The following is a 115,343-nucleotide window of genomic DNA, read 5'->3' on the forward strand; positions in this document are numbered from 1 at the left end:
CGGCGCGATCGTCGACGCCGTCGAGGAGGCGCTGCACAAGATCGGCGCCAAGCCCGTGCGCCGCGAGGGCAAGGGTCAGGGGCGCTGGGTCCTCATCGACTTCGGCGAGATCGTCGTGCACGTCCAGCACGCCGAGGACCGCGTCTACTACGCGCTCGAGCGGCTCTGGAAGGACTGCCCGGTCATCGAGCTGCCCGAGGACGAGCGAGGCGCGCAGGACGCGCAGGCGTGAGCGGCGCGGTGCCCGGCGCCGGTCGCCTGCTCCTGTGGCGGCACGGCCGCACGGCCTACAACGCCACGGCGCGGCTGCAGGGCCAGGTCGACATCCCGCTCGACGACGCCGGCCGCTGGCAGGCCCGCACCGCGGCGTCGCGCATCGCCTCCCGCTACGCCCCGACGCTCGTCGTCAGCTCCGACCTGTCGCGTGCGGCCGAGACGGCCGACGCACTGGGACGCGTCCTCGACCTCGTCGTGGAGCGTGACCCGCGGCTGCGCGAGCGCGGGTTCGGCGAGTGGGAGGGCCTGACGGGCCACGAGATCGAGGCGCGCTGGCCGGACGAGTTCACCGTGTGGCGCACGGGCGGCGACCCCGCGGGGGTCGGCGCGGAGAGCCGCGCCGACGTGGCCGCACGCGTCGGGGCGGCGGTGCGCGAGTACGCGGCGCGCGTCGGCCGCGAGGGCACCGTGGTCGTGGTGTCGCACGGCGCCGCCATCGGCTCGGTCGTCGCCGACCTGCTGGGGCAGCCGCCGCACTGGCGGGGGGTCGTCGGCATGCTCAACGCCCACTGGGCGGAGCTCACGCCCGACCGCGGGGGCAACGAGCCGGCCTGGCGCCTGCACGGGTACAACCTCGGCCCGACCGACGCGTCGTCCGACTGGAACGCCGGGCCGGACGTCGCCGCGCCGGACGAGAGCGCCGACGCGGACACCCGGGACCCCGATTAGCGTTTCGGGCGCGGGGCGTCCTATGCTTTCCGAGCGCCTCACGGGGCGCACCGGGCCCGCGAGGGCCACGGGGCTGTGGCGCAGCTGGTAGCGCACCTGCATGGCATGCAGGGGGTCAGGGGTTCGAGTCCCCTCAGCTCCACCGAAAGTGCTGGTCAGGCCGTTCCTCCCGTCGGGAGGAACGGCCTTCCGCTTCTGCGGACAGCCACGCGAGAGGTCGCGCGTCCGTCAGCCCTCCGTGCGGGGCCTGTCCGGCACCGCGAAGAGCGCCTGCATCTTGTCGAGGCACTGCTCCTGGCCGGCCTGCGACTGGGCGGCCGTCTCCTCGTCGACGTACCCGGTCTCCGTCACCGTGATGCGGGTCCGCCCGTGGTCCAGGGCCTCGAGCACGACCACGTGCGGCACCTCGCCCGGGACGGTCGCCGGCACGCCCGCCTCGGCCGGGGTGAGCGTCGCGCCGGCCTCGTCCACGAACGTGCTGACGAACGCCAGGCGCTCGGGCGGGTGCACCGCTCGGAAGGACCACCGGTTGTGGATCCGGAAGCCACCCCACTCGTCGGGGGCCTGCATGGTCACGAGGGTCGAGCCGCCGACGCGCAGGTCCACGTCCGCGCGCGGGCACGTGAAGCCGACGGGTCCCCACCACCGGCGGAGCAGGTCGGGGTCGCTCCATGCCGTCCAGGCCACGTCGGGCGGGACGTCGAGCTCGCGCGAGACGACGACGGCGTGCTCCGTCGGGGGCGCGTCCTGCTGGTCGCGGTCGGTCATCGGTGCTCCTCGGCGTGCGGCGGGCGCGATGTGGTGTGGACCGCGGACGGCGCGCGAAGTCATCGGCCCGGGCGCCGTCCGTGCGCGGGGCGCGCAGGCACGTCGGGCCGGCGCACGGGGTCCGGAGCCGCTCACCGTCCGGAGAAGGTCGGCTCCCCGGGAGCGACGGCGGGCGGACGCACGCCCAGGGACCTCAGCTCCAGGGCCGCGAGGGCCCGCACGACGTCGGGGTCGCCGCGGCGCCAGGCGCCGGCCGGGTCGTCGCAGACGTGTGCGAGCCGCGTGACCGGCTGCGTGGCCAGCGCGCGCAGCGCGAAGAGGTCGAGGTCGGCGGCGGAGTCCACGAGCCGGGCGGCGGCCCCGGCACGGCGCGCGAAGGACACCCGGGCGCGCAGCCAGGCGACGAGCACCACGAGCACCGGCCCGAGCGCGACCGCGACGGCCGCGGCGAGCGCGAGACGTGCCGCACCCTCCTGCACCTGCACCCCGGCGGCTGCGATGGACGCGGCGGCGCCCCCGGCGGCGTCGAACGGCGCCCGGACGTCGTCCCCGACGACCGGGATGCCGGCCACGGAGTCCCCGGCGGAGCCCAGGCTGTCGCGCAGCGACGTGCCGGCGTCCTCCAGGGTGCGGCCGGGTGCGCCGAGGCGCGCCACGACGTCGTGCAGCCGGCGGGCGACCCACACCCACGCGGCGACCCACGCGAGCACCGCGAGATCGCCGACGACCTGCCGCGCCCGCCGCGGCCCGTCCTGCGCGTAGAACCTCATGCGGGTCATGGTGGTGGGTCGGCCGCCTGGGCGCAGTCCGGGCGGACGCGGCCACCACCGCCAGGAGGGCCGGCGCCGTGTGCGCCGCGCATCGGTGGGCCCGTGCGGTGGTCATGACCCGGAACGACCGGATCTGCCCGGATCGACGTCGTGGCGCCGTTTGACAGCAGCTCTCGGGCGCGTCTTCGATGACCGGAGAGCGCTCACCGGCGACCGTCGACCGGGCGCGTCAGAGCGTCCGCGCCCCTCGACGACGAAGGACCGCCGTGTTCCGTCCCGACACGCTGCTGGTCATGGACGCGGCCACCTTCGCCCTGCAGTTCCGCGGTGACGAGCTCGCCCGGCTCGCCGCGCTCGCCGAGGTCGGCGACCCGGTGTGGACCGACGAGCTCGACAGCGCCCCGACCCGCCGTCGGCTCGCGCGCGCCCAGGTGCTCGTGACGTCGTGGGGCGCTCCCGCACTGACGGCGGAGCGGCTCGCCGCCGCTCCCGCGCTGCGCGCGGTGCTGCACGCGGCGGGCAGCGTGCGGGGGATCGTCGGCGAGGACGTCTACCGCCGCGGCGTCGCGGTGAGCACGGCGGCGGACGCGAACGCCGTGCCCGTCGCCGAGTACACGCTCGCCGCGATCGTCCTCGCGGGCAAGAAGGCGCCCTTCCTCGCCGCGCAGGGCCGCACCGCCCCGGTCACCTGGAACGACGTGGTCGCCCGCGACGACCTGTCGAACTACGGCCGCACGGTCGCCGTCGTCGGCTTCTCGCGCACCGGCCGCCGGGTCGTGGAGCTGCTCCGCCTGCTCGACACGGCCGCGGTGCTCGTCGTCGACCCCTACGCCGACGCGGCGCAGGTGCGTGCCGCGGGCGGCGAGCCGGCCGAGCTGGACGACGCGCTGCGCCGCGCCGACGTGCTCTCGCTGCACGCGCCCGCGCTGCCCGAGACGCACCACCTGATCGGCGCGCGCGAGCTCGCGCTGCTGCCGCACGGCGCGACGCTCGTGAACACCGCCCGGGGGTCGCTCGTCGACCACGACGCGCTCCTCGTCGCCTGCGCGGCCGGCCGGCTGGACGCGATCCTCGACGTGACCGATCCCGAGCCGCTGCCGGCCGGGCACCCGTTGTTGGGGCTACCCAACGTGATGGTCACGCCGCACGTCGCGGGGTCCCTCGGGCGGGAGACACGGCGCATGGCGCAGCACGCGCTCGACGAGCTCGAGGCGCTCGTCCAGGGTCGGCCGCTCGCCACGCCGCTGACGGCCGCCACCGCGGCGGTGAGCGCGTGAGCGCCGGGGCTGCGGCGACGGCCGGTCCGGGGGCGCCGGCCGGTGCGGGGTGGGACCGCGAGCGCTGGGCGGCCTTCGCGGACGGCCTGCTGCTGGCCGTGCGGCCGCACGCGTCACCGGACCACGCCCTGATCACGCTGCCCGGGGCGCCGGGCGGGTACGGGTCGGCGGTCGACGGGCTCGAGGGCTTCGCGCGCACGTTCCTCACCGCGGGCTTCCGGCTCGCGGGGGAGCGGGGCGCCGACCCGCTCGGGCTCGCGCAGTGGTACGCCGACGGGCTCGCGGCGGGCACCGACCCGCACGGCGCGCACCGGTGGGTCCGGCTGCCCGAGCACGGGCAGTCCAAGGTGGAGGCGGCGTCGATCGCGCTCGTCCTCGACCTCACCCGGCCCTGGATCTGGGACCGGCTCTCGCCGCTCGTGCAGGAGCAGGTCGTCGACTACCTGTCGCCGGCCGTCGGCGACGCGACGTACCCGCGCATCAACTGGGTCTGGTTCCGGCTGGTGGTCCAGACGTTCCTGCGGTCCGTCGGGGGACCGTTCGCGCTCGACGAGATGCGCGACGACCTGGCCACGCACGACTCGTTCGTCCGTGGCGACGGCTGGCTGTCGGACGGCACCCAGCGGTCGTTCGACCACTACGTCGGCTGGGCGCTGCACCTGTACCCGACCCTGTGGGGCCGCATGGCGGGTGCCGAGGACCTGGCGGCGCCGCGCAGGGCGTCCGACACGGCGATGCTCGACCGCTTCCTGCAGGACGCCGTGCACCTCGTCGGCGGGGACGGCTCCCCGCTCGTCCAGGGCCGCAGCCTGGTCTACCGGTTCGCGGCGGCGGCGCCGTACTGGGTGGGCGCGGTCGCGGAGGTCCCGTCCGTGGCGCCCGGGACGCTGCGGCGCTGCGCGTCCGCCGTCGTCGACCACTTCGCCGCCCGCGGCGTCCCGGACGAGGACGGCCTGCTGTCCCTCGGCTGGCACGAGCCGTGGCCGGCGCTCGCGCAGAGCTACTCGGGGCCGGGGTCGCCGTACTGGGCGAGCAAGGGCCTCCTCGGCCTCGCACTGCCCGCCGACCACCCCGTCTGGACGGCTGACGAGGCGCCGCTGCCGAGCGCTGCGGGTGACGACGCACGCGTCGTGCGCCCCGCCGGGTGGCTGGTCACGGGGACGCGGGCGGACGGCATCGTGCGGGTCGTCAACCACGGCGTCGACCACGCGCGGCCGGGCGACCGGGTGGGGGACTCGCCGCTGTACGCGCGCCTCGGCTACTCGACCGCGACCGCGCCGCTGCTGGACGCCGCAGCCTGGACGAGCCCGGTGGACCAGTCCGTCGTCCTCGTGGACGCCGCGGGCCGCCGGTCGCACCGCGCGGGCTTCACCACGCTCGAGCTGCCGGCGCCGCGGACCGTCGGCCCGGACGGCGCGGAGCTCCCCGGCGGTGCCGGGGTGCTCGTGGGCGGCTCGCACGGCCCGGTGCACTGGCTCGCGCCGGAGCCCGGGCACGCGCTCGCGGGCCACGGCTACGGCGTGCCGGGCGCGGCGTCGCAGGCGGGCACGGTGACCGTCGTGTCGGTCGTCCGCGGTGCCTGGGAGGTGCGGCTCGTGCGGGTCGCCGACCCGGCCCCGGACGCGCTGGAGCTGCAGGTCGGCGGCTGGCCGCTGGCCGACGCGCGACCGCCCGCCGAGGAGGCCCTGCGTGCGTCGGGAACCGCGCGCGGGACGGGTGCACCCGGGCAGGTCGCCGTCGCGGTGCGCACCGCCCGCCTCGTCTCGACGGTCGCCGCCCCGGGGTCGGCGGCGCGCGGCGAGGTCGTGCGCTCCCACGACGCGTCGCCCCTCGGCGCGCACGCGGCGGTCCCGGTGGTCGCCCTGCCCGTGCGGCCGCCCGCCGACGGTGCGCTGCCCGGGTGGTGCGTCGTCGCGGTGGGGCTCGAGGGCGCCGACCTCGGGGCGCGCGACCGGCCGGCCGAGGCGCTGCGGGCGGCGCCGGACGGCGCGACGCGGGTGGTCGTCACGTGGGCGGACGGAGCGCGTACCACGGTGCGGCTCCCGGCCGACGGCGTCGACGCGGGAGACTGACGCCGCACCGGTCGGGGAAGAGCCGGCCGGTCACGGCCCGAGGACCGCCCGGACGCGTTCGGTGTCCGCGGACGTCCACCCGTCGGGCGCGGCGACGGCGACCCACCCGTCGAGCGCCAGGGCGTCGTAGTTGTGCCCGTGGCCGTCCGGCACCGACTTGGCGTTGAGCAGGTCGAACGTCAGCTGCCAGAAGGTGACCAGCGGGAACCACCGCAGCACCGGGCGGTCCACGCCGTCGGGGCGCTCACGGAGCCAGTCCGGCTCGGACAGCAGCAGGTCGGGGCTCCACCACACGACGGGGTCGGACGCGTGCTGCAGGTACAGCGCCCGCGGCGGTTCCCACGCCGTCGGCGGGGTCGTGATCTGCTGGGCGTCGCCGGCGAAGCGCACGAGCAGCCCGCTGGCGTAGACCGGCGCGAGGGCGGGTGTGCCGGGGTCGCGCCGCTCGACGAGGGCGTGCCAGATCTGGTTCGCGTTCGGCGGGCCCACCCACAGCACCCCGTCGAGGCGCTCGCGGATGTCGGCGAGCGACGTGAAGGCGTTCTCGCTGCCGTAGGAGCCGAGGGACTCGCCGTACGCCAGCAGCAGCGGGCGGTCGCCCTCGGGAAGCGCCTCGACGCGTTCCTCGACCGCCGCGGTGAGCGCGCGCGCCTCGTCGGTGGCGCGCGAGCGGTCCGTGAGGAAGGACAGCCAGCTGGGCAGGTAGGAGTACTGGGTGGCGACCGCTGCCGTGTCGCCGCCGTACATGAGCTCGAGCGCCTCCACCGCCGGGCCGTTGACCCAGCCGCTGCCGGTCGTCGTCGCCACGAGCAGCACCGACCGGTCGAACGCGCCGGTGCGCTCGAGCTCCTCCACCGCGAGCGCGGCCCGGCCGCGCGGCGTCTCGGCGCTCTCGATCCCCGCGTACACCCGGATCGGGGTCGTGGGCGCGCCCACCGCGCCGGCCGACCGCAGCTGCGCCGGGGTCGGGCCCTGCGCCACGAAGCGCCGGCCCTCCCGCCCGAGGGACTCCCACGGCACCGACGAGGCCGACGAGCCCGTGCGTTCCTGGGCCCGGGGCTGCCGGACGCCCGGGTGGTCCTGGTCGTTGCGAGCCGCGAACACCGCGTCCGCCGTCGAGAGGCCGCGGCGCAGCAGCAGGTCGTCGACGAGGAGGACGGCCCCCAGCACGAGCACCGCCGCGACCGCGCTCGCGACCGTGTGGGGCCACCGGAGGTGAGCCTCGAGGAACCGGTCGAACCGGCGGCTCACCCCCCACACGCCGCGCGCCGCGAGGACGAGGACGGCAGCGATGAGCACGAGGAGCGGTGCTGCCCGCAACCAGTCGGCGGTCGAGGGCGCCGGCATCCCGATCGCCGCGGTCATGGCCCGCTGCCAGCGGGCGCCGACGACGAGCATCAGAACGAGGGCGAGCAGCGCCGTGACGGCGAGCGCCGGGCGCAGCCTTGGCGCCACGTCCTCCGGCACCCGCGCGCGTGCCGACGCGAGCAGGCGGCGCCACGCCGGCACCCGACGCAGGACCCACGCGAGCGCGACACCCACGCCGTAGCCGAGCGCGCCGGAGATGCCGGAGACGAGGGCCTGGTAGAGCCAGTCGCGGGGGAGCAGCGACGGGGTCATCGCGACCATCGCGAACACGGTGGCGACGACCAGGCCCGCGGGGTGCGGTGGCCGCGGGCGCCGGCTCCGCCGGTCCGTGCCCGCCCTGCCGCGTGCGCGCCGCTGCGCCATGCGCGCTCCCCCCGGGCGGTGGCGGCGCCGCCGCGACCGGGCCGCGCGCCGTCGCCCGAGCATGACACCGGGCCGGATCGTCCGCCAGCACTGGTGGACGCGCGCGTCGATCGCTGCGAGCCTCGACGGGCAGGCGTCCGACGGCGCTCCCCGCGTCCGCCACCACGCCGAGGGGAGCGGACCCATGGCCGTGTCGAGGAGTGCGGGGTCGGTGTGGCGGCGCATGCCCGTCGACCGGATGGACGAGGTGGAGTCCGGCAGCGGCGCGGGCAGGCTGTCGAAGAGCCTGGGCCTGTGGCAGCTCACCGCGATCGGCGTCGGCGGCATCATCGGCGTCGGGATCTTCTCCCTCGCCGGGCTCGTCGCCCACGGCGACGCGGAGAACCCGGGCGTCGGGCCGGCCGTGCTCATCTCGTTCCTCGTCGCGGGGCTCGCGTCCGCGGCCGCGGCCCTGTCGTACGCGGAGTTCGCGGGGATGGTCCCGCGCGCCGGGTCGGCGTACACCTACGGGTACGTGGCGCTCGGGGAGATCGTCGGCTGGTTCATCGGGTGGGACCTGCTGCTCGAGTACATCGCCATCGTCGCCGTCGTGGCGATCGGCATCTCCGGGTACCTCGAGGCGTTCCTGGCCGGGTTCGGCGTCGAGCTGCCCGCGGCGGTCACCGCCAGCGCGGAGGAGGGCGGCGTCGTCAACGTGCCCGCGCTCCTCATCTGCCTGCTCGTCACGTTCGTCCTCAGCCGGGGCACGCGGGCGTTCGGCCGGTTCGAGCTCGTCGCCGTCGCGATCAAGATCGTGCTGATCCTGTTCATCATCGGGCTGGGCGTCTTCTACGTGGACAGCGCCAACTACGACCCGTTCCTGCCCAACGGCTTCGGCCCGGTGCTCACGGGCGCCGCGACCGTGTTCTTCGCCGTGTTCGGGTACGACGCGATGTCCACCGCCGCGGAGGAGGCGACGGACGGCCGCAAGCACATGCCGAAGGCGATCATCCTGTCCCTGGTCATCGCGATGCTGCTGTACGTCGCGGCGACGCTCGTGCTGACCGGGCTGCAGAGCTACGAGGAGATCGACCCGGAGGCGGGCTTCGCGTCGGCGTTCACGAACGTCGGCCTCCCGGTGGTCGCGAGCATCATCTCGGTGTTCGCGGTGCTGTCGATCCTCACGGTGATGCTGACGTTCCTGCTCGGGGTCACGCGCGTGTGGTTCTCGATGAGCCGCGACGGCCTGCTGCCGACGTGGTTCGCGGCCACCGACCGGCACGGGACGCCACAGCGGGTGACGTGGATCGCGGGCACCGCGTCGGCGCTGCTGGCGGGCGTCTTCCCGATCCGCGCGGTCGCCGACCTGACGAACATCGGCATCCTGTCCGCGTTCGTGGTGGTGTGCGTCGCCGTCATCCTGTTCCGCTACACGCGCCCCGACGAGCCGCGCTCGTTCCGGCTGCCCCTGATGCCGTTCGTGCCGGCGTTCGGCGTGCTCGCGTCCGCCTTCCTCATCCTGCAGCTGCACTGGGAGACGTGGCTGCGCTTCGGGGTGTGGCTGGCGATCGGCCTCGTCGTCTACTTCGCCTACGGGCGCGGCCACTCGCTGCTGAACCCGGACAGCCCGCACCACGCGCGACGGGCAGCACCGGAGCCGGTGCCGGACCCGTGAGCGGCCGTGACCTCCGCCACGGCTGCACGGTCGTCCACGGCTCGACCGCGCCGGTGTGACCACGACCCCGCGGTGATCTGCAGCACGGCCACGCGCAGGGCTGTCGCGCCGCCGAGCACGGTCCCGACGACCGCCGTGACGTCGCTCACGTCGCCCAGGCGTCCGCGGACCCGGTCGCCGAGCGGGACGCGGGCGGGTGCAGACCGCCCGGCCCGTGCTCCGTCTCCGTCCTCTCCTGCTGCGCGTCCGGGAGCGGCAGGGGACCACGTTCCGACGGCGGCGGTGCGACCGTGGCCACCCGTTAGCCTCGTGCGGTGCGATCCCGGGCCGTCCTGCGACGACTGGCGCGCCGGACCGCCGGCGGGCCGCCCGCGGTCCAGGTGGGCCGGCGTGCCCAGGGCGCCGGGTACGACGAGCGGCTGGTGCGCGCCGCGCTCGAGCTCGCGGTGCGCACGGGCGAGGCGATGCTGTCGCTGGGGTCCTCGGCGGGCGACGCGAGCGCCGCCGTGCACCGCGTCGCCCGGGCGTTCGGCGTCCCGTGCCAGGTCGACCTCACGTTCACCGCGGTCCTCGTCTCGCACGACCCGGGACCCGACGGGACGCCGGTGACCGTGCTGCGCGTCGTCGAGACCCGGACGTCCGACTACGGCCGCCTCACGGAGGTCCTCGCGCTCGCGGGCGACCTGACCGCGACGCCGCGGCCCGACCCCGACGAGCCGACGGAGGCGCTCGCGGCACGGCTGGAGCAGGCGCACGCACGCCTCGACGAGATCGTCGCGCGGCCGCACCCGTACCGCCGCGGGCTGATCACGCTGCTGCTGTCGGTCATGGCGGCGGGCGTCGCGGTGCTGCTCGGCGGTGGCGCCGGCGTCGCCGCGGTCGCGGGCGCGACCACCGCGGTCATCGACCGGGTGCTGCGACGGCTGGGCCGGTGGGGCATCCCGCCGTTCTTCCTGCAGGCCGCCGGCGCGGCGGTGGCGACCACGGTCGCGGTGGCCATGCTGGTCCTCGTCCCGCTCCTGCCGGTCGAGCGGGTGACGCTGCCGCCGTCGGTCGTCGTCGCGTCGGGGATCGTCGTCCTCCTCGCCGGACTGTCGCTCGTCGGGGCCGCGGAGGACGCGATCAACGGCTTCCCCGTGACGGCCGTCGGACGCGTCTTCGAGGTGCTGGTGCTGACCCTCGGCCTCGTCGTCGGGATCGGCGCGGTGCTCGACGTGGCACAGCGGGCCGGGGTCTCGCTCGACCTCGTCGACGTCAGCGCCGACGGCGGGCCGCTCGGCCTGCGGGTGGCGGCGGCGGCGGTCGTGTCGGGGGCGTGGGCGCTCGCGTCGTACGCACCGCCGCGGGTGGCGGCGGTGGCGGCGGGCGCCGGGGCGACGGGCATGCTGGCCGCCGCGGCGCTCGGCCTCCTCGGTGTCGGTCCGGCGGCCTCCGGGGCCGGTGCGGCCCTCGTCGTCGGCCTCGCTGCCGAGCTCCTCGGCGGGCGGCTGCGGGTGCCCCCCGTGGTGACGTCGGTGTGCGGCATCGTGCCGCTCCTGCCCGGCCTCGCGATCTACCGCGGCCTGTTCGTCCTGGTCGACGAGGGTGGTGGCGGGCAGGGCGGCGCCATCCTGCTGGGTGCGGCCATGGTGGCCGTCGGGCTCGCCGCGGGCGTCACGCTCGGCGGCCTGCTGGGCCGCCCGCTGCGCAGCAGCGCACGCCCGCTGCGCAGCGGCGCACGTCGGCTGGTGCGGCCGGGGCGGAGGGCGCTCGAGCAGCCGACCCGGTACCGGCGGCCGTGGGCGGTGGCCGCGCGCGACGAGGTCCCCAAGGGCCCGGCCGACCCCGCGGAGATCTGATCCGCAGGGGTCGTCGCGGACGCCCGGCGCGTGGGCGGATGGGCGCCGGCGGCCCCGCGTCGTCTACCTTGGACGCCGTGAGTGCAGCGGAGAACGCGACCGAGGTCCCACGCGGACTTGCCAGCCACGAGGTCCCCGAGCCCTTGCGCAACGACGTCCGGCTGCTCGGTGAGCTGCTCGGACGGGTGCTGCGCGAGGCCGGCGGCGACGACCTGCTGGCGGACGTCGAGCGATTGCGCGAGCTGACGATCCGGTCGCACGGCGAGCCGGACGGCGACGCGCTGGAAGAGGCCGAGCGCCTGGTCGCAGGCTTCTCGCCGGAGCGGGCCGAGCACGTGGCGCGCGCGTTCACCTGCTACTTCCACCTCGCGAACCTCGCCGAGGAGTACCACCGCGTCCGCGTCCTGCACGAGCGTGAGTCGCGTCTCGCGCCGCACGAGCTCGCGCCCGACGACTCGCTGCCCGCCGCGTACCAGCGCCTCGCCGAGGAGATCGGCCCCGACGCCGCCCGCGAGCGGCTCGCCACGCTCGAGTTCCGGCCGGTCTTCACGGCACACCCGACCGAGGCGCGCCGCCGCGCGGTCGCCCGCTCCATCCGCCGCGTGGCCGAGCTCGTCGCGGAGCGCGACACGATGCACCCGGGCGGCACCACGCTCGCCGAGAACGAGCGTCGCCTGCTCGCCGAGATCGACACGCTGTGGCGCACGTCGCCGCTGCGGGCCGAGAAGCCGACCGTCCTGGACGAGGTCGAGACGGTGCTGTCCATCGTCGACGCGACCCTCGCCGACGTGCTGCCGCAGGTCTACCGCCGCCTCGACGACTGGCTGCTCGCGGGCGACGCCGGCACGACCGCGCCGGTCGTGCAGCCGTTCGCCCGCCTGGGCACCTGGATCGGCGGCGACCGCGACGGCAACCCCAACGTCACCGCCGAGGTGACCCGCGCGGCTGCGGTGGCGGCCTCGGAGCACGCGCTGGACGCGCTGCTCGTCTCGGCCCGCCGCGTCGCGGCGGGGCTCACGCTCGACGGCGTCGGCACGCCGCCGTCGCCCGGGCTCAACGCGCTGTGGCAGCGCCAGCGCTCGCTGGACGAGGCGATCACCACGCGTGCGGCGAACGACGCGCCGAACGAGCCGCACCGGCGCGCCATGCTCGTCGTGGTCGAGCGCGTGGCGGCGACCCGACGCCGTGACGCCGACCTCGCGTACGCGACGGCCGACGAGCTCGAGGCCGACCTGCGCGTCGTGCAGGACTCGCTCGTCGCGGCCGGCGCCCGCCGCGCCGCGTACGGCGACCTGCAGCGCCTGCTGTGGCAGCTGCAGACGTTCGGGTTCCACCTCGCGGAGCTCGAGGTCCGCCAGCACAGCCAGGTGCACGCCGCGGCGCTCGCCGACATCGAGAAGAACGGGATCGACGGCGACCTGCAGCCGCAGACGCTCGAGGTACTCGACACGTTCCGCGCCCTGGGGTCCGTGCAGCGCCGCTTCGGCGTCGCGGCCGCCCGCCGGTACATCGTGTCCTTCACGCAGTCGCCCGAGCACCTGCCGGCCGTGTACCGCCTCGCCGAGCTCGCGTTCGGCGGCGCCGACGACGCGCCCGTGATCGACGCGATCCCGCTGTTCGAGACGTTCGCGGACCTGCAGGCGAGCGTCGACATCCTGGAGGAGGCGCTCAAGCACCCGCGGGTGCAGGAGCGGCTGGCGGTCAACGGGCGCCGCGTCGAGGTGATGCTGGGCTACTCGGACTCGTCGAAGGACGTCGGTCCCGTCTCGGCGACGCTCGCGCTCGACGACGCGCAGCGCCGCATCGCCGACTGGGCGCGCCGCCACGACATCGCGCTCACGCTGTTCCACGGCCGCGGCGGCGCCCTCGGGCGCGGCGGCGGCCCCGCCAACCGGGCCGTGCTCGCCCAGCCGCCCGGCTCGGTCGACGGCCGGTTCAAGCTCACCGAGCAGGGCGAGGTCATCTTCGCCCGCTACGGGGACCCCGACATCGCGACCCGGCACATCGAGCAGGTGACCGCGGCGACGCTGCTCGCCGACGCGCCGAGCGTCGTGCGCCGCAACGACGACGCGGCCGCGCGGTTCGCCGGCCTGGCGTCGCGCCTCGACGCCGCGTCGCGCCGGCGGTTCCACGAGCTCGTGCGTGCGGAGGGCTTCCCGGCCTGGTTCGCGGAGGTCACGCCGCTCGAGGAGCTCGGCCTGCTGCCGATCGGGTCCCGCCCGGCGCGACGCGGGCTCTCGGTCTCCTCGCTCGACGACCTCCGGGCCATCCCGTGGGTGTTCTCGTGGTCGCAGGCGCGCATCAACCTCGCCGGCTGGTACGGCCTGGGCACCGCGCTGGAGGCCGTGGGCGACCTCGACGAGCTGCGCACCGCGTACGCCGAGTGGCCGCTGTTCGCGACCATCATCGACAACGTCGAGATGTCGCTCGCGAAGACCGACGAGCGCATCGCGGCGCGCTACCTCGCGCTCGGTGACCGGGACGACCTGGCCCAGCTCGTCCTGTCCGAGATGGCTCTGACGCGCCGCTGGGTGCTGGCCACGACCGGCTCGGACGCGATCCTCGGCCGGCGCCGCATCCTCGGCCGCGCCGTCCAGCTGCGCAGCCCGTACGTCGACGCGCTGTCGCTCCTGCAGCTGCGGGCGCTGCGCGGCCTGCGCACCGGCGCCCCCGCGGAGCAGGCGGACGAGCTGCGCCGACTCCTCCTGCTCACCGTGAACGGCGTCGCCGCCGGTCTGCAGAACACCGGCTGACCGGGCCGGTCCGGCATCCGGCCCCGGCGCGGCTCGTCCGCGCCGGGCCGGCGTCGTCAGGAGGGCAGCGACAGGACCGCGGGCAGCGGACCGCCGGACGCCAGCATCCCGAGCACGAGCCGCTCGTGCGGCACGACCGGCTCCGGCAGGGCGTCGAGCGGGAACCACGCCATCGCGGCCGTCTTGTCCGGCTCACGCCGGGACGGCTCGCCGGCCCAGTCCGTCACCTCGAAGAACGCGTCCATCCGCTGCTCGACGGCGGGGCCACCGCGTTCGAACCGGTGCAGCACCGTCAGCGGTCGCAGGGCGTCGGGGGCGACGACGACGCCCGCCTCCTCCGCCGCCTCGCGCACCGCGGCCTCGTGCACGGACTCGCCCGGGTCGACGTGGCCGGCGAGCGTGGCCCACCACCCGTCCATGTAGCCCGTGCCGCGGCGCAGCTGCAGGAGGACCTCGTCCGTCCCGTCGGCGTGCCGCCGCAGCACGACGTACGCCGCGGCGACGAGCAGCGAGCGTCCACCGAGGTGGTCGTCGGGCGCGTACCGCTCGGGAGTGGACGGGGGGACGGCGCCGGGGGCGGGCGCGGCGTCGGCGGGCATGGTGGGGAGTCTGGCACGGGCCCGCGCACCTCCCGCGACCACCGACGCGGGGCGCTCAGGCCTCGACGAGGTCCATGTGCAGGATCTCCCACACGTGGCCGTCCGGGTCGGCGACCGACCGCCCGTACATCGGTCCCTCGTCCTGCGTGGCGCGGAACTCGGTGCCACCGGCGGCGAGGGCGTGCTGCACGAACGCGTCGACCTCCGTCCGCGACGCCGCGGACAGGCAGTGCAGCACCTGCGTGCTCGTGCGGGCGTCGGCCACGGGCAGGGGGGTGAAGGAGGCGAACCGCTCCTGGTCGAGCAGCATGACGACGATGGTGTCGGACACCACGACGCTGACGACGTGCTCGTCGGAGAACATGTCGTTCACGGCGAAGCCGAGGCCCTCGTAGAACGCGCGCGCGGTGGCGAGGTCGGACACCGGCAGGTTGACGAAGATCATGCGGTCCACGGCGGGCTCCCTGGGTGGCGTCGGGCGGGCGGGCGGTGGTGCCGCGGGCGGGCGCCGGTCCGTCCAGGGCGGGGCGCCGGCTGCGGCGCGCCACCGGTGCCGACTCGGGGGGACGCCGGGACTCATCTGTCGCGACTGTCCGGTTCGACGGGGTTTCGGGGTGTCGGTGGTCCCGGATACCGTCGATGTGTGACCACGACCACATCGCAGGAGCCCTCCGTCGGGACGCCCGTCCCGACCGCCGCCTCGTCCGTCCCCCCGTCCGGGGCCGCGGCCGGCGGTGACCTGTCGGAGGAGGAGTTCACGGCGCGCCTGGCCCCGCTGCGGCGGGAGATCCTCGCGCACTGCTACCGGATGACCGGCTCCGTGCACGACGCCGAGGACATGCTGCAGGAGACCTACCTGCGTGCCTGGCGTGCCATGCGCGGGTTCGAGAACCGGTCCTCGCTGCGGACCTGGATGTTCCGCATCGCGACCAACGCGTGCCTGACGCACCTCGAGGGCCGCCGCCGACGCCCGTTGCCGACCGGCATCGGCGCGCCGCCGGCCGACCCGAGCGAGCAGCCCCGCATGGACACGAGCGTGCCGTGGCTCGAGCCCCTGCCGGACTCCCTGGTGTGGTCGACGGCACCGGCCGACCCGGCGGAGACGGCCGTCGCGCGCGAGACCGTCCGGCTCGCGTTCGTCGCCGCCCTGCAGCACCTCACGGCCCAGCAGCGTGCGGTGCTGCTGCTGCGGGAGGTCCTCGCGTGGTCCGCGGCGGAGGTCGCGGACGCCCTCGACCTCTCGGTCGCCGCCGTCAACTCGACGCTGCAGCGCGCCCGCGCGCACATGGCCAACGTGCAGGACGTGGCGCCGCTCGAGCCGACCGACCCGCGGCACCGTCAGCTGCTCGAGCGGTACGTCGCGGCGTTCGAGGCCTACGACGTCGCAGCGATCGTCGAGCTGCTCGCCGCCGACGTCGTGTGGGAGATGCCGCCCTTTCCGGGCTGGTACCAGGGGCCCGTCGCGGTCGGCGAGCTCATCGCGACGTGGTGCCCCGCCACCGGTCCGGGTTCGATGCGGCTGCTGCCGACCTCCGCGAACGGACTGCCGGCGTACGGGCTGTACATGCGCGGCGAGGACGGCGTGCACCGCCCGTTCCAGGTGCAGCAGGTGACGCTCGGGGAGGACGGCGTCCGCCACGTGACCGTGTGGTTCGGCGCCGAGCTGTTCGCGCGCTTCGGCCTGCCCGCCGAGCTGGCGCCGGGCCAGGGCGTCGTCGCGCCGGGCTGACGCCCGCACGAGACGACGGCGCCCCGCCGACCCCGGTCACCGGGGCCGGCGGGGCGCTCCCTGTCGTGCCGAGTCAGCCCCGCACGGTCAGCAGCAGCGGCTCGCTCTCCGTCGTGCCGGCGGCGTTGGTCAGCCGTGCGACCACGGTGTGCGTGCCCGGGGCCAGGTCCGTCAGCGTGGTGGTGGTGCGCTGCCGGCGTGGTGTCTGCGCCACGAGCTCCTGCCGGTCGACCTCGACGCCGTCGAGGAGCAGCGTGTACGAGGTCGCGTTGGTGCCCCACCAGAGGGTGGTGGTCACGGTGACGGCGCCGTCCCGCACGGGCCCTGCCGTGACGACCGGTCGGCCGGGCGCGGCGTCGCGGACCGTGACCGTCAGCGGGGCGGAGCGCGCCGTCCCCCACGGGTTGAGCACCTCGGCCACGTAGGTGTACGTGCCGTTCGCCCGTCCCGTGACGTCGAGAGTGGCGGTCTGCCGGCGTGGGGAGCGCCCGTCCAGCCACTGCGCGTCGACGAGCACGTCGTTCTCGTAGAACCGCACGACCGTCGCGTTCTGCCCCCAGTACAGGGTGGACGTGACGGTGTAGTCGCCGTCGTGCAGGCCGGTGCCGTGCGCGTTGTCGTGGGACAGCCGCGGGGCGTCCGGGGCCGCCGCGGCGACGGGCGTACCCGACGGGAGCGTCGCGCCGGCGCCCGCGCGGACGGCCGCGGCGACCTCCCCGGTCGGCTGGACCACCGGGTCGTAGTGGTCGGCGGGTGTCCAGCGGGCCGTGTCGGCGAGCGGCAGCGCCGCCGTGGCGTTGAAGGCGGCGACCACGTCCACGGGAGCGCCGTTCACCAGCGTGCCGGTCTCGAGCAGCTGCGTGCCCTTCCACTCCGCCACGACGCGGGCGGCGTCGACGCCGTCCGCGAGCTCCACGGCGTTGTTCTCGGCGACGATGCTCGACTCGATCCCGGCACCCCAGTAGTACGAGAAGAGGCCGGGACGGGTCTGCTCGTACAGGTTGTTGTAGACGTGCACGTCGCCGAACCGGACCCGTGGCGCGCGCTGGCCGACGTCGGTCCACCGGTTGTGGTGGTAGGTGACCCGGTGCTGGCCGCGGTCCTGCAGGCGCGAGTCGGACGAGCCGACGATGCTCGTCTTGTCGTGGTCGTCGAAGTGCGTCCACGACACGGTCACGAGGTCCGAGCCGTGGGTCACGTCGAGCAGGCCGTCGTGCACCTCGAACGGGCGGCCGTACACGGTCGGCAGCGAGGCCGGCGGGTGGTCGCCGTCGTCGAGGGTCAGGTGGTCCGCCCACACGCTCGTCGACGTCCACACCGAGAGGTTGTCGTAGGCGGAGTTCCAGTTGCCTGTCTCGCCGTCGCCCGGGTCCCACTGGGGGAAGCAGTCGTACGCGTCGGACAGCGTGAGGTTGCGGACGATGACGTTCGCGGCGTCGCGGACGCGCAGGTTCGCGCCGACGACACCGGCGTCGTCCCCGACCCCCACGACGGTGACGTTCGAGCCGACGTGCTGCTGCGTCTGGCGCGCCTGCACGGCCGCGGCCGCGACGCGGGCGTCCTCCAGGGGGCCGCTCGGGTCCTCGCGACCCCACGGGCCGGCCGGGTCGAAGTGTGCGACGTAGTCGGCCATGGAGAACGGGGCGCCGGTGCCGGCGACCGTCACCTGCGCCGCGAAGTCGTCGCAGGTGAGACGGGTGCCGTCGGTGGTCTCGAAGGCGTCGAGGGTGCCACGGACGTAGACGATCCGGGGCGTGGTGCTGCGGCGGGCGTCGGTCTGCGAGCCCCCGGGGCGGCCGGCGAGGGCGTCGCGCAGCTCGGTCCAGGTGTCGACCACGTACACCTCGGCGGCCGACGCCGCGGCCCCGCCGGTGGTGCCGGTGGCCTCCACGACGCGGCCGTCGGGGCGGGTGGTGCCGGACCACGACGCCCAGCCGTCGCCCGCGGGCAGCACCTCGCGGCCGAGGTCGCGCACGGGGGCGCCGGGCGCCGGCGCGGCGGTGGACGCCGCCGCGACGGCGGGCGCCAGGGGTAGCAGGAGCCCGGCCGCGGCGACGGCGGCGACGGCGCCCGCGGCGCGCCGGCGGGGGCGCGCGTGCGTGGGCGCGGGGCGCGTACGGGCGGGGGAGAGGGATGGGGGGACGGCGCGCATGCCGGACTCCTTCGTCTCGGTGGCGACAGTGCGAGAAACCGGTTTCTCCCGATTCGTACCGAGCGTGGCACGTGCCGCGGGGCACGCGCAATCCCCGATCCGGGCGGGCGGCGGCGCGCCCGCCGTCCCCGCGTCGGTCGCGGGTCGCTAGCGTGGGCCCGACGGCCGCGCGTCCGGCGCGGTGGGGCGGCGGACGGGCGGACGATGAGCGACACCGGGTACGGGGACTTCGAGTTCGAGCGGCGGTTCCTCGCCCGCGACGTCCCCGGCGAGCTGCTGGACGCCGCGCCGGCGCTCATCGTGCAGAGCTACTACCTCGCCGACGGCGGCTACGCGCTGCGGGTCCGGGCCCAGGCGTCGGCGGTCGACGTCCCCGTCGACCTCGCGCTCGACGAGGCGACGCTGCTGGAGCGCTTCGCCGACCGCGTGGACTTCTGCGCGGTGACGGTGAAGGGCCCGATGGCGGGGGGCACCCGGTACGAGGCGGAGCGCCAGCTCGACCCGCAGGTCGGCGTCGAGATGGTGCGACGGGGCGGGGCGCGGGTGGCCAAGCTCCGGTACTCGGTGTGGCTGGGCGAGGACGGCTGGGTGGTCGACGTCTTCGCGGGCGGCAACGTCCCGCTCGTGGTGGCCGAGGTGGAGCGGGGCGGGCCCGTGACCGACCTGGCGATCCCCGGGTTCTGCGTGACCGAGGTGACCGAGGACGGCCGATTCGCGAACGACGCGCTCGCGCACGCCCCGTTCGGGGTGTGGGCCGCGGCGTACGCCGACGAGCTCGCCGCGACCGGGCCGCGGTTCCTGCCGGGCTTCGGGCGGGACCACCGGATGTCCGGCACCTAGGGCCGCCAGTCGAGACGTGAACCATTGAACAGTCAACTACTACTCTGGTGACCATGCCCACCGCCCCCGTGCCCGGAGCCGGCGCCGACGTCCCCCTCGCCCCCCGTCCCGCACGGGAGCCGATCGCGGCGGGCACGGCCATGGACGCCGTGACGCTGCTCGTCGACGACCTCGACCTCCAGCTGCGGTACTACCGCGACGTCCTCGGTCTCACGGTGCTCGAGGGACCGGGTGACCGGTTCGACGGGGACGCCGGGGGAGCGGGCCCCGTGCGCGTCGCACTGGGCAGGCGGGGCGTGCCGGTGGTCGTGCTGCAGCACGCGCCCGGCCTGCCCCCGCGCGCAGCGGGCTCCGCCGGCCTCTTCCACACGGCGCTGCTCTTCGACGACCGCGCCGGCCTCGCCGCCACCCTCGCCTCGGTGGCCCGGCACGCCCCGCACACCTACGTCGGCTCCGCCGACCACCTGGTCTCGCTGGCCTTCTACCTGACCGACCCCGAGGGCAACGGGGTCGAGCTGTACTGGGACCGCAGCCGGGACCGGTGGCAGCGCGCGCCCGGCGGCGGGGTCCTCATGGACGCGCTGCGCCTGGACCCGCACGCCTTCCTCCGCGAGCACCTCGTGCACCCCGAGCCCGCCGGCGACGACGCGGCCGTCGTGGGCCACGTCCACCTGCAGGTCGGCGACGTCGCCGCGGCGCGCGGGTTCTACGTCGACGCCCTCGGGTTCGAGGTGCAGGCCGAGTGGCACGGTGCCCTCTTCGTCGCGGCGGGCGGGTACCACCACCACCTCGCGGTGAACACGTGGGGCACGGCGGGCGCCGGGCCACGCGCGTCGTCGCTCGGGCTCGGCGAGGTGCGCGTCGTGGTGCCGACCGTCGACGACCTCGGCGCGCTGCGCGAGCGCGTGCGGTCGGCCGGTGTCGTGCCCGACGACGACGGCGCGACCCTGCGGTTCGCGGACCCCTGGCGCAACGTCGTGCGCGTCAGCGCGCGCGAGACGCACGCCGCCTGAGCCGGCGTCAGGGGTCAGGCGTCAGGCGAGCGGGCCGCGCCCGCGCCGGGCACGCGCGACCGCCACGGCGGCGTCCCGCTCGGCGGCGTCCGCCTCGGCCTGCGCGAGCGCGTGCAGCCGACCGAACGTGAACGTGTTCTGGCCGTCGAGGTACGCCGCCATGGCCATCCGCCGCAGTGACGCCTGCCGCACGCGCGCGTCGTGGTGCTCGCCCAGAGCCGCCTGCACGGTCGCCGCCCGTCGTGCCGCGCGTGCCGCCCGGTCGCCGACCGCCGACGAGGCGAGCTCGCTCGCGTACCGTGCCCGGCGCGCGTCCTTGCGCGCGTCGTGGAGCGCGTGGTCGTGGAGGTCGCCGGGCGGCAGGGCGTCGGCGCGGCCCACGGCGGCGTCGAAGCGCCGCCAGGCCCGCCGGGCCCGCCGAGCCAGGTAGCGGTCGGCCGGCTCGTCCGCGCGCGGACCGGGCGGGAGGTCCTCGGCGAGCGCCGCGAGCACCGCGAGCGTGCGCCGGTGCGCACCCGAGGCGAGGTGCGCGCGCAGCGGGCCCAGCGCCGCCCGCTGCGCGGCACGACGGTCGTCGTCGACGCGCTCGCGCACCGGGCCGACGACGAGCTCGACCGGCTCGTCGGCCAGGCGGCGCAGCAGCGCGTGGCGCTCGACCGCCGGGTCCCGCACGTCCCCGAGCAGCCGGCCCAGCGTGCGCAGGTCCGCGCGCACCGGGGCCACCCGGGCGCGGTCCAGCACGGGGGCGAAGTCCCCGAGCGCCGTGCGCAGCCGCCGCGTGGCCACGCGGGCGTCGTGCACCGCCTCGTCGTCCCCCGCCGCCAGCGCGGGGTCCGCGGCGACCAGCGCAGCCACGGCGGCGGCGACGTAGGCGCGCACGTGCTCACGGGCCGAGCCGTCCCGGGGGGCGGTGGGCGCGTGCGGCAGCACCTCGGACGTGCCGGTCACGCCGCCGGCCCGTCGTCCGCGTCGGCGCCGTGCCCGGTGGCGACGCGGTCGTCGTCCCGGACGGGGCCGGGCGGCGTCCCGTCCCCGAACGGTCGCCCGCCCAGCGCCTCGCGGCCGTGCGCCGTCAGCCACCCGCCCACGAGCGGCCCGCGGGGCACCACACCGGACGGGTTGATGTCCCGGTGCACGCCGTAGTAGTGCTGCTTGATGTGGACGAAGTCCACCGTGTCGCCGAAGCCGGGGGTCTGGAAGAGGTCCCGCGCGTACGCCCACAGCACCGGCATCTCGGTGAACTTCGACCGGTTGCACCTGAAGTGGCCGTGGTAGACGGCGTCGAAGCGCACGAGCGTCGTGAACAGGCGCACGTCCGCCTCGGTGATGGTCTCGCCCACCAGGTACCGGCGGTCGGTGAGGCGCTCGGAGAGCCAGTCGAGGCCCGCGAACAGACGGTCGTACGCGCGGTCGTACGACTGCTGCGTCCCGGCGAACCCGCACCGGTACACGCCGTTGTTCACGTCCCGGTACACGCGCGCGTCGACCTCGTCGATCTCGTCGCGCAGCGCCGGCGGGTACAGGTCGGGCGCGCCCGGTCGGTGGAGCGCGGTCCACTCGGTCTCGAGGTCGAGCGTCATCTGCCCGTAGTCGTTCGTCACCACCATGCCGGACGGCACGTCGACGATCGCGGGCACCGTGATGCCGCGGGGGTACTCCGGGTCGCGCGCGAGGTACGCGTCCCGGATGCGGGGGATGCCCAGCACCGGGTCGACGCCGCCCGGGTCGAGGTCGAACGTCCACGAGCGCTCGTCGTGCGTGGGGCCGCAGACGCCCATCGAGAGGGCGTCCTCCAGGCCGAGCAGGCGGCGGACGATCACGGCGCGGCTCGCCCACGGGCACGCGCGCGACACGACGAGCCGGTACCGGCCCGGCGCGACCGGCCAGCCGTCCCGCCCGTCGGCCGTGATGCGCGTCGTGATGTAGCGCGTGTCGCGGTCGTAGTCCGTGCCGGGCGTCACGTACACACCGGGGCGCTCGTGCGCGGCCGTGGCGGGGACGGCGTGGTCGCCCGTCGCCCCCCGGTGCTGCTGCTCGCGCCGGGGGAGGTGGCGGTGGGGGTCGCGTCGGGGTCCACCTGCCGATGATCTCGCGTGCAGGCGGGTGCCGCAGGACCGGTGCCCGTTCGCCGGACCGCAGTCTGCACCCGCCGGTGCTGCCGCCTACAGTGTGGGGGCGTCGGCCGGAGGCCGGCCACGGCCGCGGCCGTGCGAGTCGCGGCGACGTGCCGCCCGACCCGGGAGGGGACTGCGTGCAGCCGGTGAGGCCCCAGGCGACCGACCCAGCGGGCACCCCGCCCGCCACGACGGGGCGGGTCACGACCGACAGCCCGGTCCGCCCCGCGCCCCGCACGGTGCTGCACCACGGCGGCGCCCTCCGCGCCGGGCGCGCCGCGCCGCGCCGCCGGCTGGCCGCGCTCGTCGCCGCCGTGGCGGCGCTCGCAGCCTGCACGGCCGGCACGCCGGACGCCCCGGCACGGACGGACGCGATCCGGCCCTCGGCGTCGGCGACGGCGGCCGCTGCCACCCTGCACCCGACGCCGCCACCGGCCACGGTCACGTCCGGCTCGGACGCGGTCGCCGCCGTGCAGGCGTCCGCCGCCGTGTTCGCGTCGTCCCCGGTCGTCGTGCTCGCGGACGCGGCCGACGTCCCCGCGCAGCTCACGGCCGCCTCCGCCGCGGTCGCGGTCGGCGCGCCCGTGCTGCTGACCGGCGCGGACGCCGACGTGGCCGCCGAGATCGAGCGGCTCGGTGCCGGGGCGGCACTCGTCGTCGGTGCCGCGGACGCCGCAGCGCTGCCCGCCGAGGTCGACGCCGTGCCGCTCGCACCCGGCGCCGACGCCGACGCGGTCGCGCGCGCCACCGGGCGCACGGCCGGCGCGGACACCGTCGTGCCGGCCGGCGGGGAGGCCGCCGCCGTGCGCGCCCTCACGCCCGGCGACGTCGCGGTGCTCCGCTCCGAGCAGGCGGCGTCGGACGACGGCCCCTCTGCCGGCACCACCCCCTCCGCCGGGACGCCCTCCGCCGCCGTCCTGCCCGCCACCGCGTCGCCCGCGCCCGGACCGGCGGTGCTCGGCCTGGTCGCGGGTCCGCAGCCCCTCGCCGCGCTCGCGACGCTGCGCGCCGCAGGTGCCGGGGTCGTCGACGTGCCCGGCGCGGACCCCCGCTCGACCTCCGCCGTGGTCGAGCAGGTCGCCGCCGCGCAGCCCGTCGCCGTCGTGGCGCTCGGCGACGCGTTCGGCCCGGCCGACCGGCTCGCGGCGCGCGTGGCCTCGGCGCGGACGGGCACGCAGCTGCCCGGCGGGGGGCAGCTCGTCTTCCCCGCGATCGAGGGGCAGCCCGGCAAGAAGTACGTCGCGCTCTACGGCACGCCGGGCTCGAGCGCGCTGGGCGTGCTCGGCGAGCAGGACGTGCCGGCGACCCTCGCGCGCGCCGAGCAGCACGCCGCGCCCTACCGCGGACTGACGGGTGACACGGTGGTGCCGGCGGTCGAGATCATCGCGACGGTCGCGTCGGCCGGACCGGGGAACGACGGCGACTACTCGTCGGAGCGCCCCGTCGAGGACCTGCGCCCCCTGGTCGAGGCGGCCGGCGCGGCGGGGATGACGGTCGTGCTCGACCTGCAGCCGGGCCGCACCGACTTCGTCACGCAGGCCCAGCGCTACGCCGACCTCCTCGCACTGCCGCACGTCGGGCTCGCACTCGACCCCGAGTGGAGGCTGGCGCCGGACCAGGTGCACCTGCGCCAGATCGGCTCGGTGGGTGCCGACGAGGTCAACGCGACGGCGGCGTGGCTCGCGCAGTTCACGCGTGAGCGGGGCCTGCCGCAGAAGATGTTCGTGCTGCACCAGTTCTCGCTGCGGATGATCACCGAGCGCGAGCGCATCGACACGTCGCACGACGAGCTGGCGACGGTCGTCCACGTCGACGGCCAGGGCGGGCAGGCCGCCAAGGCGGGCACCTGGGCTGCGCTGCGCGCCGGGGCGCCCCCCGTGCACTGGGGCTGGAAGAACTTCTACGACGAGGACCAGCCGATGCTGGACCCGGTGGAGACCTACCAGGTGCAGCCCGTCCCGGACCTCGTCACATACCAGTGAGCGCCGCCGCGCGCAGCCGGGCCGTCCCGGTGCCCACGTGGGCGGACCCCGACCGACAGCGTCGCGACGTCACGTCCTGAGGCTCACGCTCACGGACGGCGAGAGCGCTGACCTGCCCGCCGGCACGCCACGGCGGCGCCCGGCGCGCCGCCGCGCGCCCCACCTGGCACCATCACCGGCGTGCGCCCCGCGCGCCCCGAGACGAGGAGAACCATGACCGCACCCGTCAAGATCGGCGTCCAGCTGAAGCCCCAGCACGCCGACTACGCCCAGATCCGCGACGCCGTCCTGCGCGCCGAGGACCTCGGGGTCGACGTGATCTTCAACTGGGACCACTTCTTCCCCTTGAGCGGTGAGCCCGACGGCAAGCACTTCGAGTGCTGGACGATGCTGGGCGCCTGGGCCGAGCAGACGAGCCGCGTCGAGATCGGCGCGCTCGTCACGTGCAACTCGTACCGCAACCCGGACCTGCTGGCCGACATGGCCCGCACGGTCGACCACATCAGCGGCGGGCGGCTGATCCTCGGCATCGGAGCGGGCTGGTTCGAGCGCGACTACACCGAGTACGGCTACGAGTTCGGCACCGCCGGGTCGCGCATCGCGGACCTCGCCGACGCCATGCCGCGCATCAAGGCCCGCTGGGCGGCGATGAACCCGACCCCGACGCGCGACATCCCCGTGATGATCGGCGGCGGCGGCGAGCGCAAGACGCTGCGCGTGGTGGCGGAGCACGCGGACATCTGGCACTCGTTCGGCGACGTGGAGACGCTGCGGCGCAAGAGCGGCATCCTCGACGAGCACGGCGCGGCCGTGGGTCGCGACACGGCGTCGCTGGTGACCCGCTCGGTCGCCGTCGACGGCTCGGACCCGCAGGACGTCGCCCAGGAGCTGCTCGACGCCGGCGTCCGGCTGTTCACCACCAGCGCCGGTGGACCCGACTACGACCTGACACGCACCGAGAAGTGGGTGCGCTGGCGCGACTCGCTCTGACCCCCGGCAGGCCACGGCCGGTCCGCCGCGCCCGGCTCCGGGCGGTGGCGGGCCGGCCGTCCCGTGCGCCTGGCGCGCGAGTCGCCGCGTCGTGGCGCGCGGGTCGCCGCGCATAGGCTCTGCCCCGATGGACGAGGCCCGGAGCGCGCCCCCGCCTGCCGGGGCACCCGTGGGCGGCGCGCCCTGGTGGCGGCGCCGGCCGCGGCTGCGCGCACCGCGCCCGCGCACGTTCGCGCTGGCGCTGCTGGCCGTGGTGGCGGCGCTGGTCTTCGGCGTCACCACCGCGACCGTGCAGGCGTCGCTCGGGCCGCACGTCACCCGCTACGACGTCACGACGGACTCGACGGTGACGATCGACCTCGGCCCCCTCGGGACGCTGCAGATCGACTCGCCGCTGCCCCTGACGCTGGGCGTCCGTGCGACGGTGCAGGAGATCCCCGCGCAGGTCACCGAGCTCGGTCAGGCGACGACCCTGCAGGCGCTCGCGGACGACCTCACCTCCTACCTGCAGTTCTTCTCGGGCCCCGAGGCGGCCGTGCGCGACGTGGCCGTCGCGTTGGCGGCGGACGCGGCCGCCCGCTCGCTGCTCGCGCTCCTCGTCCTCGTCGGGGTGTGGTGGGGGGTCCGGCTCCTGCTCGGCGCGGACCGGCGCGCGCAGCTCACCGCGGTGCTGCGGCCGTACCGCCGGCAGGCCGTCGCAGGGGCGCTCGTGCTCGTCCTGGGCGCGACCGTGCTGACGTCGAGCGTCGCCCCCGAGGACCAGCCGCAGTCCCAGGTCGCCGCCTCGGCCGTGTTCGACGGCACCCCGCTCGCGGGGGCGCGCGTCACCGGGCGGCTCGGCGGCATCATCGACACGTACGGGGGCTACGCCGTCGACGCGTGGCGCGCGAACGAGGAGTTCTACGCGCGGGCCGACTCCGCGCTCGCGGTCGCCTGGACGGAGTGGGCCGAGGCCGACGCACGGGCGGCGCAGGAGCCCGCGCCCACGGGCGCGCCGGACGGCCAGGACGGGTCCGACGACGCGTCCGCCGACGTCCCGGCGGACGGCGCCGTCGTGGGCGACCCGGCACCGGCGGTGGACCCCGCTGCGGGCGACGGGGGCGACGCGGCGGCCGCGGGCGCGGGCGCCGACCCCGCGGACCCGGACCCCGCCGGCCCGGACGCCGTCGACGGCGCGCCCACCGAGGACGCGTCCACCGACGACGCACCCACAGACGACGCGCCCGCAGACGACGCACCCACCGACGACGCGCCCACCGACGACGCGACCCGACGCGCCGCCGAGGAGGACCCGGTCGAGCCGGTGACCCTGCTCGTGGTGTCCGACCTGCACTGCAACGTGGGCATGGCCCCGCTGGTGCGCACGCTCGCGGAGCTGGCGGAGGTCGACGCCGTCCTGGACGCGGGCGACACCACGATGAACGGCACGTCCGTCGAGCAGTACTGCGTGACGGCGTTCGCGCGCGCGGTGCCGGGCGGCGTCCCGCTCGTCACCGCTCCGGGCAACCACGACTCCCGCGACACGACGCGCCGCTACGCCCGGGCGGGCGCGACCGTGCTCGACGGGTCGGTGGTCGACGTCGCCGGTGTGCGCGTGCTGGGTGACCGGGACGCGAACGAGACCCGCGTGGGCGGCGGGACGACGACGGCGGACGACGAGACGCCGCGCGAGCAGGCGCGCCGGCTGGCCGAGACGGCGTGCGACGCCGGGGACGTCGACCTCCTGCTCCTCCACACGCCCACCGGCGGCGACGAGGCCCTCGATCAGGGCTGCGTGCCCGCGCAGGTGTCCGGCCACTACCACCGGCGGGTCGGCCCCGAGCAGGTCGGCCTGGGGGTGCGGTACATCAGCTCCAGCACGGCGGGCGCCACGCTCGGCCAGCCCACGGTGGGGCCGCTGCGCGGGGTCGCCGAGCTGACCCTGCTCCGCTTCGACCCGCGCGAGCGGCGCTTCCTCGACGTGCAGGTCGTGGCGGTGTCGCCGGACGGGAGCGTCGAGGTGCAGGACCGGCAGCCGTGGCCCGAGGTGGTCGTGCCCGAGCCGGAGGACGCCACGGGAGAGGGCACTCAGGACGGCACGCCGGACGGCACGGGGGAGGGCACGGAGGACGGCGCCGGCGACGGCACGTCGGGTGACGGCACCGACGGACCGGCGACACCGGGGACCGGCGACGCCCGCCCGGAGGGTGAGGTTCCCGGCAACGGCGGGTGAACAGAGTGGGGCGCGGCCTTGCGCATCCCGCGCGGAGGTGTTGCCCTGGATCAGCCGGTGGTCGCAGGGGGTGGCCGTCGGTGTCCCTGGGGGAGGGAACCGCGTGCGTCCGTCGTCTGCCGCCGTCCTGGCCGTGCCGCTCGCCGCGGTGCTCGTCGTCGCCGCGGGGGGCCCGGCGGCGGCGGGACCCGGGGAGGACGTCCTGCGCGGCGGCGAGACCCTGGTCCCGGGGCAGGCGCTGGTCGCCCCGGGCGGCGCCCACACGCTCCTGCTGCAGCCCGACGGCTCGCTGGGTCTCTACGGGCTCGACGGTGCGGTGCGCTGGTCGTCGGGCCGGGGCGTGCCCGGGTCCACGGTGCGCGCCACGGAGTCGGGGGACGTCGAGGCGGTCGCGCCCGACGGCACGGTCGTGTGGCGGACCGGGACCGCGGTGCCCGGCGGTGTGCTGCAGGTGCGCGAGGACGGCGACCTCGTCGTGGTCGACGGCGCCGGCACGGTGGCGTGGGAGAGCGGCACGGCGCAGGAGCCCGCCAGTCTCTCCGGCCCCGTGCGCCTGGCGCCCGGTGACGTGCTCTCGTCGCCCGACGGCCTGCACAACCTCTTCGTGCTCCCGGACGTGGGCGTACAGCTGATGGGTCCCGACGGCACGGTCCGGTGGGCGCCCGGCGTGGACGGCACCGAGGCGGCCGGTGCGGCGCCCGGTGGCCCCGCGGTCGCCCTCGAGCTGCGACGGGACGGCAACCTCGTCGCGGTCGACGCGGACGGCACGTGGCTGTGGCGCAGCCGCACGGCCGGCCAGGGCGGCACCACGCTGTCGCTGCGGGACGACGGGACGCTCGCGCTGCTCGCCGCGGACGGCGCACCCGTGTGGTCGTCGGGTGCTCCCATCGGGCCCGCGGAGCTCGGGCCGGGCGCCGAGCTGGCGGCGGGTGCGTCGTTGGGGTCGCCGTCGGGCCACCTGCGCCTCGAGGTCGCCGGCGGCGCCCTGGTCGCGTCCTTCGACGGCGACCCGCTGTGGACGTCCGGCACCACGACCGGCGTGACGCTGCGCCTGCAGGACGACGGTGACCTGGTGCTGCTCGACGCCGCGGGCGCGCCGGTGTGGGGCACGGGGACCGCGGGGCGGCCCGGTGCGCGGCTCGCGCTCGAGGAGACCGCGGTCGTGCTGGTCGGCCCGGTGGGTGAGGTGCTGTGGCAGGTCGCCGTGCCGGAGGGGCGGGTGCCGAGCGGCGCCGCGCCCGCGGGGGGCGTACCGAGCGGCGCCGTGCCCACCGACTGCGGCCTCGTCGACGGTCCCGTGGCGCAGGGGGACACGGTGGTCACGAGCGGCGGGATCCGCGTGCACCCGTGCCTCGCGCCGGCGGTCGACGCGCTCGTCGAGGCGGCGCGCGCCGACGGCATCGAGCTGGGGGGCGGCGGGTGGCGCAGCGCCGAGCAGCAGATCGCCCTGCGCCGGGCGCACTGCGGACCGACGGACTGGCACGTCTACGAGGCTCCGGCGTCGTCGTGCTCCCCGAGCACCGCACCCCCCGGGTCGTCGCGCCACGAGCGTGGTCTCGCGATCGACTTCACGGCGGGCGGCCGCACGCTGGGCGCCGGTTCGGCGGGGTACACGTGGCTCGTCGAGCACGCCGCGGACCACGGGCTCGAGAACCTGCCCGGGGAGCCGTGGCACTGGAGCGTCGACGGTCGCTGACCGAGCACGTCCCCGTACCGGCCCTGCCGTCCGCCCTACCCTGGTCCCCGTGACCTCGGAGAGCCCCGCCCCGTTGACGGCCGTCGGCCAGGACTACCTCAAGGTCATCTGGGGTGCGCAGGAGTGGTCCGACACGCCGGTGACGACCAAGCTCCTCGCGGGCCGGCTGGGCGTCGGTGCGTCGACGGTGTCGGAGACCGTGCGCCGGCTCGCGGACGCGGGGCTCGTGACCCACCGACCGTACGGCGCGGTGGAGCTGACGGACGCCGGCCGGGCGCACGCGGTCGCGATGGTGCGCCGGCACCGCCTCCTGGAGACGTACCTGGTGGAGCGGCTGGGGTACGCGTGGGACGAGGTGCACGACGAGGCGGAGGTGCTCGAGCACGCCGTCAGCGACCGCTTCGTCGACCGTGTCGCCGAGCTGCTGGGCCATCCAGACCGGGACCCGCACGGCGACCCCATCCCCGGCCCCGACGGCACGGTGCACCTGCCCGACGCCCGCGTGATGTGGGAGGTCGAGCCCGGCGACTACGTCGTGGCCCGCATCTCGGACGCGGACCCCGAGCTCCTGCGCTACCTGGACGACGTCGGTCTCGTGCTCGACGCGCACGTCCGGCTGGAGGAGCGCCGCGCGGTCACCGGGGTCGTGAGCGTCGAGATCGGCGCCGGCCCCGGGGTCGTGCGCGTCGAGCTCGGCGAGGTCGCGGCCGGCGCCATCTGGCTCGCCGCCGCAGCACCGCGCGCGTAGGCTCCTCCCATCCCCCCGAGCGGTCGACGGCGACCCTCGACGCTATGTCGAATCGATTCGAGGCCGCCGTGACCGTCACCTCCTCGTCGTCGGCCGTGCCACCCGCGGCCGGGCCCCAGGTCGCCGGACCGGGGCGCGCCGCGGACCCGCGCGCCCGGACGGCCCTGCTCGCGCTCGCGCTCGGCGGCTTCGGCATCGGCACCACCGAGTTCGCCACGATGGGCCTGCTGCCGGAGATCGCCACCGACCTCGACGTCTCGATCCCCGTCGCCGGCCACGCGATCACCGCGTACGCCCTCGGTGTCGTGCTCGGTGCGCCGACGCTGGCCGCGCTCGGGGCCCGCCTCGACCGCCGCAGGCTGCTGCTCGGGCTCATGGTCGCCTTCACGGTCGGCAACGTCCTCGCGGCCTTCGCGCCCACCGCGGAGACGCTGGTCGCGGCGCGCTTCCTGGCGGGCCTGCCGCACGGCGCGTTCTTCGGCGTCGGTGCGGTCGTCGGCACCGCGGTCGTCGGTCCCGAGCGCCGCGGGCGGGCCGTCTCGGCGATGATGGCCGGCCTCACGGTGGCCTGCGCGGTCGGCGTCCCGCTCTCGTCGGTCGTCGGCCACGCCGTCGGGTGGCGCTGGGCGTTCGTCGCCGTGGGCGGCATCGGGCTCGTGACCCTCGTCGCGCTGCGCGCGTGGACGCCGTCGCTGCCCGCCGCGGCGGACGCCACCGTCCGCGGCGAGCTGGCCGCCCTGCGCAACGGCCCGCTCTGGATCGCGTTCGGCGCCGGGTCCATCGGGTTCGGCGGCATGTTCGCCGTGTACTCCTACGTCAAGCCGCTCCTCACCGACGTCACCGGGCTCGCGGTGACGGCCGTGCCGCTCGTCCTCGCGCTCTACGGCGTCGGCATGACCGTCGGCACGCTCCTCGGCGGCCGGCTCGCGGACCGGTCCGTCCTCGGCACGGTGGTCGGCGGCATGGTCGCGACCATCGCCGTCCTCGTCCTCATCGCGCTGGTGGGCCCGTGGCCGGCCGCCGTCGTGCCGGCCCTCGTCCTGCTCGGCGTGACCTCCCAGGTGCTCGGGCTCGCGCTGCAGACCCGGCTCATGGACGTCTCGCCCGCGGCGCCGTCGCTGGGCGCGGCGCTGTGCCACTCGGCGCTCAACCTCGGCAACGCCGCCGGCGCCTTCCTCGGCGGGCTCGTCATCGCGGGTGGCTGGGGGCTGCTCGCGCCCGCGTGGGTCGGTGCGGGCCTGACGGCGCTGGGTCTCGTCGTCGTCCTGGCCGTGGGACGCACGCCCGCGCCGGCGGCCCCGAGCACGCCCGCGTGACGACCCACCGGCGGGGCCGCCCGGGTGTCGAGCCGTCGGTGGCCAGGGGTAAGGTCGTCCCGTGCTGGTGAGGACGCTCCTCCTTCGACGCCGCGGCGAGACCCCCTAGGCCGGTCACTCGTCGCGGTGTGCGTGGTGCCGGCTGACCCCCGACGATCCCGCGGTGAAGGACCCCCTCATGAGCCAGGCCCCGACGACCACCCCCGACGACGTCCCGTTCCGGTACACCGCCGCGCTCGCCGAGCAGATCGAGCTGCGCTGGCAGGACGAGTGGGAGCGCCGCGGCACGTTCTTCACGCCGAACCCGTCGGGCCGCCTCACGGACGGCGAGGGCAACCACGCCGATCCCGCGGCGCGCCCGTTCTACGTCATGGACATGTTCCCGTACCCCTCGGGTGCGGGTCTGCACGTCGGCCACCCGCTCGGCTACATCGCGACCGACGTGGTCGGCCGGTACCGGCGCATGTGCGGCGACAACGTGCTGCACGCGCTCGCGTTCGACGCCTTCGGCCTGCCGGCCGAGCAGTACGCCGTGCGGACGGGCCAGCACCCCCGGACCACCACCGAGGCGAACATCGCGATCATGCAGCGCCAGCTGCGCCGCCTGGGCCTGGCGCACGACCCGCGCCGGTCGTTCGCCACGATCGACCCCGACTACGTCCGCTGGACGCAGTGGATCTTCCTGCAGGTGTTCGGTGCCTGGTACGACGAGGACGCCGTGCGTCCCGACGGCGGCCGCGGCCGCGCGCGCCCCGTGTCCGAGCTGGTCGAGGAGCTGGAGCAGGGCGTGCGCCCCGTCCCGGCCGACGTGCCGGGCGTGCCCGCCGGGGCGACGTGGGCCGACCTCGACCCGGCCGCCCGCCGGCGCGTCGTCGACAGCCGCCGCCTCGCCTACCTCTCGGACACGCCGGTCAACTGGGCGCCCGGGCTCGGGACCGTGCTGGCGAACGAGGAGGTCACCGCGGACGGGCGGTCCGAGCGGGACAACTTCCCGGTGTTCCAGCGCAACCTGCGGCAGTGGAACATGCGCATCACCGCGTACGCCGACCGGCTGACCGACGACCTCGACCGCATCGACTGGCCCGAGAAGGTCCGCTCGATGCAGCGGCACTGGATCGGCCGGTCGACCGGCGCCCGCGTGCGCTTCGCGGTGCAGGGCGGCGACGCGGTCGAGGTCTTCACCACGCGCCCCGACACGCTGTTCGGCGCCACCTTCATGGTCGTCTCGCCCGAGCACCCGCTGCTCGACGAGGTGCCGGCGGCGTGGCCCGACGGCACGCGGGACGCATGGACCGGAGGCCACGCCTCGCCGGTCGACGCGGTCGCCGCGTACCGGGCCGAGGCCGCCGCGAAGACGGCCGTCGAGCGTCAGCAGGACGCCGGCCGCAAGACCGGCGTCTTCACCGGCCACCTGGCCGTGAACCCGGTGAACGGCGCGCTGCTGCCGGTCTTCACCGCCGACTACGTCCTCATGGGCTACGGCACGGGCGCGATCATGGCCGTGCCCGGCGGCGACGAGCGGGACTTCGCGTTCGCGCAGGCCTTCGAGCTGCCCGTCGTGCACACGATCGACGCACCCGAGGGCACGCCGGAGGGGGCACGCACCGGCGACGGGCGGGTCGTCAACTCCGCGAACGACGAGGTCGACCTCAACGGGCTGACGGTCGCAGAGGCCAAGGAGCGCATCGTCGCGTGGCTGGCCGAGCGGGGCGTGGGGGAGAAGGCGGTCACGTACCGCCTGCGCGACTGGCTGTTCAGCCGCCAGCGGTACTGGGGCGAGCCGTTCCCGATCGTGTACGACGAGCACGACACGCCCATCGCGCTGCCCGAGTCGGCGCTGCCGGTCGAGCTGCCCGACGTCCCCGACTTCTCGCCCCGCACGTACGCGCCCGACGACGCGGACTCCGAGCCCGAGCCGCCCCTGGGCCGCAACGAGGAGTGGCTGTACGTCGAGCTGGACCTCGGCGACGGGCCCAGGACGTACCGCCGGGACGCCAACACCATGCCCAACTGGGCGGGCTCCTGCTGGTACCACCTGCGCTACCTGGACCCGCGCTCCGACGACGTGATCGTCGACCCCGAGCTCGAGCAGTACTGGCTCGGCCCTGGCCACGGGCACCAGCCGGCGGGCTCGGTCGGCGGCGTCGACCTCTACGTCGGCGGGGTCGAGCACGCCGTGCTGCACCTGCTGTACGCGCGGTTCTGGCACAAGGTGCTGTACGACCTGGGGTACGTGCGCAGCGCCGAGCCGTTCCACAAGCTGTTCAACCAGGGCTACATCCAGGCTTACGCGTACACCGACGAGCGTGGCGTGTACGTGCCGGCCGCGGAGGTCGTGGAGGACGAGGCGTCGCCCACCGGCTTCAGCCACGAGGGCGAGCCCGCGCACCGCGAGTACGGCAAGATCGGCAAGTCGCTGAAGAACGCCGTCGCCCCCGACGAGATGTACGAGGCGTACGGCGCCGACACTCTGCGCGTGTACGAGATGTCCATGGGTCCGCTCGACCTGTCGCGTCCGTGGGAGACCCGCGCCGTCGTCGGCGCGCAGCGCTTCCTGCAGCGGCTGTGGCGCAACGTGGTCGACGAGCGGACGGGCGAGCTGGTCGTCTCGGACGACGCCCCGTCGACCGAGACGCTGCGCCTGCTGCACCGCACGGTCGCCGACGTCCGTGACGACATGGAGGCGATGCGCATCAACACCGCGATCGCCAAGCTCATCGTGCTGAACAACCACCTGACGACGCTCGAGCGGGCGCCGCGCGCCGCCGTCGAGGCGCTCGTGGTGATGACGGCGCCCGTCGCGCCGCACATCGCCGACGAGCTGTGGGAGCGGCTCGGCCACGACCGCTCGGTCGTGCACGCGCGCTTCCCGGAGGCCGACCCCGCGTACCTCGTCGAGGAGACGGTGACGTGCGTCCTGCAGGTGGCCGGCAAGGTGCGTGGCCGTGCCGAGGTGCCCGCGTCCGTGGGTGAGGACGAGCTGCGCGAGATCGCGCTCGCCGACGCCGGCGTGCAGCGCGCGCTCGACGGACGCGGCGTGCGGACCGTCATCGTGCGCGCGCCCAAGCTGGTGAACGTGGTGCCCGCCTGAGCGGGCACGCCGCGCCGCACCCGCCCCGGGTCGCGGTCGTCACGGACTCGACGTCGGCCCTGCCGCCCGCCCTCGCGGCGGCGGCGGGCCTGACCGTCGTGCCCCTCGACGTGACGATCGACGGGGCACGGCACGTCGAGGGCGTCGACGTCACGCCCGCCCAGCTGCTCCACGCGCTCGAGCGTGGCGCCCGCGTGACGACGTCGCAGCCGCCGCCGTCCGCGTTCGCGGCCGCCTACGAGCGCGCCGCGGCGGCCGGGGCGCGCGAGATCGTGTCGGTGCACCTGTCGGGCGAGATGTCGGGGACCGTCCGGTCCGCGCGGACCGCCGCGACGGTGAGCCCCGTCCCCGTCCGCGTCGTCGACTCCGGCACGGTCGCGCTCGGCCTGGGCTTCGCGGCGCTCGCGGCGGCCCGCTGCGCGGGCGCGGCCGTGCCCGACCCGGCCGCCGACGAGGTGCGCGCGCGCCGGCGCGCGTCCGGCGGCCTGCCGCGGCGCCGGCGCCCGCCCGCACCGGTGTGGCCGGACCTCGCGGAGGTCGCCGCGGCGGCCGCCGTCACCGCCGCGAGCACGCGCACGTGGTTCCTCGTCGAGTCGCTCGAGCACCTGCGGCGCGGCGGGCGGCTCAGCGCACCGGCCGCCGCGCTCGGGACCGTCCTGGGCCTGCGCCCGCTGCTGGCCGTGCAGGACGGCCGGGTCGTCGTCGCCGACAAGGTGCGCACCCGCCGAGCTGCACGCGAGCGCCTCGAGCACGTCGCTGCCACGGAGCTCGCCGGGCGCGGCGCGGTCCGGATCGGGGTGCACCACGCCGGTGACCCCGGCGCCGCCCACGAGCTCGCCGCCCGGCTCGCGGAGCGCGCGGACGACGCCGTCGAGGTCGTCGTCGCGGGTGCCGGTGCGGTGCTCGGCGCGCACGCCGGACCGGGCCTGCTCGCGGTCGTCGTCGCGGACGCCTGACCGCGGAGTCCCGACCGGTAGGCCTGGCCGCGGAGGCGTGACCGCGGAGGCCTGAACGACGCCTGTCCGCGCACGTCGTCGCCGCGGTCCGGTCCGCCGCCGGACGCGACCCGCGCGAGCCGACCCCAGCCCTGGCCGCCCGGGGCCCGCGCACCGCCGGGTGGCTGCTCCCGGCAGGCATGCCGAGCGCCCTGCCTAGCGTGACGCCGTGCCCTCCCGCGACAGACCCGAGCCCGCCGTGGCGCACCGCCTCGCCGCGCTGGCCGGCGGTGCCGAGCGGACGACAGACCGCCGCCGCGTCGCCGGGCCCGCCGGTGGCCGGCCGCCGTCGGTGCCCCGCGCGCGGGACCGGTCCGGTGCGTCCGTACCGCCGCCCCCGGGCGCGCGGGCCGATGTCCCGGACGCGGGGCCTCCGTCCTGGCGGTCGCACCGGTGGCGTGCCACCGGGCCGGGCTCGGCGGCCGGCCCCGCGACGGCCGAGGCACGGTGGGCGGCCTCGCCGGCCGCGCCGGCCGCGGGCTGGACCCCACGGCCGGAGGGCGTCCCCGGCGGGAGCGCCGCCGCGTGGGGCGGGGACGCGCGCGCCGGCCACGACGCCGACCCCGAACCCGACCCCGGCGCCGGCCCGCGGGTCGACGCACGGGTGCGCCGGGCGGCGACGCTCGACGCCCTCGCGGACGCCGCGGGTCGGGTCGGACCGCCGCCGGGCGAGGATCCCGGACGGCCGCCGGGCGCGGATCCCGCGCGGCCCCGGGGCAGCACCCGGTGGGCGGTCGCACCGCGCGCGGCCGCGGCCGCGGCCCTGGCGGTCACCCTGCTCGCGGGCGGCGTCGCCCTGCGTGCCTCCACGGCACCGGAGGGTGTGCCGGTCGAGCTGCCGCGCCCGCGGGCGACCGCCGCCGGGGCGGAGCGGACGGCGGCCGCGGGGGAGGCGACCCCGCCGGGCGGGACGCCGGCGGCCGGTGTGACGCCCACCCCGGCGGCGTCCGGGGCGCCCGCCGTGGTCCACGTCGTGGGGGCGGTCGCCGCACCGGGCCTGGTCACGGTGCCCGTCGACGCGCGCGTCGCCGACGCCGTCGCCGCGGCCGGCGGGAGCACCCCGGACGCCGACCTCGCCGCGGTGAACCTCGCGCGTACGGTGGTCGACGGCGAGCAGCTGCACGTTCCCCGCGTCGGGGAGGTGCCGGCGCCGTCCGCGGGCGCCCCGGGCACGGGTGACGAGGCGGCGTCGGGCGGCACGGGTGGTGCCGGCACCGTCGACCTGAACACGGCCGACCTCGCGACCCTCGACGGGCTCCCCGGCGTCGGCCCGGTCCTGGCGCAGCGCATCCTGGACCGGCGCGCACGTGCGCCGTTCACCTCCGTCGACGAGCTCGACGACGTCAGCGGCATCGGCCCCGCGGTGCTCGAGCGGCTGCGTCCGCTCGTCCGGGTGTGACGACGCCCGCGGGCCGCGTCGACCTGCGCCTGCTGCCGCCGGCGGCGACGGCGTGGGGGGCTGCGGCGCTGATCGTGCTCGTCCCTGCCGACGCCGTCGGGTCCGCCACCGCGTGGGGTCTGGCCGTCCTCTGCGCGCTCGGCCTGGCCGTCGTGCGGGTGCTGCGCGACGCCGCGAGCTACGCCCCGAGCCACGCCCCCAGCTCTGCCCCCGGCTCCGTGTCGCGCCCCGCCCGTGCTCGCGTGCCGCCGCCCGGCGTGCGCCCGGCCGCCGCGCTCGCGGTCGTCGTCGGCGTCGCGGTGCTCACCACGGGAGCCGTCCAGCGGCATGCCGCGGCACCGGCCGCGCTCGCGGACGCGGCCCGGGCCGGGGTGGTCGTCGACGTCGTTGGACGGGTCGCCGTCCCGCCGCGCGTGCTCGCCGGTGCCGCCGGTGCCCCACCCCGGCTGCTCGTGACCGTGGCGGCCGAGCAGGTGCGCCTGACGAGCAGCGGGGCGCTCCTCGCCGCCGGCGTGCACGTCGAGGTCCTCCTCCCGGTCGGTGACCCGGTCGGTGACCCGGCCGGTGACCCGGCCGGGGACGAGGCCGCCGGGACGCAGCCCGTCGACGTCGACGCGCACGTCGCCGTGCGGGGGCGTGCGGCGACGCGGCCGGCTGGGGAGCGGGCGGCCGTCGGCGTGACGGCGCGTGCTGCGCCCGAGCTGCTCGGACGGCCACGTCCCTGGTTCGCGTGGTCCGCAGCGGCCCGCCGGCACGCCCGCGCGCTGGCGGGCGCGCTGCCGGGCGACGCCGGCGCGCTGCTGCCGGGTGTGACGGTGGGCGACACGGGCGCGATCCCGGTCGACCTGCGCGACGCCATGCGGACGGCCGGCCTCGCGCACCTGACCGCGGTGTCGGGGGCGCACTTCGCCCTCCTGGGCGCGCTCGCGCTCGCGGCGACGGCGGCCGTGGATGCCCCGCGCGTCGTCCGGGCGGGCGCGGTCGGTGCGGTGGGCGTCGGGCTCGTGCTCGTGGTCGGACCGGACCCGAGCGTCGTGCGGGCGGCCGTCATGGGCGCCGTCGGCCTCGTGGCCCTGCTCGCCGGCCGCCGGCCCGTCGGTCCGGCGGCGTTGTGCACGGCCGTCGTCGTCCTGCTCGTGCACGACCCGTGGCTCGCGGTCGCGCCGGGGTTCGCGCTGTCGGTCGGGGCCACGGCGGGGCTCGTGGCGCTCGGGCCGCCGCTCGTCGAACGGTGGTCGGGGTGGTGGGGGCGGGGCGCCGCCGTCGTGCTGGCGGCCCCCGTGGCCGCGCAGCTCGGCTGCCTGCCCGTGGTGCTCGCGCTGTGGCCCAGCCTCGGCGCGTGGTCCGTGGCGGCCAACGTGCTGACGGCGCCCGTCGTCGCCCCGGCGACCGTGCTGGGGCTCGCCGCGGTCGCCGTCGCGGCGTGGTGGCCGGCCGCGGCGGGGGTGCTGGCGGCGGTGGCGGGGGCCGCGTGCTGGTGGATGGGCGCGGTGGCCCGGGTCTGTGCGGGGCTGCCCGGCGCCGCCCTGGCGTGGTTGCCGGGACCGGTCGGGGCGGTCGCCGCGGTGCTCGCGGCGACCGCGGCGGCCGTCCTGCTCCTGCGCCGGGAGCACCGCGGCTGACGGCGCCGCGCCCGGCACGGCGGGGAGCCCCGGGCGGCAGGCGCGGAGGGCGGTGTCGGCGGTGTCCGGCACACTGGGTCCGTGCCCGCCCGCTCCTCGTCCCGCTCGTCCGCGCGCTCGTCCTCCGCGGGACGCGCGTCCCGCGGCCCCGCAGTCGCCGGGGTGCCGTGGACGCAGGCGTCACCGGCTCCGGTCGTCCTCGTGTCCGGCCCGGAGGAGCTGCTCGCCGAGCGGGCGGCGGAGCGCATCGTGGCGCGCGTGCGCGAGACGGACCCCGATGTGGAGGTCGTCCGCGTCGACGCCGCGCAGTACGCGGCGGGAGAGCTGGCGGTGCTCACGAGCCCGTCCCTGTTCGCGGACGGGAAGGTCGTGCTCGTGGAGGGCGTCGAGCGCTCCGGCGACGCTCTGCTGGTCGACGCCGAGGCGTACGTGGCACGGCCGATGACCGACGTCGTCGTCGTGCTCCGGCACGCCGGCGGCATGCGGGGCAAGCGGCTGCTCGACGCGGCGCGGGCAGCGGGCGTCCCGACCGTCGCGTGCGAGTCGGTGAAGTCGGACGCCGACAAGGCGTCCTTCGTGCAGGACGAGCTCGCCCGTGCCGGTCGCCGCGCGGACGCCCGCGGGGTCCGCGCCCTCGTGGACGCGGTGGGCTCGGACCTGCGGGAGCTGGCGGCGGCGTGCGCGCAGCTCGTGGCGGACACGACGGGCCTCATCGGCGAGGAGGCGGTCCAGCGCTACCACGGCGGCCGTGTCGAGGCGACGGGTTTCCAGGTCGCCGACGCGGCCGTCGCCGGGGAGGCGGGGAGGGCCGTCGCGCTGCTGCGGCACGCGATGGCGACGGGTCTGGACCCGGTCCCGATCGTGGCGGCCCTCGCCGTGCGGCTGCGGACGCTCGCCAAGGTGGGCGCGGTGCGCGGTCGCGGTGCCGCGGCGGCGCGCGAGCTCGGGATGGCGCCGTGGCAGGTCGACCGGGCGGCGGCGGACCTGCGGCGCTGGACCCCGGAGGGTCTCGCGACGGCCATCTCGGCGGTCGCGCAGGCGGACGCGGAGGTCAAGGGCGAGGGCCGCGACCCGCGCTTCGCGGTGGAGCGGGCGGTGCTGCGGGTGGCGGCGGCGGTGGACCGCTGACCGCACCGCCCTCCCCGTTCGTGGTCACGACGGGCCGCCGTCCGGCGGGGTGACGGTACGGCAGAACGCGTGCGGCGGGACGGGCTGTCGCGCGGTCAGCGGCCGACGAGGCGGGCGCCGGCCCGGTCCAGCACGTCGGCACGCTCGATGAGGTTGCCCTGGAACAGCGCGATGCCCAGGTCGCGCGCATGGCGCAGGGTCCGGGTCGACTCGACGTACTCGGCGATGAGGACGGCACCGAAGGACCGGGCGACGCCGACGACGGGGTGTCCCTCGACGTCGAGGTCGCGCACGTCGATCTTCACGAAGTCGGCGTGGGGGAGGAGCCGGCGCTGGTCGGGGTGGTCCACGAACGACGGAACCGCTATCCGGAAGCCGCGTTCGCGCAGACGGCGGATCCCCGAGAGGACCGGGGCGTCGACCTCCGTCGTGGCGCTGACCTCGAGGACGAGCCGGTCCGGACGTGCCGGGACCTCGAGCTCGCCGACGAGGTGCGCGCGCGGGCACCGGACGAACAGGAGGCGGCCGTGCGCGACGCCCTCGAGGTCGGCCCGGCCGAACGTCGCGCGCAGCACGTGCTGGGTCGCACGCTCGTGGTCCCGCGCGCCCCAGCCGCGGGCCACGTCGGCGCGGTGCCCGGGGGCCCGGTAGGAGAACTGGTAGGCGAAGGGGCGTCCGTGGCCGGAGTAGATGCCCTGACGCGCCACGAGCACCGGCTGGTGGGCGACGTGCTCGTCCCACGCGCGGCGCAGCTCGTGCGGGATCGCCGCGTCGACGGCGGCCCCCAGCCGCGCGAGCGTCGACTCGCGCCCGTCGGGTGTCATGGCGACTATGACACCACATGTCTCACCGTGTGATCGCCCCGCGAGGGGGTGGAATCCGCCGGCGGTGCTCCGGGGCGTCGCCGAGGTTCCCGCGGACATGCCCGGTGTGTCACCCTTGCGGCGGCGTCCCCGGCCTGGAGAGGACGTCTCGAGTCCCGCCCAGGCGCCGAGCCCTGACAGGAGTACGACATGAAGTCCGTCGCCACTGCCCTCGCCGCCCTCGTCCTCGCCGGTTCGCTCGCGACCGCCGTGCCGGCCGGGACGGCCTTCTCGGTGTCCTTCAACGGCACCGGTTGCTGCAAGGACGCCGTCTGACCCGGTGACCCGCCGGTGGGGCGCGCGCGGGTCTCCGGCGTGCCCCCACCGTGCCGCCCGGCCGCGCACGTGCCGCGCGGGACGGTGCGCCGCTGCCGCCACGCCGTGCACGCCGCGACTCACCGTGGTGCTGGTCTGGCGTACACGGTCGTCATACGTAAGATGACATCTCATGACGACCATCGGTGACCGTGTGCGCGAGGCGCGCCTGGCAGCAGGGCTCTCGCAGACCGCTCTCGCCGGCAACGCCTTCTCGCCCAGCTACATCTCCCTCATCGAGGCCGGCCACCGGGAGCCGACCGACGCCGCGCTCACGGTGCTCGCCGAGCGGCTCGGCACGACGCTCGAGTTCCTCAAGCACGGCGACGACGGTCCCAACGAGGCCCGCACCCGCCTCGAGCTCGACTACGCGCGGCTCGACCTGGCCAGCGGCGACGCGCCGGGCGCGGTGCACCGCATCTCCGGGCTCGACCTGTCCGTCATCACGCCCGCGCTGCGGTCCGAGGCGCTCACGACCCTCGCCCGCGCGCACGAGATGACGGGCGACCTCGAGGCCGCGATCACGATCCTCGAGCCGCTGCTGGCCGAGACCCAGGGGCGCAACGACCAGCTGCGCGCCGCGGTGCTGACCACCGCGCTCGTCGGGTGCTACCTGGAGGCGGGCGACCTGCACCGCGCCGTCGAGGTCGGTGAGCGCACGCTCGGGGACCTCGACCGGGCGGACCTCGTCGGAACCGACGAGCACCTGCGTCTGGCGTCGACGGTCCTGTGGGCGTACGTGGAGCGCGGCGACCTGCTGTACGCGACGCACCGCGCGGCCGAGCTCGTGCGCCTCGCCGAGTCGCTCGGCACGCCGCGCGGCCGGGGGTCGGTCTACTGGAACGCGGCGCTCGTCGCGGAGCAGCGGCGCGACTACGAGCTCGCGCAGCGCTACACCGAGCGCGCCCTGGCGCTGCTCTCGGAGGGGGAGCCCGACCGGGACCTGCCGCGTCTGCGCGTGAACTACGCGTGGCTGCTGCTGCGCTCCGAGCCGGCGGACCCCAAGGCGGCGCTCGACCAGATCGACCTCGCCGAGCCCGGGCTGTCCGCGGCGGGCTCGAAGCTGGACGTCGCGCGGCTGCAGGTCGAGCGCTCGCGCGCGCACCTGCTCCTCGGCGACGTGGACGAGGCGGAGGCGGACGCGCACGCGGCGCTCACGGCGCTCGGCGAGGCCCCTCGGCTCGAGGCGGCGACGGCGCACCTCGCGCTCGGCGACGTGCTCGCGGCCCGCGGCGACCAGGACGGGGCTGCTGCGGCGTACCGCTGGGGCGCCGACATGCTCGGCATGATGGCGGCGACGCGGCACTCCGCCGGCGTGTGGCGCGAGCTGGGTGACCGCTACCTGCGGCGCGGCGAGGTCGACGAGGCCGCGCGTGCGTACGACCGCGCGCTGCGTGAGGCCGGCTTCCAGCCGTCGCTGCCGACGGGCACGCCGCACCAGACGTGGTCGCTGGGCTGAACCCGGTCGCCGGCTGACCGGCACGGGCGGTGCGACGGCTCGCGCCCGCCCGTGCGCCGCGGACGTGCCCGAGCACGAACGAGGGCGTCACCCGCAGCTGCGGGTGACGCCCTCGTTCGTCGAGCGTGCGGCGGTGCCGCCGGACCCGCGCCGGACCGTGACGGTCCGCGGGTCCCGGTCGTCAGAGACCGTTGACGGCCTTCGCCAGCGCCGACTTGCGGTTGGCTGCCTGGTTGGCGTGGATGACGCCCTTCGAGACCGCCTTGTCGAGCTTGCGCGACGCGGTGACGAGGGCCGCAGCCGCGGTGTCCTTGTCGCCGCCGGCGACGGCCTCGCGGACGCGACGCACGTACGTCTTCAGCTCCGACTTGACGGCCTTGTTGCGCAGGCGCGCCTTCTCGTTCGTCGTGATGCGCTTGATCTGGGACTTGATGTTCGCCACGTGTGGACTCTCTGGTGTGGTCGCCGAAGCGATCTGACAGGTCGTAGAGGGCGTGCGCAGCGCCGGGACTGGGGCGTGGGGGTACCCGCGGGGAACGGCCTGCGCAGGTGTCCGCCGACCCGGGCGGACACGCGGATCACGATCCTACCAGCCGTGCAGGCGGGCGGCGGCACGCGTGACCCGGTCGAAGACCTCGGGGTCGAGCGCCGCACCCTCCCGCCGCACCGCTTCCGGACCCAGGCGCAGCACGCGGTCCAGGCGCACCTCGCTGGGACGGCCCCGCGGGTCCCACCCGCCGGTGCCGACGTCCGTCCACACGCGGCCGTGCCGCGCCTCGTCGGCCGCGTCGCGGTCGTGGTCCTGGCTGCTGAGCATCAGGGCGACCAGCGTGCGGCCCTCCCGGGCCAGGACGAGCACCGGCCTGTCCTTGCCCTGCGTGGGGTCGTCCTCGTACGGGACCCACGCCCAGACGACCTCGCCCGGGTCCGGCTCGCCGTCGGCCGCCGGCGCCCACGTCGGGCGGACGGTCCGCTGCGCCCCGTCGCCGGCCCGCGCGGCACCCGGGCGCGCCGTCGCGGGGCGCCGCGGTCGGGCGGGCGCGCCGGTCGACGGGCGCACCGCGTCGACGACGGCACGCAGCAGGGAGGTCCACCGGGCAGCGCGCACGCCGGGAGCCTAGCGACGCGCACGCCGACCCGCGCAGCGCGGCCCGCGGACACGGTCCGTCGTGCGCGGCACGGGCGCCCCCGCGACCCCGACCTGCACGGACGCGCGCAGCGCCGCACGGGGGAGCGCGGTCCTCCCGTAACGCGTCGTTGACACTTCGGGGCTACATTCGCCGCCATGGCGGACCTGTTCGACGACTACCCGGCCGGGGATGCCTGGGACGAGATGATCGGGCCGGGCGGTGAGGTGCACGCGGCGTACCGCAACGTGCACGCCGCGCTGGCGCAGCTCTCCGACGGCGAGCTGCGCGCACGCGCCGACACGTTGGCCCGCTCGTACCTGACGCAGGGCGTGACGTTCGACTTCGCCGGCGAGGAGCGGCCGTTCCCGCTGGACGTCGTGCCGCGCGTGGTCGCGGGCGACGAGTGGGAGCACGTGGCGCCGGGTGTGCAGCAGCGCGTGCGCGCGCTCGAGGCGTTCCTCGCGGACGTGTACGGGCCGCAGAAGGCCGTGGCAGACGGCGTCGTGCCGAGGTCGGTCGTCGTGTCGTCGACCCACTTCCACCGCGCCGCCCGCGGCATCGAGCCGCCCAACGGCGTGCGCGTGCACGTGTCGGGGATCGACCTCGTGCGCGACTCGCTGGGCGGCTGGCGGGTCCTGGAGGACAACGTCCGGGTGCCGTCCGGCGTGAGCTACGTGCTGTCGAACCGCCGCGCGATGGCGCAGACCTTCCCGGAGCTGTTCGCCACGCTGCGCATCCGGCCGGTCGTCGACTACTCCCGCCGGCTGCTGGCCGCCCTCATCGCCGCCGCGCCGGCCGGCAACGACGACCCGACGGTGGTGGTGCTCACGCCGGGCGTCTACAACAGCGCCTACTTCGAGCACGCGCTCCTGGCGCGGACGATGGGCGTCGAGCTCGTCGAGGGCCGCGACCTGTACTGCTCGGGCGGCCGGGTGTGGATGCGCACCACGCAAGGCCGCAGGCGCGTGGACGTGATCTACCGGCGCGTCGACGACGAGTTCCTCGACCCGGTGGTGTTCCGGTCGGACTCGCTGCTCGGGTGCCCCGGGCTCATGACGTGCGCCCGGCTCGGCACGGTGACGCTGGCCAACGCCGTGGGCAACGGCGTCGCGGACGACAAGCTCCTCTACACCTACGTGCCGGACCTGATCCGCTACCACCTGGGCGAGGAGCCGATCCTGCCGAACGTCGACACGTGGCGGCTGGAGGACCCGGGTGCGCTCGAGGAGGTCCTCGACCGCCTCGACGAGCTCGTCGTGAAGCCCGTGGACGGGTCCGGCGGCAAGGGGCTCGTGGTGGGACCCCGGGCGTCGGCCGCCGAGCTCGAGACGTTGCGCGCGCGGCTGCGGCAGGACCCCCGCGGGTGGATCGCGCAGCCGGTCGTGCAGCTGTCGACCGTCCCGACGCTCGTCGAGGACGGGCTCCGCCCGCGCCACGTGGACCTGCGCCCGTTCGCCGTGAACGACGGCGACTCGGTGTACGTGCTCCCGGGCGGTCTGACGCGCGTCGCGCTGCCCGAGGGACAGCTCGTCGTGAACTCGTCGCAGGGCGGCGGGTCGAAGGACACGTGGGTGCTCGGCGGGCGCGTCCCGCGGCGCTCGCAGCAGCAGGTGCAGGGCCAGGCCCAGCGGGTGCCGCAGGAGGCGGCCGTGCCGATCGACTCCAACCCGAGCGACGCGCGCGTGCAGGTCATGCAGCAGCAGCAGCAGCGGGCCGGGGGTGCGACGTGCTGAGCCGCATCGCCGAGTCGCTGTTCTGGATCGGCCGCTACGTGGAGCGCGCCGACGACACCGCGCGCCTGCTGGACGTCCACGTGCAGAACCTGCTCGAGGACCCGTGGGCGGAGGAGGACGCCGCCTGCCGCTCGCTGCTGTCGGTCATGGACCGGCCGTCGCCGCCCCCCGACGTCGAGGTGGGGCGCGAGCACGTGCTCGACGTGCTCGCGTACGACCGGTTCTCGCCGTCCGCGATCGCCGGCTCCCTCGTCTCGGCGCGCGAGAACGCCCGCCGGGCGCGCGAGATCGTCTCCACCGAGCTGTGGGAGTGCCTCAACGCCACCTGGAACCAGCTGCCCACGCACATGCGCCCGACGCGGCCGCACGACTACTTCACGTGGGTGCGGGAGCGCGCGGCCATCGTCGCCGGGATCATGGACGGCACGACGTCGCGCGACGAGACGTGGTCCTTCATGGTGCTCGGCCGCTCGATCGAGCGGGCCGACATGACCGCCCGGCTGCTCACCACGCGGGCGCTCGCGGGTTCGGCGGGGCCGGGCTGGACGACGCTGCTGCGCTCGTGCGGCGCCCACGAGGCCTTCCTGCGCACCTACCGGGGTACCGCCCCGGACGAGCGCGCCGCCGGGTTCCTCCTGCTCGACCGCCTGTTCCCGCGCTCGATCGTCGCGGCGCTCAACCAGGCCGAGGCGTGCCTGACGGCGCTCGAGCCGGTCACCGACCGGTCGGGCATCGACGACGCCCGCCGGCACCTCGGCCACGTCCGCTCGAACCTGGAGTACCGCCCGCTCATGGAGATCCTCGACGACCTGCCGCGGGAGATGGAGCTCGTGCAGCGGGCGTGCTCGGCGGCCTCCGACGCGATCCGCGGCCGGTACTTCCCGTCCGGGGCGGAGCTGACGTGGGTGGGGGAGGCGCTGTGAGCCGGCTGCGGATCGTGCACACGTCGGCGTTCCGGTACACGGAGCCCGTGCAGGCGTCCTACAACGAGGCGCGCGTGACGCCGTTGTCGCAGCCCGGGCAGTCGGTGCTCGAGACGCGCGTCGACGTGCAGCCGCAGACGTGGTCGCACGGCTACCGGGACTACTGGGGCACCCACGTCACCGCGTTCGAGGTGCTGGCGCCGCACCGGTCGCTGCTGCTGACGGCCGAGCACGTCGTCGAGGTCGCCGGCCGGTCGGCGCCGTCCGCGGACGTCGGCTGGGACCTGCTCCGCGGGCCCGAGGTGCGCGACCGGCTCGCGGAGTTCCTGGCCGACGGCCCGACGACGGCCGCGCCCGACGACGTCGTGGCGCTCGCCCGCGCCGCCGCCGACGGCCTCGCGCCGGCGGCGGCGGCGGAGGCGGTGTGCCGGGCGGTGCGCGAGGAGCTCGACTACATCCCCGGCGTGACGTCCGTGCACACGCCCGCGGCCGAGGCGTGGGAGGCCCGCACGGGTGTCTGCCAGGACATGGCGCACCTCGTGCTGGGCGCCCTGCGGTCCGTCGGCGTGCCCGCCCGGTACGTGTCGGGCTACCTGAACCCCGACGCGACCGGGGAGGTGGGCAGCACGGTGACCGGGGAGTCGCACGCGTGGGTCGAGTGGTGGACGGGCGAGTGGTACGGCTTCGACCCGACGAACCGGGTCCCCGCGGGGGAGCAGCACGTCGTGCTCGGCCGCGGCCGGTCCTACGACGACGTGCCGCCGCTGCGCGGCATCTACGCCGGCCCGCAGACCGAGGACCTCTACGTGGAGGTGCGGATCACGCGCGAGGCGTGACCGCCGTGCGCCGAGCGCGTCCGCGCCGGCGGGGCCGGGGACGCCGGCGGGGCCGGGGACGCCGGTGGGGCCGACCGGTCGCTCGTCGTGGGAACATGGGGGCTACCGACCTGCGGCCGCCGGCCAGTGCCGTGCCGCCCCGTCGGAGCCGACCGAGACCTGCGGCGCCGGAACCCCGGCGCCCCCCACGACCCGGGAGCCTGAGAGCGCGTGTCCCCGATCCCGAGCGCCGCCGCCGCGGCACGCATCGTCCCGGCGGCCACGACGCCCGAGCTGCTGCGCAACTTCTGCATCATCGCGCACATCGACCACGGGAAGTCGACCCTCGCCGACCGCATGCTGCAGCTCACGGGCGTCGTCGAGGCGCGTGCGATGCGCGCGCAGTACCTCGACCGCATGGACATCGAGCGCGAGCGCGGCATCACGATCAAGTCGCAGGCGGTGCGCATGCCGTGGGAGCTCGACGGCACGCCGTACGCGCTCAACATGATCGACACCCCGGGGCACGTCGACTTCACGTACGAGGTGTCGCGCTCGCTCGCCGCGTGCGAGGGCGCGGTCCTCCTGGTGGACGCGGCGCAGGGCATCGAGGCGCAGACGCTCGCGAACCTGTACCTCGCGCTCGAGAACGACCTCCAGGTCATCCCCGTCCTCAACAAGATCGACCTGCCGGCGGCGCAGCCGGAGAAGTACGCGGAGGAGATCGCCCGCCTCGTGGGCGGCGACCCGGCCGACGTCATGCGCGTCTCGGGCAAGACGGGCGCGGGCGTCGAGGCGCTGCTCGACCGGATCGTGCGGACCGTGCCGGCGCCGGTCGGCGACGCGGCCGCACCCGCCCGCGCGATGATCTTCGACTCCGTCTACGACACGTACCGCGGCGTCGTGACCTACGTCCGCGTGGTCGACGGCCACCTGGACCCGCGCGAGCGCATCGCGATGATGTCGACCCGGGCGACGCACGAGCTGCTCGAGATCGGCGTCATCTCCCCGGAGCCCGTCCCCAGCAAGGGGCTCGGCGTGGGTGAGGTCGGCTACCTGATCACGGGCGTCAAGGACGTGCGCCAGTCGAAGGTCGGCGACACGGTCACGAACGCCGCCAAGCCCGCCGCGGACGCCCTGGGCGGGTACTCGGACCCCAAGCCCATGGTGTTCTCGGGGCTGTACCCGATCGACGGCTCGGACTACCCGGTCCTGCGCGACGCGCTCGACAAGCTCAAGCTCAACGACGCGGCGCTCAACTACGAGCCCGAGACGTCCGTCGCGCTCGGGTTCGGGTTCCGCGTGGGCTTCCTCGGGCTGCTGCACCTCGAGATCATCCGCGAGCGGCTCGAGCGCGAGTTCGACCTCGACCTCATCTCCACCGCGCCGAACGTCGTCTACGACGTGGTGCTGGAGGACCGGACCACGGTCCGCGTGACGAACCCCAGCGAGTTCCCGGGCGGGAAGATCCGCGAGGTCCACGAGCCGGTCGTCAAGGCCACGATCCTCGCCCCCAGCGAGTTCATCGGCGCGATCATGGAGCTCTGCCAGGGCAAGCGCGGCGACCTGCAGGGCATGGACTACCTGTCCGAGGACCGCGTCGAGATGCGGTACGTGCTGCCGCTCGCCGAGATCGTCTACGACTTCTTCGACCAGCTGAAGTCGCGCACGCGCGGGTACGCGAGCCTCGACTACGAGCCCGTCGGCGACCAGGTCGCCGACCTCGTCAAGGTCGACATCCTGCTGCAGGGCGAGCAGGTGGACGCGTTCAGCTCGATCGTGCACAAGGACAAGGCGTACGCGTACGGCGTGATGATGACGGCGAAGCTCAAGGAGCTGATCCCGCGCCAGCAGTTCGAGGTGCCGATCCAGGCGGCCGTCGGCTCGCGCATCATCGCCCGCGAGACGATCCGGGCGATCCGCAAGGACGTGCTCGCCAAGTGCTACGGCGGTGACATCACCCGCAAGCGCAAGCTGCTGGAGAAGCAGAAGGAGGGCAAGAAGCGCATGAAGACGATCGGCCGGGTCGACGTGCCGCAGGAGGCCTTCATCGCGGCGCTGACGTCGGACGGTGCCGGCTCGGCCGGCGGCGGCAGGGAAGCGAAGGACGCGAAGAAGAAGTGACGGTGCGGGCATGAGCCCGGCGCTGCCCGACGGCGACGTCCCGCCCGCGGACGGCGCGCTGCCGCCGTCGGTCGTGCCGCGGTCGGCGGGGCGCGCGTTCGGGGTCTACCTGCACGTGCCGTTCTGCGCGGTCCGCTGCGGCTACTGCGACTTCAACACCTACACCGCCACCGAGCTCGGCGGGGGTGCGAGCCTCGCGGCGTACACGGGGACGGCGCTGCGCGAGATCGCGCTGGCCGACCGGGTCCTGCGGGACGCGGGCCTGCCGCCGCGCGCGGTCTCGACCGTCTTCGTGGGCGGCGGGACCCCGACCCTCCTGCCCGTCGACGACCTCGTGCGGCTGCTCGACGGCGTGCGCGGCACGTGGGGCCTGGCCCCGGACGCCGAGGTCACCACGGAGGCGAACCCCGACTCCGTCACCCCCGACGGGCTGCACCGGCTGGCCGCGGCGGGGTTCACGCGCGTGTCCTTCGGCATGCAGTCCGCGGTGCCGCACGTGCTCGCGACGCTCGACCGCACGCACGACCCGGAGCGCGTCCCCGACGTCGTGCGGTGGGCGCGCGAGGCCGGGCTGCGCGTGTCGCTCGACCTCATCTACGGCACCCCGGGGGAGTCGCTCGCCGACTGGCGCCGCAGCGTCGAGGCGGCGCTCGCGACGGGCGTCGACCACGTGAGCGCCTACGCGCTCGTGGTCGAGGCCGGCACCCGCATGGCCGTGCAGGTGCGCCGCGGGGAGCTCACGCTGCCCGACGAGGACGACCAGGCGGCCAAGTACGAGCTCGCGGACGACCTGCTCACGGCCGCGGGGCTGCGCTGGTACGAGGTGAGCAACTGGGCGCGCACGCCGGCGGACGCCTCCCGGCACAACCTCGGCTACTGGCGCGGGGACGACTGGTGGGGCGTCGGCCCCGGTGCGCACAGCCACGTCGGCGGGGTGCGCTGGTGGAACGTCAAGCACCCGCGGGCGTACGCGGACCGGCTCGAGGCGGGCCGCAGCCCGGCCGCCGGCCGCGAGGTCGTCGACGCGGCGACCGCCGAGCTCGAGCGCGTCATGCTCGGCGTGCGGATCGCGGACGGCCTGCCGATCGGCGAGCTGGCGCCGACGTCCCGCGCGGCGGTCGCGGAGCTCGTCGCGGACGGGCTGGTGGACCCGCGGGCCGCGCTCGGGCTCGACGGCACGCGCCGGGTCGTCCTGACGCGCCGGGGGCGCCTGCTCGCGGACGCGGTCGTGCGCACGCTCGCCGCCTGACGACTGCGCCCCGCGTCAGCTGATGAGCCGGACGGACACCGGGTAGCGGTACCACTCGCCGCGCGACGCGGCGACGGCCCCGAGCACGTGCAGCACGGCGCCCACGACGAGCACGCCGAACGGCAGCAGCGTCAGCAGCCCGAACGACGCGACCATCAGCACGAACGAGACCATCGTCGCGCCGAGGACCGTGAGCTGGAAGTTCAGCGACTCCTTCGCGTGGTGCTCGACGAACGGGCCGCGGCCGCGGCAGACCAGCCACACCACGAGCGGCCCCACGAACGACACGACCAGGGGCAGCACGTGGGCGAGCACCGCCCAGGTGCGCTCCTCGTCGGGGCGCAGGGGCGGCGCGACCGGGGGCGGCGGGTACGCGCTCACCGGACGAGCTCCAGGCTGACCGGGTACCGGTAGGTGCTCCCGGCGTTGACGGCCACGGCGGCGAGCACCGACAGCACGAGGCTCGCGATGCCGATCGCCACCATGGCGATCCAGCCGACGAAGCCGATGAGGGGGATCTCCGCGAGGATGCGTGCGGCGACCATCGCGACGAGCACCGTCAGCTGGAAGTTCAGGGCCACGAGCGCCTGGTGGGCGACGGCGTGGTCCTTGCCGCGGTGCACGAGCCACACCACCAGGGCCGTCACCCAGCCGACGAAGAAGTAGGCGAGGATCCCGCCGAGGTGCGCGAGGACGGCCCACGTGGCGGAGGGCGTGGAACGGGCGGGGGTGGCGTACGGGTCGTGGGACACGCGGGCTCCTGACGGTGGGCGGGCGCCGGACCGAGCCGGTGCGGGCCGGTCGGCGTGCCGGGCCGCACCCGGGCGGGTGCACCGGGACGGGCGTTTCGTCCGCGGGCAGCGTACTGGCGCGCGTGGCACCGGCGCCCGGGCGGGGGAACCCGGGAGGGTGGCACCGGCGCCCGGGTCGGGGCGTCGGCTTGACACGTCTTCCTGCGTGTCGGTTCGCTGACCTGGGTGGGCGCGCCGCGCCCGTGGACCAGGAGAGCCCCATGACGGAGAACACCGGCGGCACGCCGCCGCGCGACGACGACGGCCCCGTGCCGCCGCCCGGGCCGGAGCAGCAGGGCGGCGCGTACCCGCCGCCCGCCGCGGGGCAGCCCCCGGCGTCGCCGTACGGGCCCCCCGCCGGGGGCTACCCGCCGCCGGCCGCGGGGGCGGGTCCCTACCCGCCGCCCCCGCCCGGGTACGGCCAGCCCGGCGGCGCGTACCCGCCGCCGCCCGGGTACGGCCAGCCGAGCGGCGCGTACCCGCCGCCCGGCCAGCCGTACGGCCAGCCGGGTGCCGGGGCGCCGTACGGCCAGCCGTACCCGGGCGCGCCCCGGGCCACCGTCGACGTGGGCGCGAGCCTGACGTGGGCGTTCACCAAGTTCGGGCAGAGCTGGGTCGCGTTCGTCGTCGGCGGCCTCGCGTGGTCCGTCGGCATCTTCCTGGTCGTCCTGCTGGTGTCGGTCGCGTTCGGCGGCCTCGGCGCGCTCGTGCAGAACGTGGACGACGGTGGCGCCGCTGCGGGGGCGGGTGCGGCGATCGGCCTGGGCATCGGGGGCATCGTGATCGGCGCCCTCGTGGTGCTGCTCGGTGCGCTCTGGCTCGCCGCGTACGTCAAGGCGGCGCTCAAGGCCGCGGACGGCCGCCAGGTGACGATCGCGGACATGTTCGACTTCTCGCACGCCGGCCCCGTCTTCGTCGTCGGCCTGCTCGTCTCGGTGGCCTACCTCCTCGTGAGCTGGACGTGGATCGTGGCGCCGCTGCTGATGCTCGTGATCGTGTACTTCGTGTTCTTCGCGGTGCACTTCGTCGTCGACCGCGACCAGGGCGCGATCGACGCGATCCGGTCGAGCGCGACGCTGCAGACGCGCGAGATCGGCACGTCGATCCTCGTCGTCCTCGTCGCGTGGGTCGTCTCCGCCGTCGGCGCCGCGATCTGCGGTGTCGGGGCCCTCGTCGGGACGCCGGTCGCGATCCTCGTCTCGGTGTACGCGTTCCGGCGGCTGACGGGCGGCACGGTCGCGCCCTGACGTCCCGGCCCGCAGCACGACGACGCCCCCGCCGGTCCCGGCGGGGGCGTCGTCGCGCGAGGGCTCAGGCGGTCACGAAGTCGATGAGCTCCTCGACGCGACCGAGCAGGCTCGGCTCGAGGTCGGCGTAGCTGCGGACCGAGCGCAGGATGCGCACCCACGCGCGTGCCACGTCCGCCTGCTCGTCCGCGGGCCAGCCGAGCTCGCGCAGGATGCCGCGCTTCCACTCGGTGCCGCGCTCGATGGTCGGCCAGGACGCCAGGCCCAGCCGCTCGGGCCGCACCGCCTGCCACACGTCGACGTACGGGTGCCCGAGCACCAGCACCGTGCCGGCGGGGGCGGCCCGCACCACCTCGGCCGCGATCCGGCTCTCCTTGGAGCCGGGCACGAGGTGGTCGACGAGGACCCCGATGCGCCGGTCCACGGTGGGCCGGAAGTCGCGGACCGCGGCGGCGAGGTGGTCGACGCCCTCGAGCAGCTCGACGACGACGCCCTCGACGCGCAGGTCGTCGCCCCAGACCTTCTCGACGAGCTCGGCGTCGTGCTTGCCCTCCACCCAGATGCGGCTGCCGCGGGCGACCCGGGCGGGTGCGTCGGGCACCGCGACCGAGCCGGACGCCGTGCGCGTCGGCCGGGCGGGCGCGGTGCGCGTGACGGGCGGCACGAGGACGACCGGAGCGCCGTCGACCCAGAAGCCGGGCCCGAGCGTGAACGTCCGCGTGCGGCCGCGGCGGTCCTCGAGCACGACCACGTGCTGGCCGCCCGACTTCTCCACCCGCACGACGGCGCCGACCCACCCGGTCTCGACGTCCTCGACGACGAGGCCGGTCTCGGCGGGCTGCTCGCGCGACGTGCGCGGGGGACGGTGGTGCCGGGTCGGGCCGGCGGAGAGGATGTCGGGGCCGTAGCGGTCGTGGCTCACGCGGGGCACGCTAGCCCTCCCGGGCGGCGAGCGGTCGGCGCCGGCCGGGCGCGTCGCACGGGCCCGGCACCCGTCGGGGGCGGGCCGTGCCGGGCCGGCGCGGCACGGCGTAGAATTGGCACTCGCGCACCGCGAGTGCTACCCGGGGCGCGACCCCGCTGGTGCACCGACCGCGGAGGCTGCACGCGGCACGACGCACGGGAGGAGGGCCAATGAGCGAGGACCGTCGGCTGGACGTGCTCCGCGCGATCGTGGAGGACTACGTCGCCACGCGGGAGCCCGTGGGTTCCCGTGCGCTCACCGAGCGGCACGCCCTCGGCGTGTCCCCGGCCACCATCCGCAACGACATGGCCGCGCTCGAGGACGCCGGGCTCATCGTGCAGCCGCACACGTCCGCGGGCCGCGTGCCGACGGACCTCGGCTACCGCGTCTTCGTGGACCGGCTGGCGGGCGTCAAGCCGCTCTCGGCCGCGGAGAAGCGCGCCATCGGCACGCTGCTCGAGCAGGCCGTCGACCTCGACGACGTCATCGACCGCGCGGTCCGGCTGCTCGCGCAGCTGACGCAGCAGGTCGCGGTCGTCCAGTACCCGTCCCTGCGGCGCTCCGCGCTGCGCCACGTCGAGCTCGTGCCCGTCGGGGCGCGCCACCTGCTGGTCGTCATCATCACGACGACCGGCCGGGTCGAGCAGCGCACGCTCGAGCTGCCCGAGGACGTCGACGAGGCGGTCGTGGCGCGCCTGCGCGTGCGGCTCAACGTGGCCGCCGCCGGTCTGCGCCTGCCGGACCTCGACCGTGCGCTCGAGGCGCTCGCGGAGGAGTTCGTCGCCGACGGCGCGGGGCTCGCGCGCGCGGTCGTCGCCGCGGTCGGCGAGACCCTCGCGCAGGAGCGCGAGGAGCGGGTCGTGGTCGCCGGTGCGTCCCACCTCGCCCGCAGCGCCGGCGCCGACTTCCCGCACACCATCGGCCCCGTCCTCGAGGCGCTCGAGGAGCAGGTGGTGCTCCTGCGCCTGCTGTCGGAGATGGCCGAGGACACCGCCGGCATCTCCGTCCGCATCGGACGCGAGACGCAGCACGAGGGTCTGGCGGAGACCAGCATCGTGACCAGCGGCTACGGCGCGGAGGGCGGCGTGGCCGTCCTCGGCTCCGTCGGCCCGCTGCGCATGGACTACCCCGGGACGATGTCGGCGGTACGGGCCGTGGCCCGCTACCTCACGCGCATCCTCGCCGGCTGACCGGCAGGCCCCGACCGACCTGTCGAGCCCCCGACGAGCAGGAAGCGAAGAGCACCTACGTGACGGACTACTACGAGATCCTCGGCGTCGCGCGCGACGCCACCCCCGAGCAGGTCAAGAAGGCGTACCGCAAGCTCGCCCGTGAGCTGCACCCCGACGTGGCGGGCACCGACCCGGCGGCCGAGGAGCGCTTCAAGGACGTCTCGCGCGCCTACGACGTGCTCGGCAACCCGGAGAAGCGCCGCGCGTACGACATGGGCGCCGACCCGGCGTCGCCCGGCGGCGGCATGGGGGGCGGCTTCGGCTTCCAGGACATCTTCGAGACGTTCTTCGGCGCCGCGGGCGCGGGGGCGCCGCGGGGGCCGGTGCCCCGCGCGCGCCGCGGCCAGGACGCCCTGGTGCGGCTCGACGTCGACCTCGCGGAGACGACGTTCGGCGTGCACCGCGAGGTGCAGGTCGACACGGCCGTGCTGTGCCCCACGTGCGGGGGCACGTGCTGCCGTCCCGGCACATCGCCGCGCACGTGCGAGGCGTGCGGCGGCCGCGGGTCGGTGCAGCGCGTCGCCCGCTCCTTCCTCGGCCAGGTCATGACGACGCAGCCCTGCGCCGCGTGCCACGGGTTCGGCACCGTCATCCCCGAGCCGTGCACCGAGTGCGCGGGCGAGGGTCGCGTGCGCTCGCGCCGCACGCTCTCCGTGGACGTGCCGGCGGGCGTCGACACGGGCACGCGGATCAAGCTCACGGGCCAGGGCGAGGTCGGCCCCGCGGGCGGACCGGCCGGTGACGTCTACCTCGAGATCCGCGAGCGCCGGCACGAGACGTTCGTGCGCAAGGGCGACGACCTGCACGCCACCCTCGAGGTCCCCATGACCGCGGCCGCGCTCGGCACGGTGCTGAGCATGGACACGCTCGACGGGCCGCAGGAGGTCGACCTGCGGCCGGGCACGCAGCCCGGCCAGGTCGTCACGCTCAAGGGGCTCGGCGTCGGTCACCTGCACGTCGGCGGGCGGGGCGACCTGCACGTGCACGTCGACGTGCACGTGCCGAGCGCGCTCGACGAGGAGCAGGCGGAGCTGCTGCGGCGCCTGGCGGTGCTGCGCGGCGAGGAGCGTCCCGACGCGCGCCTGTCCGCGGCGAACCCGGGCGTCTTCGCCAAGCTCCGCGACAAGCTCGCGGGCCGGTGAGCGCACCCGTCTTCCTCGTCGAGCCCGGTGCGCTCGCCGGCGTCGCGGCCGGCGGGGAGTTCCTGCTCGACGGCACCGAGGGCCGGCACGCGGGCGTCGTGCAGCGGCGTGCGCCGGGGGAGCGGGTCGACGTCGTCGACGGTGCGGGCGTGCGCCTGGTCGGCACGGTGCGCGCGGTCGGCCCGGAGGGCGTCCGGCTCGCGGTCGACGACGTCGTCGTGGAGCCGGAGGCGTCGCCGCGGCTCGTGCTCGTCCAGGCGCTCGCCAAGGGGGACCGCGACGAGATGGCGATCGAGGCGGCGACCGAGGTGGGCGCCGACGCGGTCGTGCCGTGGCAGGCGGAACGGTCGATCGTCGTGTGGCGCGGCGACCGCGCCGCGAAGAGCCGGGCCCGCTGGGTGGGCACGGTGCGGGCGGCGACCAAGCAGTCGCGCCGGGCGCGCGCGCCCGAGGTCGCGCAGGCCGTCGACGGCGCGGGGCTGCGCGCGCTCGTGGCACGCACGCTCGAGGGCGGCGGCGCCGCGCTCGTGCTGCACGAGGAGGCGAGCACGCCGCTGGCGGCGGTGCCGCTGCCGGACGCCGGTGACGTCCTGGTGGTGGTGGGTCCCGAGGGCGGCATCGGCGACCGCGAGCTCGACGGGCTGCGCGCGGCCGGTGCGGTGACCGCCCGCCTGGGTCCGCACGTGCTGCGCACGTCCACGGCGGGGCCGGTGGCGCTCGCGCTGCTCGCGCAGCGGCTCGGCCGCTGGCGCTGAGCGGGCGCGACCGCGCACGCGTGCGGGGCGGCGGCGCTCAGCGCGTGTCGGCGCCGCCGTGCGCGACCGCCGCGCGCCCGGCCTCCAGGCGCGCGACGGGCACCCGGAACGGCGAGCAGGACACGTAGTCGAGGCCCACCTCGTGGAAGAACCCGATCGACTCGGGGTCGCCGCCGTGCTCCCCGCACACGCCGAGCACGAGGTCGGGGCGGGCGGCGCGGCCCTCCGCCACGGCGATGCGCACGAGCCGCCCCACGCCCCGCTCGTCGATCGTCTCGAACGGCGACACCCCGAGGACCCCGTTCGCCGCGTACTGCGGGAAGAACGCGGCCTCGACGTCGTCGCGGCTGAAGCCCCACGTCGTCTGCGTGAGGTCGTTCGTGCCGAAGGAGAAGAACTGCGCCTCCTCGGCGATGCGGTCGGCCGTGAGCGCGGCCCGCGGCAGCTCGATCATGCAGCCGACGGGCAGGTCGATCGACATCCCGTGCGCCGCGCCGACCTCCGCCATCACCGTGCGCGCCCGCTCCCGCACCAGGTGCAGCTCCTGCACCGACCCCACCAGCGGGACCATGACCTCCGCGTGCGGGTCGCCGCCGGCGGACCTGCGCGCGGCCACCGCCTCGCAGATCGCCCGCACCTGCAGGTCGAACAGGCCGGGCACGACGAGCCCGAGGCGCACGCCCCGCAGGCCGAGCATGGGGTTGGCCTCGTGCATGCGCTGCACCGCGGCGAGCAGCCGCACGTCGTGCTCGTCGACCTCGCCGCGCTCGCGCGCGACCGCGACCTTGACGGCGAGGGTCGTCAGGTCGGGCAGGAACTCGTGCAGGGGCGGGTCGATGAGCCGGATCGTCGTCGGCTGGCCGTCGGTCGCCGCGAGCAGCGCCGTGAGGTCCTCGCGCTGCAGCGGGAGCAGCGCGTCGAGGGCGGCCCGCAGGTCCTCCTCGTCCTCCGCGAGCACCACGCGCTCGACGAGGACGCGGCGGTCGCCGAGGAACATGTGCTCGGTCCGGCACAGCCCCACGCCCTGCGCCCCGAGCCGGCGCGCGTGCGCCGCGTCGTCGGCCGTGTCCGCGTTCGCGTGCACGTGCAGACGGCGCACGTCGTCGGCGTGCGTGAGGATCCGGTCGACCGCGCCGACCAGCTCCCGCGTCTCGTCGTCGCCGGCCTGCGCGAACGCGGCCTCGAGCCCCTCCTCCAGGTACGTGGTCACGGGCGAGGGGACCACGGGCACCTCGCCGAGGTAGACGCGGCCGGTGTTGCCGTCGACGGCCAGCAGGTCGCCCTCGTGGACGACGCGCCCGCCCGCGGTGACGGTGCGTGCGGCCGTGTCGACCACCACGTCCTCCGCACCGACGACGCACGTGCGGCCCATGCCGCGCGCCACGACCGCCGCGTGCGACGTCTTGCCGCCCCGGGCCGTCAGCACCCCGACGGCCGCGATCATGCCGCCGAGGTCGTCGGGGCTGGTCTCCCGCCGGACGAGCACGACGTCCTCACCGGCCGCGGCGCGCTCCTGTGCGGTCGCGGAGTCCAGCACCACGTGGCCGACGACGGCGCCGGGCGAGGCCGGCATGCCCTCCGCGAACAGGTCGCGGCCGCCGCCGTCCTCGGCGAACCGCGGGAACGCGAGCCGGGCGAGCTCGTCGCCGCTGACGCGCGCGAGCGCCTCGTCCATCGTGATCAGGTGCTCGTCGACGAGCTGGCAGGCGATGCGGAACGCCGCCGCCGCCGTCCGCTTGCCGACCCGGGTCTGCAGCATCCAGAGCTTGCCGCGCTCGATCGTGAACTCGATGTCGCACAGGTCGCGGTAGTGCGTCTCGAGGCGGCGCATGGCCTGCCGCAGCTCGGTGTGCGCCGCCGGGTCGACGCGCTCGAGGTCGGCCAGGCTGAGGGTGTTGCGGATGCCCGCGACGACGTCCTCGCCCTGCGCGTTGACGAGGTAGTCGCCGTAGTCGCCGGCCCGGCCGGTCGCGGGGTCGCGCGTGAACGCGACGCCGGTGCCGGACGTGGGACCGAGGTTGCCGAACACCATCGTCACCACGTTCACGGCCGTGCCGAGGTCGTCCGGGATGCGCTCGCGGCGGCGGTACAGCCGGGCGCGCTCCGTGCCCCAGGACCCGAGCACCGCCACGATGGCCATGTCGAGCTGCTCCCGCGGGTGCTGCGGGAACTCGCGGCCGGTGTGCTCGCGGACCAGCTGCTTGTAGGTCTCGACGAGTGCCCGCAGGTCCTGCGCCGTCAGGTCGACCTCGCTCGCGACGCCGCGCGCCGCCGTCGCCTCCTCGAGCGCGTCGGCGAACAGGGCACCGTCGAGGCCGAGCACGGTGCGGCCGAACATCTGCACGAGCCTGCGGTAGGAGTCCCACGCGAACCGCTCGTCGCCCGACAGCTCGGTCAGGCCCTGCACCGACGCGTCGTTGAGCCCCACGTTGAGGACCGTCTCCATCATCCCCGGCATGGAGAACCGCGCACCGGAGCGCACCGACACGAGCAGCGGGTCGTGGTAGTCGCCGAGCCGCCGGCCCGCGGCGTCCTCCAGCCGGCGCACCGCCATGGTCACCTCGACCCGCAGCTCGGGCGGCACGCGTCCCGTGCGCATGTAGGCGCGGCACGCCTCGGTCGTGATCGTGAAGCCCGGCGGCACCGGCAGGCCCAGCCGCGTCATCTCGGCCAGGTTGGCGCCCTTGCCCCCGAGCAGGTCCTTCTGGTCCCGGTCGCCCTCGCTGAAGTCCTGCACGTAGCGGGCCACGGCGCCTCCTCGGCACGGACGGGCACCCGCCGGGACGCCCCCTGCCCCGGCGGTCCCTCCCAGTCTGTCCCGATCCGCCCGCGCGCTCCACAGGAGGCTCGTGGGCCCGTCTGCTCGTCGGTGCCGACGGCCTCGGTAGGATGGGTCCAGGCCCACGGTGCTGCCGCGCGGCCGGCCGGGCGCAGCAGCGCCCGGAACGCCGCACGACCGAAGGAGCGCACGGCGCCAGCCGAGCACATGGCCGACTCCAGCCCCGCACCCCGTGCCCCCGAGCCGCACCACGCGCGTGTCGAGCACCGCATCACCGTCCCCGCCGAGGTGTCGATGGTGGAGCTGCTCGGCCTGCGTGACGAGGTCCTGCGCACCATCGAGGACGGCTTCCGGGCCGTCGACGTCCACGTCCGCGGCAACGAGGTCACGCTCGCCGGTCCCGCCGGCGACGTCGGCCTCGTCACGCGCCTCGTCGACGAGCTCGTCGAGATGGCCTCCGCCGGCACGCCCCTGAGCCCCGAGGTCGTGACGCGGTCCGTCGCGATGCTGACCGCCGGGTCGCAGGCCCGGCCCGCGGACGTCCTCACGTTCAACATCCTGTCCACGCGCGGCCGCACGATCCGGCCCAAGACGGCGGGGCAGAAGGAGTACGTCGAGGCGATCGACCGCAACACCGTCACGTTCGGCATCGGCCCCGCGGGCACCGGCAAGACGTACCTCGCGATGGCGAAGGCCGTGCAGGCCCTGCAGGCCCGGCGCGTCAACCGCATCGTCCTGACCCGCCCGGCCGTCGAGGCGGGCGAGCGGCTCGGCTTCCTGCCCGGGTCCCTCTCGGAGAAGATCGACCCCTACCTGCGGCCGCTGTACGACGCGCTGCACGACATGGTCGACCCCGAGTCGATCCCGCGGCTCATGGAGGCCGGCACCATCGAGGTCGCACCGCTCGCCTACATGCGCGGGCGCACCCTGAACGACGCGTTCATCATCCTCGACGAGGCGCAGAACACCTCGACCGAGCAGATGAAGATGTTCCTCACGCGCCTCGGGTTCGGCTCCAAGGTCGTCGTCACGGGCGACGTCACGCAGACCGACCTGCCGTCGGGCACCACGTCCGGCCTGCGGGTCGTGGAGGGCATCCTCGGCGGCGTCGACGACGTCGAGTTCTGCCGGCTGTCGTCCTCCGACGTGGTCCGCCACCGCCTGGTCGGCGAGATCATCGAGGCCTACGCACGGTGGGACCGCGCATGAGCATCGAGGTCAGCAACGAGTCGGGCCACGAGGTCGACGAGGCCGAGTTCGCGGCGCTCGGGCGCTACGTGCTCGACGCCATGCACGTGCACCCCCAGGCCGACCTGTTCGTACGGTTCGTCGACACCGCGACGATGAGCGACCTGCACGTGCGGTGGATGGACGAGCCGGGCCCGACGGACGTGCTGTCGTTCCCCATGGACGAGCTGCGCCCCGGCCGTGAGGGCGAGCCAACGGGGCCCGGGGTTCTCGGCGACGTCGTGCTGTGCCCCGAGGTGGCCGCCACGCAGGCGCGCGCCGCCGGCCACTCGACGGTCGAGGAGATGCTGCTCCTGACCACGCACGGGATCCTGCACCTGCTCGGGTACGACCACGCCGAGCCGGACGAGGAGAAGGAGATGTTCGCCCTGCAGCGCCGCCTGCTGCTGACCTTCCTGGCGGGCCGATGACCGACGTGCCCGTCGCCCTCCTGGTGGCCCTCGCGGTTCTCGGGATCCTGCTCGCCGCCGCGCTGTCGGCCGGGGAGGTCGCGGTCCTGCGCGTGACCCGCGCGCGTGTCGCCGAGCTCGAGGCCGAGCACCACCGCGCCGCGGCGCGCGTGCGCCGCCTCGTCGAGGACCCCGCGCGCGTCGCGCACGCCGCGTCGTTCGTCCGGCTGCTGGGGGAGATGACGGCCACCGTGTCGATCACCCTCGCGATCAGTGCGGGGAGCCTGCCCTGGTGGGCGACCGCGCTGCTCGCGGTCGCCGCGTGCGCCGTCGTGGCGTTCCTGCTCGTGCGCGTCAGCCCCCGCAGCACCGCCCGCCGCCACCCCGTCGGGGTGCTCGCGGCGCTGTCGCGCCTGCTGCTCGTCACCACGGCGCTCGCGGGCGGCGTGGCGCGACGCGCCGTCCCGGCCGGGGCGGGCGACGACCACGACGACGCCGAGCTGCGGGACATGGTGGAGCGCGTCAGCGAGTCCGAGGCGATCGAGGACGCCGAGCGGGAGATGTTCCGCTCGGTGCTCGAGCTGGGCGACACCCTGACGCGCGAGGTGATGGTGCCGCGCACCGACATGATCACGACCCACGCGGACACGCCCCTGCACAAGGCGCTCGCGCTGCTGCTGCGCTCGGGCTTCTCGCGCGTGCCCGTGGTGGGGGAGTCGGTCGACGACCTCGTCGGCGTGCTGTACCTCAAGGACGTGGTCCGGCGGATCCCGCCGCACGGCGCGCCGGACGGCGACGACCCGCTCGACGCCCCCGCGTCCTCGCTGGCGCGGCCGGCGGTGTTCGTCCCCGAGTCCAAGCCGGTGGACGCCCTGCTCCGGGAGCTGCGGGACGGCTCGAGCCACATCGCGCTGGTCGTCGACGAGTACGGCGGCATCGCCGGGCTCGTGACCATCGAGGACGCGCTCGAGGAGATCGTCGGCGAGCTGACGGACGAGCACGACCCCAGCGCCCCCAAGGTCGAGGACCTCGGCGACGGGGTGTACCGGGTGCCGGCCCGCATGGGCCGGGACGAGCTCGGGGAGCTGTTCGGCATCGAGGTGGAGGACGAGGACGTCGACACCGCCGCGGGCCTGCTGGCCAAGGCGCTGGGCAAGGTCCCGCTGCCGGGCTCGGAGGCTGAGATCCACGGGCTGCACCTGCAGGCCGACCGCGTCGAAGGACGACGCAAGCGCCTCGCGACGGTGGTCGTGCGGCGCGCCGATGAGCCGGAGGACGACACGGACGCCACCCAGACCCCAGCCCGCGGCACCTCCGCGGTCCGCGACCAGCGACAGCCGGAGGCGGCCCGATGAGCCACCGGTCCGGCTTCGTGTGCCTCGTGGGGCGGCCGAACGCCGGCAAGTCGACGCTCACGAACGCGCTCGTGGGCCACAAGGTCGCCATCACGTCGGGGCGGCCGCAGACCACGCGGCACACCGTCCGCGGCATCGTGCACCGCGAGGACGCGCAGCTCGTCCTCGTCGACACCCCCGGCCTGCACCGGCCGCGCACGCTCCTGGGCGAGCGGCTCAACGACCTCGTGCGCGACACGCTCACCGAGGTCGACGTCGTCGGCTTCTGCCTGCCCGCGGACCAGAAGATCGGCCCGGGCGACCGCTACATCGCCGAGCAGCTCGCGCGCATGACGCCCGAGGGCCGGCCGGGCACGCCCGTCGTCGCCATCGTGACCAAGGCGGACCTGGTGCCCAAGGGGCGGCTCGCCGAGCAGCTCATGGCGGTCGACCGGCTCGGCGCGTGGGCGGACATCGTGCCGGTGTCGGCGCAGGACGGGTACCAGGTGGACGTCCTCACCGACGTCCTCGTGTCCCACCTGCCCGAGGGGCCCGCGCTGTACCCGGAGGGCGAGCTGACCGACGAGCCCGAGCAGGTCATGGTGGCCGAGCTCGTGCGCGAGGCGGCCCTCGAGGGCGTGCGCGACGAGCTGCCGCACTCGCTGGCGGTCGTCGTCGACGAGATCGTGCCGCGGGAGCGGCCCACCGCCGACGGCACCCCGATGCTCGACGTGCGGGTGCACCTGTTCGTCGAGCGCGACAGCCAGAAGGCGATCGTCATCGGCCGGGCCGGTGCGCGGCTGCGCGACGTCGGTACGCGCGCCCGCGGCCAGATCGAGGCGCTGCTCGGCGCGCGCGTCTTCCTGGACCTGCACGTCAAGGTCGCGAAGGACTGGCAGCGGGACCCCAAGCAGCTCGGTCGGCTGGGCTTCTGACGTGGGGGTGAGCGACTCGGGCGCCTTGCGCCGGGTCAGGCGCGCCGTCCGGCGGTCGACGACGAGCACGGGCCGGCTGTCGTCCGCGTACCGCCTGGTCGCGAGCGTCGCGCTGGGCAGCGTGCTGCTCGCGATCGTCGGGGCGGCGCTGGGCCCCAGCTGGTCGCCCGCGGCCATGACCGAGACCATCCGCGTCACGTCGACGAGCACGGCGATCGGCGGGGCGCCGGAGCTCGGCCGCTACGAGGTGCGCACGGAGGTCGTGGAGATCGCGCTCGACGGCGTGACGGTGCAGGGGCGCCTCAGCGTGCCGGTCGGCGCCGAGGAGCCAGTGCCGGGCGTCGTCTTCGTGCACGGGGCCGGGACCGGGCGCTTCACGAAGGCGTTCCTCGCCCAGGCGCACGCGCTCGCCGCGTCGGGCGTCGCGGCCCTCGTGCCGGACAAGCGGCTCGACACGTACACGGCGCGGCACCGCGAGTACGTGGCGATGGCGGACGACTACGCCCGCTCCGTCGCGCTGATGCGCGAGCGGCCGGAGGTCGACGCGGCACGCGTCGGCGTCTACGCCGAGAGTGAGGGCGGCTGGATCGCCCCGGTCATGGCCGCGCAGGACCCGGACCTCGCGTTCGTCGTCCTCGTGTCGGCACCCGTGGTGCCGCCGCGCCAGCAGGCCGCGTTCGCGACGGACGCGTACCTGCGCAACACGCAGGTGCCGCACGGCGTGTTCCGGGCGATCCCGCGCGCCGTCGGCATGTCGATGCCGGGCGGCGGCTTCGAGTACGTCGACTTCGACGTGCGTCCGTACCAGCAGCGCATGCGCCAGCCCCTGCTCGTCGTCTACGGCACGGGGGACGTGTCCATGCCGATCGTGCAGGGCGCCGTGCAGATCCGTTCGGACGCCGCGGTCGCCGGCAACGACGCCGTGACGGTGCGCTACTACGACGGCGCGAGCCACGGGATCCGCGTCGACGGCGAGGTCTCGCCCGCGTTCCTCGAGGACCTGCCCGGGTGGGTCCTCGGCCTGCCCGCGACGGCCGACGCCGAGCCGCGCGCCGCCGGGGCGCAGCCGACCCAGCCCTACCTCGCCGCACCGGTCCCCGAGCCGGGCTGGTTGCGCGACGGGACCGTGATGATCGCCCTCGTCGTGATCGCGCTGGCCGCGCTCGTGCTCGCCGGCCTCGCGGTCGTCGCGTCGCACGGGGCGCACGGCGCGGCGTCCCTCGTGCGGCGCACCGGGCGACGGGCGGCACCCCCCGCCGGGGACGGGCGCGACGCGCCCGACCCGGGCCGGGAACCGGAGGCGGCGGGAGACGCGGTCGAGGCGGTCGGCACCCGGAACCGGTACGCACCCGGCGTCGCGCTGCGGCTGGTCGTGCTCGCCGTCACGACGACGCTGACGGTCGCCGCCATGGCGTGGTACCTGCTGTCCGTGGCGCGCCTCGCGCTCGACTACGAGCGGAACTCGTGGGTGGTCCAGGGCGGCTGGCTCGTCGTGCGCCTGCTCGGGGTCGCCGCGGTCGTCGCCGCCGTCGCCCTGGCACGGCGCTCCACCGCGGTGCGGGAGGCGGACGTGCCCGTCGCACCCGGCGTGGTGCGCGGCGTGGCGCTGTGGACGGTCGTCGTCGGCTGCGCCGTGCTGCTCGTCGTGCTCGCGTACTGGGGCGTGTTCCAGCTCGGCATCTGACGCCGGGCGTGGTGATGGCACGGCCGGACCCCTCAGGTGCGGCACGATGTGCGCCGATGAGGACCAGATGCGGGGAAGGGTGGTGCAGTGCGTACGTCCTGGGGATCGGCGACGGACCGCGGCCGCGTCCGTGAGGTGAACGAGGACGCGCTGCTGGCGTACCCGCCGGTCTTCCTCGTGGCCGACGGCATGGGCGGGCACGACGCGGGCGACCTGGCGAGCCGGATCGCGGTCGAGGAGTTCGCGCAGCTCGCGGGGCGGTCGAGCGCGGGCGCGGACGACGTGCACGCGTGCTTCGCGCGCACGTCGGCGCGGATCCGGGACGAGTTCACCGGCGGTCGGCAGGGCGGCACCACGGTCGCGGGCGCCGCGGTCGCGGAGCACGACGGCGGGTCGTACTGGCTCGTGTTCAACGTCGGCGACTCGCGCGTGTACCGCTGGGCGGACGACGCGCTCGCGCAGGTCAGCGTGGACCACTCGGTCGTGCAGGAGCTGCTCGAGTCCGGCGAGATCGGCCCCGCGCAGGCGCAGCACCACCCGGAGCGGCACGTCCTGACACGGGCGCTGGGCACGGGCGAGCCGCCCGAGCCCGACTACTGGATGCTGCCTGCGGGCCCCCGCGACCGCCTCCTGATCTGCACCGACGGCCTCACGCGCGAGCTCGACGACGCCGCGATCGCCGCCGTGCTGCGCTCGGCCACCCAGCCGCAGGAGGCCGCCGCGCGCCTCGTGCAGGAGGCACTCGCGCACGGCGGGCGCGACAACGTCAGCGCCGTCGTCGTCGACGTCGCCGCCACCGTCGTCACGCCCGACGACGTGCAGGCCACCGCCCCCCGTCCGGCGGCCGACGACGAGCCGTTCCTGTGGGACGAGATGCTCAACGGCGTCACGCTGCCCCGCGCACCCCGACTGCCCGACGCGACGCCCGCCGCCGTCGTCGGGCACGCCCGCACCGTCCAGGACGTCCAGGAGGACCGGTCATGAACGACGCCACGCCCGCGCACCAGTACGCCGCGGGGGAGTGGACGGCCGTCGCCGCCGACGGTCTCCTCGCCCTCGTCGCGCCCGGCACCCGCCCCGAGGTCGCCGCGGGCCTCTGGGACGTGGCCGGCGACGGCGGCGGCGTGCTGTCCGCGCTCGAGGTCGTCGCGGCCGCCGGCTTCGCGCAGCTCCCGCAGTTCGCGATCGTGACGACGCAGGGTGCCGGCGCCGTGCGCGCCGTGCTCCGCGGCCCCGTCGAGCTGCGCGTCCGTACCGCCGACGGCGAGCAGGTGCTGTCCGCGAGCGAGGACGCCGTGTGGACCGAGCACCGGGCGGAGGACGTCGAGTCCCTCGAGCTGCGGGCCGGCGACGGCGGTGCGCAGGAGGCGCCGTGGTGGCCGCTCGTCGCCGGCGTGGTGCGCGCCTCCGTGGTCCGTTCCTCCGTGGTGCGCCGCGCCGTGGTGGACGACTCGCGTGCGGCCAGCGTCGCCGCGGCGGGGTCCGCCGCGTCGGGCCCCGCGACCGCGGCGGGCGGGTCCGCACCGGACGACGACGAGGAGGGTTCCTCGGCTCCGGCCGGGGACACGGCCGGCGCGACGGTGGCCGGCGACGCGCTCCCGCTCGCTGCCGAGCAGGCGAGCGCCGAGCCGACCGAGCCCGGGCCGGACGCGACGGTGGCAGCGGCCGAGCCGGATGAGACCGAGCCGGAGCCGGACGCGACGGAGGTCGAGCCGGAGCCGGACGCGGCAGAGCCCCAGCCGGTCGCGACGGAGGCCGAGCCGGAGCCGGACACGGCGGAGCCCGAGCCGGTCGCGGCGGGCGCGGCTGCGCTGCCGGCCCCGCCGACGGCCGACCTGCCGCCGCTGCCGGAGCCCGCGCCGGCCGAGCCGCTGCCGCCCGCGGCGGACGTGGCGCTCCCGCGGGAACCGGCCGGCCCGGTGGCGGGGTCCTCGACACCGACCCCGCTGCCGCTGGCGCCCGTCTCGACCGGCGACCCGGACGACCCCCTGGGCCTGCCGGCGGCACCGGTCGCGCTCGCGGAGGAGCCCGAGGTGCACGACACCGTGCTGCAGGACGACTGGTGGCAGTCGTCGACGCCGGCCCCCGACGCGCTCGCCCCGGCACCGGACGCGCCGACGTCCGGCCTCACCGCCGTGGACCCGTGGGCCGCGCCCGTACCCGCGTCCGCCCCGGCGCCGGACCACCTCGACCCGTCGGACGACGACCACGACGGCATGACGATCCTGTCCGGCGACCTCGCACGGCTGCGCGACCGCCTCCCGGCGTGGACCCACGACGCCGTCCCCGGGCCCTTCCCGACGCCCGAGCCGACGCCGCTGCCCGCCCGCCTGGTGCTGTCGACCGGCCTGGTGGTCGAGCTCGACCGCGCGGTGCTGCTGGGCCGCGCGCCGCAGGTGTCCCGCGTGACCGCGCGCGAGCTGCCGCGCCTCGTCACGGTGCCGAGCCCCCACCAGGACATCTCCCGCACCCATGCCGAGGTCCGCCTCGACGGCGACCACGTGGTCGTGACCGACCTCGACTCGACGAACGGCGTCCACGTGTCCCGTCCCGGCGAGGGCGTGCGCCGCCTGCCGGCGGGCGAGCCGAGCGTCGTCGCGACCGACGAGGTGGTCGACCTCGGTGACGGCGTGACCTTCACGGTGGAGCGCACGGCATGACCGCGCACCCGGCGGCCGGCCGCGGGGGCCGGCGATGACGCACCGCACCGGCGCGCTCCCGCGGGACGTCGACGTGACCGACACGCCCGCGTCCCTCGGGCGGCGGTTCCTCGCGGTCGCCGTGGACCAGCTCCTGGTCGCGCTGCTCCTCGCGCCGTTCACCCTCGACGCCCTGCGGCGCGTGCTCGCGACGGCGCGCGCGGCCGACCCCGGCGACGTCGTCGTCGCTCCGGTGGGCGTCGGTGCGCTCGTCGCGCTCGTCCTGGCCGCCGCGGTCGCGGCGACGCAGTGGGTCCTGCACGGCCGCCTGGGGTGGACGCTGGGCCGCCGCCTGCTGGGCGTGCGGACGGTGGACGTGCACAGCCGTCGTCCCGTCGGGCTCGTGCGGGTGCTCCTGCGCGAGCTGGTCGTCGCGGCCGGCGCGCTCGCGTGCCTCGTCGGGCAGGTCGCGGTGCTGGTGTCCCCGGCGCTCGACCGCACGGGGCGCAACCGCGGCTGGCACGACCGCGCGGTGGACGCCGAGGTCCTCCTCGCGCAGGACGGCGCGGTTGCGGTCCGGGCGCGCACCGGCACCACGGCCTCGCACACGTCGATGCTGCCCGTCTCCGGGCCGCTGTCGGCGGGTGACCCGGGCGGGGCGCCCGGTACGGCCGCCGCGGTCGCACCCGACGCCGCTGCACCGTCCTCGGCGGACGCACCCGCCGCACCTGCCGCACCCGCTGCGGCGTCCGCACCGTCCGGGCCGGGCGCGGCGGCGCGACCCGCGTGGGCTGCGCTCGCCGACCCGGCCGCGTCGGCGCCGGGAGCGGCGTCCTCGGGCCCGGGTGCCGCCGCGCGCGGCGCGGTGCCCGCGACCCGCCCGGCCGGCACCGTGGCCGAGCAGCCCTCGACCCCGGTCCGGACGGTGCCGACGACCACGGGCGGGCTCGTGCTCGCACCGCTCGACCCGCGGCGCGCGGCGCCCGACCTGGACACCCGGGCGCTGCCGGTCGTGCGCCCCGCGACCCCGCCGCCCCCCGCCCCGGGCACCGCGGAGGAGGACGGCCTGGCACCGGAGCTCGAGCTGACGCGACCCGCGCCGCCGCGGGAGGACGTGGTGCCCGCGCCGCGGCGCGGCGCCGCCCGCGGGCTGCGCGTCGCCCTCGACGACGGCCGCACGGTGACGATCGAGCGGGTCGCACTGCTCGGGCGCAACCCGTCCCCGGGCGCGGGCGTCCAGGTGGTGCGCGTGACGGACCCGGGGCGCTCGGTCTCCAAGACGCACCTCGAGCTGGGCGCCGACGCGGCGGGGGCGTGGGTCACGGACCGTGGGTCGACCAACGGCACGGTCGTGACGCTGCCGGACGGCGGCCAGGTCGTGTGCCGGGTCGATCACCCGGTACGGCTGCGGCCCGGTGCGGTCGTCGTCCTCGGCGACCGGTCGCTGCGCGTCGTCGCGGTGCCGGGCACGTCCGTCGCGGACGTCCTGCGGCCGGACGGGGCGCGTCGCGCGGAGGGCACCCCGCGCGCCTAGAGTCGGCCCATGACGGGCGCGCGCCCCGCTGCACGGATGCAGCTGGTCGAGCTCGCCGACTCCGACGACGAGGACGCGCCGGGGCCGGCGCGCACGGCCGCGCCCGAGCCCGGTCAGGACGCCACGACGCCACCCGCGGGGGGAACCCGCGCGCGCGTGCGGCGGTGGTGGCCCGCCGCGTGGGTCCTCGTGCTCGTCCTCGCCGCCGCCGTCGTGGCGACGCAGGTCGTCGCACGCGGCGCCGCGGCGCGGGCGGACGCGATCGCACGGCTGCCCGGGTTCGTGCGGCCGCTCGACGCGCCGCCCGCGGAGCTGTGGCGTGCTCCGGCGACGGGCCGCACCGGTGTGGTCCCCGCCGCCGGGCACGTCGTCACGGTGTCGGACGCGTCGGGGACCTGGCAGGTCCGCGCGCACGACCCGCGCAACGGTGACGTGCGGTGGGACGCGGACCTCGTGGAGACGAGCCCGGCCGGGTTCGACTCCGTGGCGGTGAGCTGCCCGCCGGGCACGCGGGGGAGCGCGCTCGTGCTGTGCCGGTGGACGGAGCCGCGCGTCGTCTACTCGCGCTCGCGGGAGACCGCCGACTCGGTGCCACCGACGCGCGTGCGGGCCCTGCGGGCGCAGGACGGCGCTGCGGCCGGCACGTGGAGCGTGGCGGACCCGCTGGTCGGCCTCCGCCGCGCGGGCGACGACCTCGTGGTGGCCACGGTCGAGCCGGACCGGCACGTGCTCGTCGAGCGGCGCGCCGGCGCCGACGGCGGGGTGCTCTGGTCGCACCGCTCGGCGGACGTGCTCGTCACTCCCGGCAGCGGCCGGATCGACCCGTCCCTCACCGTGGCGGGCGGCGTCGTGGTGCTGAGCGGGGACGCGACGACGGTGCTCGACGCGCGGTCGGGCGAGGTCGTCGCGCACGGGGCGACCGGCCGGCAGCTCGTCGTGGCGCCGCTGCCCGACGGGCGGTTCGCGACGTGGGCGTCGGTCGGTGGCGCGCACCTGCACGAGGCCGACGGGAGCCGTGGGGTGCCCGTGCCCGGCGTGCCCGTGCGCCTGGCCGCCGACGACCGCTCGGTCGGGGTGCTCCTCACCGACCTCGGCAACCGGGTGGCCGCGCTCGACCCGGACGACGGCACGGTCGTCTGGGAGCTGGCGACGTCGTACTCGCCCGTGGCCGCCGTGGACGGCGCCGTGGTGCTGTGGGGCGACGCGGCGCTGGGCGTCGCCGACGCGCGCGACGGGACCCTGCTGTGGGAGCACCGCACGGGGGAGGCGATTCCCTTCGCGCCGGTGACGGACGGCCGCCTGGTGCTGGGCGCGGAGCCCGACGGCCCGGAGCGGTGGGCCCTCGTCGCGCGCGGGCTGCGCGACGGCGTGCGGGTGTGGTCGGTCCCGCTGCCGGTGGGGGTCACGTCGCTCGAGGGCGTCGGCGGGGTGCTCGTCGCACGGACGGTCACGGAGGCGTTCGTGCTGGGGTGACCCGTCGGCCCGCGGTCGCGACAGGGCCGTGGTTGCGAGGGGCCGCTGCCACGGGGGTAGGGTCTTCCCCGTGGCGCACCGCAGCCTTCTTCTTCGTCGCCGCGACGGGGCCCTCTAGGCCGGCTCCTCGTCGCGGAGTGCGCTGTGCCCGGCTGACCGCCCGCCGACACACCCCGCGACGAAGGACACCCCGATGACCGTCACCCCGAGCGTGACCCCCAGCGCCGAGCGCAACCCGCAGCAGCCGTCCGGCATGCCGTCCCACCGGTACCGGCCCTTCCACGAGCAGATCCGCGTCGACCTGCCGGACCGCACCTGGCCCTCCCGGCGCATGACGCAGGCGCCCCGCTGGTGCGCGGTCGACCTGCGGGACGGCAACCAGGCACTCATCGAGCCCATGAGCCCCGCCCGCAAGCTGGAGATGTTCGAGCTGCTGGTCGGCATGGGCTACAAGGAGATCGAGGTCGGGTTCCCCGCTGCCTCGCAGACGGACTTCGACTTCGTGCGGATGCTGATCGAGGAGGACCGCATCCCCGACGACGTCGTGATCCAGGTGCTGACGCAGGCGCGCGAGCACCTGATCGAGCGCACGTACGAGTCGCTGGCCGGCGCCAAGCAGGCGATCGTGCACCTGTACAACTCGACGTCGGCCCTGCAGCGCGCGGTCGTGTTCCGCTCGGACGAGGACGGCGTCGTCGACATCGCCGTGTCGGGCGCGCGGTTCTGCAAGAAGTACGAGGAGCTGATCCCGGACACCGAGGTGCTCTACGAGTACAGCCCCGAGTCGTACACGGGCACCGAGCTGGAGTTCGCGGTGCGCATCTGCAACGCGGTGCTCGACGTGCTGGAGCCGACGCCGGACCGGCCGGTCATCGTCAACCTGCCGGCGACGGTCGAGATGGCGACGCCGAACGTCTACGCCGACTCCATCGAGTGGATGGGACGGCACCTGCGCCACCGCGAGAGCGTCGTCCTGTCGCTGCACCCGCACAACGACCGGGGCACGGCGGTGGCGGCCGCCGAGCTCGGCTTCCTGGCGGGTGCCGACCGCATCGAGGGCTGCCTGTTCGGCAACGGCGAGCGCACCGGCAACGTCGACCTGGTGACGCTCGGCCTGAACCTGTTCAGCCAGGGCATCGACCCGCAGATCGACTTCTCCGACATCGACCGCGTCCGCCGCACCGTCGAGCGCTGCAACCAGATGCCGGTGCACGAGCGCCACCCCTACGGCGGCGACCTGGTGTTCACCGCGTTCTCGGGCTCGCACCAGGACGCGATCAAGAAGGGCCTCGACGCCCTGGAGGCGCGCGCCGCGGCGGCGGGCACGCCCGTCGCCGACGCCGAGTGGGCGGTCCCGTACCTGCCCATCGACCCGAAGGACGTGGGCCGCAGCTACGAGGCGATCATCCGGGTGAACTCCCAGTCCGGGAAGGGCGGCATCTCCTACCTGCTCAAGTCGGAGCGCGACCTCGACCTCCCGCGCCGCCTGCAGATCGAGTTCTCGCAGGTCGTGCAGCGGCACACCGACCGGCACGGCACGGAGGTCACGGCCGACGACCTGTGGACCATCTTCAGCGACGAGTACCTGCCGGCGCTGCCGGGCGGGTCGCTCGAGCCGTGGGGCCGCTTCGCGCTGCGCGGCACGCGCGCGACGAGCGCCGAGGGCGGCGTCGACACGCTCGAGGCCGACGTCCTCGACCGCGGTGTCGAGCGCACGCTCCGGGGCACCGGGAACGGGCCCGTCGCGGCCTTCGTGGCCGCGCTCAAGGCCGTGGGCGTCGACGTGGCGGTGCTCGACTACGCCGAGCACGCCCTGTCTGCCGGTGGCGACGCGACGGCCGCGGCGTACGTCGAGTGCGCCATCGGCGACGACATCCTGTGGGGGGTCGGCATCGACCCGTCCATCACGACGGCCACGCTCCAGGCGATCGTCTCGGCGGTCAACCGCCACCAGCGCTGACGCGACGGGACCTGCGTCCCGGCGTGACACGCCGCGCCGCCGGCCCCCGCACGCACGGGTGTCGGCGGCGCGGGGCAGAATGGCCCGGTGAGCCTCTACCGCGACGAGGCGATCGTCCTGCGCACCCACAAGCTGGGTGAGGCCGACCGCATCGTCACCCTCCTGTCGCGCGAGCACGGCAAGGTCCGTGCCGTCGGCAAGGGGGTGCGGCGCACCACGTCGCGGTTCGGGTCCCGGCTCGAGCCGTTCATGCACGTCGACGTGCAGCTGAGCACGGGCCGCAACCTCCACGTCGTGACGCAGGCGGAGACGATCGGTCCCTACGGCCGGCGGATCGCCGAGGACTACACGCTGTACACGGCCGGCACGGTCATGCTCGAGACGGCGGACCGGCTGGTCGAGGCGGAGCACGAGCCGTCGGTGCAGCAGTACTGGCTGCTCGTCGGCGCGGTACGTGCGCTCGCGACGCGGGAGCACGCGCCCGGGCTCGTGCTCGACTCCTACCTGCTGAGGGCGCTCGCGATCGCCGGCTGGGCGCCGAGCTTCACCGACTGCGCGCGGTGCGGTGCGCCGGGCCCGCACCACGCGTTCGCGGTCGCGGTCGGCGGGGCCGTCTGCGGGGCGTGCCGTCCGCCGGGGGCCGCGGCACCCGCGCCGGAGACGTTCGAGCTGCTGGCCGCGCTGCTCTCGGGCGACTGGCCCGTCGCCGACGGCAGCGCCGAGCGGCACCGCGCGGAGGGCAACGGCCTGGTCGCCGCGTTCTGCCAGTTCCACCTCGAGCGCCGCCTGCGCTCGCTCCCGATGGTCGAGAGGGTCTGATGCCGGTCCCGCCCCCGCCGCACCCGAGCGGTGCGCGTCCCCCCGCCGTGCCGCGCGAGCTCGTCCCGCGCCACGTCGCCGTCGTGATGGACGGCAACGGCCGCTGGGCGAACGCGCGCGGGCTGCCCCGCACCGCGGGGCACGCCGCGGGTGAGGCGTCGCTGCTCGACGTCGTCGCCGGGGCGATCGAGATCGGCGTGGAGTACGTCTCCGCGTACGCGTTCTCCACCGAGAACTGGAACCGCTCGCCCGACGAGGTGCGCTTCCTCATGGGCTTCAACCGCGACGTGCTGCGCCGCCGGCGCGACCTGATGGACTCGTGGGGGGTGCGGGTGCGGTGGGCGGGCCGCCGTCCCCGGCTGTGGCGCTCCGTGATCAACGAGCTCGAGACGGCCGAGCGCCAGACCGTCGGCAACACCACCTGCACCTTGACGATGTGCGTGAACTACGGCGGCCGCGCGGAGATCGCCGACGCGGCGCAGGCGGTCGCGCGCGAGGTCGCGGCGGGGCGGCTCAGGCCCGAGAAGGTCGACGAGAAGGTGCTCGCTCGGTACCTCGACGAGCCGGACCTGCCGGACGTCGACCTGTTCCTGCGCTCGTCCGGGGAGCAGCGGATCTCCAACTTCATGCTGTGGCAGGCCGCGTACGCGGAGCTGGTCTTCCTCGACGAGCCGTGGCCCGACGTCGACCGGCGGCACCTCTGGCGTGCCGTGGAGACGTACGCGCGGCGCGACCGCCGCTACGGCGGCGCGGTCGACGCCCTGGCGCCCCCGACGGCCTGACACGGCGGACGCTAGCCTCACGCCATGAGCGACGACGACGTCCCCACGCCCTTCGTCCCGCCCGCACCCGGGACCACGCGCCCCGGGGCGCACGTCGGCACCGTGCACGTCGGGATGGTCACGTTCGACACCCGGGACGCCGACGCCCTCGCGGGGTGGTGGGCCGCGCGCACCGGCGGGCGGGTGCAGGCGCACCCCGGGTTCGCGATGGTGCAGCCGGCCGCGCCGGGCGGCGTGACGCTGGGCTTCCAGCAGGTGCCCGACCCGACGCCGGGCAAGAACCGCGTGCACGTCGACCTCGCGGTCGAGGACGTGACCCGCTTCGTGGACGCGTGCGTCGCGGCGGGCGCCACCCACGTCGCCGCGCACACCCTGCCGGACGGGTTCGCGTGGACCGTGCTGGCGGACCCCGACGGGAACCAGTTCTGCGTCTCGCCCGCGCACGGCGCCTGACGCCACCGCGCTCGCCCGCGGCGCGCGAGCGCGCGCGGCTGTCGGAGGCCCGTCGTAGCGTGACGCCATGACGAGCGACGCCGACGACACCTCCGTGCAGGACCCGTCCGACCCCATGGGCTCGAGCACCATCAAGGACCCCGACGACTGGACCACCGGCGACGAGCCGGCGACGGGCGCGCAGATGAGCTACCTGAGCACCCTCGCGCGGGACTCCGGGCGTGACGTGCCCGAGAGCCTGACGAAGGCCGACGCGTCCAAGCTGATCGACGAGCTGCAGGGCCAGAGCCCGCGCGCGCAGGACGTCCCGGACGTGGACGACCAGACCAAGGAGCCGCCGGACTGATCGGTGCCCCCGGGCGGCGCCCGGTCGCCCGACCGCCACGCCGCGTCCGCGTCCCAGCGCGGGCGCGGCGTCGTGCTGTCGCAGGCACCCTGCTCAGGGCGTCGTGCCGTCCGAGGCCGCCGCGCTCTCAGAGGGCGCTCTCCGAGGGCACCGTGCCGTCGGAGGGCGAGCCGGCGCGGGCGTCGCGCTCCGCGGTGCGGCGGCGGCGCGCGAGCAGCATGAGCACGACCACCGCCGCGGCGGCGAGCAGTGCGGCCACGCCCCACGGGGAGCCGGCCGCGAGGGCGACCGCGCCCCACACGGCGCCGATGCCCACGGTGCCCCAGACGACGGCCCACGCCGCCGACCCGGGCAGGGACGCGATCGTGAAGCGCAGGTACGGCATGCGGAGCAGGCCCGCGGCGGCGAAGACCGCCGTCTGCACGCCGACCGTCAGGTAGCCCGCGGTCACGGCGAGCGGACCCCAGCGGTGCACGAGCGCGAGGCCGGTCCGCGCGAGCGGGGTGCCGGCGAACTGCGCCAGCCGGTCGACCGTGCGCTTCCACAGTCGCGGCCCGTGGCGGTGCGCGCCCTCGTACTGCGCCCCGCGCGCGACCGCCCGCCCGGCCCAGTACGTCGCGTGCGAGCGGGCCAGCACGGAGACGAAGAAGATGACGAGGACCAGTCCCAGGGGCAGGCCGTCGAGGCCGTAGGCGCGCGCGACCTCCGTCACGCGGTCGATCCTACGTCGGTGGCCCGCGTGCCCGGCCGAGACCTCGGTCCCACCCGGGAGGGGCGGGCGGCGCCCGTCGTGGGTGCCCGGGCCGGCGTCAGGATCGCGCGGGGACGGCGCTCGGGCCCGCGTCGGGCGCGCAGCCGTCGGTCGGGGAGCCCGGGACGAGCACGTCGTCCGACATGTCGGGGTGCGGGTCCTCCTCGGCGCGCCGGCGGTGCACCAGCGGCCGCACGGCCACACCCGCCGCGTACACGGCGACGGCCAGGACGACGATCGTCGCGCCGGGCGGCACGTCGTTCCAGAAGGTGACGGTCAGGCCGACCACGCTCACGGTGACGCCGACGGCGCTGGCCACGGCCATGGTGCGGCCGAAGGACCGCGCGTACAGCTGGGCCACGGCGACGGGGACGATCATGAGCGCGCTGACGAGCAGCAGACCGACCACGCGCATCGCGATGGTCACGGTCAGCGCCGCGAGCGTCGCCACGGTCATGGACACGAGCCGGACCGGGAGCCCGCTCGCACGGGCGAACTCCTCGTCGTGGCTCACGGCGAACAGCACCCAGCGCAGGCCGACGCCCACACCGAGGACCAGCGCGGCGAGTCCGGCCGTCCACCACAGGTCGGCCGTCGTGACGGTGGCGATGGAGCCGAACAGGTAGCTCATGAGGTTGGCGTTGGTCCCGCCGGCGACCTTGATGAGCAGCACGCCGCCCGCGATGCCGCCGTAGAACATGATCGCCAGCGCGAGGTCGCCGCTGGTGCGTCCCCGCTCCCGCACGAGCTCGATGACGACCGAGCCGACCACCGCGGCGACCACGGCGCCCGGTACGGCGAACGCGTCGGCGGGGGAGGCCGCGGCCCAGCTCCCGACGAGCCAGCCCAGGGCCACGCCCGTCAGGGCCACGTGGCCGATGCCGTCGCCCATGAGCGCGAGCCGGCGCTGGACCAGGAAGGTGCCGACGACGGGTGCGGCGGCGCCGACCAGCACGGCCGCGATGAGCGCGCGCTGCATGAGGGGCGAGGACAGCAGCTCGGCGAGCTCGGCCCACCACGTCACGGGGCCACCCCCAGCGTGAGGTCGGGACCCTCGGACGGCGGTGCGGGGTCGGCGTGCGGGTGGGTGTGGTCGTGCTCGGCGGTGCCGTGCTCGTCGCGCGCGGCGGGCGGTGCGCCGTCGTGCACGACGCGTCCGTGCCGGAGCACGACGGCGCGGTCGATGAGGGGCGCGAACGGGCCGATCTCGTGCAGGATCACCAGCACCGTGGCGCCCGTGTCGCGCAACGTCGCGACGGTGCGCACGAACGTCTCCTGCGTCGGCAGGTCGATGCCGGAGGTCGGCTCGTCCAGGACGAGCAGGCGCGGGTGGCGCACGAGGGCCCGGGCGATGAGCACGCGCTGCTGCTGGCCCCCGGACAGCTCCTGGACGCGCCGGTGCAGGAGGTGGCCGACGCCGAGCGTCTCGAGGGCGGCGTGGGCGCGCGCGCGCCGGTCCCGCGGCGGCAGGAGCCGGCGCCCGTGCAGGAGCCCGGAGGTGACGACCTCGAGCGCCGTGGTCGGCACGCCGCCGCCGGCGGCCATGCGCTGGGGCACGTAGCCGACCTGCTGCCACGGGACCCGCGGCCCGAGCGGGGCGCCGAGCAGGTGCACCGAGCCGGAGGTGAGCGGGACGACGCCGAGCAGAGCGCGCACGAGGGTGGACTTGCCGGACCCGTTGGCACCGAGCAGCGCGAGCACCTGGCCGGGCGGGACCTGGAGGTCGACGCCGCGCACGATGGGGCGGCCGCCGAGCGTCACGTGGACGTCCCGCGCGTCGATCGCCGCGGGGGCGGCGACGCCGGTCCCGCCGGCCGCGCCGACGGCGGGCCCTGGTCCGGGGGTGGGGGGTGCCGCGGTCACGAGCAGGACAATGCCACGCGCAGGGCCTCGAGGTTCTGCTCCGCGACGGACACGTAGTCCTGCGCGTCGTCGGCGAGCCCCTCGAGCGGGTCGAGCACCGCGGTGCGGACGCCGAGGTCGGCGGCGAGCGTCTCGGCCACCTTCGGGCTGACCAGGGTCTCGAAGAAGATGGTGGTCACGCCCTCGTCGCGCACGACGTCGGCGACCTCGCGCAGGCGCGCGGGCGAGGGCTCGGCCTCCGGGTCGATGCCGGAGATGCCGACCTGCTCGAGCCCGTACCGCCGCGCGAGGTGCCCGAAGGCCTCGTGCGACGTGACGACCACGTCGCGCTCGCAGGTCGCGAGGCCGGTGCGGTACGCCTCGTCGAGGGCGGCGAGGCGCGCGGTCAGCGCGTCGGCGTTGGCGCGGTAGGTGTCGGCGCCGTCCGGGTCGACCTCCGTGAGCGCGTCCGCGACCGCGTCGGCGACGGGGGCCAGCATGGTCGGGTCGAGCCAGAAGTGCGGGTCCAGGCCGTCGTGCTCGTGCCCGTCGTCCGCGGTGTGCTCGCCGGGCTCGTCGGCGTGCGTGCCGCCCTCGTCCAGGCCGGCGGCGGCGGTGGCGTCGACCACGTGGCCGGGCTGCGCCTGCTCGACGGCCTCGTCGACCGCGGGCTGGAAGCCGGACTGGTAGACCACCAGGTCGGCGGAGGACACGTCGGCGACCTGGGCGGGGGAGAGCTCGACGTCGTGCGGCTCGACGCTGGGCGGCGTCAGGGACGCGACGTCGACGCGGTCGCCCCCCACCTCCTGCGTGACGTACTGCAGCGGGTAGAACGACGCCAGGGCTGCGACGCGGCCGGTGTCGTCGCTCGCGTCGCCGCCGGACGAGCACCCCGCGACCAGCAGGGCGGGTGCGGCGAGCAGCGCGAGGGCGCGGGAGGGCCGGGACATGAGACCGATTCTCAACTACTTGCGAACCGATGTCAAAAGCGCGCGGCGCGGGCGCCGCCGGGCCGCGGCTAGGCTGTTCCGGTTGTGCCCCGCGGCACCCAGCCGCGGGCTTCCTCGACCCAGGAGAACCCAGTGGCCAGCACCGCCTCCCGCCTCGACGCCGTCGTCTCCCTCGCCAAGCGCCGGGGGTTCGTCTTCCCGAGCGGCGAGATCTACGGAGGCACGCGGTCCGCGTGGGACTACGGACCCCTCGGTGTGGAGCTGAAGGAGAACATCAAGCGGCAGTGGTGGCGCTCGATGGTCACGAGCCGCGACGACATCGTCGGCCTGGACTCGTCCGTGATCCTGCCGCGGCAGGTGTGGGTCGCGTCCGGCCACGTCGGCGTCTTCACGGACCCGCTGACGGAGTGCCTCTCGTGCCACAAGCGGTTCCGCGAGGACCACCTGCTCGAGGACTTCGAGGCCAAGAAGGGCCGTGCGCCCGAGGGCGGCCTCGCCGAGATCGCGTGCCCCAACTGCGGCACCCGTGGCCAGTGGACCGAGCCGCGCGACTTCAACATGATGCTCAAGACCTACCTCGGCCCCGTCGAGGACGAGTCCGGCCTGCACTACCTGCGGCCCGAGACGGCGCAGGGCATCTTCGTCAACTTCCAGAACGTCCTCACGGCCGCCCGCAAGAAGCCGCCGTTCGGCATCGGGCAGATCGGCAAGTCGTTCCGCAACGAGATCACGCCCGGCAACTTCATCTTCCGGACCCGCGAGTTCGAGCAGATGGAGATGGAGTTCTTCGTCGAGCCCGGCACCGACGAGGACTGGCACCAGTACTGGATCGACGCGCGCACGCAGTGGTACACCGACCTCGGCATCGCGCCGGAGAACCTGCGCCACTACGAGCACCCGGCCGAGAAGCTGTCGCACTACTCCAAGCGCACGGTCGACATCGAGTACCGCTTCGGCTTCACGGGGTCGGAGTGGGGCGAGCTCGAGGGCATCGCGAACCGCACGGACTTCGACCTGTCGACGCACGCGCAGCACTCCGGCCAGGACCTGTCGTACTTCGACCAGCAGAAGAACGAGCGGTACGTGCCGTACGTCATCGAGCCGGCCGCCGGCCTGACGCGCTCGCTCATGGCGTTCCTCGTCGAGTCCTACACCGAGGACGAGGCACCGAACACCAAGGGCGGCGTCGACAAGCGCACGGTGCTGCGCCTCGACCCGCGGCTCGCGCCCGTCAAGGCGGCCGTCCTGCCGCTGTCGCGCAACGAGCAGCTCAGCCCGAAGGCGCGCGACCTGGCCGCCGAGCTGCGCACGAACTGGAACGTCGACTTCGACGACGCCGGCGCGATCGGCCGCCGGTACCGCCGCCAGGACGAGATCGGCACGCCGTTCTGCATCACCGTGGACTTCGACACGCTCGACGACCAGGCCGTGACGATCCGCCACCGCGACGACATGTCGCAGCAGCGCGTCGCGCTGGACCAGGTGACGCCGTACCTCGCGCAGCGCCTGATCGGGGCCTGACACCGCACGACCCGCGCCGGGCCGGCACGGTGCTGCGCGCACCGTGCCGGCCCGGCGTCGGGGGGGCCGCGGTGACCCGGCACGGCCCGGGGGACAATGGGGCCGTGCAGACCTCCACCGACACGCCGACCGGACCCGTCGCCGCGGGGCGCCACGTGCTGCCGCCGCTGCGCATCGGCCCGATCACGGTCGACACGCCCGTCGTCCTCGCACCCATGGCGGGCGTCACGAACGCCGCGTTCCGGCGCCTGTGCCGCGAGTCCGGCGCCGGGCTGTACGTCGCCGAGATGCTGACCAGCCGCGCCCTCGTCGAACGCAGCCCCGAGTCGTTCCGGATCATCTCCTTCGAGGCGGACGAGGTGCCGCGCTCGGTCCAGGTGTACGGCGTCGACCCCACCACCGTCGGAGCAGCCGTGCGGCTGCTCGTCGAGGAGGACCGCGCGGACCACGTCGACCTGAACTTCGGCTGCCCCGTCCCCAAGGTGACGCGGCGCGGCGGGGGCGCCGTGCTGCCGTGGAAGCGGGACCTGTTCGCGGCGATCGTGCGGGCCGCCGTCGAGGCCGCGCGTCCGGCCGGCGTCCCCGTGACCGTCAAGATGCGCAAGGGCATCGACGCCGACCACCTCACGTACGTGGAGGCGGGGCTCACGGCGCAGGACGCCGGCGTCGCCGCGGTCGCCCTGCACGGGCGCACGGCGGCCGACTACTACTCCGGCACGGCGGACTGGGACGCGATCGCCACCCTCAAGGAGGCGGTCACCGACGTCCCGGTGCTGGGCAACGGCGACATCTGGTCCGCGGAGGACGCGCTCGCGATGGTCGAGCACACGCGGTGCGACGGGGTCGTGGTGGGGCGTGGGTGCCAGGGCCGGCCGTGGCTGTTCGCCGACCTCGCCGCCGCGTTCGCGGGCTCCGACGCGCGCATCCGCCCGGGGCTGCGTGACGTCGCGCACGTGGTCCGACGGCACGCCGAGCTCATGGTCGAGCACTTCGGCGACGAGTCCAAGGCGCTGCGCGAGATGCGCAAGCACATGGCCTGGTACCTCAAGGGGTACGTCGTCGGCGGCGAGCTGCGGGCCCAGCTGGGCCTGGTGTCGTCGCTCGCGGAGCTCGACGACCGGCTCGCGCAGCTCGACCTGGACCAGCCGTACCCGGGCGCGGCGGCGGAGGGCCAGCGCGGCCGCGCGGGCTCGCCCAAGCGGCCGATCCTGCCGTACGGGTGGCTGGACTCGCGGGAGCTGTCGGAGGACTTCCGGCGCGAGCTGCACGAGGCCGAGCTGTCGGTCTCCGGGGGCTGACCCCCGGGTCGCCGCCCGCCGACCTGCGCGCGGGGCCCGGACCCGCCAGACTCCCGCCATGCGAACCGTGGGCGTCGAGGAGGAGTTCCTGCTGGTGGGCCCGGATGGGGCGCCCGTGGGCGCCGCCGGCGCGGCCGTCCGGGCGTACGAGCTGCGCACGGGCGGTGAGGACGACGAGTCCGAGCCGGGCGGCGGCCTCGAGGGCGAGCTCAAGGAGGAGCAGCTCGAGACGGGCACGCACCCGTGCGAGGACCTCGGCGCGCTGGCGGACGAGGTGCGCGCCGGCCGCCGCCGGGCGACAGCCGCGGCGCGCGCGGTCGGCGTGCGCCTCGCCGCGGTGGCGACGTCGCCCGTCGCCGGGGACAGCAGCCTCGCGCACGGCGCCCGCTACCACCGGATGGCGCAGGAGTACGCGCTGACCGCGCGCGAGCAGCTCACGAGCGGCTGCCACGTGCACGTCGCCGTCGCGGACGACGACGAGGGCGTGGCGGTGATCGACCGGATCGCGCCGTGGCTGCCGGTGCTGCTGGCGCTCAGCACGAACTCGCCCTACTGGCGGGGCGAGGACTCCGGGTACTCGAGCTTCAGGTCGCAGGTGTGGAGCCGCTGGCCGACGGCCGGGCCGACCGCGCCGTTCGGTTCCGTGGCGGGGTACCGGCAGGTGGTCGAGGGCCTGCTCGCGACGGGTGCCGCGCTCGACCACGGGATGCTCTACTTCGACGCCCGCCTGTCGCACCGGTACCCGACGGTCGAGATCCGCGTCGCCGACGTGTGCCTGCGCGCCGACGACGCGGTGCTGGTCGCGGCGCTGGCGCGCGGCCTGGTCGAGACGGCCGCGCGCGACGCCGCGGCCGGCGTGCCGCCGGTGACGGCACGCATCGAGCAGCTGCGGGCGGCCACGTGGCGATCCGGACGGTCCGGCCTGACGGGCGACCTCGTCGCGCCGCCGCGGTTCGTCCCGGCGCCCGCGCGCGACGTCGTGCGGGCGCTGCTGGAGCACGTGCGGCCCGTCCTGACCGAGGACGGCGACGTCCAGCGGGTCGAGGGTCTGCTCGACTCCCTCTGGGTGCGCGGCTCGGGGGCGGCGCAGCAGCGCGCGTGGTTCCGTGCGGGCGGGCCCCAGGGCGTGGTCGACGGGGCCGTCGCGGCGACGGCGGACTGAGGCAGGTCCCCGGCCGGCCGCCGCCACGACGCTGCGGCCTCAGGCCGAGGCGCGCGTCCAGACGGTCGTCGCGCCCGGCAGGGCCGGGGCTGCCGCGGTGCCGCCGAGCGGACCCGACGCGAGGAGCACCTCCGTGCCGGTCGGCAGCGCCACCTCGTCGTCGCCGAGGTTCGCCACGACGACCACGTCGCGGTTCGCGAACCGCAGCACCCGCGGCTCGCTGTCCAGCCAGGCCAGGCCGCCGGCGCCGAGCTGCTCCGACCGGCGCAGCGCGAGGGCCGCGCGGTACAGCTCGTAGGTCGAGCCGGCACGGCCCCGCTGCTTGTCGGCGGCGAGCTCGGACCACTCCGCCGGCTGGGGCAGCCACGTGGCGCCCGTCGGCGAGAAGCCCATGCCCGGGGCGTCGCCCTCCCACGGCAGCGGCACGCGGCAGCCGTCGCGGCCCCGCTCGGCCCCGCCGGTCCGGAAGAACGCCGGGTCCTGCCGCAGGCCGTCGTCGAGCGCCGTGTGGTCGGGCAGACCGAGCTCCTCGCCCTGGTACACGTACGCCGACCCGGGCAGGCCGAGCATGAGCAGGGAGGCGGCGCGTGCGCGGCGCAGGCCGAGCGCCGCGTCCGGCTGCTCGTCGCCGTGGCCGATGCCGTTGGGGCGGTGCGTGGGGTCGGCCAGGCCCATGCGGGAGGCGTGCCGAACGACGTCGTGGTTGGACAGGACCCACGTGGTGGGGGCGCCCACCGCGTCGTTCGCCGCGAACGACGCGGTCACGACGCGGCGCAACGCCGCGGCGTCCCAGCCCGCCGCGAGGAACGCGAAGTTGAAGGCCTGGTGCATCTCGTCCGGGCGCACGTACCGCGCCAGGCGCGACAGCGGCTCGACCCACGCCTCGGCGACCATGGCGCGGTCGCCGTCGTACTCCTCGAGCACCGAGCGCCAGGCCCGGTAGATCTCGTGCACGCCGTCCTGGTCGAACATCGGCCCGTGGTTGCCCGACCCGTCGACCGTGTCGGTGCCCTCGCTCCCCTCGATCATCGAGACGTGGCCGTGCCAGTCGGGCAGGCCCGGCTCCTTGACCATGCCGTGCGCCACGTCGACCCGGAACCCGTCGACGCCCCGGTCGAGCCAGAAGCGCAGGATCTGCTCGAACTCTGCCCGGACCTCGGGGTTCTCCCAGTTCAGGTCGGGCTGCTTGCTGTCGAACAGGTGCAGGTACCACTGCCCGGGCGTGCCGTCGGCGTCGGTGGTGCGGGTCCACGCGGGCCCGCCGAAGATGGACTCCCAGTTGTTGGGCGCCAGCTCGCCGTGCTCCCCGCGACCGTCGCGGAAGAGGTAGCGGTCGCGCTCGGGCGAGCCCGGTGCGGCGGCGAGGGCGGCCTGGAACCACACGTGCTCGTCGCTGGTGTGGTTGGGCACGAGGTCCACGACCACGCGCAGTCCGAGCGCGTGCGCGCGGGCGATCAGCGCGTCGGCGTCGGCGAGCGTGCCGAACAGCGGGTCGACGGCGCGGTAGTCCGCCACGTCGTACCCCGCGTCGGCCTGGGGCGAGCGGTAGAACGGCGAGAGCCACACCGCGTCCACGCCGAGCTCGGCGAGATGGTCGAGGCGGGCGGTGACGCCGGGCAGGTCACCCACGCCGTCCCCAGAGGCGTCCGCGAACGATCGGGGGTACACCTGGTAGATGACGGCGTGGCGCCACCAGGGTCCGGCAGGGTCCTCGACCCGGTGCGCGAGCACGGCGTCCGGGAGGGCATCGATGGTCACAGGTGGTCGACCTTCCTGAGGGGGAGCGGGCAGCGGCGCGGGAGCAGGCGCCGACGTGCGGGGGGCAGGGGGGCGCGTTCACGCGTCACCAGGACGGGGGTGGGGCGTGTGCTCCGGTGCTCAGATGCTGGCGGGGGTCGCGTGGACCCCGACACCGGCGGCCTCGCCGGGCGCTGACCCGGTCGACGCGCGCACCACGAGCTCGGGGTGGAACAGCAGCTCGGCCCGGGGTGCGCTCGTGCCACGGATCTCCGCGACGAGCGCCGACACGGCGGCGTGCCCCATCGCGGCGACGGGCTGGCGCACCGTCGTCAGGGGCGGGTCGGTGAACGCGATCAGGGGTGAGTCGTCGAACCCGACGACGGACACGTCGTCCGGCACGGCGAGGCCGAGCGCGCGGGCGGCGCGCACCGCGCCGAGGGCCATCATGTCGGACCCGCAGACGACGGCCGTGTGGCCGGTGCGGAAGAGCTGGCTCCCGGCGGCGTGGCCGCCCTCGACCGTGAACAGCGTGGAGACGACGTGCCGGTCCACGTCGGCGTCCCCGGTGTGCCGCTCGAGCAGGGCGGCGAACGCGGCGAGCTTGCGCTGGGACGGGACGAACCGGGTGGGCCCGACCGCCAGCCCGATGCTCCGGTGGCCGAGCGACCAGAGGTGGCGGAAGGCCTGGTCCATGGCCGCCGTGTCGTCCGTGGACACCGCGGGCGCGTCGACGCCCTCGGCGAAGCCGTTGACGAGCACCAGCGGGACGCCACGCCCGCGCAGCCGGTGGTACCGGTCCTTGCTCGCGGTGGTGTCCGCGTGCAGGCCGGAGACGAAGACGATCCCGTCGACGCCACGGTCGAGCAGGAGGTCGACGTACTGGTCCTCGGTCGTGCCGCCGGGGGACTGGGTGCACAGCAGGGGGGTGTACCCGCGGTCGGTGAGCATCGTCTCGATGACCTGCGCGAACGCGGGGAACACCGGGTTGCTCAGCTCGGGCACGACCAGCCCGACGAGGCCGGCCGAGCGCATGCGCAGCTTCTCGGGCCGCTCGTACCCGAGGACGTCGAGGGCGGCGAGCACGGCCTGGCGCGCCTGGACGGAGACGCCGTGCTTGCCGTTGAGGACGCGCGACACGGTCGCGGTACTCACCCCCGCCTGCTCGGCGAGGTCGGTCAGCCGGGTGCGCACAGGCGGAAGCGTAGTCCGGGTCACGCGACCTCCTCGTCCTCCACGCGGGGCGCGTTGCCCGACCGTCTCTGAAACGCTATCTGAAAGTTACCGCAACAACTTGCAGGCGGCGTCGCGGTCGCCGTACGTTCGCAGGACCAGGTCAGCGTGGGCAGCCGCCGACGCGTGGCGACGGCACTCGACAACCAGGAGATGACGATGCGACGGAGCATCCCGGCCGTGGCGGCGACGCTCGGCCTCGCGCTCACCCTCACCGCGTGCGGCGGAGGCGACGGCGACAGCGGCGGCGCCGCGGAGTCCTCCGCGGCCGCTGCCGACGACGGTCTCGTCATCTGGGTCGACGAGACCCGGCAGGCGGCCGTCGAGGACGCCGCGGAGCTCTTCACCGACGAGAACGAGGTCGCGGTGGAGCTCGTGGTGAAGAACTTCGACGACATCCGCGCCGACTTCCTGGCGCAGGTGCCCACGGGCGAGGGCCCCGACATCACGGTGGGCGCGCACGACTGGCTCGGCGAGATGACGCAGAACGGCGTCGTGGCGCCCATCGAGCTCGGTGAGAAGAGCGCCGAGTTCGAGGAGGTCGCGGTCGAGGCCTTCACGCAGGACGGGCAGGTGTACGGCCTGCCGTACGCGATCGAGAACATCGCGCTCATCCGCAACACGGCCCTCGCGTCCAGCGCGCCGGCCACCTGGGACGACGCGCTCGCGGCCGGGCAGGCGGCGGGCACGACGTACCCGATCCTCATCCAGACCGGTGAGGAGGGCGACCCCTACACGTACTACCCGCTGCAGACGTCGTTCGGTGCGCCGGTCTTCGTGCAGAACGAGGACGGCACCTACTCGCCGGAGCTCGCGATGGGCGGGGCCCCCGGCCAGGCCTTCGCGCAGTGGCTGCAGGCGCAGGGGCAGGCGGGCGTGCTGCAGACGGACATCACGTACGACATCGCCGTCGAGGCCTTCAAGAACGGCGAGTCGCCCTTCATCATCGGCGGGCCGTGGATGCTCGAGCAGTTCGAGGGCCTCGAGCTCTCCGTCGACCCGATCCCGGCGGCCGGTCCCGAGGCCGCGCAGCCGTTCGTCGGCGTGCAGGGCTTCTACGTCTCGGCGCAGAGCGACAACGCCCTGCTCGCGAACGACTTCCTCGTCAACTACATGGCGTCCGAGGACGCCCAGCTCGCCCTCTACGAGGCGGGTGACCGCCCGCCGGCCCTCAAGGCGGCTGCCGAGATCGCCAACGAGGACCCGATCACGGCCGGCTTCGCAGCCGTGGGCGCCGAGGCGGCCCCGATGCCGTCGATCCCGCAGATGGGGTCGGTCTGGCAGTTCTGGGGCGTGACCGAGGCGCAGATCCTCTCCGGCACGGCCGACCCGGTCGCCGCGTGGGACAAGATGATCGCCGACATCGAGGGAGCCATCGGCTCCTGACACCGCCGGCGGCGTGCCGCACGGGGCCCCGGTCCCGTGCGGCACGGCCGTCGCCGGCGACGCGGACGGGCCCGGCAGCCCGCCCCTGACCCGTCCCCCCCGGCGTGACGCCCGTCAGCCCGTACGGAGGCCCGATGTCCACCCAGTCCACCCTCGACGACCCGACCGCCGACACCGGCGGGGGAGGCGCGCAGCCGGGGCCCGGCCGCCGGCTGCGGGGACCCGGCGCGCCGCGCTCGTCCGGCACCCTCTCCGGCCTGATCGCGAAGATCGCGCTGCTGGCGGTCGTCAACGCCTTCGGCGTCTTCGCGATCCTGGCCGCCTGGAACGAGGAGTCCTACGGGATCCTCGCGGCGATGGTCGCCCTGCTCGTCCTCACGGACTGGGTGTACTTCTCCCGCCGGACCCTGCCGCTGAAGTACGTGCTGCCGGGCCTGGCGTTCCTGCTCGTCTTCCAGGTCTACGTCGTCGTCTACACCGGCTGGGTCGCGTTCACGAACTACGGCGACGGCCACAACTCCACCAAGGAGCAGGCCATCGAGGCCCTGCTCATCCAGAACGAGCGCCGCGTCGAGGGGTCCCGGGCGTACCCGATCACCGTCGTCGAGCGCGGCGGCGAGCTCGGGTTCGCCGTCCTGGAGCCGGACGGCGAGGTCCGCGTCGGCACGGCCGAGGACCCCCTGCGCGAGGACGAGGGCGCGACGGTCGACGACGACCGGATCACCGAGGTCCCCGGCTGGCAGGTCCTCGACCGCGCGCAGGTGCTCCAGCGGCAGGGCGAGGTCACCACGTTGCGCGTCCCCGTGTCGGACGACCCGGAGGACGGCTCCATCCGCACCCAGGACGGCCGCACGGGGTACGCCTACACCTCGACGTTGGAGTACGACGCCGAGGCCGACACGATGACGGACGTCACGACCGGCACCGTGTACACGCCGAGCGAGGACGGCTGGTTCGTCGACGCGGACGGGCAGCGCCTCAACGTCGGCTGGCGCGTCATGGTGGGGCTGGACAACTTCCGGACCGCGTTCGGCGACAGCCGGTACGCCGACCCGTTCGTGCAGATCCTGCTGTGGACGTTCGTGTTCGCGATCCTGTCGGTCGGCTCGACGTTCCTGCTGGGCCTGTTCCTGGCGATCACGTTCAACGACCCGCGGCTGCGCGGGCGGCGCATCTACCGCACGCTGCTGATCTTCCCGTACGCCATCCCCGGCTTCCTCGCCGCGCTGCTGTGGTCGGGGATGCTCAACCGCTCGTACGGGTTCGTCAACCAGGTCCTGCTCGGTGGGGCCGCGGTGCCGTGGCTGACCGACCCGTGGCTGGCGAAGGTCTCGGTGCTCATGGTGAACCTGTGGCTCGGGTTCCCCTACATGTTCCTGATCTGCACCGGTGCGCTGCAGTCGCTGCCCGCCGACGTGCTCGAGGCGGCCAAGGTCGACGGCGCGGGCCCGTGGCGGACGTGGCGGTCGGTGACGCTCCCGCTGCTGCTGGTCGCGACGACGCCGCTGCTGATCTCCTCGTTCGCCTTCAACTTCAACAACTTCACGCTCATCTACATGCTGACCGGGGGCGGGCCGCAGTTCGCCGACGCGTCGGTGCCGCTCGGCCACACCGACATCCTCATCTCGATGGTGTACAGCGTGTCCGGCCTCGACGGCACGGCGCCCAAGAACTACGGCCTGGCCAGCGCGTTGTCGATCGTCATCTTCGTCATCGTGGCGACCATCTCCGCGATCACCTTCAAGCGCACGCGGCAGTTCGAGGAGATCAACTGATGGCCACCACGACCACCGCCCCCGCGCAGCCCGCCACCCGGTCCGACCGGCACCGCATGCCGGCGCGGCGCTGGTTCTCCGAGCTCGGCTGGCGCCACCTCGTCGGCGTCGTCGCGGTCGCCTTCGCGCTGTTCCCGATCGTGTACGTCTTCTCCGCGTCGTTGTCGGAGGGCGGCACGCTGACCGGCTCCAACGAGCTGTTCAGCGACGTGTCCGGGAGCAACTACACGGCCCTGGGCGAGTCGTTGTTCTGGACGTGGCTGCTCAACACGGTCGTGATCGCGGTCGCCACGGCGGTCGGCACGGTGCTCATGGGCGCCGCGGCCGCCTACGCCTTCTCGCGGTTCCGCTTCCGGGGCCGGCGCGCGGGCCTGACGGCTCTGCTGATCATCCAGATGTTCCCGCAGATGCTCGCGTTCGTCGCGGTCTTCCTGCTGCTGCTCGGCATCGGCAACGTGCTGCCCGTCCTGGGCCTGAACAGCAAGATCGCGCTCATCGCCGTGTACCTCGGCGGCGCTCTGGGCGTCAACACGTTCCTCATGTACGGGTTCTTCAACACCGTCCCGCGCGAGCTCGACGAGGCCGCGAAGATCGACGGGGCGACGCACGCCCAGACGTACTGGACGATCATCCTGCGCCTGGTCACGCCGATCCTCGCGGTCGTGGGCCTGCTGTCGTTCATCAGCTCGTTCGGGGAGTTCATCATCGCCCGGCTCGTGCTGCAGTCCGAGCGCAACTGGACCGTCGCCGTGGGCCTGTACAACTGGGTCTCTGCTCTGCTCGAGGCGAACTGGGGCCTGTTCACGGCGGGCGCCGTGATCGCGGCCGTCCCCGTGCTGCTGCTGTTCCTGTTCCTGCAGCGGTACATCGTCGGCGGGCTGACGGCGGGAGCCGTCAAGGGGTGAGTGCGTCCCCGGGCCGCAGCTGTCCCGGGGCCGCCGACCGGGACCGGGCCGGCCCGCGCCGGACGTGCCGCACGCCCCGAACTACGCTGATCCTGTGACCACGCTCGACGACCTCGCCCGCGCCCGCGCGGACGGTGACGGCTACGTCGACGCCGACCGGGAGCGGTGGGTCCCCGAGGGCTCGAAGTCGCGGGAGCGCTCGCCGTTCGAGCGCGACCGCGCCCGGATCGTGCACTCCTCGGCGCTGCGCCGGCTGGGCGCCAAGACGCAGGTCCTCGGGCCCTCGTCGGACGACTTCGTCCGCACCCGGCTGACGCACACCCTCGAGGTCGCCCAGGTTGGCCGGGAGATCGGCAAGGCGCTGGGCTGCGACCCCGACGTCGTGGACACCGCGTGCCTCGCGCACGACCTGGGCCACCCGCCGTTCGGCCACAACGGCGAGCGCGCGCTGGCGGGGCTCGCCCGCGACATCGGCGGGTTCGAGGGCAACGCGCAGACCCTGCGGCTGCTCACGCGGCTCGAGCCGAAGGTCGTCGACCGGGGCGGACGTTCGGTGGGGCTCAACCTCACCCGCGCCAGCCTCGACGCGTCGGTGAAGTACCCGTGGCGGTTCGGGCAGGGCCCCGTCAGCGCCGCCACCGGCCGTCCGACGCACAAGTTCGGCGTGTACGAGGACGACCTCGCGGTGTTCGCCTGGCTGCGTCAGGACGCCCCCGGCGGTCGCAAGTGCCTGGAGGCGCAGGTCATGGACCTCGCCGACGACATCTCCTACTCCGTGCACGACGTCGAGGACGCCGTCGTCGGCGGCCGCTTCGACCTGGACGTGCTGACCGTGCCGGACGAGCGCGCCCGCATCGTCGACGCCGTCGGCACGTGGTACGGCGACCAGGTCGACCCCGCAGGCCTCGAGGCCGCGATGGACCGGCTCGTCGCCGCGCGGCTGTGGCAGCCGCGCTTCGACGGGTCGCGCAGCGCGCTCGCGCACCTCAAGGACGCGACGAGCCAGCTCATCGGGCGGTTCGCGCAGGCCGCCCAGCTCGCGACGCGCGCCCGGTACGGCCCGGGCCCGCTCACGCGCTACGCGGCCGAGCTGGTCGTCCCGCTCGAGACGGTCGCGGAGATCCTCGTGCTCAAGGGCATGGCCGTGGCGTACGTCATGGCGCCGCGCGAGCTGGAGCCGCTGTACCAGCGGCAGCGCGAGATGCTCGCGGACCTCGTCGAGGTCCTGTCCGACCGCGCCCCCGTGGCCCTCGAGCCGCCGTTCGCGGCCGACTGGCGCGCCGCCGCGGACGACGCCGAGCGGCTGCGCGTGGTCGTCGACCAGGTGGCGTCGCTCACGGACGTGTCGGCCGTGGCGCTGCACGCCCGGCTGGTGCGACCGCCGCGGCACTGAGTCGCCGCGGCGGTCGCGCCGGTCAGCCCTCGGCGTCGAGGGGCCAGACGGGCCGGACCTCGACACGCCCCCCGCGCGCCATGGGGTGTGCCGCCGCCACCGCGATGGCCTCGTCGAGGTCGGCGCACTCGATGACGTCGTAGCCGGCGATCGTCTCGCGCGTCTCCGCGAACGGGCCGTCGGTGACGAGCAGGTCGTCGCCGCGCCGGCGGACGGTCGTGGCGGCCTCGGCGGGCCGCAGCCGGTCGCCGTGCTTCCACACGCCCCGCGCGTCGACGTCGGCGCCCCACGCCTCGATGTCGACGTCGCCGGGCCGGGCCTCCTCGCCCTCGGGGTCGGTGCAGATGAAGAGCATGTACTCCACGGGTCCTCCTTGCCGGTGCCGGGCCCTCGTGACCCGGACCACACCCTGACGCACGGCGGCCCGGGGATTCGACACCGGCGCTCCGGCGGCTGCGCGGCGCCTAGACTCTCGGCCGTGGCGGGGCGCATCCGGCGGGAGGACGTGGAGGCGGTCCGCGAGCGCGTCCACATCGAGGAGGTCGTGGGTGCGCACGTCGCCCTGCGCTCCGCGGGCGTCGGCTCGCTCAAGGGGCTGTGCCCCTTCCACGACGAGCGCACCCCGTCCTTCCACGTCCGCCCGCAGGTCGGGCGCTACCACTGCTTCGGGTGCGGCGAGGGCGGCGACGTCATCAGCTTCGTGCAGAAGGTCGACGGCCTCGGCTTCACCGACGCGATCGAGCACCTGGCGGCGCGCGTCGGCATGGAGGTCCGCTACGAGGACGGCGGGCCCGCGCGGCCCGGCGAGGAGCCCGGACGGCGCCGCCGCCTGCTGGACGCGCACCGCGTCGCGGAGGAGTTCTACCGCGAGCAGCTGCTCACGCCCGCCGCCGCCCCGGGGCGTGCGTTCCTCGCGGAGCGCGGGTTCGACCGCTCGGCGGCGGACGAGTTCGGCGTCGGCTTCGCGCCCCAGGGGTGGGACGCTCTGCTGCGCCACCTGCGCGGACGCGGCTTCACGGAGGCGGAGCTGACCGCGTCGGGCCTCGTGAGCCAGGGGCAGCGGGGCGTCTACGACCGGTTCCGCGGGCGGCTCGTGTGGCCGATCCGCGAGGTGACGGGGGAGACGGTCGGCTTCGGCGCGCGGCGCCTGCTCGACGAGGACACCGGTCCCAAGTACCTCAACACCCCGGAGACCGCGCTGTACCGCAAGTCGCACGTGCTCTACGGGATCGACCTGGCCAAGCGCGAGATCTCCCGCGAGCGGCAGGTCGTGGTCGTCGAGGGGTACACCGACGTCATGGCCATGCACCTGTCGGGCGTCCGGACGGCGGTCGCGACGTGCGGCACCGCGTTCGGCGGCGACCACGCGCGGATCGTGCGGCGGCTGCTCGGGGACGGCGGCGGCGCGGGCGGCGTGCAGCTCGCCGGCGGCGGGTCGGTCGGCGGCGCGGTGGTGTTCACGTTCGACGGCGACGCGGCGGGGCAGAAGGCGGCGCTGCGTGCGTTCGGGGAGGACCAGTCCTTCACGGCGCAGACCTTCGTCGCCGTCGGGCCGTCGGGCATGGACCCGTGCGACCTGCGGCAGGCGAAGGGCCCGGACGCCGTGCGCGCGCTCGTGCAGGCGCGTCAGCCGCTGTTCGAGTTCGTCATCCGCTCGACGCTCGCCGCGCACGACCTCACCACGGCCGAGGGACGCGTGGGCGCGCTGCGGGCGGCCGCGCCCGTCGTCGCGGGCATCCGCGACACCGCGCTGCGCCCGGAGTACGTCCGGCTGCTCTCGGGCTGGCTCGGCATGGACGACCAGGACGCGGTCCGGCGTGCCGTGCAGGACGCCGTGCGCCGGGGTGCCGGCCGAGGCGGGTCCGGCGACGGCCGCCGTGCCGGCGCCCAGCGCCCGGACGACCGGGGGGCCGGCGACCGTGGGCGCGACGGCGCGCCCGAGCCCGAGCGCGCCGTCCGCATGCCCGTGCCGGACCGCCGCGACCCGGTGGCGCAGGTCGAGCGGACCGCGCTCGAGGTCGTCCTGCAGGCGCCGCTGCTGGTGCCCGACGACTTCGACGCGCTCGCCCCGGATGCCTTCGCGGCGCCGGCCTACCGCGCGGTCCACGAGGCCGTCCGCGCCGCGGGCGGCGTCGCCGGCGGGCGCGCGCACGTCGAGCGGTCGGGCGGCTCGTCGACCGCCTGGGTCGGCGCGGTGCTGGAGGAGGCGGCCGAGCCGGTGCACCCCCTCGTCACCGAGCTCTCGGTCGCGCCCCTCCCCGAGGACCGCGAGGACGCTCTGCCCGGGTACGTCCGGGGGGTCGTCATGCGGCTCGTCGACATCGGCTACACGCGGCAGATCGCCGACGTGCGGGGCCGCCTGCAGCGGATGGGCCCGGACGTCGACCCCGTGGCGTCGCGCGCGCTGTTCACCGAGCTCCTCGACCTCGAGGGCCGCCGGCGCACGCTGCGCGACACCGCCTGAGGCCGGGCGAGCTCAGCGCAGGGCGACGAGCCCGGTGCCGTCGTCCTCGGTGCGGCCGTCCGTCACGGCCGTGACCGTCATCGACCGGAGGAGCAGTGCGCCGCCGTAGTAGGACAGGAAGGCCGTGTCCGTCGCGTCGCGGCCGGTGGCGATGCGCAGCATCGTCGGCCGGGGCGCCAGCCGGGTCGCGTCCACCACGTGCCAGGCCCCGTCGACGTAGGCCTCGGCCACGGCGTGGAAGTCCATCGGCGTGAGCCCGGGCGCGTAGACCGACACGAGGCGTGCCGGCACGTCGCACGCGCGCAGCAGCGCGACGGTGAGGTGGGCGAAGTCGCGGCACACGCCACGGCGCTTGAGGAGCGTGTCGGTCGCGCCGTCGGTGGGCAGGCTGGACCCCGGCAGGTACGTGACGTGCCTGCTCACCCAGGTGACGACGGCGTCCAGCAGGTCGGTGCCCGTCAGGCCCGCGAACTGGTCGCGCGCGAACGAGAGGAGACGGTCCGACTCGGCGTAGCGGCTCGGCCGCCGGTACTCGACCAGGTCGACGTCCTCGACCGGGCTGGGCTCGGCCTGCCCGGACACGCGCGCCCGGTAGTCGACGACGACACGTCCGGCGGGTGCCCACACGCGGTGCATGCGCCCGCCGTGGGGGAGCTTGATCTCCTCGACGTCGAGCGGCTCGTCGTCGGTGCGCACGATGAGGTCCTCCGACCGCTCGAACGGCCCTTCCGCCACGGCGACCGCGAGCAGCAGCTCGAGCGGCTCGCGCACGTCGAGGGAGAGGTGACAGGCCACGGAGCGCAGCACGGCCGACGCATCCTTCCCCGGCGCACGGGCCGGACGACACGGAGGGGGTGGGGAGGGACTGCTGGTGGTGCGAGAGGGGTCGGGCAGGTTCCGGACGCGGCGGGCCGACGGTGGCCGGGGCGTCCGGGTGGGGCGGGGGAGCCGGGTGGGGCGGGGAGCCGGGTGGGGCGGGGAGCCGGGTGGGGCGGGGAGCCGGGTGGGGCGGGGGAGACCCGCCGGGGGGCCGGCGGTGAGGCAAGTGTGGGGCTCCGCGTGCCCGCCGTCCACCCCGTCCCCGAGGGGGTGCGTCACCGCAGGTCAGACGGCGATCCGGCGGTCGGCGCGTGCCGCCGCGCGGACGGCGCCCGGCCCCGGGACGCGGGTCGGCGCGGCTCGGGCGCGTACGGCGACCGCGCGTGCGGCGCGAGGTCGGTGACAGGTCGCCCCGCGGACGGGACGCGACCGTGACCGCGGCCGGGGTGGGGAGGTGATGGTCGTCGCCGCGCCGCCCGCGCGCGGTGCCCGTGCCGGGCGTCCGCACGCCTCGCAGCGTCCTGGCGAGAGGCGAGGAGGCGGCGAGGCGAGGCGCGCGTGGCGGCCCCGCACGACCCGTGTGAGGCTGGCTCGACGCGCGTGCGCCCGGGCACGCGCACCGGTGGACGAGGACGGTGCGGATGCCACGGCGACCGACGGGTGCACGCGTCGCGGCGTCGAGCACGTGGACGGACCCGGACGGTGTGCGGATGCCGGCGGGCGAGGTGCACGGGTGGCTCGAGGGGACGAACCAGACGGTGTGCGGGATCCCCCTCGCCCGCGCGTCGCTCGCGCGCTTCCCCCACGTCAGGTGGGAGGACGCCCAGCCCGACACGGGACGGCACGCGGACGAGGTCCGGCACGTCTGCACGCGGTGCCGGCAGGCGCTGCGTCCGCGCGAGGGGCGCGACCGCCGGTCCGTGCCGCGTCGGCCGTGAGGGCCGCAACGGCCCGGCGGGAGACCACGTGACCGCCGTGCGCGTCGTCGCGATGGCCGACACCCACCTGCCCGCCCGCGCCCGCGACCTGCCGGCGGAGCTGTGGGCAGCGGTGGACGACGCCGACCTCGTCGTGCACGCGGGCGACTGGGTGCGCGTCGACCTGCTCGACCGGCTGGAGGCGCGCGCCGCACGCCTGGTCGCCTGCTACGGCAACAACGACGGCGCCGACCTGCGCGCGCGGCTGCCGGAGATCGCACGGCTCGAGGTGGCGGGCGTCCGCCTCGGCGTGGTGCACGAGACGGGGTCCGCGGCGGGACGTGAGCGGCGCTGCGACGACCGGTTCGGCGACCTCGACGTCCTGGTGTTCGGCCACAGCCACATCCCGTGGGACACGACCACACCGCGCGGGCTCCGGCTGCTCAACCCCGGCTCGCCGACCGACCGCCGCCGCCAGCCGCACCACACGTGGCTGTCGTGGACCATGGCGGACGGGGCGATCGACGACGTCGTGCTGCACCGGCTGCCGCCGCGGACGCCGCCCGTACGCGGCCCCCGGCCTGCCTGACGCAGGCCCGGACACGGGCGGAGCGCCACCGGCGGCCGGCGCGCACCGCCGCCGGCACCCCACCGCGGACGCCTCTGCCGGGCTGCGCCGAGGGGGGACCACTCCGCGGGGGACCACACGGCACGGGACCACACGGAGCGGGACGCCCCGGGGCGGCACCGCTCAGAAGCGGAACGGGATCGGGATCCCGCCGCAGCAGCACACGCCGCGCACATCCGTCTGCGCGAGCAGCGCCGCCGCCTGGTAGCAGGCGACGAAGCGGGCAGCCGTCGGCACGATCGACCGCGCGACGCCCCGGCCGGCGACGAGGTCGCGCACGGCTGCAGAGCAGGAGGCGCCGCCGTGGGCGACGCGGTGGGCGCAGCTCCACCCCTTCCGGGGCGACAGGTTCTGCTGGTAGCCGCGGATGAGACGGTCGACGACGACGGAGGCGTAGGTCATCGACTCACGGTAGGGGCGCCCCCTGGACGCCGCCCGGTGAGTGCCGGTGCCGACGCCGCCGTCGTGGCGGCAGCAGCCGGTGCCCGCCACCGGCGGGCGACACCTGCACACAGCCACGGGCGTGGGGGGCGCCGGTCGACGGCGTGGGCGACCCCGAGGCCTGGTTGACCCCGCGGTCGCGCTCCGCTAAGTTGGAGCGGTTGCCTCCTCCCAGGCGGTATCCCCACGGACCTTCCTTCGCGTCGGTCCCGCGGGGAGCCCCGTGAGCGACGAGGCACCCGCAGCGGGCCGCGCGGAGTCGCCACCACGGTGGCGAGGAGCGCGAGGAAGACCCGCTATGATGGAATGACTGCCTCAGGGCGAGCATGACATTCTCTCCGGCGCCACCACGGTGGTCCGGAGGGAAAAAGATCTGCTAACCTGATGCAGTCGGGCGGAAATGCCGAATGACCACCACGGTGGGCAGGGACGCAGGAATCATCCGCTACGATGGTGAACGAGCCTCCTGCGGGATGCCGAAAGGCTGATCGAGGATGAGCGTCTGTTCCTTGAGAACTCAACAGTGTGCCAAGTAGTCGATGCCATTTGTTTGGTGTCGAGCCCAGATCTCGCATCCGCGCCCCTGTGGGTGGTGGTCTGGGGTAGAGACCAGTTTCGGCCCCATTGGTTTGGGGTTCTTTGTTGTGTCTGTTGCCTGCCGGGTTCGCCTGGTGGGTGGCTGTGTGACATTTACGGAGAGTTTGATTCTGGCTCAGGACGAACGCTGGCGGCGTGCTTAACACATGCAAGTCGAACGGTGAAGGTCAGCTTGCTGACCGGATCAGTGGCGAACGGGTGAGTAACACGTGAGCAACCTGCCCCCTACTCTGGGATAAGCCTTGGAAACGAGGTCTAATACCGGATACGAGGCGCCCGGGCATCTGGAGCGTCTGGAAAGATTTATCGGTGGGGGATGGGCTCGCGGCCTATCAGCTTGTTGGTGGGGTAATGGCCTACCAAGGCGACGACGGGTAGCCGGCCTGAGAGGGCGACCGGCCACACTGGGACTGAGACACGGCCCAGACTCCTACGGGAGGCAGCAGTGGGGAATATTGCACAATGGGCGCAAGCCTGATGCAGCGACGCCGCGTGAGGGATGACGGCCTTCGGGTTGTAAACCTCTTTCAGCAGGGAAGAAGCGCAAGTGACGGTACCTGCAGAAGAAGCGCCGGCTAACTACGTGCCAGCAGCCGCGGTAATACGTAGGGCGCAAGCGTTGTCCGGAATTATTGGGCGTAAAGAGCTCGTAGGCGGTTTGTCGCGTCTGCTGTGAAAACCTCAGGCTCAACCTGGGGCTTGCAGTGGGTACGGGCAGACTAGAGTGCGGTAGGGGTGACTGGAATTCCTGGTGTAGCGGTGGAATGCGCAGATATCAGGAGGAACACCGATGGCGAAGGCAGGTCACTGGGCCGCAACTGACGCTGAGGAGCGAAAGCATGGGGAGCGAACAGGATTAGATACCCTGGTAGTCCATGCCGTAAACGTTGGGCACTAGGTGTGGGGTCCATTCCACGGATTCCGTGCCGCAGCAAACGCATTAAGTGCCCCGCCTGGGGAGTACGGCCGCAAGGCTAAAACTCAAAGAAATTGACGGGGGCCCGCACAAGCGGCGGAGCATGCGGATTAATTCGATGCAACGCGAAGAACCTTACCAAGGCTTGACATGCACCGGAAACACTCAGAGATGGGTGCCCCGCAAGGTCGGTGCACAGGTGGTGCATGGTTGTCGTCAGCTCGTGTCGTGAGATGTTGGGTTAAGTCCCGCAACGAGCGCAACCCTCGTCCCATGTTGCCAGCGGGTTATGCCGGGGACTCATGGGAGACTGCCGGGGTCAACTCGGAGGAAGGTGGGGATGACGTCAAATCATCATGCCCCTTATGTCTTGGGCTTCACGCATGCTACAATGGCCGGTACAAAGGGCTGCGATACCGCGAGGTGGAGCGAATCCCAAAAAGCCGGTCTCAGTTCGGATTGGGGTCTGCAACTCGACCCCATGAAGTCGGAGTCGCTAGTAATCGCAGATCAGCAACGCTGCGGTGAATACGTTCCCGGGCCTTGTACACACCGCCCGTCAAGTCATGAAAGTCGGTAACACCCGAAGCCGGTGGCCCAACCTTTTGGGGGGAGCCGTCGAAGGTGGGACTGGCGATTAGGACTAAGTCGTAACAAGGTAGCCGTACCGGAAGGTGCGGCTGGATCACCTCCTTTCTAAGGAGCATCTGGCATCGGGGTCCGCCTGTCATGGGTGGGCGGTCGGTGTCCAGGCCCATGCCCTCACCGTTCGTGTGGGGGGTGGTGCTCACGGGTGGAACATCGACTACGGCCGGCCTGGAGGCTGGTGGGTGCCTAGTACGCCGCCTGGTGTGTGTCTCGAGCTTGCTCGGGGTGTGCGCCGGGTGGGAGGGAACGGATGTCCTGCTGGTGGAAGGGTTGGCCTGGCACGCTGTTGGGTCCTGAGGGAACAGCCCGGTTCGGGGTGTTGCTTCGGGGTCGTGAAGGTCCCTGCTGCTTCTTGTCCGTCCACGTGTGTGGGCGGGAGGAGCGGGTGGGGGCTGGAGGGACCTTCGGGTCCGTCGGTGGGTGTGAACCTCCCTTGCGCTTGTTGAGCGTGGGGGTAGGCGTGCCCGGGTGCCGGCGGGGTCCGGTGGTTGCTTGAGAACTGCACAGTGGACGCGAGCATCTTTGAATGATCTTTTGTGGTCAAGTTTATAAGGGCACAGGGTGGATGCCTTGGCACCAGGAGCCGAAGAAGGACGTTGTAGCCTGCGATAAGCCTCGGGGAGTTGGCAAACGAACCGTGATCCGAGGATCTCCGAATGGGGAAACCCCGCCACAGTCATGTGTGGTGACCCGCACCTGAATATATAGGGTGTGTGGAGGGAACGCCGGGAAGTGAAACATCTCAGTACCGGCAGGAAGAGATATTCCGTGAGTAGTGGCGAGCGAAAGCGGATCAGGCCAAACCGTGCGTGTGTGATAGCCGGCAGGTGTTGCACGTACGGGGTTGTGGGACCCGTCAGTTGGTTCTGCCGAACCGACAGGGAGTCAGAAAGTCGCGTCATAGTCGAAGGGTCTTGAAAGGCCCGGCACAGAGGGTGTTACCCCCGTAGACGAAATGGCGTGGCCTCCCGATGGGGATCCCAAGTAGCTCCGGGCCCGAGAAACCCGGAGTGAATCTGCACAGACCACTGTGTAAGCCTAAATACTACCTGGTGACCGATAGCGGACAAGTACCGTGAGGGAAAGGTGAAAAGTACCCCGGGAGGGGAGTGAAATAGTACCTGAAACCGTGTGCCTACAATCCGTCGGAGCCTCCCTAGCAGGGGTGACGGCGTGCCTTTTGAAGAATGAGCCTGCGAGTTAGTGGTACGTGGCGAGGTTAACCCGTGTGGGGAAGCCGTAGCGAAAGCGAGTCCGAACAGGGCGTTTGAGTCGCGTGCTCTAGACCCGAAGCGAAGTGATCTAGCCATGGGCAGGGTGAAGCGCGGGTAAGACCGCGTGGAGGCCCGAACCCACCAGGGTTGAAAACCTGGGGGATGACCTGTGGTTAGGGGTGAAAGGCCAATCAAACTTCGTGATAGCTGGTTCTCCCCGAAATGCATTTAGGTGCAGCGTCACGCGTTTCTTGCCGGAGGTAGAGCTACTGGATAGCCGATGGGCCCCACCAGGTTACTGACGTTAGCCAAACTCCGAATGCCGGTAAGCCAGAGCGTGGCAGTGAGACTGCGGGGGATAAGCTCCGTAGTCGAGAGGGAAACAGCCCAGACCACCAGCTAAGGCCCCTAAGCGTGTGCTAAGTGGGAAAGGATGTGGAGTTGCACAGACAACCAGGAGGTTGGCTTAGAAGCAGCCACCCTTGAAAGAGTGCGTAATAGCTCACTGGTCAAGTGATTCCGCGCCGACAATGTAGCGGGGCTCAAGCACACCGCCGAAGCTGTGGCATTCACACTCGAGACAAGCCTTCGTGGTTCAGTCGTGTGGATGGGTAGGGGAGCGTCGTGTGGGCAGTGAAGCCGCGGGGGAACCCAGTGGTGGAGCCCACACGAGTGAGAATGCAGGCATGAGTAGCGAAAGACGGGTGAGAAACCCGTCCGCCGAATGACCAAGGGTTCCAGGGCCAGGCTAATCCGCCCTGGGTAAGTCGGGACCTAAGGCGAGGCCGACAGGCGTAGTCGATGGACAACGGGTTGATATTCCCGTACCGGCGAAGAACCGCCCATACCGAGCCCGGTGATGCTAACCGTCCGATGGTCCGCACCGTCCCTTCGGGGACACCGCGGGTCGGAGCACGGGACCCGAACCGGTAGTAGGTAAGCGTATTAACAGGGGTGACGCAGGAAGGTAGCCCAGCGTGGCGATGGTAGTCCACGTCCAAGGCCGTAGGGCGAGGTGTAGGCAAATCCGCACCTCATCAGCCTGAGAACCGACGGGTACCGCGTATGCGGGAAATGGGTGATCCTATGCTGCCAAGAAAAGCCTCGACGCGAGGTTCTAGCCGCCCGTACCCCAAACCGACTCAGGTGGTCAGGTAGAGAATACCAAGGCGATCGAGAGAATCGTGGTTAAGGAACTCGGCAAAATGCCCCCGTAACTTCGGGAGAAGGGGGGCCTCAAGCGTGTACCGGCTTGCCCGGGAAGCGTGGAGGGCCGCAGAGACCAGGGAGAAGCGACTGTTTACTAAAAACACAGGTCCGTGCGAAGTCGCAAGACGATGTATACGGACTGACGCCTGCCCGGTGCTGGAAGGTTAAGAGGACGGGTCAGCCGCAAGGCGAAGCTCAGAATTTAAGCCCCAGTAAACGGCGGTGGTAACTATAACCATCCTAAGGTAGCGAAATTCCTTGTCGGGTAAGTTCCGACCTGCACGAATGGCGTAACGACTTCTCCGCTGTCTCAACCGCGAACTCGGCGAAATTGCACTACGAGTAAAGATGCTCGTTACGCGCAGCAGGACGGAAAGACCCCGGGACCTTTACTATAGCTTGGTATTGGTGTTCGGTGCGGCTTGTGTAGGATAGGTGGGAGACTGTGAAGCCGGCACGCCAGTGTCGGTGGAGTCAACGTTGAAATACCACTCTGGTCGCTCTGGATATCTAACCTCGGTCCGTCATCCGGATCAGGGACAGTGCCTGGTGGGTAGTTTAACTGGGGCGGTTGCCTCCTAAAATGTAACGGAGGCGCTCAAAGGTTCCCTCAGCCTGGTTGGCAATCAGGTGGCGAGTGCAAGTGCACAAGGGAGCTTGACTGTGAGACTGACAGGTCGAGCAGGGACGAAAGTCGGAACTAGTGATCCGGCGGTGGCTTGTGGAAGCGCCGTCGCTCAACGGATAAAAGGTACCCCGGGGATAACAGGCTGATCTTGCCCAAGAGTCCATATCGACGGCATGGTTTGGCACCTCGATGTCGGCTCGTCGCATCCTGGGGCTGGAGTAGGTCCCAAGGGTTGGGCTGTTCGCCCATTAAAGCGGTACGCGAGCTGGGTTTAGAACGTCGTGAGACAGTTCGGTCCCTATCCGCTGCGCGCGCAGGAAACTTGAGAAGGGCTGTCCCTAGTACGAGAGGACCGGGACGGACGAACCTCTGGTGTGCCAGTTGTTCCGCCAGGAGCACGGCTGGTTGGCTACGTTCGGAAGGGATAACCGCTGAAAGCATCTAAGCGGGAAGCCTGCTTCAAGATGAGGTTTCCATGCCCTACGGGGTGAGAGGCTCCCAGCTAGACCACTGGGTAGATAGGCCGGATGTGGAAGGCAGGACGAAAGACTGCCGCAGCTGACCGGTACTAATAAGCCGACAACTTGACTAACACCATTCATTGCTACGCGTCCACTGTGCGGTTCCCGAGAAACCAACGGGCCCCCTCCCCACCTTCGTGTGTGGGAGGGCCTGTTCGTCATCTCGACGAAGTTACGGCGGTCATAGCGAAGGGGAAACGCCCGGTCCCATTCCGAACCCGGAAGCTAAGCCCTTCAGCGCCGATGGTACTGCACCCGCCAGGGTGTGGGAGAGTAGGACGCCGCCGGACAACCATTCCACGAAGGCCCACCCCACCAGGGGTGGGCCTTCGTGCATTCCACGGCACTTTCGGGCCGCTATCGCGCATTCACGCAGCCTTCGTGCGGCCGCGCGCCCTCTGCCACCACCGGGCGCCGGCTGGTCGGCGGTCGTGCGTCCCCCCGGGGCCGACCTCGCGGCGTGCGGTGGGCGAGTGCGGTTCGAGGGTGGTGCCGGCGCCCGGGCTGGGGCCTATGGTCGGGGCCATGGGGGTGCTGGCGCGCCATGACGCGCACGTATCGGGGAACGCGGACGGGCCCACGCTCGTGCTGGCCCACGGCTTCGGCTGCGACCAGAGCATGTGGCGGTACGTGGCCCCCGCGTTCGAGCGGTCGCACCGCGTGGTGCTCTTCGACCACATCGGCGCGGGCGGCTCGGACCTCGGGTCGTACGACCCGAAGCGCTACGGGCGGCTGCAGGGGTACGCGGACGACGTGGTGGCGCTCGTGGAGGCGGTCGGCGGGCCGGTCGTCCTCGTCGGGCACTCGGTGAGCGCGATGGTCGGCGTGCTGGCCGCGGGATCCCGGCCTGACCTGTTCGAGCGGCTCGTCCTCGTGTGCCCGAGCCCGCGGTACGTGGACGACGACGGGTACCGCGGCGGCTTCTCGGCCGACGAGATCGACGACCTGCTCACGACGATGGACGCCAACTACCTGGGGTGGGCGCAGTTCATCGCTCCGGTCATCGTCGGGCGGCCCGACCGGCCGGAGCTCGCGCAGGAGCTCGCGAACTCGTTCTGCCGCACCGATCCCGCGATCGGCCGGCACTTCGCCCGTACGACGTTCCTGTCCGACAACCGGGAGGACGTGGCCCGCGTCGCGGTGCGCACGCTCGTCGTGCAGTCCCGGGTCGACGCGATCGCGCCGCCGCAGGTCGGGCGCTGGGTGCACGAGCACCTCCAGGACAGCGAGATGGTCCTGCTCGACGCGGTGGGGCACTGCCCGAACCTCAGCTCGCCCGAGGCGCTCGTCGCCGTGCTGCGCGACTTCCTGGGACGGTGAGCGTGGACGCCGACGCCCGTTCCGCCGCCTGGCTGCGAGCCCCCGTCGGTCTGCTGCGGCTGTCCCTCGACGGCACGGTGCTCGACGCGAACGCGACGCTGCTGGGATGGGTCGGTCGGGGCGCGGGGGAGGTCGTCGGGCACGCGAGATTCGGCGACCTCCTGACGGTCGGCGGGCGGATCTACTGGGAGACGCACATCGCCCCGCTGCTGAGCCTCCAGCGGCGGGTCGACGAGGTCGCGCTCGAGCTCGCCGGCCCCGGCGGGCGGACCCCGGTGCTCATGGCGGCCGCGCGGCGGGTGGTCGACCCCGACGTGCCGCCCGTGATCGACGTGGCGCTGTCCTCGGCGCGGGACCGCACACGCTACGAGCGCGAGCTCGTCGCGGCGCGACGAGCAGCGGATCTTGCGGTCGACCACGTGCGGGCCCTGCAGGCCGCGACCGCGGCGCTCCTGTCGGCGTCGGGCGTCGACGGCGTGGTGCGGGCGCTGCAGTCGACGGCGGTGGAGGAGCTCGGTGCCGCCCGGGTGACCGTGTGGACGGCCGACCAGCGGGGCCGCCTGGTCCGCCACGGCGACGCGCCGGGTGTCCAGCCGGGGGGAGGCCCGCACGTCGTCCCGCCCGCCGGCGACGTCCTGCACGGTCCGGTGCAGGTCACGCCGGACGGGTCCGTCGTCGTCCCCCTCCGCGGGCGGACGCGACAGCACGGGGCATGGGTGCTGCGGCCGCGCACGGAGGCCGGCGACGAGCCGTGGGACCCGTTCGTGCTCGCGGCAACGGCGCGCCAGGCCGGCGCGGCCCTGGACCGTGCGCTGCTGTTCGACCAGCGCACGGTTGCCGCCCACGTCCTGCAGCAGGCGCTCCTGAGCACGCCGGACGTCCCCGACGCGCGGGCCAGCGTCGCGACGGTCTACCGGCCGGGTGTCGACGGGTTCGAGGTCGGCGGCGACTGGTACGACGTCCTGACGGTGGACGACGGCCGGCTCGGCGTCGTCGTGGGCGACGTCGTCGGACGCGGCCTCGAGGCCGCGACGTCGATGGCGCAGCTGCGCAGCGCGCTGCGGGCGGCCGCGGAGCCGGGGTGCGGCCCCGCCCAGGTGCTCGGACGGCTCGACCGGTTCGCGGCCCGGGCACGGGTGGGTCTCGCGGCGACGGTCGCCTATGCCGAGATCGGCCTCGCGACGGGCACCGTGCGCTACGCGGTCGCCGGTCACCTGCCACCGCTGCACCTGCGCCCGGACGGCGAGGCGACGTACCTGTGGGCCGGCCGGACCGTGCCGTTGGGCGTCGGCGGCGGCGCGGGCCCGCGACCCGAGGGCACGGCGGCGCTCGCGCCCGGGGACCGGCTGCTGCTGTGCACCGACGGCCTCGTCGAGCGCCGCGACAGGTCCCTGCCCGACGGACTCGCCGACCTCGCCCGCCGGGCCCCGGGGCTGCTCGCCGACGGCGGGTCGCTCGACGGGCTCGTCGACGCCGTCACGCGCGACGGCGGCGGGGACCGCGACGACGTGTGCGCGCTCCTGCTCACGTGGTCCGGCCCCGTCGAGGCGTGAGGCGAGGCCGGCGCGGAGCGGGCGAGGAGGGCCGGCGAGCTCCGGCCGTCCGCGCGCCGGCTCAGGCCGGCGCCGCCTCCCGGTGCGTCGGCCCGAAGGCGATCGGCAGGCCGCGGGCGTGCGCCCGGCCCGCCGCCGGGTCGTGCTCCACCAGGTACGCGGAGCCGAACTCGCGCTCCATCGACTGGTACTTGTCGATCGGTGCGGCGATCACCAGCTGGAAGCCGAAGGACTGGAGCGCGCGGATCGCCCGGCGGGTGACGTCGGGGTCGGACTTGACGAAGCCCTCGTCGACCATGACGGACCCGAACACGGGAACCTGCTCGATCCCCCCGAGCTGGTAGCGCAGCGCGGCACCGAGCGTCGCGGCGATGAGCTCCTGCCCCTCACCGCCGGACGTCGCGCCGACACCCTCGTACACGCGGGCCTGCGTCTCGCCGGTCCGGTGCTCCTCGGCGGAGATGCGCACGTGGCGCTTGACGTCGAGGACGTCGCGCTGCCACTCCCGGTCGTCCGGGTCGGTGCTGTCGAGGCGGTCCATGAGGCGCGCGATGCGGGCGAACCGCGCCTCGAGGTCGGTGTCCTGCGGGTCGGCGCCCGGACCGTCCGCCAGGATCGCGTCGATCTCGGCCTGGAACTGACGGGAGGCGGGTGGCTCGACGTCGGTCGTGACGATCTGCAGGTAGCCGTCGTGCCCGAACGGGACGCTGCGCAGCACGTCGTTGATCGGGTCGATGCGGTCGTCGACGACGAGCCGCTCGTCGCGGAGCTGCTGCAGGAGCGCGGTGAGGCCCATGGTGTTGATGCTGTGCATGAGTCGGCGCCACTGGCCGAGCGCGGCCGGCAGGTCGTCGCGGCGCAGGTCGTCCAGGCGGTCGAGGTACGCGGGGGTGTCCTGCACGTCACGCGTGAACGCGCCGCTCTCGTCCGGCCAGGAGCGCAGGAAGTCCGCGAGGGTCGTCGCGATGGCGGTGCGTGCCTGCTCGCCCGCGGACTCGGCCGAGGTGAGCCGCTGCGCGACGGCCAGCTCGACGGCCTTGCGCAGCCGCCCGACCGTCTCGAGCGTCGGCTCGGCGTCGCACCCGCGCGCGATCTCCGCCAGCACGGCGAGCTGCTCGTCCGTCGGCGCGCGGACGGCGTCGAGGCGCGCGCCGACGCGGTCCTCCTCGTCGAGGCGGCGCGCCCACGCCTTCTCGGCCGCCGCCGCGGCCTCGCGCGCGGTGCGGGCCCGGTGGTTGGCGGCGTCGCGCGCCTCGGTGAGCGCCGCGACCTGCGCGTCGAGCGCGACGAGGTCGCCGCCGGCCACGACGTCGTCGCGGCGGCGACGGGCGGCGTCGAGCGCGGCCTCGGCCGCGTCCACGTCGACCTCTGCCCACGTGAGCGCGCCGAGCTGCTGCCACGCCCGGGCCACGGCGCGGCGGTGCTCACGTGCGGCGTCGGCGTCGTCGCGCGCGCGCACGAGCGCCGGCCGCCGCTCCTCGACCGCGGCGATCGCGTCGGCGACGTCACGGCGCGCGCGCCCGTTGTCGAACCCGATGACGCGGTGCCGGCGCACGTCCGGCCGGTCGTCCTTCTCGTGCAGGCCGTCGCGGTGCTTGACCTGACCGTTGACCGTCACGCCCTCGCGCAGCACGGCCAGCTGCGCCGCGTCCTCGACGCAGCGGTGCGCGTAACGACGCACGAGCTGGGCGCGCAGCCAGGGTGCGAACGGGCCCTCGGCGACGACGACCTTCGCGGCCATCGTGCCCGGCTCGGCCGCCGCTCCCGTGACGGGGGCCGCCGTGTCGACGGGCGTCCAGCGCACGCGCGTGCGCAGGTCCTGCGTGTCGACGAACGCGGCCACGCGCGCCGCGGCTGCCGCGTCGACGAGCATCCGCACGCCGAACCCGCCGAGCAGGCGCTCGGCGGCGGTGCGCCACGCCTCCTCCTCGGGTGCCACGTCGAGCAGCTCACCGACGAAGGGCAGGTCCGACTCGGCCAGGCCCGTGCCCTCGGCGACGACGCGCCGGACGCGCAGGTCGACGTCCGGCACGTTGGACCGTCGCTGCTCGAGCGACGTCAGCTGCGCGCGCAGGTCCGCGAGCTCGGCGTCGAGCGCGCTCACGGCGGCGCTGCGCTGCCAGAGGGCGTCCTTGGTGGCCGCGTCATCCTGGTCCGCGGGGACGTCGTCGGGACGCCGGCGCAGCAACGCCGCCAGCCCGCGCGCGGTGCCCGGTACGGGAGCGCCCACGAGCCCGCACCACCGCTCGAGATCCGTGTACCGGCGCGCGACCCGGTCGTGCGCCGCCGCGAGCTCCGCGACCTCCGCGTCCAGGCGCTCGAGGTCGCTCCCGCCCTGCGTCCACCGCTGCCGCTCGAGCCGTCGGACCGCGTCCGCCGCCTCCTCGTGCTCCGCCGCCGCGGCGGCGTGCAGAGCGCCCTGACGGACGTGCTCGGCGCGCTCGTGCTCGGCGCGCGCCGCGAGCAGCTCCTTGTGGACGCCGAGGACGTACGCCTCGGCGGGGCTCGGGCCGTCGGCGTCGCCCAGCAGAGCCCGCAGGTCCTCGCTCGACCCGCCCGCCGACCGGTAGGCGTCCCACAACGCCGGCAGGGGCGACAGGAGCGCGATCTGGTCGCGTGCCCGCACCATCTGCTCGTACCCGTTGCGCAGGCTGACGAACTGCTCGACGGCGGCGTCCCGGCGCGCGGCGACCCTGGAGTCGTCGAGCACGAACCGCTTGAACGTGTCGTCGATGTTGTGCACGCCCTTGCTCGACTGCGCCTTGTGCAGCAGCCGGATGGCCTTGGCGCTGTCCCCGTCCTGGCCACGGATGCCCACGAGCGCCGACAGCCGCGCGACGTAGCGCCCGTACTCCGTGCCGAACGTCGTGACGAACGGCAGCGCCCGGCGGATCGCGTCCTGGCGGAAGCGCTGCTCGACGACCTGCTCGAGGTCCCGCACGTCCAGGTCCTGCTCCGCGAGCATCAGCGCGTGCGTGATGTCCGGGTCGGACGTCGCGTCGGCCGTCATGTGCATCGCGCGGCACGCGGTCACCGTACGGCCGGCCAGGTTGGCCCACGTCAGCGCGACGGCGCTCCACGTCGCCCGCTCGCGCAGGTAGATCGCGCGGCTGCCCCCGCGTCCGGAATCGCGGCGGGACCCCGTCTTGCCGCGCATGTAGGAGTAGAACGTGCGCTCCCGGCTGCCGACGGCGTCGTCGTGCGCCGCGGCGTTGAACGTGACCGAGCGGTCCATCAGCACGCAGATCATCGCGTCGAGGAGCGTCGACTTGCCCGCGCCCGAGGGGCCGGTGACGAGCGTGCCCTCGCGGTGCACGTCGACGGCGTGATAGCCGTGGAACGGCCCCCAGTTCACCAGCTGGATGCGCGTCAGCCGGAACTGCGCGATCGCCGGGTCGAAGCCGTCCATCGTCTGCGCGACCGCCTGTGCCGTCATCGCCCGCCGTCCTGCTCGTCATGGTCGTCGAGCGCGTCCTGGTCGCCCTGCTCGCCGCCCTCGCCGGTCGCGAGCGCGGCGAGGGCCGCGGTCATCGCGTCGACCTTCTCCGCCGTGAGCATCGAGTGCACGATCCCCGAGATGCGGTAGCGCCCGTCGCTGACGGGAGCGAGCACGCCCTTCTCCTTGACGTTCTCGACCGCGCTCTCGCAGCGTCGGCGGAACTGCGCCGGGTTCTGGTCGTCGACGTCCTTCCACGCCTCGAGGTGGTCGAGCAGCTCGCGGTGCTCCACCACGACGTCGCGGCCCTCGACGGCACCGCGGTCGTACTCCTGGCGCAGGTGCAGCAGGAGCACGGTCGCGGCGAGCGTCAGCGGCTTGTCGCGGCGCAGCAGCACCGGGACGTCGTCCTCCAGCTCGAGCTGCTGTGTGAACGCCACCTGGCGCCGGCGGTCGACGACCAGCTCGAGGTAGAGGTCGTGCAGGCGCGAGCGCAGCACGTCCTCGTGACGCAGCACCCGGTTCCACAGCGGTGCGTGCCGCACGCCGTCGACGAACCGCGAGCTGAGCACCCGCACGAGCGTGGCGCGGACCTCCGCCGGCAGCCGGCCCTGGTCACCTGCGAACAGCGGCTCGGGACGCGCAGGGGTGCGCGCGGCGCGGGTGTCGTCGTCGGCGATGCTCATGCGAGGGCCTCCTGCGTCCTGGGGTCCGTGGTCCGCGGGTCCGGGGCGGGCAGGACGGCCCACGGCACGGTGCAGACGACCCGCGAGCCGTCCGTGCGCACCGCCTCCAGCCGGTCGCCCGTGTCGTCGAGGAACGTGGCGCCGGCCTCGACCGCGACGTGCAGCAGCCCGACGACGTTGCGCGGTCGGCGCTGCTCCGGGGCCAGCGCGTCCCACACCTCCCCGAGGGTCGGGCGGCCCGACCCGGCCGCGGCCGTCGCGACGTCCACCGCGCGGCGGATCTCGTCGAGCGCCGGGCCGCCGAGCTCGCGCATGTCGGTGGGCGACAGCCCGCCGTCGTCCCACTCCACCTCGTCGAGGACCGGCGGCCGCTCCCGCAGGCCGGGGTCCGCGAGCTGCACCTGCGCGATGGACTGGACGTCCGGCAGGCTCGCGCCCAGCTGGAGGTCGACCGACACGCGCCGTGCGCCCTGCCCGAACAGCGCGTGCGCGGCCGCCTGGGCGCGGGCCAGACGCGCGCGCAGGTCACGGTCGCCGTCCGAGCGGTGCTGCACGAAGCGCTCGAGGGACTGCGTGAGCCTGCGGTACGTGTCCTGCACGTCCTCCGCGGCGTCGACGAGCATGCGGGGGAGCGTGCGCAGCGCGCGCCGCTGCTCCGGGGTGAGCTCGGCGGCGAAGTCCTGCGAGAGCAGGGCGTCGATGTCGCGCCGCAGCGCCGCCTGCGCGCGGTGGCTGCCCCACAGGCGCATGAGCCCGCGGAAGGCGCGTCCCTCGGCGCTCGCCTCGAGCAGGTCGTGGTCGTCGAAGAACGCCTGCAGCGTCCGCCCCCGGCCGGCCGGCTCGTCCTCCGCCTCGCCGACGAACCGTCGGTGCATCGTGTACACGCTGTCGGCGACCCGCTTGAAGTCCGCGGGCAGGTGCCGGGCGAGGTCCATGACGCCGTGCAGCTGCTCGTGCAGGCGCGCGGGGGGTGTGGGCGGCACGTCGCCCCCGAGGAGCGCGTCCCGCTGCGCCTGGAGCGCGGCGATCTGCTCGTCGATGCGGTCGACCCGCGCCTGCGGGTCGGGGTCCGCCTCGTCCGACAGACGCGCGACCGCGTCCAGGATCTGCTGCAGGCGGGACTCCGACACGGTCGAGCGCCGGTCGACGAGCCGGTCGGCGAACGCCAGCACGTCCAGCGCCGCCGCCGTGAGGGTGTACTGCTCGACGCCGTCGACCAGCGCCCGGTTCACCCACTGCCGGGCGACCCAGTCGTTGCAGTAGTCGCGCGCCGTGCGGGTCGACTCCTGCAGCTCGGGGGAGCCCGCAGCGCGCAGCTCGCGCAGCTCGACGTCGACGACCTCGTGGAAGTGGGCGACCTCCACGGGGCCCGCCGCGAGGTGCTCGGCGAAGATGCTCAGCACCCACTCGACGCTGTGCGCGCGCAGCAGCGCCATCTCGGGCCGGGCCTTCGCCTGCTCGAACCGTGCGAGCCTGCCCGCGGCCCCGGGTGCGTGCTGCGTCACGGTCGTCGCTGCCCGTCCCTCTCTCGCGTCGCGCGCCGGGTGGCGCGCGGACCCACCGGGCACGACGGTCGGCGCCGGACATGGCGAGGGCCTCTGCCTGGGGTGCAGGTCAGAGGCCCGGCGCTTGCTCCCTCGACTGGACTCGAACCAGTAACCGTCCGATTAACAGTCGGATGCTCTGCCAATTGAGCTACGAGGGATCGTGCGGGAAGAGACTCTAGCAGGCGCGGGCGGCCGGTCCGACCACGTGCGGCGGCGAGCAGCGCGTGACGTGCGCCGCGTCGACCCTCACGAGCCGAGCCCGACCTCGTCGCGCACCCGTGCCTCGGCCGCGGCCACGGCCCGCGCGGTCGCGGGGTCGCGCAGGTCGACGCGCGCGTCGCCGATCGCCTGCGTGAACAGGTCGCCGTCCTCGTCACGCCGCAGCGCCACGCGGACGCGCCCGCCCGTCGGCACCGTCACGTGCTCGACGTGGACGACCGACTGCTGCACGCGCTCGCGGAACGTCTGGGCCACGTCGCGCGCCGCCGGGTCGTCCGCGAGCGGCAGGTCGGTCCGCGCCCCGCTCACCCAGTGCACCGTGAGGGTGCGCGCCTCGGCGTCGAGCGTGCCGCGGTCGACGTCCGACCACGGCGCCCGCGCGACGGGCGCGTCGGGGTCCGCGTCGACGAGGTGGAGCGCACGCCGCGAGACGACGGCCCAGCGGCCGCCGTCGAGCGGGGCAGCGGCCAGCACCGCATCGTCCGGGAGGAGGTCGAGGCGCCGGCGGACGGCGTCGGGCAGGCGTCGACGGCGGGAGAACAGGGCCACGCGCCCACCGTACCGACCGTGCGCCGCCGCGGCCCGGACGCCGCACGTGCGCCGAGGCGACCGCGACCGGCGGGGCGCCCCGCGGCGCGGGCGTTCAGGGTGGGCCAGGTGGGGCTTGAACCCACGACCGACGGATTATGAGTCTGTCGATACGGTAGACTCGACCGTGATGGAATCCGCTAAAACCGCAGGTCAGAGCATTATGGCGCGTCCGAGCGGACCCGTATGGTTGCGCACGATAGGGCAACGGATAGGGCACAGTAGGGCCGGGGCTCAAGGCGGGCCGCGGGAGCAGGGGAGAGGAGGCGCCCGATGTCCTCACGCGTGAGGCGTGACAAGGGGTCCGGGTCGATCTACCAGCGGTCCTCGGACGGCCTGTGGGTCGGGTACGTGACGCTCCCTGACGGGCCGGACCGCAAGCGCCGGCGGAAGGTCATCACCGCCCGCGACCGCGCCACCGTCCAACGCAAGCTCCGGGACCTGCGCGCCGAGCTCGACCGCACGGGCGACCTGCCCACCGCGAGCCCCACCCTCGAGGCGTGGCTGACCCAGTGGCTCGACCGCATCGCCGCGCCCAGGCTCAAGCCGCGCACCCTCGACACCTACCGCGGCTACGTCGACCGCTACCTGGTGCCGACCATCGGGCGCATCCGGCTCGACAAGCTGACGGCGGCTCACGTGCGGAAGGTGCACGACGCCGTGACGGGTCAGGGCCTCTCGTCCACCACGGCGCTCCAGGCGCACCGCATCCTCGCCAAGGCGCTCACGGACGCGGTGCGCGAGGGGCGGGTCTCCCGCAACGTCGCGACCTTGACGGACGCACCTCGCAAGGCCGTGTCGACCCGGGGCGCACTGACCGCCGAGCAGGCGCGCACGCTGCTCGTGTCTGTGGCGGCCGACGACTACCAGGCTGCGGCGTGGTCCGTCGCGCTGCTCGGTGGGCTGCGGCAGGGGGAGCGGCTGGGCCTCACGTGGGACGCCGTGGACCTCGAGCGCGGCATGCTCACGATCTCGTGGCAGCTCCAGCGGCTCACCTGGTCCCACGGCTGCGGTGCCCGACGCAAGGACGAGACGTGGCCGTGCGGCAAGGTCCGCGGCGGCTCGTGCCCCAAGCGTGAGGTCCACATCCCCGCCGGCCAGGAGGCGGAGCAGGTCCACGGCGGGCTGTGGCTGACCCGGCCGAAGTCCCGCGCGGGGTGGCGTCAGGTGCCGATGGCGCCGCTGCTCGCCACGGTGCTGAGCACGTACATGGACGCTCACCCGGCAGGCATGGCGGGCCTGGTGTTCGCGGACCCCAAGACGGGTGTGCCGATGGACCCGAGCCGCGACACGGCCCTGTGGGACGCCGCGCTTCGTGCCGCTGGCCTGCCCGACGTCGCGCTGCACTCCGCCCGTCACACCACCGCCACGCTGCTGTACGAGCTGGGCGTGCCAGAGCGGACCCGCGTCCTCATCATGGGCCACTCGTCCGCGACGACGACGGCGGGCTACACGCACGTGGCTGACCCGCTCATGCGGGACGCGATGGACCGGCTCGGGGCGCTGCTGTCCCCGGCGCTGCTCGAGGGCGCGTCATGACCTCCCGCATCGACCCCGACACCCGCGCCGTCGTCGTCCTGACCGTCGCCCTCGTCGCCACCCTCGGCGCCGTCTCGTTCGCCGTCTCGTTCGCCGGCCTGGTCGCGGTCGCGGAGTGGGCCGAGTTGCCCCGGTGGCTGCGGTGGGCTGTCCCGGTGTTCGTGGACGGTGCGCTCCTGGCGTACACCCTGGCGATCCTGGTGCAGCGTGCCCGGGGTGAGTCCACCCGGTTCTCGTGGGCCGCGCTCGGGACGTTCACCCTCGTCTCGGTCGGCGCGAACGCGGCGCACGTCCTCGGCACGGGCGACGTCGCGGACTGGCGCACCCTCGTCGGCGCAGGGCTCGCAGCACTCGCGCCCCTCGGCGTCCTGGCCGCGACCCACACGGTGGCCGACCTGGCTATCGCGCGGCCCGGGGTGGTCCAGGTCCGGGACGAGCCGGGACAGGTGGTGGACCAGGTGGCCGAGGCGCGGCGGCTGCGGGAGGTCGAGGGCCTGTCGCATCGAGCCATCGCGGCGGCCCTCGGGGTGAGCAAGAGCACCGTGGCCCGGTGGGTGGGGCAGGGCGGGGCGGTCGAGGTGGCGTGACCTCTGGTGCGGTGTAGCGCCAGCGAGTAGACTGGCGCTACACCCAACGAGAGGCGAGACGATGGACTGGACGCGCGAGGTCATGAACGTCTTGCAGAGCGGTTACGGCGACGCGACGCAGACCGTGCTCGACAGGCAGGTGGCCGGCGAGATCGTGAGGCATCTCCGGTCATCTGGATGGGCAGCCCCAGATGAGGTGCGGGCGCTGGTCGCGTGCGCGGGCGGAGAGGTCACGCTGGACCAGCGTGTCATGGCCGACCCGCCGGGCGAGTTGTTCGTCACGGATGACCTCGCGACAGGGAGCCGCAAGGTCTTCGTCCGGTGAGCCCCAACCGCCCCGGCACCCCCACCACCACCTTCCGCCTCGACCCCGCCCTGCTGGCGGCGGCCAAGACCAAGGCCGCCGAGCGCGGCGAGACCCTGTCCGACGTGGTGCGGCGTGCGCTGCGGGAGTACGTGGAGGAGGAGCGATGAGCGACCTGGTGGAGTTCCTGCGGGCGCGGCTGGGGGAGGACGAGGCGGCGTTCACGCTCCCCGAGTGGCAGCCCGACGTCGGCGGCGACTGGACCCTCAGTGGAGACGGGTTCTTCGCGACCTACTGGCCCGACAACACGGTGTCGGCCAGCATCTATCGGGGCGACGACCAGGTGGCCACGTCAGGCATCGTTTCCCGGCGATCGCGTGCCGAGTGTCAGGCGTTTGCCGAGGGATGGATCCGTGAGCACACGCGCGTCCTCGCCGACATCGAGGCCAAGCGGCAGATCGTGCAGACCTATATCGCGACGCTCGCCCACGAGCAGCAGTTCCAGGGGCAAGGCACGGCTTCTGCGGTCGCCGATGGTGCTCGGGCGGTCGCAGAGGGCGTCGTCCGTCTGCTCGCCCTCCCGTATGCCGACCACCCCGAGTATCGGCCGGAGTGGGCGCCGTGAGCGATGCGCCCGATCACTACGCCGCCCTCGCAGCCGAGGACCGGGCCGTCGACCGCCGCATCTACGAGGCCAGCATGGAGAGCATGCGCCGCCTCGCCCGCAACGGTGACCTGAGCATCACGCCCGACGAACTCCCCGAGGGCAGTGCGTTCCGGAAGGGGGAGCGGTGAGCGCGTCCTACACCGTCGGCAGGAGCCCGCAGGCCGACATCCATGTCGATGACGAGTACGCCTCACCCCTGCACGCGCGGCTCTACCAGGACGACGCCGGGCAGGTGTGGGTCGAGGATCTGGCGTCGACCAACGGCACCTTCGTCAACGACGTCCGCGCGCCCCTCGGGACACCGGTGCGCGTCGGTCCTGGCGACACCGTGCGGGTGGGCCGAACCGCGCTGCCCTGGCGCCCCTAGCGCCGCCTCACATCCCCCACCCCCACCCACACCACCGCCGGCCACAGCCGCACGTCTCCCGTGTCCACGCGCACGAGCTCGCGCGTCCACTCCAGCGCCTCCCCGTCGACCCACTCCTCCCCACCGCGCTCGAACTCCAGGCGCACGGTCACGGGGATGGGGTGCTCGACGTCGGCGTGCGGGCCGGGTGGGACGTCGTGCGCGTTGAGGGCGCGTTGGGTGCCTTCGAGGGCGCCGCGGGTGTTGTCTGCCATGGGGACAGTGTGCGGGGACGACGAAAGCCCCCGCCCTCAGCCGGGGTGGCTGAGAGCGGGGGCTGTCGTGGTGCGGCTGGGTGTCAGATGATGATCGCGCCCAGGTCGAGAGATCGCCGGCCCACCGTGGCGGTGCCGGTGTCGACGGAGCCGACGAGCTGGATGTAGCCGACGGCCTCCGGGGTGTTGTCGTCATAGACCTCGACCGGCCGCCACGGTCCGTATCGCGGGCGCATCGTGGTCCCGGACGAGGCCGCCGTCAGGTCCCGGTCGATCGTCTCGCCCGTCGTCTCGTTGACCTGTCGCAGCCCGATGGTCGCGACCGTCCCGCCCGGGCGGCTATACCGGACGAACGCTCGCACGAGCAACATCCGCACCTGCGAATCCAGCATGGTGGGGATGAGCGGCAGGGACTGATCCTGGCCGATGGTCGTCGGCGTGGTCGCCGTGATGTTCTCGGTCGCGAAGCCGCCGCGCGAGGCGATGGTCGTCATGCGCGGCAGGCGAGCGGCGCCCTGCTCCAGCAGGCCGATCCGGGACAGGTCGATCACCAGGACCGCGCCCCACACGTGGTACCACAGGCGGTCGTCAAGAAACTCCTCCGCCTGTCCGTTGCTCTTGCCCGGGCACAGCAGGATCCGAAGCTCGTCACGCTCGTACAGCGCCTGGGTGTCGAACGACGGGCGGGCGTCCCCGAGCTCCAGTTCGGCGATCGCGAAGTCCGTGCCGTACAGGTCGTCGCCCGGCGTGAGGTCGATCATCCGCAGCGA

At 74.9% G+C, this 115,343-nt stretch carries 95 protein-coding genes, 2 tRNA genes, 3 rRNA genes and 1 pseudogene (2 of these 101 running past the window's edge); 70 read left to right on the forward strand and 31 right to left on the reverse strand.

Annotated features, from left to right (window positions below; all coding sequences use genetic code 11):
• The 3 genes from rsfS to E5225_RS06245 all read left to right on the forward strand — a co-directional run.
• Positions 1–232: the 3' portion of a ribosome silencing factor gene (gene rsfS, locus E5225_RS06235; RefSeq protein WP_135974541.1), read on the forward strand. 155 nt of this gene lie to the left of the window's left edge; the window shows 232 of its 387 coding nt (coding positions 156–387); the start codon falls outside the window, past its left edge; the stop codon is at positions 230–232.
• Positions 229–945, forward strand: coding sequence for a histidine phosphatase family protein (locus E5225_RS06240; protein WP_243738355.1), 717 nt, complete (start codon positions 229–231; stop codon positions 943–945). The genes rsfS and E5225_RS06240 overlap by 4 nt, the downstream gene beginning before the upstream one ends.
• Positions 946–1,014: 69 nt before the next feature.
• Positions 1,015–1,087 (forward strand) — tRNA-Ala (locus E5225_RS06245).
• Between the two features lie 86 nt (positions 1,088–1,173).
• Here the strand turns inward: E5225_RS06245 and E5225_RS06250 are convergent.
• Complete coding sequence (locus E5225_RS06250) at positions 1,174–1,713, reverse strand: SRPBCC family protein (protein WP_135974539.1); 540 nt, start codon at positions 1,711–1,713, stop codon at positions 1,174–1,176.
• A 131-nt stretch (positions 1,714–1,844) separates the two neighbouring features.
• Positions 1,845–2,483: a hypothetical protein gene (locus tag E5225_RS06255; protein WP_135974537.1), complete on the reverse strand. Its 639-nt coding sequence runs from the start codon at positions 2,481–2,483 to the stop codon at positions 1,845–1,847.
• Positions 2,484–2,749: 266 nt separating this feature from the next.
• On the opposite strand from E5225_RS06255, the gene E5225_RS06260 reads away from it, so the two are divergent.
• The gene (locus E5225_RS06260; protein ID WP_243738354.1) at positions 2,750–3,760 is read left to right on the forward strand and encodes a hydroxyacid dehydrogenase; all 1,011 of its coding nucleotides are present in this window, start codon (positions 2,750–2,752) and stop codon (positions 3,758–3,760) included.
• Positions 3,757–5,832, forward strand: a complete 2,076-nt coding sequence (locus E5225_RS06265) for a DUF2264 domain-containing protein (protein ID WP_135974535.1) — start codon at positions 3,757–3,759, stop codon at positions 5,830–5,832. Before E5225_RS06260 ends, E5225_RS06265 begins: the two co-directional genes overlap by 4 nt.
• Positions 5,833–5,862: 30 nt before the next feature.
• On the opposite strand, the gene E5225_RS06270 is transcribed toward E5225_RS06265, so the two are convergent.
• Positions 5,863–7,461 carry an alpha/beta hydrolase gene (locus E5225_RS06270; protein ID WP_208543841.1) on the reverse strand — a complete coding sequence of 533 codons (1,599 nt, stop codon included), beginning with the start codon at positions 7,459–7,461 and terminating at the stop codon, positions 5,863–5,865.
• Positions 7,462–7,747: 286 nt separating this feature from the next.
• Here E5225_RS06270 and E5225_RS06275 point away from each other — a divergent pair, with 286 nt between their 5' ends.
• The 3 genes from E5225_RS06275 (at position 7,748) to E5225_RS06285 (ending at position 13,808) form a co-directional block, all read left to right on the forward strand.
• Entirely contained in the window at positions 7,748–9,217 is a 1,470-nt protein-coding gene (locus E5225_RS06275) for an amino acid permease (protein ID WP_135974548.1), read from the forward strand.
• A 314-nt stretch (positions 9,218–9,531) separates the two neighbouring features.
• The gene (locus E5225_RS06280; protein WP_135974531.1) at positions 9,532–11,055 is read left to right on the forward strand and encodes a threonine/serine exporter family protein; all 1,524 of its coding nucleotides are present in this window, start codon (positions 9,532–9,534) and stop codon (positions 11,053–11,055) included.
• Positions 11,056–11,093: 38 nt separating this feature from the next.
• Positions 11,094–13,808: a phosphoenolpyruvate carboxylase gene (locus E5225_RS06285; protein WP_135974529.1), complete on the forward strand. Its 2,715-nt coding sequence runs from the start codon at positions 11,094–11,096 to the stop codon at positions 13,806–13,808.
• Between the two features lie 56 nt (positions 13,809–13,864).
• Here E5225_RS06285 and E5225_RS06290 read toward each other — a convergent pair whose 3' ends face one another.
• Together E5225_RS06290 and E5225_RS06295 are read right to left on the reverse strand one after the other, a co-directional pair.
• Entirely contained in the window at positions 13,865–14,407 is a 543-nt protein-coding gene (locus E5225_RS06290; RefSeq protein ID WP_135974527.1) for an NUDIX domain-containing protein, read from the reverse strand.
• Between the two features lie 55 nt (positions 14,408–14,462).
• Positions 14,463–14,852, reverse strand: coding sequence for a VOC family protein (locus E5225_RS06295; RefSeq protein ID WP_135974546.1), 390 nt, complete (start codon positions 14,850–14,852; stop codon positions 14,463–14,465).
• A 198-nt stretch (positions 14,853–15,050) separates the two neighbouring features.
• Between E5225_RS06295 and E5225_RS06300 the strand changes: the two genes are divergently transcribed.
• The gene (locus tag E5225_RS06300) at positions 15,051–16,136 is read left to right on the forward strand and encodes a sigma-70 family RNA polymerase sigma factor (protein WP_243738352.1); all 1,086 of its coding nucleotides are present in this window, start codon (positions 15,051–15,053) and stop codon (positions 16,134–16,136) included.
• A gap of 73 nt (positions 16,137–16,209) precedes the next feature.
• Here E5225_RS06300 and E5225_RS06305 read toward each other — a convergent pair whose 3' ends face one another.
• Positions 16,210–18,288, reverse strand: a complete 2,079-nt coding sequence (locus tag E5225_RS06305; protein ID WP_136225355.1) for a pectate lyase family protein — start codon at positions 18,286–18,288, stop codon at positions 16,210–16,212.
• Positions 18,289–18,492: 204 nt separating this feature from the next.
• On the opposite strand from E5225_RS06305, the gene E5225_RS06310 reads away from it, so the two are divergent.
• The gene (locus tag E5225_RS06310) at positions 18,493–19,128 is read left to right on the forward strand and encodes a CYTH domain-containing protein (protein WP_135975538.1); all 636 of its coding nucleotides are present in this window, start codon (positions 18,493–18,495) and stop codon (positions 19,126–19,128) included.
• 53 nt (positions 19,129–19,181) lie between these two features.
• Positions 19,182–20,141: a VOC family protein gene (locus E5225_RS06315; protein ID WP_135975539.1), complete on the forward strand. Its 960-nt coding sequence runs from the start codon at positions 19,182–19,184 to the stop codon at positions 20,139–20,141.
• 21 nt (positions 20,142–20,162) lie between these two features.
• Here the strand turns inward: E5225_RS06315 and E5225_RS06320 are convergent, their stop codons facing one another.
• Positions 20,163–21,089, reverse strand: a complete 927-nt coding sequence (locus E5225_RS06320) for a CHAD domain-containing protein (protein ID WP_135975541.1) — start codon at positions 21,087–21,089, stop codon at positions 20,163–20,165.
• On the reverse strand, positions 21,086–22,102 hold the full coding sequence (locus tag E5225_RS06325; RefSeq protein WP_424945156.1) for a glutathione S-transferase family protein: 1,017 nt from the start codon (positions 22,100–22,102) through the stop codon (positions 21,086–21,088). The genes E5225_RS06320 and E5225_RS06325 overlap by 4 nt, the downstream gene beginning before the upstream one ends.
• Before the next feature lie 299 nt (positions 22,103–22,401).
• On the opposite strand from E5225_RS06325, the gene E5225_RS06330 reads away from it, so the two are divergent.
• The 11 genes from E5225_RS06330 (at position 22,402) to holA (ending at position 39,434) form a co-directional block, all read left to right on the forward strand.
• Complete coding sequence (locus tag E5225_RS06330; RefSeq protein ID WP_244243686.1) at positions 22,402–24,237, forward strand: hypothetical protein; 1,836 nt, start codon at positions 22,402–22,404, stop codon at positions 24,235–24,237.
• Positions 24,238–24,450: 213 nt separating this feature from the next.
• Positions 24,451–25,227, forward strand: coding sequence for an LLM class F420-dependent oxidoreductase (locus tag E5225_RS06335; protein ID WP_135974979.1), 777 nt, complete (start codon positions 24,451–24,453; stop codon positions 25,225–25,227).
• A 127-nt stretch (positions 25,228–25,354) separates the two neighbouring features.
• Entirely contained in the window at positions 25,355–27,439 is a 2,085-nt protein-coding gene (locus E5225_RS06340) for a metallophosphoesterase family protein (protein ID WP_135974977.1), read from the forward strand.
• 103 nt (positions 27,440–27,542) lie between these two features.
• Positions 27,543–29,135, forward strand: a complete 1,593-nt coding sequence (locus tag E5225_RS06345; protein ID WP_166436040.1) for a D-alanyl-D-alanine carboxypeptidase family protein — start codon at positions 27,543–27,545, stop codon at positions 29,133–29,135.
• A 49-nt stretch (positions 29,136–29,184) separates the two neighbouring features.
• Positions 29,185–29,883 (forward strand): metal-dependent transcriptional regulator, encoded by a 699-nt coding sequence (locus tag E5225_RS06350; protein ID WP_135974975.1) that lies wholly within the window; start codon positions 29,185–29,187, stop codon positions 29,881–29,883.
• A gap of 44 nt (positions 29,884–29,927) precedes the next feature.
• Positions 29,928–31,199: an MFS transporter gene (locus E5225_RS06355; RefSeq protein WP_135974973.1), complete on the forward strand. Its 1,272-nt coding sequence runs from the start codon at positions 29,928–29,930 to the stop codon at positions 31,197–31,199.
• A gap of 178 nt (positions 31,200–31,377) precedes the next feature.
• On the forward strand, positions 31,378–34,290 hold the full coding sequence (gene leuS / locus E5225_RS06360) for a leucine--tRNA ligase (protein ID WP_135974971.1): 2,913 nt from the start codon (positions 31,378–31,380) through the stop codon (positions 34,288–34,290).
• Positions 34,287–35,246 (forward strand): DegV family protein, encoded by a 960-nt coding sequence (locus tag E5225_RS06365; protein ID WP_136225359.1) that lies wholly within the window; start codon positions 34,287–34,289, stop codon positions 35,244–35,246. The genes leuS and E5225_RS06365 overlap by 4 nt, the downstream gene beginning before the upstream one ends.
• Positions 35,247–35,454: 208 nt before the next feature.
• Positions 35,455–36,684 (forward strand): ComEA family DNA-binding protein, encoded by a 1,230-nt coding sequence (locus tag E5225_RS17880; protein WP_244243687.1) that lies wholly within the window; start codon positions 35,455–35,457, stop codon positions 36,682–36,684.
• The gene (locus tag E5225_RS06375) at positions 36,681–38,306 is read left to right on the forward strand and encodes a ComEC/Rec2 family competence protein (protein WP_135975370.1); all 1,626 of its coding nucleotides are present in this window, start codon (positions 36,681–36,683) and stop codon (positions 38,304–38,306) included. Before E5225_RS17880 ends, E5225_RS06375 begins: the two co-directional genes overlap by 4 nt.
• A 162-nt stretch (positions 38,307–38,468) precedes the next feature.
• Complete coding sequence (gene holA, locus E5225_RS06380; protein WP_135975380.1) at positions 38,469–39,434, forward strand: DNA polymerase III subunit delta; 966 nt, start codon at positions 38,469–38,471, stop codon at positions 39,432–39,434.
• Positions 39,435–39,529: 95 nt separating this feature from the next.
• On the opposite strand, the gene E5225_RS06385 is transcribed toward holA, so the two are convergent.
• Entirely contained in the window at positions 39,530–40,258 is a 729-nt protein-coding gene (locus tag E5225_RS06385; protein WP_135975372.1) for an EAL domain-containing protein, read from the reverse strand.
• Between the two features lie 189 nt (positions 40,259–40,447).
• Between E5225_RS06385 and E5225_RS18105 the strand changes: the two genes are divergently transcribed.
• Both E5225_RS18105 and E5225_RS06390 read left to right on the forward strand, forming a co-directional pair.
• Positions 40,448–40,573: a hypothetical protein gene (locus E5225_RS18105; protein ID WP_279536570.1), complete on the forward strand. Its 126-nt coding sequence runs from the start codon at positions 40,448–40,450 to the stop codon at positions 40,571–40,573.
• 172 nt (positions 40,574–40,745) lie between these two features.
• Positions 40,746–42,071, forward strand: coding sequence for a helix-turn-helix domain-containing protein (locus E5225_RS06390; RefSeq protein WP_166436062.1), 1,326 nt, complete (start codon positions 40,746–40,748; stop codon positions 42,069–42,071).
• Between the two features lie 181 nt (positions 42,072–42,252).
• Here E5225_RS06390 and rpsT read toward each other — a convergent pair whose 3' ends face one another.
• On the reverse strand, positions 42,253–42,513 hold the full coding sequence (gene rpsT / locus E5225_RS06400) for a 30S ribosomal protein S20 (RefSeq protein ID WP_135975376.1): 261 nt from the start codon (positions 42,511–42,513) through the stop codon (positions 42,253–42,255).
• Positions 42,514–42,657: 144 nt separating this feature from the next.
• On the reverse strand, positions 42,658–43,179 hold the full coding sequence (locus E5225_RS06405) for a type II toxin-antitoxin system PemK/MazF family toxin (RefSeq protein ID WP_244243688.1): 522 nt from the start codon (positions 43,177–43,179) through the stop codon (positions 42,658–42,660).
• Between the two features lie 177 nt (positions 43,180–43,356).
• On the opposite strand from E5225_RS06405, the gene E5225_RS06410 reads away from it, so the two are divergent.
• The 5 genes from E5225_RS06410 (at position 43,357) to hemW (ending at position 50,045) form a co-directional block, all read left to right on the forward strand.
• On the forward strand, positions 43,357–44,934 hold the full coding sequence (locus E5225_RS06410) for a circularly permuted type 2 ATP-grasp protein (protein WP_135975290.1): 1,578 nt from the start codon (positions 43,357–43,359) through the stop codon (positions 44,932–44,934).
• Positions 44,928–45,857, forward strand: coding sequence for an alpha-E domain-containing protein (locus E5225_RS06415; RefSeq protein WP_135975292.1), 930 nt, complete (start codon positions 44,928–44,930; stop codon positions 45,855–45,857). The genes E5225_RS06410 and E5225_RS06415 overlap by 7 nt, the downstream gene beginning before the upstream one ends.
• Positions 45,854–46,693, forward strand: coding sequence for a transglutaminase family protein (locus E5225_RS06420; protein ID WP_135975294.1), 840 nt, complete (start codon positions 45,854–45,856; stop codon positions 46,691–46,693). The genes E5225_RS06415 and E5225_RS06420 overlap by 4 nt, the downstream gene beginning before the upstream one ends.
• A 210-nt stretch (positions 46,694–46,903) precedes the next feature.
• Entirely contained in the window at positions 46,904–48,796 is a 1,893-nt protein-coding gene (gene lepA, locus E5225_RS06425; protein ID WP_135975296.1) for a translation elongation factor 4, read from the forward strand.
• 10 nt (positions 48,797–48,806) lie between these two features.
• Positions 48,807–50,045 carry a radical SAM family heme chaperone HemW gene (gene hemW, locus E5225_RS06430; RefSeq protein WP_135975298.1) on the forward strand — a complete coding sequence of 413 codons (1,239 nt, stop codon included), beginning with the start codon at positions 48,807–48,809 and terminating at the stop codon, positions 50,043–50,045.
• Between the two features lie 15 nt (positions 50,046–50,060).
• Here the strand turns inward: hemW and E5225_RS17710 are convergent, their stop codons facing one another.
• Together E5225_RS17710 and E5225_RS17715 are read right to left on the reverse strand one after the other, a co-directional pair.
• On the reverse strand, positions 50,061–50,426 hold the full coding sequence (locus tag E5225_RS17710) for a DUF4870 domain-containing protein (RefSeq protein WP_208012634.1): 366 nt from the start codon (positions 50,424–50,426) through the stop codon (positions 50,061–50,063).
• Positions 50,423–50,797 carry a DUF4870 domain-containing protein gene (locus E5225_RS17715; protein ID WP_208012635.1) on the reverse strand — a complete coding sequence of 125 codons (375 nt, stop codon included), beginning with the start codon at positions 50,795–50,797 and terminating at the stop codon, positions 50,423–50,425. Before E5225_RS17715 ends, E5225_RS17710 begins: the two co-directional genes overlap by 4 nt.
• Positions 50,798–51,057: 260 nt before the next feature.
• Between E5225_RS17715 and E5225_RS06440 the strand changes: the two genes are divergently transcribed.
• Complete coding sequence (locus E5225_RS06440; RefSeq protein WP_136225361.1) at positions 51,058–52,083, forward strand: hypothetical protein; 1,026 nt, start codon at positions 51,058–51,060, stop codon at positions 52,081–52,083.
• A gap of 64 nt (positions 52,084–52,147) precedes the next feature.
• Here the strand turns inward: E5225_RS06440 and E5225_RS06445 are convergent, their stop codons facing one another.
• Entirely contained in the window at positions 52,148–53,005 is an 858-nt protein-coding gene (locus E5225_RS06445; RefSeq protein WP_135974662.1) for a DUF3097 domain-containing protein, read from the reverse strand.
• 212 nt (positions 53,006–53,217) lie between these two features.
• On the opposite strand from E5225_RS06445, the gene hrcA reads away from it, so the two are divergent.
• Genes hrcA through E5225_RS06460 form a run of 3 tightly spaced genes read left to right on the forward strand, consistent with a single transcriptional unit; the run spans position 53,218 to position 56,176 of the window.
• On the forward strand, positions 53,218–54,237 hold the full coding sequence (gene hrcA, locus E5225_RS06450; RefSeq protein ID WP_135974664.1) for a heat-inducible transcriptional repressor HrcA: 1,020 nt from the start codon (positions 53,218–53,220) through the stop codon (positions 54,235–54,237).
• A 59-nt stretch (positions 54,238–54,296) separates the two neighbouring features.
• Positions 54,297–55,421 (forward strand): molecular chaperone DnaJ, encoded by a 1,125-nt coding sequence (gene dnaJ / locus E5225_RS06455; protein WP_135974666.1) that lies wholly within the window; start codon positions 54,297–54,299, stop codon positions 55,419–55,421.
• On the forward strand, positions 55,418–56,176 hold the full coding sequence (locus E5225_RS06460; protein ID WP_135974668.1) for a 16S rRNA (uracil(1498)-N(3))-methyltransferase: 759 nt from the start codon (positions 55,418–55,420) through the stop codon (positions 56,174–56,176). The genes dnaJ and E5225_RS06460 overlap by 4 nt, the downstream gene beginning before the upstream one ends.
• Positions 56,177–56,213: 37 nt before the next feature.
• Here E5225_RS06460 and ppdK read toward each other — a convergent pair whose 3' ends face one another.
• Positions 56,214–58,925: a pyruvate, phosphate dikinase gene (gene ppdK, locus E5225_RS06465; RefSeq protein WP_135974670.1), complete on the reverse strand. Its 2,712-nt coding sequence runs from the start codon at positions 58,923–58,925 to the stop codon at positions 56,214–56,216.
• 237 nt (positions 58,926–59,162) lie between these two features.
• On the opposite strand from ppdK, the gene E5225_RS06470 reads away from it, so the two are divergent.
• From E5225_RS06470 to E5225_RS06535, 14 genes are all read left to right on the forward strand, one after another.
• Positions 59,163–60,164, forward strand: coding sequence for a PhoH family protein (locus E5225_RS06470; protein ID WP_135974672.1), 1,002 nt, complete (start codon positions 59,163–59,165; stop codon positions 60,162–60,164).
• A complete protein-coding gene (gene ybeY / locus E5225_RS06475) occupies positions 60,161–60,613 on the forward strand; it encodes an rRNA maturation RNase YbeY (protein ID WP_135974674.1) in 453 nt (150 codons plus the stop codon). Before E5225_RS06470 ends, ybeY begins: the two co-directional genes overlap by 4 nt.
• Positions 60,610–61,947: a hemolysin family protein gene (locus tag E5225_RS06480; protein ID WP_135974676.1), complete on the forward strand. Its 1,338-nt coding sequence runs from the start codon at positions 60,610–60,612 to the stop codon at positions 61,945–61,947. Before ybeY ends, E5225_RS06480 begins: the two co-directional genes overlap by 4 nt.
• On the forward strand, positions 61,944–62,861 hold the full coding sequence (gene era / locus E5225_RS06485) for a GTPase Era (protein WP_135974678.1): 918 nt from the start codon (positions 61,944–61,946) through the stop codon (positions 62,859–62,861). The genes E5225_RS06480 and era overlap by 4 nt, the downstream gene beginning before the upstream one ends.
• 1 nt (position 62,862) lies before the next feature.
• Positions 62,863–64,545 carry an alpha/beta hydrolase family protein gene (locus tag E5225_RS06490; RefSeq protein WP_135974680.1) on the forward strand — a complete coding sequence of 561 codons (1,683 nt, stop codon included), beginning with the start codon at positions 62,863–62,865 and terminating at the stop codon, positions 64,543–64,545.
• Between the two features lie 87 nt (positions 64,546–64,632).
• Entirely contained in the window at positions 64,633–65,529 is an 897-nt protein-coding gene (locus E5225_RS06495) for a PP2C family protein-serine/threonine phosphatase (protein WP_135974681.1), read from the forward strand.
• Positions 65,526–67,205 carry an FHA domain-containing protein gene (locus tag E5225_RS06500; RefSeq protein ID WP_135974683.1) on the forward strand — a complete coding sequence of 560 codons (1,680 nt, stop codon included), beginning with the start codon at positions 65,526–65,528 and terminating at the stop codon, positions 67,203–67,205. Before E5225_RS06495 ends, E5225_RS06500 begins: the two co-directional genes overlap by 4 nt.
• 34 nt (positions 67,206–67,239) lie before the next feature.
• Complete coding sequence (locus E5225_RS06505; RefSeq protein WP_136225363.1) at positions 67,240–68,718, forward strand: RDD family protein; 1,479 nt, start codon at positions 67,240–67,242, stop codon at positions 68,716–68,718.
• 9 nt (positions 68,719–68,727) lie between these two features.
• Entirely contained in the window at positions 68,728–70,191 is a 1,464-nt protein-coding gene (locus E5225_RS06510) for an outer membrane protein assembly factor BamB family protein (protein ID WP_135974016.1), read from the forward strand.
• Between the two features lie 193 nt (positions 70,192–70,384).
• Positions 70,385–72,151: a 2-isopropylmalate synthase gene (leuA, locus tag E5225_RS06515; protein WP_135974015.1), complete on the forward strand. Its 1,767-nt coding sequence runs from the start codon at positions 70,385–70,387 to the stop codon at positions 72,149–72,151.
• Between the two features lie 87 nt (positions 72,152–72,238).
• Positions 72,239–72,970 carry a DNA repair protein RecO gene (gene recO / locus E5225_RS06520; protein WP_135974014.1) on the forward strand — a complete coding sequence of 244 codons (732 nt, stop codon included), beginning with the start codon at positions 72,239–72,241 and terminating at the stop codon, positions 72,968–72,970.
• Positions 72,970–73,752, forward strand: coding sequence for an isoprenyl transferase (locus tag E5225_RS06525; protein ID WP_135974013.1), 783 nt, complete (start codon positions 72,970–72,972; stop codon positions 73,750–73,752). Before recO ends, E5225_RS06525 begins: the two co-directional genes overlap by 1 nt.
• 24 nt (positions 73,753–73,776) lie before the next feature.
• Entirely contained in the window at positions 73,777–74,205 is a 429-nt protein-coding gene (locus E5225_RS06530; RefSeq protein ID WP_243738295.1) for a VOC family protein, read from the forward strand.
• Positions 74,206–74,272: 67 nt separating this feature from the next.
• Complete coding sequence (locus tag E5225_RS06535) at positions 74,273–74,551, forward strand: DUF3072 domain-containing protein (RefSeq protein WP_135974012.1); 279 nt, start codon at positions 74,273–74,275, stop codon at positions 74,549–74,551.
• A 127-nt stretch (positions 74,552–74,678) separates the two neighbouring features.
• Here E5225_RS06535 and E5225_RS06540 read toward each other — a convergent pair whose 3' ends face one another.
• The 4 genes from E5225_RS06540 to E5225_RS06555 form a co-directional block, all read right to left on the reverse strand.
• Positions 74,679–75,263, reverse strand: a complete 585-nt coding sequence (locus E5225_RS06540) for a DedA family protein (protein WP_135974011.1) — start codon at positions 75,261–75,263, stop codon at positions 74,679–74,681.
• Positions 75,264–75,360: 97 nt separating this feature from the next.
• A complete protein-coding gene (locus E5225_RS06545; protein ID WP_135974021.1) occupies positions 75,361–76,281 on the reverse strand; it encodes a metal ABC transporter permease in 921 nt (306 codons plus the stop codon).
• 41 nt (positions 76,282–76,322) lie between these two features.
• Positions 76,323–77,165 carry a metal ABC transporter ATP-binding protein gene (locus E5225_RS06550; protein ID WP_135974010.1) on the reverse strand — a complete coding sequence of 281 codons (843 nt, stop codon included), beginning with the start codon at positions 77,163–77,165 and terminating at the stop codon, positions 76,323–76,325.
• Positions 77,162–78,094: a metal ABC transporter substrate-binding protein gene (locus E5225_RS06555; RefSeq protein ID WP_135974009.1), complete on the reverse strand. Its 933-nt coding sequence runs from the start codon at positions 78,092–78,094 to the stop codon at positions 77,162–77,164. The genes E5225_RS06550 and E5225_RS06555 overlap by 4 nt, the downstream gene beginning before the upstream one ends.
• Positions 78,095–78,226: 132 nt before the next feature.
• On the opposite strand from E5225_RS06555, the gene E5225_RS06560 reads away from it, so the two are divergent.
• The 3 genes from E5225_RS06560 to E5225_RS06570 all read left to right on the forward strand — a co-directional run bounded on the left by E5225_RS06560 (position 78,227) and on the right by E5225_RS06570 (position 82,075).
• Positions 78,227–79,615, forward strand: a complete 1,389-nt coding sequence (locus tag E5225_RS06560) for a glycine--tRNA ligase (protein WP_135974008.1) — start codon at positions 78,227–78,229, stop codon at positions 79,613–79,615.
• Between the two features lie 104 nt (positions 79,616–79,719).
• Complete coding sequence (gene dusB, locus E5225_RS06565; protein ID WP_243738293.1) at positions 79,720–80,913, forward strand: tRNA dihydrouridine synthase DusB; 1,194 nt, start codon at positions 79,720–79,722, stop codon at positions 80,911–80,913.
• A gap of 58 nt (positions 80,914–80,971) precedes the next feature.
• On the forward strand, positions 80,972–82,075 hold the full coding sequence (locus E5225_RS06570; RefSeq protein ID WP_135974007.1) for a carboxylate-amine ligase: 1,104 nt from the start codon (positions 80,972–80,974) through the stop codon (positions 82,073–82,075).
• A 39-nt stretch (positions 82,076–82,114) separates the two neighbouring features.
• On the opposite strand, the gene E5225_RS06575 is transcribed toward E5225_RS06570, so the two are convergent.
• Together E5225_RS06575 and E5225_RS06580 are read right to left on the reverse strand one after the other, a co-directional pair.
• Positions 82,115–83,833 carry a glycoside hydrolase family 13 protein gene (locus E5225_RS06575; RefSeq protein ID WP_424945141.1) on the reverse strand — a complete coding sequence of 573 codons (1,719 nt, stop codon included), beginning with the start codon at positions 83,831–83,833 and terminating at the stop codon, positions 82,115–82,117.
• 120 nt (positions 83,834–83,953) lie between these two features.
• Positions 83,954–85,006 carry a LacI family DNA-binding transcriptional regulator gene (locus tag E5225_RS06580; protein ID WP_166435987.1) on the reverse strand — a complete coding sequence of 351 codons (1,053 nt, stop codon included), beginning with the start codon at positions 85,004–85,006 and terminating at the stop codon, positions 83,954–83,956.
• Positions 85,007–85,204: 198 nt separating this feature from the next.
• Between E5225_RS06580 and E5225_RS06585 the strand changes: the two genes are divergently transcribed.
• The 4 genes from E5225_RS06585 (at position 85,205) to E5225_RS06600 (ending at position 90,504) form a co-directional block, all read left to right on the forward strand.
• Positions 85,205–86,431, forward strand: a complete 1,227-nt coding sequence (locus E5225_RS06585) for a sugar ABC transporter substrate-binding protein (protein ID WP_135974018.1) — start codon at positions 85,205–85,207, stop codon at positions 86,429–86,431.
• Between the two features lie 134 nt (positions 86,432–86,565).
• Positions 86,566–88,206 carry an ABC transporter permease subunit gene (locus E5225_RS06590; protein ID WP_135974005.1) on the forward strand — a complete coding sequence of 547 codons (1,641 nt, stop codon included), beginning with the start codon at positions 86,566–86,568 and terminating at the stop codon, positions 88,204–88,206.
• Positions 88,206–89,111 carry a sugar ABC transporter permease gene (locus E5225_RS06595; RefSeq protein WP_135974004.1) on the forward strand — a complete coding sequence of 302 codons (906 nt, stop codon included), beginning with the start codon at positions 88,206–88,208 and terminating at the stop codon, positions 89,109–89,111. Before E5225_RS06590 ends, E5225_RS06595 begins: the two co-directional genes overlap by 1 nt.
• Before the next feature lie 94 nt (positions 89,112–89,205).
• The gene (locus E5225_RS06600) at positions 89,206–90,504 is read left to right on the forward strand and encodes a deoxyguanosinetriphosphate triphosphohydrolase (RefSeq protein WP_208012562.1); all 1,299 of its coding nucleotides are present in this window, start codon (positions 89,206–89,208) and stop codon (positions 90,502–90,504) included.
• A gap of 22 nt (positions 90,505–90,526) precedes the next feature.
• On the opposite strand, the gene E5225_RS06605 is transcribed toward E5225_RS06600, so the two are convergent.
• Positions 90,527–90,859 (reverse strand): YciI family protein, encoded by a 333-nt coding sequence (locus tag E5225_RS06605; RefSeq protein WP_243738297.1) that lies wholly within the window; start codon positions 90,857–90,859, stop codon positions 90,527–90,529.
• A gap of 123 nt (positions 90,860–90,982) precedes the next feature.
• Between E5225_RS06605 and dnaG the strand changes: the two genes are divergently transcribed.
• Positions 90,983–92,968 carry a DNA primase gene (gene dnaG / locus E5225_RS06610; RefSeq protein ID WP_135974001.1) on the forward strand — a complete coding sequence of 662 codons (1,986 nt, stop codon included), beginning with the start codon at positions 90,983–90,985 and terminating at the stop codon, positions 92,966–92,968.
• A gap of 12 nt (positions 92,969–92,980) precedes the next feature.
• On the opposite strand, the gene E5225_RS06615 is transcribed toward dnaG, so the two are convergent.
• Positions 92,981–93,775 carry a transglutaminase-like domain-containing protein gene (locus tag E5225_RS06615; protein ID WP_135974000.1) on the reverse strand — a complete coding sequence of 265 codons (795 nt, stop codon included), beginning with the start codon at positions 93,773–93,775 and terminating at the stop codon, positions 92,981–92,983.
• 653 nt (positions 93,776–94,428) lie between these two features.
• Here E5225_RS06615 and E5225_RS06620 point away from each other — a divergent pair.
• Positions 94,429–94,725 (forward strand): hypothetical protein, encoded by a 297-nt coding sequence (locus E5225_RS06620; RefSeq protein WP_135973999.1) that lies wholly within the window; start codon positions 94,429–94,431, stop codon positions 94,723–94,725.
• A 52-nt stretch (positions 94,726–94,777) separates the two neighbouring features.
• A complete protein-coding gene (locus E5225_RS06625) occupies positions 94,778–95,293 on the forward strand; it encodes a metallophosphoesterase family protein (protein WP_208012563.1) in 516 nt (171 codons plus the stop codon).
• Positions 95,294–95,455: 162 nt separating this feature from the next.
• On the opposite strand, the gene yidD is transcribed toward E5225_RS06625, so the two are convergent.
• Positions 95,456–95,734, reverse strand: coding sequence for a membrane protein insertion efficiency factor YidD (gene yidD / locus E5225_RS06630; RefSeq protein ID WP_135973998.1), 279 nt, complete (start codon positions 95,732–95,734; stop codon positions 95,456–95,458).
• A 728-nt stretch (positions 95,735–96,462) separates the two neighbouring features.
• Between yidD and E5225_RS06635 the strand changes: the two genes are divergently transcribed.
• The 5 genes from E5225_RS06635 (at position 96,463) to E5225_RS06655 (ending at position 104,379) form a co-directional block, all read left to right on the forward strand.
• A 16S ribosomal RNA gene (locus E5225_RS06635) occupies positions 96,463–97,982 on the forward strand.
• Between the two features lie 490 nt (positions 97,983–98,472).
• Positions 98,473–101,577: ribosomal RNA gene (locus E5225_RS06640) — 23S ribosomal RNA — on the forward strand.
• A gap of 102 nt (positions 101,578–101,679) precedes the next feature.
• Positions 101,680–101,796: ribosomal RNA gene (rrf, locus tag E5225_RS06645) — 5S ribosomal RNA — on the forward strand.
• Together the 16S, 23S and 5S rRNA genes form the textbook arrangement of a ribosomal RNA operon.
• A 235-nt stretch (positions 101,797–102,031) precedes the next feature.
• Positions 102,032–102,826, forward strand: coding sequence for an alpha/beta fold hydrolase (locus E5225_RS06650; RefSeq protein WP_135975144.1), 795 nt, complete (start codon positions 102,032–102,034; stop codon positions 102,824–102,826).
• Positions 102,823–104,379 (forward strand): SpoIIE family protein phosphatase, encoded by a 1,557-nt coding sequence (locus E5225_RS06655; RefSeq protein WP_135975142.1) that lies wholly within the window; start codon positions 102,823–102,825, stop codon positions 104,377–104,379. Before E5225_RS06650 ends, E5225_RS06655 begins: the two co-directional genes overlap by 4 nt.
• A 61-nt stretch (positions 104,380–104,440) precedes the next feature.
• Here the strand turns inward: E5225_RS06655 and E5225_RS06660 are convergent, their stop codons facing one another.
• The 5 genes from E5225_RS06660 to E5225_RS06680 form a co-directional block, all read right to left on the reverse strand.
• A complete protein-coding gene (locus E5225_RS06660) occupies positions 104,441–107,815 on the reverse strand; it encodes an ATP-binding protein (RefSeq protein ID WP_135975140.1) in 3,375 nt (1,124 codons plus the stop codon).
• Positions 107,812–108,501: a DUF4194 domain-containing protein gene (locus tag E5225_RS06665; protein ID WP_135975138.1), complete on the reverse strand. Its 690-nt coding sequence runs from the start codon at positions 108,499–108,501 to the stop codon at positions 107,812–107,814. The genes E5225_RS06660 and E5225_RS06665 overlap by 4 nt, the downstream gene beginning before the upstream one ends.
• Positions 108,498–110,006 (reverse strand): DUF3375 family protein, encoded by a 1,509-nt coding sequence (locus tag E5225_RS06670; protein WP_135975136.1) that lies wholly within the window; start codon positions 110,004–110,006, stop codon positions 108,498–108,500. Before E5225_RS06670 ends, E5225_RS06665 begins: the two co-directional genes overlap by 4 nt.
• Before the next feature lie 127 nt (positions 110,007–110,133).
• Positions 110,134–110,206, reverse strand: a tRNA-Asn gene (locus E5225_RS06675).
• An 88-nt stretch (positions 110,207–110,294) separates the two neighbouring features.
• A complete protein-coding gene (locus tag E5225_RS06680) occupies positions 110,295–110,816 on the reverse strand; it encodes a hypothetical protein (RefSeq protein ID WP_135975134.1) in 522 nt (173 codons plus the stop codon).
• A gap of 312 nt (positions 110,817–111,128) precedes the next feature.
• Between E5225_RS06680 and E5225_RS06690 the strand changes: the two genes are divergently transcribed.
• The 8 genes and pseudogenes from E5225_RS06690 to E5225_RS06715 all read left to right on the forward strand — a co-directional run bounded on the left by E5225_RS06690 (position 111,129) and on the right by E5225_RS06715 (position 114,319).
• Positions 111,129–112,394, forward strand: coding sequence for a tyrosine-type recombinase/integrase (locus E5225_RS06690; RefSeq protein ID WP_135975132.1), 1,266 nt, complete (start codon positions 111,129–111,131; stop codon positions 112,392–112,394).
• Positions 112,391–112,777 (forward strand): annotated as a pseudogene (locus tag E5225_RS06695) (DUF2637 domain-containing protein); the annotation flags it as partial. The gene E5225_RS06690 and the pseudogene E5225_RS06695, both read left to right, overlap by 4 nt.
• 75 nt (positions 112,778–112,852) lie before the next feature.
• The gene (locus tag E5225_RS18255; protein WP_425267386.1) at positions 112,853–112,981 is read left to right on the forward strand and encodes a helix-turn-helix domain-containing protein; all 129 of its coding nucleotides are present in this window, start codon (positions 112,853–112,855) and stop codon (positions 112,979–112,981) included.
• Between the two features lie 61 nt (positions 112,982–113,042).
• Positions 113,043–113,306 (forward strand): hypothetical protein, encoded by a 264-nt coding sequence (locus E5225_RS06700; protein ID WP_135974252.1) that lies wholly within the window; start codon positions 113,043–113,045, stop codon positions 113,304–113,306.
• On the forward strand, positions 113,303–113,455 hold the full coding sequence (locus tag E5225_RS06705; RefSeq protein WP_135974251.1) for a ribbon-helix-helix protein, CopG family: 153 nt from the start codon (positions 113,303–113,305) through the stop codon (positions 113,453–113,455). The genes E5225_RS06700 and E5225_RS06705 overlap by 4 nt, the downstream gene beginning before the upstream one ends.
• Positions 113,452–113,910, forward strand: coding sequence for a DUF6221 family protein (locus E5225_RS06710; protein WP_135974250.1), 459 nt, complete (start codon positions 113,452–113,454; stop codon positions 113,908–113,910). The genes E5225_RS06705 and E5225_RS06710 overlap by 4 nt, the downstream gene beginning before the upstream one ends.
• Positions 113,907–114,080: a hypothetical protein gene (locus E5225_RS17450; RefSeq protein ID WP_166436002.1), complete on the forward strand. Its 174-nt coding sequence runs from the start codon at positions 113,907–113,909 to the stop codon at positions 114,078–114,080. Before E5225_RS06710 ends, E5225_RS17450 begins: the two co-directional genes overlap by 4 nt.
• Complete coding sequence (locus E5225_RS06715; RefSeq protein ID WP_135974249.1) at positions 114,077–114,319, forward strand: FHA domain-containing protein; 243 nt, start codon at positions 114,077–114,079, stop codon at positions 114,317–114,319. The genes E5225_RS17450 and E5225_RS06715 overlap by 4 nt, the downstream gene beginning before the upstream one ends.
• On the opposite strand, the gene E5225_RS06720 is transcribed toward E5225_RS06715, so the two are convergent.
• Positions 114,316–114,573 (reverse strand): hypothetical protein, encoded by a 258-nt coding sequence (locus E5225_RS06720; protein ID WP_135974248.1) that lies wholly within the window; start codon positions 114,571–114,573, stop codon positions 114,316–114,318. The two genes, E5225_RS06715 and E5225_RS06720, sit on opposite strands and share 4 nt — an antisense overlap.
• Positions 114,574–114,656: 83 nt before the next feature.
• A protein-coding gene (locus E5225_RS06725; protein WP_135974247.1) for a BNR repeat-containing protein crosses the window boundary here: on the reverse strand, positions 114,657–115,343 show its end. Its footprint extends 1,614 nt past the window's final position; only the last 687 of its 2,301 coding nucleotides appear in the window; its start codon lies off the right edge, out of view; it ends in the stop codon at positions 114,657–114,659.

Origin of the sequence: Cellulomonas shaoxiangyii, assembly GCF_004798685.1 — a bacterium.
Classification (GTDB): Bacteria; Actinomycetota; Actinomycetes; order Actinomycetales; family Cellulomonadaceae; genus Cellulomonas; species Cellulomonas shaoxiangyii.

Bases quoted from the DNA above. Each gene is read 5' to 3' on its own strand.
- E5225_RS06250 (WP_135974539.1), bottom strand. From the start codon at position 1,713: ATGACCGACCGCGACCAGCAGGACGCGCCCCCGACGGAGCACGCCGTC.
- E5225_RS06255 (WP_135974537.1), bottom strand. From the start codon at position 2,483: ATGAGGTTCTACGCGCAGGACGGGCCGCGGCGGGCGCGGCAGGTCGTC.
- E5225_RS06270 (WP_208543841.1), bottom strand. From the start codon at position 7,461: ATGGTCGCGATGACCCCGTCGCTGCTCCCCCGCGACTGGCTCTACCAG.
- E5225_RS06275 (WP_135974548.1), top strand. From the start codon at position 7,748: ATGGCCGTGTCGAGGAGTGCGGGGTCGGTGTGGCGGCGCATGCCCGTC.
- E5225_RS06285 (WP_135974529.1), top strand. From the start codon at position 11,094: ATGGGCGCCGGCGGCCCCGCGTCGTCTACCTTGGACGCCGTGAGTGCA.
- E5225_RS06290 (WP_135974527.1), bottom strand. From the start codon at position 14,407: ATGCCCGCCGACGCCGCGCCCGCCCCCGGCGCCGTCCCCCCGTCCACT.
- E5225_RS06295 (WP_135974546.1), bottom strand. From the start codon at position 14,852: ATGATCTTCGTCAACCTGCCGGTGTCCGACCTCGCCACCGCGCGCGCG.
- E5225_RS06305 (WP_136225355.1), bottom strand. From the start codon at position 18,288: ATGCGCGCCGTCCCCCCATCCCTCTCCCCCGCCCGTACGCGCCCCGCG.
- E5225_RS06310 (WP_135975538.1), top strand. From the start codon at position 18,493: ATGAGCGACACCGGGTACGGGGACTTCGAGTTCGAGCGGCGGTTCCTC.
- E5225_RS06315 (WP_135975539.1), top strand. From the start codon at position 19,182: ATGCCCACCGCCCCCGTGCCCGGAGCCGGCGCCGACGTCCCCCTCGCC.
- E5225_RS06335 (WP_135974979.1), top strand. From the start codon at position 24,451: ATGACCGCACCCGTCAAGATCGGCGTCCAGCTGAAGCCCCAGCACGCC.
- E5225_RS06340 (WP_135974977.1), top strand. From the start codon at position 25,355: ATGGACGAGGCCCGGAGCGCGCCCCCGCCTGCCGGGGCACCCGTGGGC.
- E5225_RS06355 (WP_135974973.1), top strand. From the start codon at position 29,928: ATGTCGAATCGATTCGAGGCCGCCGTGACCGTCACCTCCTCGTCGTCG.
- leuS (WP_135974971.1), top strand. From the start codon at position 31,378: ATGAGCCAGGCCCCGACGACCACCCCCGACGACGTCCCGTTCCGGTAC.
- E5225_RS06385 (WP_135975372.1), bottom strand. From the start codon at position 40,258: ATGACACCCGACGGGCGCGAGTCGACGCTCGCGCGGCTGGGGGCCGCC.
- E5225_RS18105 (WP_279536570.1), top strand. From the start codon at position 40,448: ATGAAGTCCGTCGCCACTGCCCTCGCCGCCCTCGTCCTCGCCGGTTCG.
- E5225_RS06390 (WP_166436062.1), top strand. From the start codon at position 40,746: ATGACGACCATCGGTGACCGTGTGCGCGAGGCGCGCCTGGCAGCAGGG.
- E5225_RS06410 (WP_135975290.1), top strand. From the start codon at position 43,357: ATGGCGGACCTGTTCGACGACTACCCGGCCGGGGATGCCTGGGACGAG.
- hemW (WP_135975298.1), top strand. From the start codon at position 48,807: ATGAGCCCGGCGCTGCCCGACGGCGACGTCCCGCCCGCGGACGGCGCG.
- E5225_RS06440 (WP_136225361.1), top strand. From the start codon at position 51,058: ATGACGGAGAACACCGGCGGCACGCCGCCGCGCGACGACGACGGCCCC.
- hrcA (WP_135974664.1), top strand. From the start codon at position 53,218: ATGAGCGAGGACCGTCGGCTGGACGTGCTCCGCGCGATCGTGGAGGAC.
- E5225_RS06470 (WP_135974672.1), top strand. From the start codon at position 59,163: ATGGCCGACTCCAGCCCCGCACCCCGTGCCCCCGAGCCGCACCACGCG.
- ybeY (WP_135974674.1), top strand. From the start codon at position 60,161: ATGAGCATCGAGGTCAGCAACGAGTCGGGCCACGAGGTCGACGAGGCC.
- E5225_RS06480 (WP_135974676.1), top strand. From the start codon at position 60,610: ATGACCGACGTGCCCGTCGCCCTCCTGGTGGCCCTCGCGGTTCTCGGG.
- era (WP_135974678.1), top strand. From the start codon at position 61,944: ATGAGCCACCGGTCCGGCTTCGTGTGCCTCGTGGGGCGGCCGAACGCC.
- E5225_RS06500 (WP_135974683.1), top strand. From the start codon at position 65,526: ATGAACGACGCCACGCCCGCGCACCAGTACGCCGCGGGGGAGTGGACG.
- E5225_RS06505 (WP_136225363.1), top strand. From the start codon at position 67,240: ATGACGCACCGCACCGGCGCGCTCCCGCGGGACGTCGACGTGACCGAC.
- E5225_RS06510 (WP_135974016.1), top strand. From the start codon at position 68,728: ATGACGGGCGCGCGCCCCGCTGCACGGATGCAGCTGGTCGAGCTCGCC.
- leuA (WP_135974015.1), top strand. From the start codon at position 70,385: ATGACCGTCACCCCGAGCGTGACCCCCAGCGCCGAGCGCAACCCGCAG.
- E5225_RS06525 (WP_135974013.1), top strand. From the start codon at position 72,970: ATGCCGGTCCCGCCCCCGCCGCACCCGAGCGGTGCGCGTCCCCCCGCC.
- E5225_RS06530 (WP_243738295.1), top strand. From the start codon at position 73,777: ATGAGCGACGACGACGTCCCCACGCCCTTCGTCCCGCCCGCACCCGGG.
- E5225_RS06535 (WP_135974012.1), top strand. From the start codon at position 74,273: ATGACGAGCGACGCCGACGACACCTCCGTGCAGGACCCGTCCGACCCC.
- E5225_RS06545 (WP_135974021.1), bottom strand. From the start codon at position 76,281: ATGCAGCGCGCGCTCATCGCGGCCGTGCTGGTCGGCGCCGCCGCACCC.
- E5225_RS06555 (WP_135974009.1), bottom strand. From the start codon at position 78,094: ATGTCCCGGCCCTCCCGCGCCCTCGCGCTGCTCGCCGCACCCGCCCTG.
- E5225_RS06570 (WP_135974007.1), top strand. From the start codon at position 80,972: ATGCGAACCGTGGGCGTCGAGGAGGAGTTCCTGCTGGTGGGCCCGGAT.
- E5225_RS06585 (WP_135974018.1), top strand. From the start codon at position 85,205: ATGCGACGGAGCATCCCGGCCGTGGCGGCGACGCTCGGCCTCGCGCTC.
- E5225_RS06590 (WP_135974005.1), top strand. From the start codon at position 86,566: ATGTCCACCCAGTCCACCCTCGACGACCCGACCGCCGACACCGGCGGG.
- E5225_RS06595 (WP_135974004.1), top strand. From the start codon at position 88,206: ATGGCCACCACGACCACCGCCCCCGCGCAGCCCGCCACCCGGTCCGAC.
- E5225_RS06605 (WP_243738297.1), bottom strand. From the start codon at position 90,859: ATGCTCTTCATCTGCACCGACCCCGAGGGCGAGGAGGCCCGGCCCGGC.
- E5225_RS06620 (WP_135973999.1), top strand. From the start codon at position 94,429: ATGCCACGGCGACCGACGGGTGCACGCGTCGCGGCGTCGAGCACGTGG.
- E5225_RS06625 (WP_208012563.1), top strand. From the start codon at position 94,778: ATGGCCGACACCCACCTGCCCGCCCGCGCCCGCGACCTGCCGGCGGAG.
- yidD (WP_135973998.1), bottom strand. From the start codon at position 95,734: ATGACCTACGCCTCCGTCGTCGTCGACCGTCTCATCCGCGGCTACCAG.
- E5225_RS06650 (WP_135975144.1), top strand. From the start codon at position 102,032: ATGGGGGTGCTGGCGCGCCATGACGCGCACGTATCGGGGAACGCGGAC.
- E5225_RS06660 (WP_135975140.1), bottom strand. From the start codon at position 107,815: ATGACGGCACAGGCGGTCGCGCAGACGATGGACGGCTTCGACCCGGCG.
- E5225_RS06665 (WP_135975138.1), bottom strand. From the start codon at position 108,501: ATGAGCATCGCCGACGACGACACCCGCGCCGCGCGCACCCCTGCGCGT.
- E5225_RS06690 (WP_135975132.1), top strand. From the start codon at position 111,129: ATGTCCTCACGCGTGAGGCGTGACAAGGGGTCCGGGTCGATCTACCAG.
- E5225_RS06700 (WP_135974252.1), top strand. From the start codon at position 113,043: ATGGACTGGACGCGCGAGGTCATGAACGTCTTGCAGAGCGGTTACGGC.
- E5225_RS06710 (WP_135974250.1), top strand. From the start codon at position 113,452: ATGAGCGACCTGGTGGAGTTCCTGCGGGCGCGGCTGGGGGAGGACGAG.
- E5225_RS06720 (WP_135974248.1), bottom strand. From the start codon at position 114,573: ATGGCAGACAACACCCGCGGCGCCCTCGAAGGCACCCAACGCGCCCTC.